The following is an 88,685-nucleotide window of genomic DNA, read 5'->3' as shown; positions in this document are numbered from 1 at the left end:
AACACGCCCTTATGGGACACGGCGGAAACGTCATTGAGGAACTGAAGGCGGACCATCGCGAGGTGGAGGACCTGTTCGACCAGATCGATGATTTTCACCGCGCGGCCCTCCGTCGTTTCGCAGACCCGCCGGATAAGCATTGACGCAAGGGAAGGCACCTACTAACTTCGCTATACGGATTATTGATTCCGTGAAGCGGAAAAGTCTCGACCGTGTGGAGGATGCAGGATGGGTCAGCAGGAGCAGGTGGCAACGAGCCTCGCCGGCGTCGTCAGCGAGGAGATCAGTGCCTCGCTCATCGCCGTGGACCAGGAGCTCGCCCGCCGATACCCGGGCGACCCCGGCACCCGCCAGCCCGTCCACACCGTCTACGTACCCGGAGACGTCTTCGACGCCGGCACCATCCGCTCCTGGGGCGACCAGGCACTCGCCGCCCTCGACGAGCACGCCCCCGACGCCGCCTCCTTCGCCAAGGTCCTCGGCATCTCCGACGACCTCGCCGCTCCCGTATACGACCGCGTACGCGCCAAGCTGACCCGCGAACCCATCGAAGACCTCCGCATCGACTTCGAGGACGGCTACGGCCCCCGCCCCGACGCCGAAGAGGACGCCGACGCCGCCCGCGCCGCCCGCCTCATCGCCGAAGCCTTCAAGAACGGCACCGCCGCCCCCTACATGGGCATCCGCATGAAGTGCATGGAAGCCGCCGTACGCGACCGCGGCATCCGCACCACCGACGTCTTCCTCACCACCCTCATGCAGAACGGCGGCCTCCCCGACGGCCTCGTCCTCACCCTCCCCAAGGTCACCTACCCCGAGCAGGTCACCGCCTTCGTGCGGCTGCTCACCGCCTTCGAAAAGGCCCACCACCTGCCCGAAGGCCGGCTCGGCTTCGAAATCCAGATCGAAACCAGCCAGTCCATCCTCGCCGCCGACGGCACCGCCGCCGTAGCCAAGATGATCTACGCCTCCCAGGGCCGCGCCACCGGCCTGCACTACGGCACCTTCGACTACAGCGCCTGCGTCGGCGTCTCCGCCGCCTACCAGGCAAGCGACCACCCCGCCGCCGACCACGCCAAGGCCGTCATGCAGGTCGCCGCCGCCGGCACCGGCGTACGCGTATCCGACGGCTCCACCAACGTGCTGCCCATCGGCACCACCGAACACGTCCACGAAGCCTGGCGCCTCCACTACGGCCTCACCCGCCGCGCCCTGGCCCGCGCCTACTACCAGGGCTGGGACATGCACCCCGGCCACATGCCGACCCGCTACGCGGCCGTCTACGCCTTCTACCGCGAAGGCCTCGAACAGGCCGCGGGCCGCCTCGCCGCCTACGTCGCCAAGACCGAGGGCGACGTCATGGACGAACCCGCCACCGCCAAGGCACTCAGCGGCTACCTCCTGCGCGGCCTCGACTGCGGCGCCCTCGACACCGCCGAAGTCGCCCGCCTCACCGGCCTGACCCGCCCCGACCTCGAAGCCTTCGCCTCACCCCGCCGCGGCAGCCTCACCGTCACCGCCCCGTAGCCGAACCGGGACACGCCCCCCGAGGACTGTCACCCCTGCCCCGTACTCTGTACGCGACCACAATCGCCACAGGGGAACGGGGCAGCGGTGTCTACGGGGGAGAGCCAACTACTGGCCGGCCGGTACCGGGTCGTCGAACGGCTCGGCCGCGGCGGCATGGGCGTCGTATGGCGCGCCCACGACGAAGTCCTCCGCCGCGACGTCGCCGTCAAGGAACTGCGCGCCTTCAACGACGCCTCCGCACCCGAACTCGGCGACCTCCGCCTGCGCATGCAGCGCGAAGCACGCGCCGCAGCCCGCGTCCGCCACCCCTCCGTCGTCGCCGTCCACGACGTCACCGAACACGACGGCCGCCCCGTCATCGTCATGGAACTCATCGACGGACCCTCCCTCGACGACGTCCTGACCGAACGCGGCGTCCTGGAACCCGGCGAAGCCGCCGCCATCGGCGCCCACGTCCTCCAAGCCCTCGCCGCCGCCCACCGCGCGGGCGTCCTGCACCGCGACGTGAAGCCCGGCAACATACTCCTCGACACCTCGGGCCGCGTCGTCCTCACCGACTTCGGCATCGCCGCCATGAACGACCCCGGCGACGGCTCACGGACCCACCTGACCCGCAGCGGCGAACTCGTCGGCTCCCTCGACTACCTGGCACCCGAACGGGCCCAGGGCCACAACCCCGGCCCCGCCTCCGACATCTGGGCCCTCGGAGCCACCCTGTACGCCGCCGTCGAAGGCACCGCACCCTTCCGCCGCACCTCCACCTGGTCCACCCTCAACGCCATCGTCGTCGAACCCCCGCCCCCGGCACGCCGCGCCGGCCCCCTCGCCCCCGTACTGCTGCGCCTGATGGACAAGGACCCCGCCCGCAGGCCCGACGCCGACACCGCGGCCCGGCTCCTCGCCCAGATCGCCACCGACGCGGGCACCACCGTGCCGACCGCCGTACGGACCACACCGATCCGGGCCACACCGATCCGGGCCACACCCGCCACACCCCCACGGGACGCCGGCGCACAGCCCGGCGGAGAACCGCGCAACGCGACCGTACGCGACGCCGCGCCGCACCGCCCCGAGGGCTTCGGGCCGGCGCCCACACCGACGCCCATGCCGGTCCCCCAACCGCTGCCGGGAGTCGCGCCGCACAGGGCACAGCGGCACGAGGTCTCCGGACCAGTCGTCCGCGACAGCGCACCCGAGCGAGCGGCCTCCGGGCGGAGCCGGCGCACCGCATGGATCGCCGCCGCGGCGGCCGCCGTCGTACTCGCCGGCGGCGGCGCCGGATACGCACTCCTCAGCCAGGACGACACGAGCAGCGGCGGACAGCAGGCGGCCGGTGCGGCCACCCGCGCGACACCCGGCGCGGCAGACGACCAGATCGGCGCCGCCGGCCTCCCCACACCCGGATCCACCACCGGACCCACACCCAACTCGCCCGCACCCACGGCGAGTTCGAGCACCACACCCTCCCAGCCGTCCGCCAAGGGCGACCCGGGAAAGCCGGGCGGCGCCAAGGGCGGAGCCACCAAGGAGCCCGACCCCAGGAAGAACACCCCCGGCGCCCCCGACCCGGGCGGCCCCGGCGGCACGGCGGGCGGCGGCGCCGCACCTCCGGCGGGCAGCTGCACCCCCATCGCCGGCGGCAAGTTCAACTGCCAGGTGTGGCGCACCGCCAAGTCCATCCGCCGCGACGGCGCCCCCGCAGGCGTACTCAACGCGGGCACCAACTACGTCTACTGCCAGACCAACCTGGGCCGCCGCGAGACCTACGGCAAGTGGACCAACACCTGGTGGGCCAAGACCGACGACGACAGCGGCCACACCAACGTCTACGTCAGCGTGGTCTACCTCAAGGGCGGCGACAACAACCAGCCCGTGCCCGGCCTCAAGGTCTGCTGACGCCGGGCCACCCGGCAACCCCCACCGACGGACCCGAACGGCCCGCCCAAAGCCCCGCGCCCAACGCTCCAGCGCCCAAAGACCAGTGCTCAAAGCCCCGCGCCCCAAGGCCCCCGCGCCTCAACCCTCAACACCCCCGCGCTCAAAGCCCCGCGCCCCAAGGCCCCCGCGCCTCAACACCCCCGCGCTAAGCCTCCGCAGGCGGCGCGATCTCACCCGAACCGCGCTCGATCAACACCGTCGGCAGCACCACCCGCGCCGGCGTCTCGTCCGCCCCGTCGAGCCGCCGGAAAAGCAGCTCCGCCGCCGTACGGCCAAGAGTCGCCGCGTCCTGAGAAATGACCGTGATCCCCAGCAGATCGGCGAGCTCGATATCGTCGAAACCCACCAGAGCCACCGGACGCTCACGCCCCGCAAGCACCCGCACCGCCGTCACCGTCACCCGGTTGTTCCCCGCGAACAGCGCGGTCACCCCGGACGGGCCCGCCAGCATCGACTCCGCCGCGTCCCGCACCCGCTCCGGCCCCGTCGAACCGAGCGACACCCACGCGTCCTCGACCCGCAGCCCCGCGTCCGCCATCGCCGCGTGATAACCACGCAACCGCTCCGTCGCCGTATGAATGCGCGGCTGGTCACCGATGAAACCGATCCGGCGATGGCCCTGCGCGATCAAATGGGCCACCCCCGCCCGCGCCCCGCCGAAACTGTCCGACAGCACCACATCGGCGTCGATCCGCCCCGCCGGCCGGTCCACGAACACCGTCGCCACCCCCGCCTTTATCTCCGGTTCGAGATAGCGGTGGTCGGACCCCGCCGGGATCACGATCAACCCGTCCACCCGGCGCGCACAGAACGCCAGGACCAGCTCCTGCTCACGATCGGCGTCCTCGGCACTCGAACCGTTGATGAGCAGCGCCCCGTGTTCCCGCGCCACCTCCTCCACGGCCCGGCTCAACGGCCCGTAGAACGGGTCGGCGAGGTCTTCCAGAACCAGACCGATCGAGGCGGTACGGCCCTTGCGCAACACCCGGGCACTGTCATTGCGGCGAAAGCCCAGCGCCTCGATGGCCTCCTGCACCCGGCGCTCGGTGTCGGGTGTCACCCCGGCCTCACCGTTGACCACCCGGGACACCGTCTTGAGGCCGACTCCGGCGCGCGCCGCGACATCCTTCATCGTCGGACGGTTGCCGTAGCGGGGCTCGGGGTGGCGGGCATTCTCGGCCACAGTGCGCTGTCCTGTCGTCGTCGGGAGCCGTCCGGCGTGCTCTGGTGCCCGGGCGGTAGGTGTGGCGTCGAGCATAGGCCCTGGACAACGTTGTCACATCCAGGGAGACTCTCATCTTGACCTGCTGTTACCCGTCTTCCGCCAGGAGATCCGTCCTCGATGCACACCGACCTCGTCGCCGCGCTCGACATCGGCGGCACCAAGATCGCCGGAGCCCTGGTCGACGCCGCCGGCCGGCTTCTCCTGCGGGCACAACGGCCGACTCCCGCCCATGAGGACGGCGACACGGTGATGCGCGCGGCCGAAGAGGTACTCGCCGAGCTGACCGGATCCGCCCTGTGGGAGCGTACGCGCGCCGTCGGCATCGGCAGCGCGGGGCCCGTCGACGCCTCGGCCGGCACGGTCAGCCCCGTCAACATCCCCGGCTGGCGCGGCTTCCCGCTGGTCGAGCGGGTGCGCGCGGCAACCGACGGCCTCCACGTCGAACTCGTCGGCGACGGCGTCGCGATGACCGCCGCCGAACACTGGCTCGGCGCGGCCCGTGGCTACGACAACGCCCTGTGCATGGTCGTGTCCACCGGGGTCGGCGGCGGCCTCGTTCTCGGCGGCAAACTACACCCCGGCCCCACCGGCAACGCCGGCCACATCGGCCACATCAGCGTCGACCTCGACGGCGACCCGTGCCCATGCGGTGCGCGCGGCTGCGTGGAACGGATCGCCAGCGGCCCGAACATCGCCCGCCGCGCCCTGGACAACGGCTGGCGCCCCGGCACCGACGGCGACACCTCGGCTGCCGCCGTCGCCGCGGCCGCCCGGTCCGGAAACACGATCGCGGTGGCCTCCTTCGAGCGCGCCGCCCAGGCGCTGGCCGCGGGAATCGCCGCGACCGCTACGCTCGTGGAGATCGAGATCGCCGTCATCGGCGGGGGAGTGGCCGGCGCGGGCGATGTCCTCTTCGCCCCCCTGCGCCGGGCCCTGCGCGACTACGCGACGCTCTCCTTCGTCCAACGTCTCACCGTGGCGCCCGCGTTGATGGGAACGGACGCCGGCCTGGTGGGCGCGGCGGCCGCGGCGTCGGCGCGAGGCTCGGACCGGGGTGCGGCGGCGTTGCTCAAGTGACGGATGGTGACTGACAGCTGAGGGATGACAGTTGTGGACTGACGGTTGCGGACTGACAGTTTCTGTCGTTCGTCAGCCGTCGTCCGGGTCGGCTCTCAGCGACGAGTGAGCCTCCCGCGACCCCGACGTCCTGACCGAGGACGGTGACTGTAGTCGATTCGGGGCGAGCAGGCGGCTGTGATCAGGGTGAGGGCACGCCGCGTTCCTGGTCGTCGAGCGCGGCGCGCCCTCTATGCCTGGGGCAGCCGGCGTCAGTGCTCGCCGAAGCCGTCGTGGCCCTGGAACATGCCGTCCCAACGGGAGTGGCTGCACTTGCTGCCGTAGGCGGCGTTGCCCCCCGTGGCGGCGGCGAACGTGCCACAGGCGCTGGTCGCGCCGCCGGAGTGATGGTCGTCCCCGTCGTGGGCCAGGGCGGTGCCCGCGCTACCGAGGATCGCGGCGACGGCGAGAGCGCCGGCGGCAAGGGACGTGCGCATACGCATGATTACTCCTGTCTAGGGGTGTGTGCGGAGAAACAGGATGATTAGTCCCCGATGCCCGACGGTGGCGAAACCTGAGTCACCCGACCGCCGACACACGCGGGGGCCGCCCGAAGGCGAGAGCCTTCCTGCTCCCTTCAGACACCCGGGCCGGTGGTAGGGCAGCCTCCCGGAGGCCCAGCCGATCGATTCCGCCGCCGACGCATCCCCTGGGGGGGTGTCTTCGTTTCACCCTCGTCGGCCGATGAGCTTCCGAACCGTGCCGGCTCTCTGTGGAGGGCGGCCACCTGAAAACGGGATCTTAAGCGGCCTTGGTCACGTCGCTGCACAGGCCCTTCGAGCGCACCGCGGCCTCCCACTCGACGAGCAGCTGCAGGTAGTCGTCCGACCCGAGCCCGCCTTCGTCGACGAGCCCACGGATATTTTCATTGATCACCGACGCAGGGCGCACGGAACCACGATCGGCAGGTGTATTGGGCATGGACCAAGCGTATCGCCCGGCACTGACAATGGCCTCGATCGCGTCCAGAGCGCCCTGCCACAAGAACCCCGATGGGCTGCCCCCTGTCGGTCTGGCAAGGGCGGATGTCCCGGCGTCGGTCCGCCGCGTCAAGAGCCTGGTCCTCGATGAACTCGGGGCCCCTGGCGAGTCGGCTCCAACTCGTCTACGTTCGCGGCTCGTTGAGTATACGAGCCGGGCTCGTACGCTCTGCGACCAGGCAGCGAGCCGGACTCAAGCGGTGATCGAGCGTGCTTCAAGGCGAGCACCCCAAGGTCTGCGGCCTCAAGCAGATGCGCCGCCTGCCGCGGCCCGCCGTCGACGGGCCGCGCCAGCCCGACTCCGGAGGCCGCCATGACCGTCGAACTGCACGTTGCCACCGCTCTCCTGCACGACTTCGACACGGCGCACAACCCGCTCCCGGGCCGTGAGGTCGCCCGGCGGCCGAGCCCCGTGAACCCCGCCGTCACCATCGTCGACCTGGAGACGGCGGACGCACCCGAAGGGGCCGCCCTCATCGACCCCATCTTCCGGCGCACGGGATTGCGCGAGGTCCGCATCACGGAGATCCGCTGGTACGACCGGGACGGCTACTTCATCGCCCCCAGCATCCCGCTCGCGGCCTGAACGTCCGGCAGCCCTGGACTCGGGAGAGCAGACCGTAGTCGCAGCTCAGGCCTGTCGGCCATGGGTTATCCGGTGTAGCCGGGGCAACGGCCGGCCGCAGTCGAAAATGGTTCGCCACTCGCCGCCGTACCGGTCACGCTCCTGGGGACAGCACCCTTCCCAGGAGTACGCAGTGACCGACCTCGACCTTCTCGTTCCGCCCGCCGGCCTCGCCGCCGCCATCGACGCCGGGCACGTCGTCCGCAAGGCCCACCCCGAACTCCCGCTCTCCATCTATTCGTACAGCAGGACCTGCCAGTACGAGCAGGCGTGGAACGAGGTCACCACACGGTGCCGGGGGCTGGTCGCCGACGACACGAGCGGGGCCGTCGTCGCGCACTGCCTGCCCAAGTTCTTCAACGTCGCCGAGCACACCCTGGGCCGCCCCTACGCGCAGCCGCTGCCCGACGAGCCGTTCGAGGTGTACGACAAGGTCGACGGCTCGCTCGGCATCGTCTTCCACTACGCGGGCCGCTGGCGCGTCGCCTCCCGCGGGTCGTTCACCTCCGAACAGGCGGCCTGGGCCACAGCATGGCTCGACGGACGCGACACGACGACGCTGCGGCCCGGCGTGACCTACCTCGCGGAGATCCTCTACCCCGAGAACCGGATCGTCGTCGACTACGGCGGCCACCGCGACCTCGTGCTGCTCGCCGCGTACGACCCGACGGGCGAGGAGATCGCGCTGTCACGCGCCGCCGCCGACTGGGCGCCGGTCGGCTCGGTCGCGCGTACGTGGCCGGCGATGCCGCTCGCCGAACTCCTGGCGCACACCGCGGCCGACGCGCACGCCGACGGCCGTGCGGCGCACGGCACGGACGCCGAGGGCTATGTCATCCGCTACGCATCGGGCCTGCGGACCAAGGCCAAGATCAGCGAGTACGTGCGGCTGCACAAGGTGCTCACGGGCATCACCGAACGGGACATCTGGCGCTTCCTCGGCATCCGCCGGTTCGCCGGCGAAGACCCCAAGCGGGTCGCCCAGGCGATCGGCTGCGGCCCCGGCGAGATCGCCGAACTCACCGCGGGCGGCGCCGACCCGCTGGACGTTATGCTGCAGCAGGTCCCCGACGAGTTCGACGCGTGGGTGCGGGGCGTGACCACCCGCCTCGACACGCACGCCGCCGAACTGGCCGCTCTCGCCGCGCGGCGGTTCGGTGAGATCGCGCATCTCGGCCAGGACCGCGGCGCGTTCGCCCGTGCCGCCCGCGAGATCCCGGAGCGCACCGCACGCGCTGCCGTGTTCCACCTGCTCGACGGCCGCGACATCGACCTGATGATCTGGCGGACCCTCAAACCGGCCGCCGCCAACCCGTTCACCGATGACAAGGAAAGCTGAACCCCCGATGCCCACCGTGCACGTCATGACCGGACTGCCCGCCTCCGGCAAGACCACCGCCGCCCGCAAGCTCGTCGAGGACTCCGACGGCCAGTGCCGCCGCGTCAACCTCGACGACCTGCGCGCCATGTTCGACCCCGCGGGCGGCGGGCGCGGCCGCAACGGCACCGCCGAGCAGAGCGTCCTCGCGGTCCAGGACAGTGCGGTGCGCGAGAGCATCGCCGCGGGGTTCGACGTGGTCGTCGACAACACCCATCTGACCCCGCACATCCCCAAGCGTCTCAAGGCCGCGGTCGCCGGCCGGGCACGGTTCGTCGTGCACGATTTCACCGGTGTGTCCGTGGAGGAGTGCCTGCGCCGTGACGCGGCCCGCGCGGAGCCCGTCGGCGAGGAGGTCATCCGCCTCCTCGCGGACAAGCACGCCAAGGCCGTGCGCAACGGCTGGCGGCTCACGGACGCGTGGCTCAACGACACCGTCGTACTCGCCGAGACCGACCCCTACACCCCGGACGCCTCCCTGCCGAGCGCCGTGATGTGCGACATCGACGGCACGCTCGCCCTCAACCTGAACCGCAATCCGTACGACTTCGCCCGCTGCGGACAGGACGGCCTCAACGGCTCCGTACGCGACGCCCTGATCGGCTTCCGGCAGGCGCACGGCGACACGATCGTGCTGCTCTCGGGCCGCGGCGAGGAGTACCGGCCGCAGACCGAGGCCTGGCTCGCCGCACACGACGTGCCGTACGACGAGCTGTGGATGCGGCCGGCCGGTGACGGGCGGCGCGACGACGTCGTGAAGGCCGAACTCTTCGACGCGCACGTACGCCACCGGTTCCACGTGCGCGTCAGTCTCGACGACCGCGACCGGGTCGTCGCCGTGTGGCGCAGCATGGGCCTGCCCACCTGGCAGGTCAATTACGGAGCCTTCTGACACGGCGACTTGTGACACGGGGCCCTTTGATATGGGGCCTCTTAGACGCGGCGGACTGCCGGGCGGGCACGCAAGCGGGCCGGGCGGGCAGGCACGCGGGCCGGGCGGGCACGCGGGCCGGGTGGGCACGCGGGCCGGGTGGGTGGCGTCAGCCGACCCGTTCCGGCACGGTGTGCGTGACGACGACGAGAAAGGCGTCGCTCTCCAGGTCCATCACGACTTCCGCCGCGAGTCCCTCGTTCCTGCGCTCGTGCGCGAAGGCCTCCGCGGGCCAGTGGCCGCGCGGATCGCCGGCGGGAAAACGTTCCAGTACCGTACGACGCATTTCGTCGCACCCCCTTGTTTCTCTCTTCGGGCACCCGCACAACGACGCTCGCGCCGTCGGCGTTACGGCCCCCCGTGGCCGGTGCCTGTAGACCAGGACGCGGTGGGGCGCCCGATGGTGGCGCCCGGCAGGCAACAGCCCGGCCACAGTTGTGATGTGAGCGAGGAGGGCCCGGGCCACCGCTGCGTTTCCGTGGCAGGGTGTTGCGGGCAGTCCACTGGGGGCTACGAAGAGGGGGGAACCGTGATCGTCTGGGTCAACGGTGCGTTCGGCGCGGGCAAGACGAGCACCGCGCGCGAGCTGATCGACCTGATCCCGAACAGCACGTTCTACGACCCCGAGGTGATGGGCGGGGCACTACGGCAGCTGCTGCCGCAGAAACTCCTTGCACAGGTGAGTGATTACCAGGACCTGCCGATCTGGCGGCGGCTGGTCGTGGACGGAGCGGCCGCGCTGCACGCCGAGGTCGGCGGTGTACTCGTGGTGCCGATGACACTGCTGAGACAGGAGTACCGGGATGAGATCTTCGGCGGGCTCGCATCCCGCCGCATACCCGTACGCCATGTGGTTCTCACCCAGGAGGAAACGATCCTGCGGGCGCGGATCGCGGCCCGCGTGGAGTTCCCCGACGACCCGGAGGCCGACGAGCAGCGGGTCCGCAAATGGGCGTACGAGCACATCGAACCCTTCCGGCGCGCGCTCGGCTGGATCACCGCCGACGCCCATGCCGTCGACAACAGTGTGCTCACTCCGCGCGAAAGCGCCGAACGTATAGCCGACGCCGTCCGCTCCGGGGCGGCCCGCGCCTGCGCGATCGTGCAGACCCCCGAGCCGACCGCCGAGACGCTCGCCGCAGGGGTGCTGCTCTTCGACGCACACGACCGGGTGCTCCTGGTCGACCCCACCTACAAGCCGGGCTGGGAGTTCCCCGGCGGCGTCGTCGAACGCGGCGAGGCGCCCGCCCGGGCCGGGGTCCGCGAGGTCGAGGAGGAACTGGGGGTCAGACTCGACCGCGTGCCACGCCTCCTCGTCATCGACTGGGAGCCGCCCAAACCCCCCGGATACGGAGGCCTTCGGCTCCTGTTCGACGGCGGCACCCTCGACGCCGCGGGGGCCGCGCAGGTGCTGCTGCCCGGCGCCGAACTGCGCGGCTGGCGCTTCGTGAGCGAGCAGGAGGCGGCGGGACTGCTGCCGCCCGCCCGCTTCGAGCGGCTGCGCTGGGCGCTGCGGGCGCGCGAACAGTCAACCGTGCTCAACCTGGAGGCCGGAGTCCCGGTCGGCTGAGGCCTGCATGACGGCCGCCGCGTTCTCGGTCAGCGGGTCGCCGTGCCCGAAACACACGGTGGTCGCGCCGAGCGCGGCAAGCCGGCGGAACGAACCGAGCGCCCGCTCCCGGTCGGTGTTGAAGACACCCAGCATCACCCGGCCGACCCCGGCCACACCGTCACCGGTGAACAGCACGCCGTGGCGCGGCAGATGGACCGCGATCGAACCATCGGTGTGGCCGGGGGAGTGGACGGCGACCGCGCCGTCACCAAAGCCCAGCGCCTCCCCGTCGCCGACCTCGCGGTCCACCCGCGTCGGCGGCGCCTGAGGCACCGTCAACGCCCTGTCGTACAGGGGGCGTTCCCACTCCAGGAGCACCGGCTCGGCCATCGGCGCCTCACCCCGGATCACCGGAGCGTCGAGCCGGTGCGCGATCACCTCGGCCCCGTGGCGCGAGGCGAGTTCACCGGCCGCGCCGTAGTGGTCGCGGTGGCCGTGCGTGAGCACGATCCGGCGGATCGCGGCCGGGTCGAGCCCGGCTCCGCGTACCGCCTGCTCGACGGGGAGCGCGGCGTTCACGTCACCCGCGTCGATCAGGGTGAGCCCGTCGTCGTCACGCCACAGGTAGGCCTGGCCGATCGGGAAGCGGAACATGTGCAGCCGCGGGGTGACTTCTACGAGGTCCATGCGGCGAACGTACGTCGCTGACGTCGTCCGCCGCACGGATCTACGCGCTCGGCGGAGTCCGCAGAGCGCGGAACCTCACTGGCGCGACCTCACCGCCGGAATCCCATTGCCGGGGTCTCGCTGACGTGCCGTCAACTCTGCTGGGAGGCGGCGTAGTTGATCAGGAAGAGGGCCTCCGCGACCGAGAGGCGCTCCAGCTCCTGGGGTGAGACGCTCTCGTTCACCGCGTGGATCTGCGCCTCGGGCTCGCTGAGACCGATCAGCAGGATCTCCGCCTGCGGGTAGAGCGTGGCCAGGGTGCTGCACAGCGGGATCGAGCCGCCCATGCCCGAGGACTGCATTTTCTCGCCCGGGTAGGCCACCGCCATCGCCTCGGCCATCGAGGTGTACGCCGGGCTGCTGGTGTCCGCGCGGAACGGCTGGCCCTGGCCGACCTGCTCGAAGGAGACCCGGGCGTTCCACGGCACGTGCTTCTCGATGTGGGCGTAGAGCCGCTCGGTCGCCTCGGCGGCGTCCTGGCCGGGCGGCACCCGCAGGCTGATCTGCGCGCGGGCGCTCGCCGGGATGGACGGCGTGGCCCCGGCCACCGGATGGCAGTCGATGCCGATGACCGTGGCGGCGGGCCGGGCCCAGATGCGGTCGGCGACGGTGCCGGTGCCCGGCAGCTCCACGCCGTCGAGGACCTTGGCATCCTGACGGAACTCGCCCTCGGGGTACTGCAGTCCGTCCCACTCCGTGTCCGCGGCGATCCCGTCGATGACGGTCTGTCCGTGCTCGTCGCGCAGCGAGTCGAGGACGCGGATGAGCGCGGCCAGCGCGTCGGGTGCGGCGCCGCCGAACTGGCCCGAGTGCAGGTTGCCCGCAAGGGTGTCGACGGTCACCCGGATCATCGTCATGCCGCGCAGCGTCGCCGTCACCGTGGGCAGACCGACCCGGAAGTTACCGGTGTCGCCGATCACGATGGCGTCGGCCGTCAGGAGCTCCGGGTGCGCCTCGGCGTACTGTTCGAGGCCGCCGGTGCCCTGCTCCTCGGAGCCCTCCACGATCACCTTGACCGAGACGGGCACGCCGCCGTTGGCCTTGAGGGCGCGCAGCGCGAGCAGGTGCATGATGAACCCGCCCTTGCAGTCCGCGGCGCCACGGCCGTACCAGCGACCCTCACGCTCGGTCAGCTCGAACGGCGGGGTCACCCACGCGGACTCGTCCAGCATCGGCTGCACGTCGTAGTGCGCGTAGAGCAGCACGGTCGGCGCGCCCTCGGGGCCGGGCAGCAGCCCGTAGACCGACTGCGAACCGTCGGGGGTGTCGAGGAGCGCCACATCCTGGAAACCCTCGCTGCGCAGGGCGGCCGCCACCCAGTTGGCGGCCGCCTCGCACTCGCTCCTCGGCGCCACCGCCTCGTCCGCCACCGACTGGAAAGCGACCAGCTCCGTCAGCTCCGCCTGGGCACGGGGCATCAGTGACGCGATGGTCTCGGCGATCGGATGTGCGGTCATGGGCACGCTCCTTGTGGGTGCGACGTTGTCAGTACACCTGTGTCGGTGCATGCATGTGTACGGCCGGGTCGGTGCACGCGTGTGTCGGCTGTGACGGTGCACGTATGTGTACGGCTGTGTACGGCGAAGGTACGGCCGATCCTCCCACAGCGGGCCAGGACGGCAGGTCGGGGCTACTGCACCGTAGGATGCGATCGTCAAGAGGACACTGGTCTGATGGGGAGCACAGGCACATCGTGAGCAGCGAGAACACAGACGCCGGGACGGACAGCCCCCTGGACGGACCCGTGGACGGCCCCCTGGATGGACCCGTAGACGGACCCGTAGACGGCCCCCTGGACGGGCCTGTGGATGGACCCGTGGACGGGCACCAGGACGAGCCCGCCGCTGAGGCCACCGCCGATCAGGTGACGGAACCGGCCACGGGGCCCGTCTGGGACGTCGTCGTGGTCGGCGCCGGACCCGCCGGGGCCTCGGCGGCGCACGCGGCTGCGGACGCGGGGCGTACGGTGCTGCTCCTGGAGAAGGCCGAACTGCCGCGCTACAAGACCTGCGGCGGCGGCATCATCGGGCCCTCGCGCGACGCGCTGCCCGCAGGCTTCGAACTGCCGCTCCAGGACCGGGTGCACGCGGTCACCTTCTCCCTCAACGGGAAGCTGACGCGCACCCGCAGGTCGAAGAAGATGCTGTTCGGCCTCATCAACAGGCCCGAGTTCGACGCGGGTCTGGTCGCGCTCGCCGAGAAGGCGGGGGCCGTGATCCGTACCGGCGTCTCCGTCTCCAAGGTCGAGCAGCACGGCTCGGCCGTGCCCGACCGCCGCACCGTAGCCGTCGTCCTGTCCGACGGGGAGACCGTCCTGGCGCGCGCCGTCGTCGGCGCGGACGGCAGCGCGGGCCGTATAGGAGCACACGTCGGAGTCAAGACCGACCAGGTCGATCTGGGTCTGGAGGCCGAGATCCCGGTGCCGCCGAGCGTGGCCGAGGACTGGGCGGGGCGGGTCCTCATCGACTGGGGCCCCATGCCCGGCAGTTACGGATGGGTCTTCCCCAAGGGTGACACGCTGACCGTGGGTGTGATCTCGGCCCGCGGTGAAGGCGGCGCCACCAAGCGCTACCTGGACGACTTCATCGCCCGGCTCGGCCTCGCGGGCTTCGAACCGGCCATCTCCTCCGGGCACTTGACGCGCTGCCGCAGCGACGACTCGCCGCTCTCCCGCGGCCGGGTCCTGGTCTGCGGCGACGCGGCGGGCCTGCTGGAGCCGTGGACGCGCGAGGGCATCTCCTTCGCGCTGCGCTCGGGCCGTCTCGCCGGTGAATGGGCGGTGCGCATCGCCGAGTCTCAGGACGCCGTCGACGCCCGCCGCCAGGCGCTCAACTACGCCTTCGCCATCAAGGCCGGGCTCGGTGTCGAGATGGCGGTGGGCCGGCGGATGCTGACCCTCTTCGAGAAGCGCCCGCTGCTGCTGCACGCCGCGATCACCGGACTGCGGCCCGCGTGGAACGCGTTCGCGGACATCACCCGCGGCGCCACCACGCTGGCCGGCCTGGTCCGTACGCACCCGCTGGCCCGGCGGGCCCTCAACACCATCGACCGCTGAGCTGTCCCGGCGGGCCCGCCCCGGTGTGGCCCGCATAAGTGGGGTCCGCCCCGGCGGGGCGCGCATCGGTGGGCTCTGCCGACGCCCGTGGGTCGTGGGTTCCGCCGACGCCCGTGGGCTCCGCCGGCGTAAGTGCGAGCGTCGTCGACGTCAGCGCGTGGTCGACGTCAGTGCGTGACGGTGATGCGGAAGACGGGGTGGTCGGGGGCGATGCGGCGCAGCTCCGCGTCGCCGGAGTCGGGGCCGACGCCGTCGAAGAAGACGCCGACCTCCGCCTTCCAGCGCTTGAGGTAGGCGCGCAGCAGGGCGGGCTTGTCGTCGTCGGCGACCTCGACCGCGGTGAACACCTCGGTCTTCCTGCCGAGGTGCAGTTCGCCGCCGCCGGCCGCCCGCATGTTGTGCGTCCACTGGACGTGTCCGCGCGGAGCCACCAGATACTGCGCCCCCTCGAACGTCAGCAGATTGACCGGGGTGCGCCGCCACTCGCCGCTCTTGCGGCCGCGGACGGCGAGGACGCGGGAGCCCCAGACGCTGATGCCACGCCGGGTCACCCAGGCGACGGCCCGGTTGAGGACGTTGACCGTGAACCAGCCGGGCTTCTTGACGTGTGCGGATGCGGACATCGGGGGTCTCCCTGAGGCTGAGAGAGCGGTGCTCTCGTTCGTGAGCAGTCTGCAACGGGATGGTGCTCCAAAGCAAGAGCACCGCTCTCGAAAAGGTTCGGCGATCCGTTTTGTGCGCGCCGGTCACGTTCTTGGTCAGTGCTCTCGAAGCTGGCAGACTGGGTCCATGAGCACCGTCCAGGGAGCCCGCGCACGGGCACGGATCGAAGTCACCGCCGCCATCAAGGACGAGGCAAGAAGGCAGCTGGCCGCCGATGGCGCGACCAAGCTCTCGCTCCGCGCCGTCGCCCGCGAACTGGGCATGGTCTCGTCGGCGCTCTACCGCTACTTCCCCAGCAGGGACGACCTCCTGACCGCCCTCATCGTCGACGCCTACGACGCCGTGGGCGAAGCCGCCGAGCACGCCCTGGCCAAGCAGCGCAAGACGACCTCCCCCGCGGCCCGGTGGACGGCGGTCTGCCGCGCGGTGCGCAGCTGGGCCCTCGCCCACCCCCACGAGTACGCCCTCATCTACGGCACACCCGTCCCCGGCTACACCGCGCCCGAGGCCACCATCGGCCCCGCCGCGCGCGTCGGGCTCGCCCTCCTGTCCATCGTGCGCGACGCCCACCAGGGCAAGGGCATCGCGCCGCCGCCACTTGCCGCGCCCGTGCGCGCCGAGGCCGAGCGGATGGCCGCCGACCTCGCGCCCGACCTGCCGCCCGCCGTCGCCGTCGCCCTCGTCGCCGCCTGGGCCCAACTGTTCGGTCTCCTCTCCTTCGAGGCGTTCGGTCAGTTCCACCGGGTCGTCGAGGACCGCGACGCGTTCTTCACCCACGCCGCCGACCAGCTCGCCCGCTCCGTCGGCCTCGTACTCCCCGCGTAGTACGCGCGATCACCTCGTACGGCGGACGACCGGACCGGGAGCCCCGGTCTAGCGTGGCCGATATGGAAGACCAGCAGGCGCCGCGCGCCGTCCGCCACGGCGGCCCACCCCGCCCGCCGGAGGAGCCGCCGCGCCCGCCGAGACGCTGGGCGTGGGGGCCGGACGGCGACGAGGGGGCAAGGGCGCGGCCGCCGTGGGCGTCGACGGCCGTGCTCACGGTGTTCGTGCTGGTCGGCACCCACTTCGCCGCCCATGCCCAGCCCCTCCGCGCCCCGCTCGACGCCTCCGCCCAGGTGCTGCTCGTCGCCGGGTGCGCGGTGCTCCTGCTGCGCCGGCGCCACCCCGTCGTCGCCGTCTTCGCGACCTCGGCGGCCGCCCTTGTCTACCTCGGCGCGGGATACCCGTACGGGCCGGTCTTCGTGCCCGTCGCCGTCGGCTGTTTCACCGCGGTCGTCGCCGGCTGCCGCCGGCAGGCCTGGGCCGCGGTCGGCGTGCTGTGGCTCGGCCACCTCCTCGTCGCGCACTGGCTCTACCGGTGGCTGCCGCCCGAGGGGGACGCCGCGGCGCCCTGGGGGCAGGAACTGGGCATCGCCGCCTGGGCGGTGGCCGTCATGGCCGTCGCCGAGCTGGTGCGCGTCCGCCGCGAGCAGTGGGCGAGGGAGCGCTCCGCACGGCACGCGGCGGCCAAACGCCGCGCCGACGAGGAGCGGCTGCGGATCGCCCGCGAACTGCACGACGTGCTCGCCCACAGCATCTCCGTCATCAACGTCCAGGCCGGCGTCGGCCTCGCCCTGCTCGACTCCCACCCCGAGCAGGCGCGCACCGCGCTGACCACCATCAAGTCCGCGAGCAAGGAGGCGCTGGGCGAAGTGCGCCAGGTCCTGGAGACGCTACGTGCCCCGGGGGAGGCGCCCCGTTCCCCGGCCCCCGGCCTCGACCGGCTCCCCGAACTCGTCGAGCAGGCCGCGAGCGCGGGCCTCACCGTGCGGACCACGACGAGCGGGCGGCGCAGGGAGCTGCCGCCCGGCACCGATCTGGCCGCCTTCCGCATCGTGCAGGAGGCTCTCACCAATGTCGTACGCCACTCCGCCGCGCGCACCGCACACCTCACGATCGGCTACGAACCCGACGCCCTGGTACTGAGCGTCGACGACGGTGGGCCGCCGTCCGGCGGCGACGCGGGAGGCAGCGGCAGCGGCCTGATCGGCATGCGCGAGCGGGCCGCCGCGCTCGGTGGCACCATCGACGCGCGACCGGTCACGGGCGGCGGCTTCCGCGTCGGCGCCCGGCTTCCCCTGACCGGCGCGCCCGGCGCCCGGCGCCTGCCGGACGGCGAACCGGGCGACGGGCCGGACAGTGGGCGCCCACCGGTCGGCGGACTTGAGGAGGCGCCATGATCCGCGTGCTGCTCGCCGACGACCAGATCCTGGTGCGCGCAGGGTTCCGGGCGCTGCTCGACGCCCAGGACGACATCGAGGTGGTGGGAGAGGCCGCCGACGGCGCAGAGGCGCTCGGCCTCGTACGCGACGTGCGGCCCGACGTCGTCCTGATGGACATCCGCATGCCCCGTCTCGACGGCCTCGCCGCGACCCGGGGCATCACGTCGGACCCGGATCTCGCCGGGGTGAAGGTGGTCATGCTCACCACCTTCGAGCTCGACGAGTACGTCTTCGAGGCGATTCGCGCAGGCGCCTCGGGTTTCCTGGTGAAGGACACCGAGCCGCAGGAACTGCTGCGCGCGGTCCGGGCGGTGGTCGACGGCGACGCTCTCCTCTCACCCGGGGTGACCCGGCGCCTGATCGCCGAGTTCGCCGCGCGTTCGAAGGAGCCGGCCGCCGCGGACGCCCTGGCCGTACTCACCGAGCGGGAGCGGGAGGTGATGGCGCTGGTGGGCATCGGACTGTCCAACGAGGAGATCGCCCGTCGCCTCGTCGTCAGTCCGCTGACCGCGAAGACCCATGTGAGCCGCGCGATGGTGAAGCTCGGCGCCCGCGACCGGGCCCAACTGGTCGTGCTGGCCTACGAGTCGGGGCTCGTGCGGCCGGGCTGGATCGGCTGACGCGGCGCACGGCCGGAGCCGTGCGGAAAGCGCCACAGGACGTGCACGGTCCGCCAGACGAAGACGACGAGGGCGCAGCCGCCACCCAGCAGGAGCAGCACCCGCCGCAGCGGATAGGGGAGTTCGAGCGCGTAGCCGGAGCCGGCGATGGCGCCGAACACGACGGCGGCCGCGAAAAGGGCGCTGGCCAGCGCGTATCCGATCTCGATGGTGATGGCGTCCCGCTCGGCCCGGCTCCGTGTCCCCATGAGCGAAGTCTCACAGCACGGACGGCCGAGGAGCAACCGCCACCCTTCGGCCGCGCCGCGCCCGGCAAGGTGCCGGCGCCGCCCGGCACACGCCTGCCCGCCGCGCACGCCGCCCGCATCGACCCGTACTGCACGCGCGCGCATGGACCCGTACTGCACGTGCGCGCATGGACCCGTACTGCACGTGCGCGCATGGACCCGTACTGCACGCGCGCGCATCGACCCGTACAGCATGCACCCGCATTTAGTGCGGACGCATGCAAACCGGCCGCCTCTGCTACCGTGCGCCCATGGCAGCTGATACGCCCGAGCGCCTGCTCGTGGAGGAATGGCGGGGCATCCTCGCGGCCCACGCGCGCACGACCTGCGAGCTCGACCGGGAGCTGCACGCCTACGGGCTCGGCGCGAGCGACTTCGAGGTCCTGGACGTGCTGGCCGAGGAGCGCGAGGGCGAGCAGGTCCGTACGTTCCGCGTGCAGGAGCTGGCCTCGCGGAGCCACCTCAGCCAGAGCGCGCTGTCCCGGCTGATCGGCCGACTGGAGAAGGACGGGTTGGTCACCCGGTGTATGTGCAGCGAGGACCGGCGCGGCGTGAGCGTGGCGATCACCGAAGCCGGCCGCTCCCGCCACGCCGAGGTGCTGCCCCTGCAGCGCGCCGTACTCGCCAGGATGCTGACGGCCCAGCCCGAGGCCTGACCTGAGCGTGATCCGAGCCTGACCTGACCGGCGGTGGCGGCGGCAGCGACGGCGGTAGTGAGGGCGGCAGTGAGGGGTCCCTTTCGGGAGTGACCAGGAGGACCCAGCTCTGGCGATCTCCAACTCCCTTGCGCTCGCGGTGAGTTGCTACCCGCATCTCCCGCCGGATCAGTCGGATCGGCCGGGCCGGTCGCCTCGGGAGCCCCGCGTCGGACCGCTCGGATCGGGGCGACCGCTCGGCCGGCTCGGCCCCATGGACGCGGCCCGGGGTTCAGGCCTCGGTGGCTGTCGCGTGCCGGGCGGTATAGCCGATCAGCGCCGCGCCTGCGGCCAGCGCGGCGACCGTCGTCAGGGCGACCGGCAGTGACGCCCACTCGGCGATCAGGCCGATCGCGGGCGGCCCGAGGAGCATGCCGCCGTAGCCGAGTGTGGACGCCGCGGCGACCCCGCCGGGTCCGGCGAGCGAGCCCGCCCTCGCTACGGCCACGGGGAAGATGTTGGCGAGGCCGAGCCCCATCACGGCGAACCCGGCCAGCGCGAGCCAGATCTGTGGCGCGAGTGCGCCGAGCAGCATGCCGGCGCACGCAGTGAGCCCGCCCGCCACCAGGGTGCGGGTCTGGCCGAGCCGCTCCAGGAGGGCGGTGCCCGAGAGCCGGCCGGCCGTCATGGCCAGGGCGAACAGTGAGTAGCCGACGGCCGCGATGCCGGGCGCCGCCGCGAGGTCCTGCTCCAGGTGGAGCGCGCCCCAGTCGGCCATCGCGCCCTCGCCGTACGCCGTGCAGAGCGCGATCGCGCCGAAGAGCAGCACCAGTCGGCGTGCGCGTCCGTCGAGGCGCCGCCCCCGCGCCTGCGAGGTACTCGCGGGCACCGGGGCCGGATGCCGCAGCAGCACCCGCCCCGCCAGGACGGTCACCACGAGACCGAATCCGGTCAGCGCCAGCAGGTGCGAGGTGGCGGAGAGGTTTCCGGCGACGAGCGCGCCGACGCCCGCACCGACCATGCCGCCGAGGCTGAACGCCGCGTGGAAACTCGGCATCACCGGGCGGCGCAGCGCCGCGACCAGGTCGACGGCGGCGCTGTTCATCGCCACGTTGACGCCACCGTAGGCGGCGCCGAACACCAGCAGGACCAGGCCGAGCGCGAGGGCGGAGTGGGTCTGCGGCGGGAGTGCGATGGCCAGCGCCATGAGGGCGCCGCAGGCGACGGTCACGGGGTGGCTGCCGAAGCGGCGGCACAGTCGGCCGGTGAACACCATCGTCACCACGGCCCCCGCCGAGACCCCGAGCAGGGCGAGCCCGAGCTCGCCCGCGGAGGCCCCGGTCTGCTGCTTGATCGCGGGGATGCGGACGACCCATCCGGCGAACAGGAAGCCGTCGAGAGCGAAGAACACGGTCAGGGCGGAGCGGAGGCGGGACAGGGTGGGTGCGGCGGTGTGTGAGCCATGACCCCCCGGAGCGGCCGTCCGTACTTTGTTTAGTAGCGGCACAAAGTCAGGATAGGGGCAGCACGGGGCGCTCTTCAACCGGCGTGGACGCACAGAGGCGGCCGGCCCCTCCATGCCCCTCCACCGTGGTGCCCGGCCTGTCGGCGGAGGGACGGCTTCCGTCGGGATCATGGGAGACTCGCCCCCATGAACGGCAAGGTGACCACCACCCGGAGCAGGCTTGACAGGGGCCGCGGCGCGCTCGGACCCGCCCTGGAACTGGTGCACACCGGCCGTGCGCCCACCCGCGCCGTCCTCACCGCCGAGCTCGGCGTGACCCGCGCCACCGCGGGTGCGGTCGCCGCCGAACTCGAAGCACTCGGCCTGATCCAGGTCGATTCCAGACCAGCGGCGGCCGGCTCGCAAGGCCGGCCCTCGCACCGTCTTTCCGTCCACGACACCGGGCCCGTCGTACTCGCCGCCCAGGTGCACGCCGACGGCTTCCGGGCCGCGCTCGTCGGCCTCGGCAGCGAGATCGTCGCCACCGACCCCGGCTGCGTCATCGTCTCCGCCGACCCGGCCCAGGTGCTGGGGGCCGTCGTCGACGCGGGCGCCGCCCTCCTCAAGGGCAGCGGCCGTCGCTGTGTGGGCGCGGGTCTTGCCGTGCCCTCCGCGGTCGCCGAACCGGAAGGGACCGCGCTCAATCCGCTGCACCTGGCCTGGCCGGCCGGTTCACCGGTACGCGAGATCTTCGCCGAACGCGTCCGTGCCGCTGGCATCACCGGGCCCGCCTTCACCGGCAACGACGTCAACCTCGCGGCTCTCGCCGAACACCGCCACGGCGCGGGCCGGGGCGCCCGCCACCTGCTCTGCGTCGCCACCGGGCACCGCGGCGTCGGCGGGGCGCTGGTCCTCGACGGCCGTCTGCACACCGGGAGTTCGGGCCTCGCCCTAGAGGTCGGCCACCTCACCGTCAACCCCGACGGCCGCCCCTGCTACTGCGGAAGCCGCGGCTGTCTCGACGTCGAGACCGACCCGCTCGCCTTCCTCACCGCGGCGGGCCGCACCCCCGGGCCCGAGGTCTCGCTCCTCGAACAGTCGCGGGCGCTGCTGCGCGAGGAGTACGCGGACGTCTCGGTGCGGCGCGGCGCCGAGGAGCTCATTGACCGGCTCGGCCTCGGTCTCGCCGGACTCGTCAACATTCTCAACCCCGACCGCATCATCCTCGGCGGCCTGCACAAGGCGCTCCTGGAGGCCGACCCGGACCGGCTGCGCGCGGTGGTGGCCGACCGCAGCCTGTGGGGCCAGAGCGGCGGCGTCCCCATCCTCGCCTGCTCCCTCGACCACAACAGCCTGGTCGGGGCTGCCGAGTTGGCCTGGCAGCCGGTCCTCGACGACCCCCTGGGCGCCCTGGTTCACCAGGCGTAGACGCGGCCCGGGTTGGTGACGAGGATCCGCTCCACCAGCTCGTCGCCCAGAGTGAGCCGCAGCCTCGGCACCACCCGGCGCAGCAGGTGCGGCATGCCCGGCGTGTCCGGTGTCACGGTGTCCCCGCCGAGCAGCAGCCGGTCGGCGAACCCGGCGTCCGCGAGCGCGGCCAGCGCGTCCGGCATCCGCCAGTCGGTGGCGTGGTTGGCCCGCGACGGCCCGTCGAAGGCGAGATGGGCGCCGGCCTCGGCGGCGATGAGGTGCACGGCGAAGTCGGGGGAGCGGTTGAGGTGGCCGAGGATCACCGAGCCCGCAGCCACCCCCAACTCCCCGCACAGCAGGTCCAGTACGTCGAGCGCGCCCGTACCCAGCTCAAGATGGACGGCGATCGGCGCGCCCGTGACATGGTGCGCTTCGGCGGCGGCGCGCATCGTGTGCGTGGCGTGGTCGTCGAGCCCGTGGAAGCCGCCCGCCACCTTGATCAGGCCGGCCCGCACTCCGGTGCCCGCGATGTCCTCGGTCAGCTCGCCGACGAAGAGCTCGGCGAGCCGGCCCCGTACGGAACGGAGCAACTCCTCGGTGTAGTGGGCGGCTTGGTGCAACCCCGTGGCGGCAACGATCTGCACCCCCGAGTCCCGTGAAAGCGCCGGAAGTTGAGCGATCCGGCGCCCCATGCCGTATGGCGTCCACTGGATCACGGTGCCGCCGCCCAGCTCATGGAAAGCGCCGAGCACCGACGCCGCCCGGTCGGGGTCGGTCAGTTCCTGGCCCGGCAGTCGCGGGCTGCGGATGAAAAGGTGGTCGTGCGCGTCGACCACGCCGAGCCGGCCGGCCGCCACCTCGCCCAGGACCGTACGGACCCCGCTCACCACTGCCGCCCCGACCGCAGTCCGGCGCGCCCGGGCTGCGACAGGTGCAGCACCTGGAACCGGTCGCCCGGCTCCGGCGGATCGGGCTCGGCCCACAGCGTGAACCGCACCACCTCCCAGCGGTCCGGGTCGACGGCCACCGCGCACGCCACCGCGCCCGGCGCGAGCGCCCGGTCCGCCTCACGCGCCACGAATCCGGCGGGTTCGACCCCCTCGGGGAGCGGCACACACAGCCGGGTCGCGGCGACCGGCACCGCCGACGACGCCGGGCCCTCGGCATACGCGAGGCCCGCCCAGTGCCGTACCCGCGGGCGCCCGAAGTCGTCGACGATGCCCTGGAATCCGGGGCCCCACAAGAAGGAGTTCATGCCCTCGGGGGTGCCCCAAAGGTAGAACGGGGCATAGGAGTTGACGGGTGATCCGGCGCCGCGCTCACGTATCAGATAGGCCTTGAGGCCGAGCCCGGGGAAGTCGTCCAGGAGGTGGCCCCGGGTGGCCACGCGGGTGCGGATGATCTCCATGTCGTAGTCGGCGGGCAGAGTGATCTCGTACTGCATGGCCTGCACGGTGTCCTCCTCAAAAAGCGGAGCCGGTCCCGGCCGGGTAGGTGTCGGCCGCCACATGGCAGGCCCACTCGGTGGTCGTGCCGTCGGCGGCCGCCTCGACGACCGCGAGGTGCGTCATGAAGGTGCGCGGCCCCGCCCCGTGCCAGTGCCATTCGTCCGGCTCGATCCAGACCGTGTCGCCCGCCCTGATCCGCTCCGCCTCGCCGCCCCGGCGCTGCACCAAACCCTCGCCTTCGGTCACATGGAGCACCTGACCGTGCGGATGGCGGTGCCAGGCGGTGTGTGCCCCGGGGGCGAAGTGGACGCTGAACATCCTGAGCCGGGACGGGGGTTGGGGCGCGGCCAACTCGTCGAGCCACACGGTGCCGGTGAAGTTGTCGGCCGGTCCGGCCTGGGTGTCGGGGCGCTGCCGGGTGACGTGCATGAACTGGTGTTCCTTCGCTGGGAGTTGACCGATCGCGGGAGGAGAGGGGGGTACGGTCACCGGGGTGCGAGAAGCGAGAGCAGGCCGCGCACCCCCGCGTCGAACGCGTCCGGGGAGCCGGAGGCGCGGGCCAGTACGTAGCCGCCCTGGACGGTCGCCACGACGGTCGCGGCGATCTCGCCCGGCACCACATGGGCGGCGAACTCGCCCTGATCCAGGCCCTCTTGCACGATGCCGGCGATGCGGCCGCGCAACCAGTCGAGCGTCTCGTCGACGGGTGCGCGCAGCGCGGCGTCGGCGATGATCTCGGGGTCCATCGTGAGGCGCCCGACGGGGCAGCCGCGCAGCACATCGCGCTCGCGCAGCAGATACGCCGCGATGCGCTCGTACGCCGTGCCGTCGCCGCCGAAGGTGGCCTCGGCCGTGGCGCGCATCTCCTCGGCGGTGCGCCGGATCGCGGTGAGCGCCAGATCGGGCTTGCCCGCGAAGTGGTGGTACATGCTGCCCTGGCCCGCGCCCGCCTGCTGCTGGATCGCCTTGGGGCTGGTGCCGACGTACCCCCGCTCCCACAACAGCTCCCGGGTGGCGGAGATCAGACGCTCGGATGTGCTCATGACGCCACTGTACATACCAGTAGGTACAGAATCCAGCCCCGCCCCGCACGGGGCCGGCTGGGCGGGAACGGATGCGTCGAGGCCTGCCTGCCCGCGCTCTACTCCTGCGGAGGTACGCCGACTGCCGCCCGCCGTACGACGACGCGGGCGCCCGTCCGGCGGGAGGCTCGAAGCATGAACCGGTCCTCCCCGTCGGGGAGCGCCGAGGGACCACCGAGGGAGCTGAGCGAGATGAACACCCTGGCCTATGCGGGGCCCGGACCCTGGATCCTCTTCGTCCCGCTGATCTGGGCAGCCGTGATCTTCACCGTCGTCACCATGGCGCGGGGGTCCGGATGGCACGGCCGGCGCGGGCCCTGGCGCCCGCCACTGGACGACCGCTCACCCATCGCCGTGCTCGGCCGGCGGTTCGCCGCGGGCGAGATCGACGAGGAGGAGTACTGGCGCCGGATCTCGGTCCTCGAAGAACACTTCGGCGGCCCCGGCCCGGGCCGCAGCGCCGCCCCATGACCCAACCCCTGGCCTGTTCACTGGGCGGGCTGGGCGTGTTCATGCGGACCGGGCGCCAAGTAGCTGAGGGGCGCGAGAGGCGGGTGCGGCCCGCAGGCGAAAGGGGGGTTGCCGGGGCTTCGCCCCAGGGCGGGTTCGGGCCGCGCCGTCCTCAGACGCCGGACGGGCCGGCCGACACCCGTTCGCGTACTGGACGCGCCCGGCTCTCCCTGAAGGCGGGCGCCGGCGTCGCCGTCGGCTCGTACAGCGGATACGGGGGCAGCGCCGGCGTGGGCGACGGGGCGGCGAGCGTGAACCACACCGTCTTGCCCGACTCGCCCAGCGGACGCACCCCCCACGCCTCACTGACCGCGGCGATCAGCGCGAGCCCGCGGCCACCCGTGGCCATGCCGTCGGCCTTGCGCACCGCGGGAGGGAGCGTCGGATCATGGTCCTGTACGGAGATGGTGAGCCGGTCGAGCAGCAGCTCGATCTCCACCGTGCACATCTTGTCCGGCTCGGCATGCCGGTGGACGTTGGTCAGCAACTCGGTGACGCCCAGCGCCGCCTCGTCTATCAACGGATCAAGATGCCAGTAACGCAACTGCGCCGATACGATTCTGCGGACCTGTCCGATCCGCGACGGCAGGGCTTGGAGCTCCACCGTGCACTGCCTGCTTGGCTGGCTGATCACGGTTGCGACTCCCCGATTAGGTCCGGAAGTAGCTGTCTGGTCCGGCGGCCTTGCTCAGAGCGTCACCGCCGGTAAACCCTCAGTGATGTGACACCAGCGTGGACCAGGGGTGGGTTGTGCGCAACTCGCACCCCCCGGCGCACGCGCGTTCAGGGGTGCGCGCCGTGCGCCTTGTCCTGGATGGCCTGCAGGAAGCGCCGCGTCAGATCGGGTCCGCGCGAACGACCCGCCTCCCCGCCCATCGTCAGCCGGTAGCGGGTGCCGTTCAGCCGCGCCACCGTCCGGTCCTCCTTGGCGAGCCAGGGCAGCCAGGGCCGCGCCGCGCTGACCGCGTCGACGGGCGCGCTGTCGATTTCCCGCCCGTTGCTGGTGAGCAGCGCAAGTCGGCCGTCCTTGATCAGAACCTCGCCGGCACGCGTCAGTGAGCGCGTCCACCGCTCGATCCGTACGCCCTTCGCACTGAACTCGGGTTCGGCCATGACCATCCGGCCCCCTTCGCGTCGCTCCTGGTGGGCAGTCTGCACAACGTCGAGCCTACGCACCAGGGTGCGTGGGGGATCGGGTCCGGGCCAGCGCCGCCCAGCGCTCCTCACCCGCCCCACAAGCCACTCCTATGGATACCCAAAGAGAACGTTTGTGCAGGTGAGAGCGGTATTGTCGGGCGTGGGGGCGGCACGTACACACGACGAGGAGTGGCATGGAAACCATCGATGTGGACCGCAGCGATCCGCAGTACCGGGCCTGGCTGAAGGAGGCCGTCCGCAAGGTCCAGGCCGATGCCAACCGCTCCGCCGACACCCACCTCCTGCGCTTTCCGCTGCCCGAGGCGTGGGGCATCGACCTCTACCTGAAGGACGAGTCGACCCACCCCACCGGCAGCCTCAAGCACCGGCTCGCCCGCTCGCTCTTCCTCTACGGCCTGTGCAATGGCTGGATCCGGCCGGGCAAGCCCGTCATCGAGGCGTCCAGCGGCTCGACCGCCGTCTCCGAGGCCTACTTCGCCAAGCTGATCGGCGTACCGTTCATCGCGGTCATGCCCCGCACCACCAGCGCCGAGAAGTGCCGCCTGATCGAGTTCCACGGCGGCCAGTGCCACTTCGTAGACGACTCCATGAAGATGTACGAGGAGTCCGCGCGGCTCGCCGCGGAGACCGGCGGCCACTACATGGACCAGTTCACCTACGCGGAGCGGGCCACCGACTGGCGAGGCAACAACAACATCGCCGAATCCATCTACCAGCAGCTGAAGTTGGAGCGCTACCCCGAGCCGGCCTGGATCGTCGCCACGGCCGGCACCGGCGGCACCTCGGCCACCATCGCGCGCTATGTGCACTACATGCAGCACGACACGATGATCTGTGTGCCCGACCCCGAGAACTCCTGTTTCTTCGACGGCTGGACCCGGGGCGACGCACTCGCCTCCAGCGACTGCGGCTCGCGCATCGAGGGCATCGGCCGGCCCCGTATGGAGCCGAGCTTCGTGCCCGGCGCCATCGACCGGATGATGAAGGTCCCGGACGCGGCGAGCGTCGCGGCGGTCCGCGCCCTGGAGAAGGCCATCGGCCGCAAGGCCGGCGGTTCCACCGGCACGGGCCTGTGGAGCGCCCTTCGGATCGTCGCCGAAATGGTCGCCGACGGCCGCACCGGCAGCATCGTCACCCTGCTGTGCGACCCGGGCGACCGCTATCTCGACAAGTACTACTCGGACACCTGGCTCGCCGAGCAGGGCCTGGACATCGCCCCGTACGCCGCGACCCTCGACACCTTCCTGGGGACCGGGGTGTGGGCCGTCCGCTGAACGGTCCAGACGGGGGTGTGGGCCGTTCGCTGAACAGGTCCAGACCGGGACCTTCCACCTGTGCGGGACCCACCGGGCCGAACCGGCCACACCGGGACCTTCTGCCCGTGCGGGACCCGTCGCCGCGTGCCAGGGTGACGTCATGGACACGCGCCCGGTAGCCGTCGCCGTAGACGGATCCGACCACAGCCTGCGAGCTCTGGAGTGGGCCATTCCCACCGCCCGCAGGCTCGCCGCCGAGCTGGTGATCGCGCATGTCCTGCCCGACTCGACCCAGCTATGGGCCGCCCGCAGATCCGCGCTCGGGCCCGGCCCCGCGCTCAACGATCCGGTGACCGACCGGATCCGCGCCGCGCTGTCGGGCCGCGACGAACTGCCCTCCGTGCGCTTCGACTCCCTTGAGGGCGAAGTCCCCGACGCACTGCACGCGTTGGGGACGGGGGCGCGGATGCTGGTGATGGGCTCACGCGGCCGCGGCGGCTTCGCCAGCCTGCTCCTCGGCTCCAACAGCCTGGCCGTCGCCACCCGGGCGCCCTGCCCCGTGGTGGTGGTGCCGCGCCTGGCCCGTACGGGCTTGGACGAGCGCACCACGGGGCGGGTCGTGCTCGGGCTCAACCTGGGCGAGACCGCCGACGACGTGATCGAGTTCGCCTTCGTGGAGGCCGCGGCGCGCCGCGTACCGCTCCAGGTGCTCACGGCCTACCCGGCGCCGCCCCCGGCTGCCCTGATGGTCGCGGGCGAGTACCCGCCGGCGCCGCTCGACCGCGATCAGTACGAACCCGCCGATCGCGATGTGGCCCGCGAACAGGCCGAGCGGCTCAGCCCCTTCGAGGCCCGCTTCCCCGGCGTCGAGGTGGACGCGCTGATCGCGCCGGCCGACGCCGCGGGCCACCTCGTCGACGCCTCCGCGTCGGCCGCCCTCATCGTGGTCGGCCGCCACCGCAGGCGCCTGAAGCCGGGCTCCCTGCTGATGGGCTCGGTGGCTCACGCGGTGCTGCACCACACGGAGTGCCCGGTTGCGGTGGTGCCGGACCGGGGAGAGGACTGAGTCGCGCCCCGAAGTCCCTCGCCGCGCCCCGAAAGCCCCACCACACCCTCAAGTACCGCTGCCGGACGCCTTGTTGAACGGATGGCGGCGGCCGCCGACGTTGACCTGCAGTTTGCCCCCGACGCCCCGTTCGCTGTCTACGGTAGGAAAGATCCACTGAACGGCACGGGGAAACGCGGGAGCTGTCATGCCATCTGTACTGATCGTCGGCGGGGGACTCGTCGGACTGACCGCCGCCCTGTGCCTGGAGTACCACGGGATCGACTACGTCCTGGTGGAGCGCAACACCGAGCCGACCGTGCTGCCCCGCTCCCGCGGCATGCACACCCGCGCCGTGGAGATCTTCCGGCAGATCGGCGTCGAGGACGCCGTGCAGGAGGCGAGCGCGTCCGCGCTGAAGATGGGCCGGTTCGGCGGCGCCCGCACCGGCCGCAGCATCGTGGACTCCGAGGCGCTCGACCTGCGTCACGTCTACGCCACCGGGGCCATGGTCGGCGCGGACGAGAGCCCCTCGGCCTTCTGTTTCTGCCCCCAGGTGCTGCTCGAACCGGTCCTGCGCGACTTGGCGGAACAGCGCGGCGGCGACATCCGCTTCGGCACCGAACTGACGGCGTTCACGCAGGACGACGGCCAGGTCACGGCCACCCTCACCGATGTCACCACGGGACGCGTCACACCCCTGCGCGCCGACTACCTCCTCGCGGCCGACGGCGCCGGCAGCCCCATACGTACCGCGCTGGGCATCACCAGCACCACCCGCCCCGCAACCCACCACTACCTCAACCTCTACTTCCGCGCCGACCTCACCGATGTGGTGCGCGACCGCACCTTCAGCCAGTGCGAGATCGCCGGGCCCGAGGTGTCCGGGCTCTTCCTGGCCAAGAACAACACCGACGAATGGTCCTTCCACCTCGCCTACGACCCGGAGCGCGAAACCCCGCGCGACTACCCCGACGAACGGTGCACCGCCCTACTGCGCACGGCCATCGGCATCGACGACCCGGCGCGCCCCATCGAGCTGCTCGCCCGCGGCGCCTGGGACACCGGCACCGCGGTCGCCGACGCCTACCGGTACGGCCGGGTCTTCCTCGCCGGCGACGCGGCCCACCGGCACGCCCCCTGGGGCGGATTCGGCGCCAACACCGGCATCGCCGACGTGCACAACCTGGCGTGGAAGCTCGCCGCCGTCCTGCGCGCCGAAGCGTCGGACGCCCTCCTGGACACCTATGAAGCCGAGCGCCGGCCGCGCGGTCTGCTCGTCGCCGAACAGGCCTGGCTGCGCACCGACTTCCTCGCCCGGTACGGGATCCGCACGCCGGACAACGCCGAGGCGCTGGCGCGCCAGCTGGGCACGGGCGAGATCATGACCCGCTACCGGTACGCGTCCGCCGCCGTCCAGGGCCCGCCTGCCGGGGAGACGGTCGGGGTGCTCGCGGGGCAGACCGGGACCCGCGTCCCGCACCTCTGGCTGGAACGCGACGGTGACCGGCTCTCCACTCTCGACCTGTGCGGCCCCGGCTTCTCCCTCCTGACGGGTGAGGACGCGCAGGCGGGCGCGGCGTGGGCCGACGCGGCCAAGTGCATACCGGTGGCGGTACATCCCATGGAGTGCGGGGAAGGGGAAGAAGGCGCCTGGTCCTCGCTGGTGGGGCTTGGCCCGCGGGGCGCGCTGCTGGTGCGGCCGGACGGATTCGTCGCCGCCCGCTCCGACGAGGGCCTCACACCTGGCGAGCTTGGGTCGACGTGGCGTGCCCTCAACTCACGTTGAAATGGCGGCTGTTGTCGGGACCCCAGCGAAGCCCCCTGAGCGAACCCCGCTTTCGAGTGCGGACCGTACTCGCTTCTCGCGCAGTTCCCCGCGCCCCTTGTAGGGCACCTGGCACGCCCCCCGGCAGGGCGCGCGCACGGGCCGGGTCACAGGGTCGGGGTGGGGGACAGGACGCGGTCCAGGTTGCGCATCGCGTCCTCGAAGGACCGTCCGACGCCGGGCCGAGCCCACCGCATCGTCAGCCGGAACGGCGCCGACCCGTCGGCCGCCATCGTCCACCGCACCGTCGTGCCCTCCCCGGCAGGGCCGAGGCGCCAGTCCTCCAGCATGGCCCGCACCCCCGGCACATTGGTCTCGTCGATGCGGTAGGCGTAGCGCGCACCCGGCTCCCTCGCCATGATCGTCTCGCGGAAGAAGACCCCGCCCCGCAGCCTGACCTCGCGTCCGGCGCCGCCGTCCAGCGGCCGGGCCGCCATGACGGAGGAGAACCAGACCGGCGTGGCCGCCACCTCGTCCGCGAGCGCGCGGAACACGGCATCCGGCCGCGCCGAGAGCCGGGCGGTGAACGCCAGCCGCACCGGCGCCGACTCGGCGAAGTCGAGTTCCACGGACCTGAGTCGGCGAACCATGACGTGTTCCTCCTGGCGGTTCGGCGGGGCGGCGGAACCCGTACCGTTCGCGTACGCGCGAAGTGCGTACCGTCCGGCAGGGGAGAGCCCGCACACCATAACTGGCAGGCCGTCAGATGTCTGCGGAGCCGCCACTGTCGGGGCCTTCGCCCGCCACCACCACGTCCCCGAGATGCTCGGTCATCTCCGCGCGCGACCGGTCCGAAAGGCCCGCGTCGGTCACCAGCGAGTCGACCTGGTCGAGCGTGGCGAACGAACTCAGCCCCACCGTCCCCCACTTGGTGTGGTCGGCGATCACCACGACGCGCCGCGCCGAGTGCACGAACCGGCGATTGGTCTCCGCCTCGGCCAGGTTGGGCGTGGACAGGCCGGCCTCCACCGAGATGCCGTGCACCCCGATGAACAGCACATCGAAGTGGAGGGAGCGGATGGCCGCGTCGGCCACCGGGCCCACCAGCGTGTCGGAGAGAGTGCGCACCCCGCCGGTGAGGACCACCGTCGCCGCTCCCGGCCGCGGCCCGGACCCCGCGGATGCGCGCTGCGCGGCGTGAAAGACATCGGCGACCTGCACCGAGTTGGTGACCACCGTCAACTCCGGCACGTCCACCAGCTCCTGCGCAAGGGCGTACGCCGTGGTGCCGCCGGCCAGCGCGATGGCGCTGCCGGGCACGGCCATCCTGGCCGCCTCCCGAGCGATGTCCTGCTTGGCGCTGAGTTCGAGGGACGACTTCGCCTCGAAGCCCGGCTCGTGGGCCGTGGCCTCCGCGACGGGCACCGCGCCGCCGTGCACCTTCTCGATGACGCCCTGGCGGGCCAGCGCGTCCAGATCCCGGCGGACCGTCATGTCCGAGACGTTGAGTTTGCGGGTGAGTTCATTGACCCGGACCCCACCGCGCCGTCTGACCTCGTCGAGGATCAGCGCGCGACGCTGCTCCGCGAGCAGATTCTGGTGGTCGCTCACTGCCGGGCCGGTCCCTTCCACATCGTCGAACACTCCCGCCGGGCACACCTGCCCCCTTGGCCTACGGCTCCCCATCCTGTCACGGGGAGATTCCGTGAGAGCACTGCACCGGAGCACCCGGATCCGAGATCCTGAAAGCTCCGGGCCGGCCGTGCCGCCGATCCTGCCACCACGAGAGCGAGTCGCAGACGTGTCCCCTGCCACACCCGCCACCGAGACCGGTACTCCCGCCGCCGACGGCGGCCTCGCCCTCGAACTGCTGGTCCACGGTGTCGGGGGCACCACCCCGCAGATCATGCTGGGCGACCCGCGCACCGTCTGCGTCACCGGAGACGACACCGCCGCCGTCTACCGGTGCGCCGAGGACGCCGATGCCGAGGCGCACCCCGAGCGCTACCGGGGCCGCCCCGTGCCGGAGGCGTACGTCTGGTGCAATCTCACGTCCGGCAACAGCGCCCGCGCCCTGTGGCTGCTCCTGCTGCCTTTCATGGTCGTCAACCTCGCCCACTGGATGCGGCCACCCGCCAAGGACCCGCTCTGGGCGATCCGCCTGTACGGGGTGCTGGTGCGGCTCGTCGCGCTCAGCCTCACCGTGCTGCTGGTGGCCGCCGCCTGCGAGGTCGCGCTCGACCTCACCGCCTGGCAGTGCGCGGGCACCGCCGGCTGCTCCCGGTCGTGGTACTGGCTCGGCTTCACCTCCGTGGCCCACCACGGCTGGTGGTCCCAGCCCGGCCGGCGCCTGGCTCTGGCCGCCCTGGCCCCCGCGGCCCTGATCACCCTGCTCTGGTACCTCTCCAACCGGACCTGGAGTGCGTACGAATCCCAGCAGCCGCTGACCACCGAACCCGCCGACGACCCCCAGTCGCCCCAACCCGCGTTCAGCCGCCCCGGGTTCTGGTACGGCAGGCGTCTGGTGGCGCGGTTGCGCGCCGCGCACACCGCCGCCGGATTCCTCACCACGGGTGCCGCCGTGACGGTCGCCGCCGCCCGCCACGACCGTGCCGCCGACGGCACCCCGGCGGCTCTCGGACTCCTTCTGGAATGCGCGCTCGCCCTCGCGGGACTCGTCGTGGTGGGGGTGGTGTGCCGTCGCGGCCGCACCGAGTCCCACCGTGACGAGCGGCTCGACGGGGCCCTCACCTCGTGGCTGCCCGCGAGCTCGCTCGTCCTGCTGGTCCTCACCCTGCTGTACGCGTCCTGGGGTCGGCCGGGCTGGGTCTCGGCCGGCACCCTGCCCGGCGACCGCGCGTTCGGCTTCCTCGCTTTCGCGCAGGGCGCCCTGGTCGTGTCGCTCGCTGTCGTGGCGCGTCTGCTGCGGCGCCGGGCACCGGGCCGGCGGGCCGCGCTGCGCGGCTTCGGCGGCCCCGCCGTCGCGATGCTCGCCTGCGCGCTCGGCGGCGTGATGACCGGCGGCGTCGCCCAGCGGGTCGCCGACTGGGTGGACCACGGCGCGACCCCCGGCATGAGCCGCTCCGCTTACCACGGGCCGCCGCCGCTCCTGACCTGGCAGGCCTCGGTGATCCCCGCGCTGATCGTCGTGCTTCTGCCCGTGGTGGTGTTCTTCGCCTTACGCACCTGGCGCACCGCCCGCGCCGACGCGCCCCGCGTCCTGGCCGACTACCCCGCCGAGCGACCCGACACCGCCCGCACCCGCACGATCGCCGCCGCCCGTGCGGTGGCCGGACTCACCGACCACACCCCGCTCTTCGTCGGCATCGTCGCCGGCGCCTCACTGGTGCTGGGCGCCGCGGCCCTCGCGGGCGCCTGGTGGACCGGCGAAGTGCCGGCCAGAGCGGCGGACACGGCACCCGACACGGTCGCCTTCGGTGCCGACGCCGCGCAGTCGCTCGGCTCCTGGTGCACCGGTGTCGGCTTCCTGCTCTTCGTCACCTGGGGCCGGCGTGCCTACAAGGACGCCGCCGCACGCCGCACGGTCGGCATCCTGTGGGACGTCGGCACGTTCTGGCCGCGTGCCGCACACCCCTTCGCACCGCCCTGCTACGCCGAGCGGGCCGTGCCCGACCTCGCCTGGCGCATGAACACCTGGACCGAGCGCACCGGCGGGCGCCTCGTGATCTCCGGCCACTCGCAGGGCAGCGTCCTGGCCGCGGCCGCCGTATGGCAACTGCCCGCCGCGACCCGGCGCCGCGTCGCTCTGCTCACCTACGGCTGCCCCGTCGAGCGGCTCTACGGGCGCTGGTTCCCGACCTACTTCGGGCCGGGACCGCTCGAAGCCCTGCACCGGGAAGTGCACTGCTGGCGCAACCTGTGGCGCGCCACCGACCCGATCGGCGGGCCCGTGCGTACCGGCGGCGACGTCGACAAGGGCCCGCTGCTCGACCCGGTCGCCTACGGGCGGACCCGCGAACACCCGCTGCCCGCACCGATCCTGGGCCACTCCGACTACCAGGCCGACCCGGCTTTCGCCCGCGAACGGGCCCTGCTGCTCGTAGAGTTGGCGACGGGGGTGCCGAACCAGCGGTCCGATCAGAGCAGTTCGGGAAGGTCCTGCGGGTAGAGCAGAGTCAGATCGTCGGTGCTGGCGTCGGGCAGCTGGGCGACCCGGCCCGCATGCCGCTCCACCATCGACTCGAACGTCTGGCGCGCGGTGCGCCCATTGCCGAACGCGGCGCCCCGCGGCAACGCCGTGAAGTACTTCAGGAGACACTCCGCGGTCCCCGTGCCGAGCCGGTACTCGTGCTCGTCCGCCTGCTGCTCCACGATGCGCAGCAATTCCTCCGCGGAGTAGTCGGAGAACCTGATGGTCCGTGAGAAACGGGACGCCACACCGGGGTTGACGCTCAGGAAGCGCTCCATCTCGGCGGTGTACCCGGCGACGATGACGACGACCGCCTCGCGGTGGTCCTCCATCAGCTTCACCAGCGTGTCGATGGCCTCCCGGCCGAAGTCGCGGCCGGAGTCCTCGGGGGAGAGAGCGTACGCCTCGTCGATGAACAGCACCCCGCCGCGCGCCCGGTCGAACGCCTCCTGGGTGCGGATCGCGGTGGACCCGATGTGCTCGCCCACCAGGTCGACCCGGGACACCTCGACCAGATGGCCACGCTCCAGGACGCCGAGGGAGGCCAGGATCTCCCCGTACAGGCGCGCCACCGTGGTCTTTCCGGTGCCGGGAGAGCCGGTGAAGACCAGATGCCGACGGGCCGAGGCCGCCTTGAGCCCGGCCTGCTGCCGCCTGCGCCCCACCTCGATCATGTCGGTGAGGGCCCGCACCTCGCGCTTGACGCTCTCCAGGCCGACCAGCGTGTCCAGTTCACCGAGCACCGCACCCGACTCGCGGGCCGGCTCGGCCACGGGTTGGTCCGTGGCGGGCTCCACCGGGCGCTGGCCGGGGACGGCGGAGAGCAGCCCCATGGTCTGGGTCGCGCTCTGTACGGCGGGCGGCTCGGCGGGAGCGCCGGACTTCGCGCCGCTCTCGTCGCTGGTGCACTCCTCGACGACCGCGCCGTCCTCGGAGAACTCATAACCCCGGCGCGCACACCGCTCGGTGCGGCAGCGCGTCAGCGTCGTGCGGCAGCCGTCGATGACGTGGAAGCCGAAGCCTCCGCTGCCGGTGACGCGGCAGCCGTGGAAGGTGCCACGGCCTTGCGCGGACACATAGAACCCCGCCTCGGCGGGTGAGGTGACCGTGACGCGCTCGATCCGCGGATCGGCGCCCTTGGTGACGATGACGCCGGTCTGCGCGCCGTCGATGGTGCAGCCCGCCAGGGTGCCGCCACTGCCGTGGTCGCGGAACCACGCGCCCGTGGAGGCCTGGCTGATGCGGCAGTCGTCGAGCTGAGCGGTCGCCCCGTCGCTCACCGACACCGCCGTGTTGCGCACCTGGCTGAGATCGCTGTCGACGACATCGGCGCGCGAACCCCGGTCGAGTACGAAGATCGCGTCCGGTACGTCATGGACGCGGCACCCCTCAAGGACCGCGGCGGCGCCGTCGCTGACCCACACCGCGGGGTAGTCGCCCGTACTGTCGTGGATCTCGCACTGGTTGGCGTCGACCCGGGTGCCGGGATCCCACACGGAAAGGCCGTTGCGCCCGAAGCGGCGGACCTTGGTCCGGGTCAGCGTGAGCACCGAACGCGACCGCAGATCGACCGCGTTCTCCGGGATGTCGTGGATGTCGCAGTCGGCGAGCGTGAGCACCGCGTCGGTGTCCAGGGTGATGCCGTCGGCGGAGGTGCGGTGCACCGTGCAGTCGGTGAGGTGGGCCGTGGCACGGGACGCGATCTGCACGCCGGCGCCCTTGATCTCGTACACCTCGCAGCCCAGCGCCTCAAGGCCCGCGCCCTCGCCGCTCACGGAGAGCCCGGCGCCGCTGGAATGGTGCACCCGGCAGCGTTCCAGCCGGGGGTGGCCGCCGCCGTGGACCGAGACCCCGGACTGTCCGGCCGCCACGACCTCGCACTCCTCGAACACGCCACCCGCACCGTCGAACACGCCGATGCCGACGCCGCCGGGGTTGTCCACGGTGCAGCGCCGCACCGTGGGCCGGGCGCCGCCGCGCACCTCGATGCCGACGGCTGAGCGGGTCACCACCCGCAGATCGACGAGTTCGGGCGTGCCGTCCTCCACGAGGAGCGCGGGGGCCGCCGCGTCCTGGCCCTCCAGATACAGGTCCCGCACGATCGCGGAGGCGCGTACGGTCAGCGCCACCCCGTCGGCGGGCGCGATCCGGACCGAGCCGACGGAGCCCTCGGGGCCGCGCAGCGTGACGGAGCGCTGCAGCACCAGGTTCTCCCGGTAGGTACCGGGGGCGATGGTCAGGACGTCGCCGTCGCCTGCGGCTTCGAGGGCCGCGGCCAGTGAGGCGTACTCACCCGTGCGGCGGCGCCACCTCGACGTGCCCGTGTGCGTCACCTGGACCGTGCCCTGAGCCATGGTGCTGTCGTGCCCCCACCTCGTGCGTACGCCCTCGCACACACCTCGACCGTGCCCTTGGATGTGCGACTGATGGTCCACCGTAGCGCGCGCGGAGCCGGTGAGTTGACCGGTCAGCTGCCCGCGCCCGTGCGGCCCCAGTCCGGACCGTATCGGGCCCACGCCCGGTCCAGCCGCTCATACCGCCGGCGTATCAGACGCCATACGGTCAGCCGCCGTATCGCCTCGATGAGAGCGGCGGCCGCCACGGCCGCGCAGATCCCCGCGAACACGGCATGCGTACGGGCCACGGACAGGGCCATCGGCGCGGGCACCGGGCGCCCGTGATCATCGGTCCATATCGGGAAGGTGGAGCCGGGAGGGGGCGCCTGCCGCGGCGATGCCAGTGTGCCGCTGTGCCGACTCCCGTCGTACGCCGCCCAGTTGGCGACGACCTGACTGCGGGCGGCTCGCCCCATCGTGCCGTCCGGCTCGGCGAGCGGCGCCCGCCGCCCGGTCGTGTGCACCACGACGGCCGCGGTCACGTGCCGGTGCCGGCGCTGCTCGGCGACGGCCCTGCGCAGGGTCGTGTCGGCGAGGGAGCCGCACAGGAACCCCACGGCGGGCGCTGCGAGGACCATGAGGGCCAGCGCGGCGAGCGCCAGCCAGGCCTCGACGACGTCGGTGCGGCGGCGCAGCGGACTGCGCCGCCAGCGCCACACCCCCACCACCGCTCGCACGGGCCCCTCACCCCCTTCCGCTCGTCCGCACTCGTCCTGTCCAACGCGGCTGCTACCCACAGGAGTTCCCGGGTGGCGCAGAGCTATGCGGACGAGCCGGCGGGCGGGGCGGCGGGCGGGTCGGGCGGGCAGGCCGCGTCGGCGGGCCGGCTGGGCTGGGCGGACGGGGCGGGCTAGGCGAGGACCGTCATCGGGTCGCCCACGCGGATGGTGCCGGTGTTCTCCGGGAGCACCAGGACGCCGAAGGCGAGCGCGCTGCCGATGCGGCGGTGCCGGGCCAGGCTGCGCAGCGGTTCCTTGCCGCGCCGAGCGGTGGCCTGATCGGTGGTGGTGATCACGCAGCGGCCGCAGGGCTTCGCGAGCCGGAAGGTGACGTCGCCCACGGAGATCCGCGACCAGGCGTCCTCGGCCCACGGTTCGGTGTGGCCGAGCACCACGTTGGGCCGGAACCGGTTCATGGGAAGCGGTCCCTCGGCGGCGTGATCACCCTGCGCGATCAGTGCATTGAGGGCGTCGAGTGAGGACCGCGTGGCGATCTGGAGCGGAAAGCCGTCGGCAAAGCTCACCGTCTCGCCATGGGACGCGTATCTCGCGTCGACGGTTCTGCGGTGCGCCGGGTCGTCGAGATGCATCAGCCGCACCTCGGTGCCCAGGTAGGTACTGAACCACTGGTGTGCCGCGGCGTCGGCGGGCACCGCCTCGAACGTGCCGCCGAAGAGCGACACGGTCTCGGTGGTCACCGTCTCCGGCGGCTCCACGACCAGATCACCCTGCCCCGGCGCGGACAGCCGCACGCCCCCGCCCGGCAGTGTGGCGGCACTGCTCAGGGCCAGGGCGGGCCGCTCCCGTTGCGTGACGGCGGTGCCGTGTGTGTCCACCAGCATCCAGCGGCGGTCCCCGGCGAGCCCCCATGGCTCGACCGCCGCTTGCGTACTGTCGTGTCCCCCGACCGACTTGACGGGATGGATGTGGATCCCATCCACGACCGCGTGGTGCCCATGGTTCATGGGCCCATCCTGCCAGCCGCGTCGGACAGGCGTCCGGGCGGCCGGGTCCGGGTCGGGTCAGACCCGGAACCCTGTGGTCAGTACCCGGAGCCCTGGTAGGGGCGGTTGTACGGATCCTCGTAGGGAGCGGGCGCGGGCCGGGGCGCGGCGGGCCGCATGGCCTCGTACCCGGTGCCCTGCATGGGCCGCTGCGGCATGGCCTGCTGCCCCTGGTAGCCGCGCGGGGCCGAGGGCTGCTGCGGGATGTACGGGGTGGCGGCGTGCTGCAGCGGTACGGGCTGCTGCATCTGCTGCTGGTATCCGTACGACGAGGCGTAGGAGGGGCTCTGCTGCGAAGGGGCGGCCGGCAGCGCGGGCAGCGCCGACGGAAGCGCCGGCAAGTAGTTGCTGCTGCCGGTGTCGTAGAGGGAAGGCACTCGGATCGGGGCGATCTGAGGCGTGCCCCTTTCTGCGACGAGGGAGTCGTAGATGGGGGTGTCCGGGAAGAACGGCGCGGAGTAGTAACCGCCGCCATAGGTGGAGCGGGGGGAGGTCATGGCACATAAGTTAAGCCCACGATGTGGCCGTTGGGGAGCCCCAATCTCCGGGTCATCCGTTTTACGTCATTTTTGGCCGCTTGACCTGCCAAAACATCCCACGCCCACCCCACCCCCACCCCTTCGCCGCCGGTTTCACCGGGGCGCGAGGTGCGGGGTGGACACATGCGGGGGCGGAACCGTGTGCATGGGGGGTGAAGAAACGGCGAGCACGGCGCCAACCTCCGTGGTGCACACGGGAGTTGGCGTTTGCAGCCGTATGGAACGGTGTGCGGCCGCGTTGAACCGGGGCTCGGTGGTGGCGTGTGTCAGTTCTCGAAGTACGCGTCGAGCACCGCTTCGAGTTCTTCGCTCCAGCGCGCGAGACCTGCCCGATCGGAGGCCTCGACGTCGTGCGTGAACCGCCGGGGCGCGGGTGTGTACACGGCGATCGCGAACCGGCGCGACCACCGGGGCGTGCTGTATTCGACCGCGCTGACCTCGTCCCACCGGAAGTCGGCCTCTTCGTCGCCGAGCCGCAGCCGGATTCCCCGGTGGTCGGCGACGATCGAGCCCTGCCGGTCGGACATCTCGCACGCCGGCCGCTCGCCCTCGTCACCGGCTTCACCGTGTGCGTCGGACGCGGCCGCGGCGTCCTCGGTGTGCGTTTCACCGTCCGCACGCGGTGCGGTGGCATCCGGCCCCTCGGCGGCCGTTCCCGCTTCCCCCGCGGTGTCCTGTGCGAGGTCCGCTTCCTGGTCCTCTTTCCGGTCCGCTTCGAGGGCGGCGTCGGGCAGTAGCTCCTCCGGCGCCGACGCGCGGGGCGGTACGAGGCCGGGGACGAACGCGGGATCCGTCGCTGCACCGGTCAGGGGCGTGTACTGGTGTTCTGATCGCTGCTCCACGGGCGGAAGTATGGCCGAGGAACCTGTGGACCTGTGAACCCGCCGCCCACGGCGCCGTCGTGGGGCACACGATCAGGACACGTCGTCGTCCGTCTGGCCCAAGACCCGCACCTTCCTGAGGCCCCCGATGCGGCCGCCCTCCGACGCCCGAATGCCGGGCTCGGAGTGGGGTGGACCCTTCTGCCGTCCGGAGGCCCGTCCTTCCTCGCCGCCTGACCCGGGGGCATCGCCCGAATCGCGCATCTAGCCCTTTTGGGCTGATATAGGGCTGTATGTGCGTATCCCATGACGCACCGTGACAGCCGGAAAGCTGGCGTCGCGTCGAGGCACAAACGAAAGAAGCCGAGTGATGTCATCCGATCAAACCCCTCCCCAGGACGAGCAGATCCCCATAGGTCCGGGTGACGAGCCCAGATTGCTTCTGCTCCGCACGGTGGTCGCCTCGCGCCCCATGCACGAGGTCGCCGCGCTCGTACACCTGCTGAACGAGGCGGGTGGCTACCCGCCGCCGGGGGACCAGGCGCTGCGCCTGGCCGCCGTGACGCGCTCGGTGAACGAGGTCCACCAGCTGATCTCCGTGCTGCAGGAGCCTCCCGGCACCGCCGAGGACGCCGGCACCGCCCTGCACGCGGCCGCGATGGAGCGGCCCATCGAGGATGTGGCCGCGCTGATCGCCAGCTTCGGTTCGGGCGACGACGAGCTCCGTGTGCGGGTCTCCGAAGCCGCCGAACGCCGCGCGCAGGAGGCGGCGGAGACCGGTCCTCCGGTCCGGTCGGCCGCAGCCGCAGCGGCACCCGCGCAGGCGGCCGAGGCCGCGGGGACCCCCGTGCGGGCGGAAGCCCTCATGCGGGCGGACGCTCTCATGCCGGCGGCCGGCGGCGGCGAACACCCCGGGCCGGACGCCCACTCCGCCCTCACCGCGGAGGAGCAGGCGGCCATGGCGCTCTCGGCGCCGGACGCCACCTTCGGCGGGCAGCCGGACGCCACCTTCGGCGGGCAGGAGCCCATGGCGCCGTTCGCCCCCGAGGCGCCGGCCGACGCCCCCGCCGCACAAACCCGCACCGCCCCGGAGGCAATGGCGCCTCCCCGTCCCCAAGCGGCCCCGGCCCAGGCGCCGGCCGCCCCCGAAAAGGCCGCCGCCACCACGAGCAAGCGGTCGTCGGCAACGCTGCCCGTGCGGTCCGTCCTGCGGTGGCCGGCCGCGGTCGCCCTGCTGGTGATCGGCGCGATCCACCTGCCGACCGACCTCAGGGACCTGCGCTCCGGCGACCTGGCCGCCGGTGCCTCCCTGGGCATCGCCGCCGTCTGTCTCACGCTGGCGCTCCTGCTTCCGCTGTACGACCCGCTGTGGGCCTGGATGGCGGGCGCGGCAGCAGCCCTGGGCATCGTCGTCGTCCACTCGCTGGCCACCGGGCTCAACTCCGTCCATCTGCTGAGGGACAGCCTGGGCAGCACGTTCACGGGTGCCACACGGCTCATGGTGCTCTGCGCCGTCATCGCAGCCGCGCTGGCCGCGACCGTACTGACACGCAAGCCCAAGGTGAGTCCGGCCAACGAGGCCTGACACCGCCCGCCGCCGCGGCGCCCCGAACTCCGTCTGATGTCAAGGGAGTTCGCAGGCGCCGCGGCCTGTGCGCCGACCGCCGTGCCGACCGCGCCGACCGGGCACGGCCGCTGGGCTCGCCGGGTGCGACCGCCGCGCTCGCCGGACGCGGCCGCCGCTCCCCCGGGAGGCGCGGCCCGGGGGAGGTGCTGGGAAGACGGCCGGGGATTAGGTTGACGGTGCAGGAACTTTCGGCGCGGCGACGAGAGAGCACCGCGACCAGCGATGGGGGAGAGCATGTCCATGCTTAAAGGAGCCAACGTCCCGGTGCCTGCGCAATCGGTGCGCGTCGAACTGGCCTGGCGATCCGGCCCCGGCGTCCCCGACGTCGACGCCTCGGCCCTCCTGCTGGCCGACGGCCGGGTGCGCTCGGACGCCGACTTCGTCTTCTACAACCAGCCCGCCCACTCCTCCGGGGCGGTGCGCCACGAAGGCAAGCGCTCGCAACCCGACGCGGTGACCGACACCCTCGTCATCGACCTCGCCCGGGTGGAACCCGCCGTCGAGCGCGTCGTGCTGGCCGCGTCCGCGGACGGCGGCACCTTCGGCCGCGTCCCCGAACTCGGCATCCGCGTGCTGGACGCGGCCACTGGCGCGGAACTCGCCCGTTTCGACAGCCAGGACGCCACCGTCGAGACCGCGTACATCCTCGGCGAGCTCTACCGCCGTCAGGGCGCCTGGAAGTTCCGGGCCGTCGGCCAGGGGTACGACAGCGGGCTCGAAGGCCTGGCGACGGATTTCGGTATCACCGTCGACAAGCCCCAGCAGCCGCCCGCCGCGCCCACGGCCCCGTTCACCCCATCGGTCCAGCCGCCCGCGCGGCCCGCCCCGACCGCGCAGGTCCCGGTGCCGCCCACGGTCCCGCCCTCGGCGCCTCCCACACCCGTACGCCTGTCCAAAGTCACCCTCACCAAGGAAGCCCCGCGCGTCTCGCTCGCCAAACAGGGCGGCTCGTCCGGTGCCATGCGGGTCAACCTCAACTGGCAGACGCGCAAGCAATTCAGCGGCTGGGGAGCCAAGTTGGGGCGCGCCACCGCCAACCACTCCGATCTCGACCTCGACCTGTGCGCGCTGTACGAGCTCTCCGACGGCCGCAAAGGCGTCGTCCAGGCCCTGGGCAACGCGTTCGGTGCGCTCCACCAGCCCCCGTACATCCACCTCGACGGGGACGACCGGACCGGCGCCGTCGAGTCCGGTGAGAACCTCACCGTCAATCTCGACCAGAAGGACAAGTTCCGCCGACTCCTGATCTTCGTCACCATCTACGAGGGCGCGCGCAGCTTCGCCGATCTGCATGCCACGGTGACCCTTGAGCCGCAGTTCGGCGCACCTGTCGAGTTCTTCCTCGACGAGTGCACCGTCCCGTCCACGGTCTGCGCGCTCGCACTCATCACCAACGACGGCGGCGACCTGATCGTCCAGCGCGAGGCCCGCTATCTGGTGCCCGCGCGCGGCGTCAGCCCCCAGCGCACCGTCGACCAGACCTATGGCTGGGGCATGAACTGGACGCCCGGCCGCAAATAGGCGGCCGGACGCCGCACTGTGCTGTGAGTACCGCTCAGTACCGCTCGGGGGCGGCCTCGGGCCGGGCATAGGTGCGCCCCTTCCAGGCCGCACCCCGGCCCCGGTAGTGCTGGACCGCCGAATCGACGGTCATCAGCAAGTACAGGAACGCCGTGAACGGCAGCGCCGGGGCGAGCCAGGGCGGCTGGCGGTAGTAGCGCAGCATCGGCAGATACGTGCCCGCCATCACCAGCCAGGCGAGGCCGCCCGCGCAGGCCGCCCCCGCGCTGCCGGCGGCCAGGCCGGCGAGGCAAGTGAGCGGGGGCGCCAGATAGACGAGGGCGAGCCCCGCGACCGTGCCCAGCAGCACCAGCGGATTGTGCCGCAGCTGGGCGTACGCACTGCGCGAGACCATCCGCCACAGATCTCCCAGGCGCGGATAGGGGCGCACACTGTCCACCCGGTCCGCGAGACCGAGCCAGACCCGCCCGCCCGCCCTGCGCACCGCGCGCGCCACCGACACGTCGTCGATCACCGCGTGGCGCACCGCGTCGGGCACCCGCGCACGCTGCGCCGCTTCGGTGCGCAGCAGCACACAGCCGCCCGCCGCGGCCGTCGCACGGGGACGCGCGGCGTTGATCCAGCGGAACGGATACAGCTGGGCGAAGAAGTAGACGAACGCCGGGACGATCAGACGTTCCCAGCCGCTCGCCACCCTCAGCCGCGCCATCTGCGACACCAGGTCGAAGCCGCCGCCCCTGGCCGCGGCCACCAGCTCCCGCAGGCTGTCCGGCGCGTGCGCGATGTCCGCGTCGGTGAGCAGCAGATACTCCGGCCCGCGTGCCCGCGCGAGAGCGATGCCGTGGCGCAGCGCCCACAGCTTGCCCGTCCAGCCCGCTTCGGGCTCCCCCGGAGAGACGACGCTCAGCGGCAGACCTCCGTGGCGCTCGGCGAGGGAGCGGGCGAGCGCGCCGGTGCCGTCCGCGCTCCCGTCGTCCACCAGGAAGATCTCCGCACGGCCGGGATAGTCCTGCGCGAGCAGCGAGGGAAGACTCAAAGGCAGCACCTCTGCCTCGTCACGGGCCGGGACGACGACCGCGACATCCGGCCATGTTCCAAGCTCGGCGCGCGGTGGCAGACGCTGGTCGGTGCGCCAGAAGAAGCCCTGCCCGAGCAGCAGCCAGAGCCATACGATCAAGGACAACAGGGCGATCCATACGAGGGCGCTCACCCGCCGCAGTCTGCCCCACGGCCCGTGCTCCGCACGGGACCTCGGCCGAAATCGCCGGGACCGTCGACTATGGTGACCGGGTGAAGATCGCGCTGATGGACTCCGGAATCGGCCTGCTCGCCGCGACCGCCGCGGTGCGTCGGCTCCGCCCCGACGCCGACCTCGTGATCTCGTGCGACCCCGACGGCATGCCCTGGGGTCCGCGCTCACCCGAAGGAATCAGGGAGCGTGCGCTCGCCGTGGCCGAGGCCGCCGCCGCCGAGGATCCCGACGCCCTGATCATCGCCTGCAACACCGCTTCGGTCCACGCGCTGCCCGCGATCCGCGCCGCCCTGGAACCGGGAATCCCGGTGATCGGCACCGTACCCGCGATCAAGCCCGCCGCGGCCGGCGGCGAACCCTTCGCCATCTGGGCGACCCCCGCCACCACCGGCAGCACCTACCAGCGCGGACTGATCCGCGAATTCGCCGACGGCGTGCCCGTCACGGAGGTGCCCTGCCACGGTCTCGCCGAAGCCGTGGAGCACGCCGACGAGGCCGCGATCGACGTCGCGGTCGCGGCGGCGGCGGCACTCACCCCGAACGGCGTAAGGACCGTCGTCCTGGGCTGCACCCATTACGAACTGGTGGCCGAGCGCATCCGTACGGCCCTGCGCCCCGGCGGCGGCCCGCTCACTTTCTTCGGCAGCGCCGAGGCGGTGGCCGCCCAGGCGCTGCGCCGCGCGGGCCTCGCCCCCGCGCCCGGCGCCGACCAGGTCGGAGGCCTGACGGTGCTGCTCAGCGGCCGCCCCGGCGCCCTGCCCGACGTCGCCCTCGCCTACGCCGAAGGCCGCCTGCTCAGGACCGTGAGCACCGCTCACTGAGCGCCGGGCGGTGCCGTGGCGGCGGAACGTGAGTACGCTGCTTTCCATGAGGGAAGCGTCCCCGGAGTACCCCACGCCCCCCGAACCCCGCCCCGGATCCGGTGCCACCGAGCAGCCGCCCGAGGTCTGGATCGGCCGGGCCACCAACCGCGTCCAGTGGCTCCTCGCGGCCGGCGGAGCAGCATGCATCGCGCTCGGCATCGAGCTGGCCGTCGACTCGACCTGGACGTCGGGCATCGCCCCGCTCCTGATGTCCGTGATCGGCTGTCTGGCCGCCGGGATCCTCGTGCTCTTCGGGACCCTCGCCTTCGTCCATGTGGCGGTCAGGGTGGAAGGGGACTGCCTGGAAGTGCGCTGCGGCCACATCGGGCTGCCGCGCCGCACCATCCGCCTCGACCACGTGGTCGGAGCCGACTTCGTGCCGCGCGTCACCCCGCGCCAGTGGGGCGGCTGGGGCTACCGCTGGCGGCCCGAGATCGGCACCGCCGTCGTCGTACGGCGTGGTGAAGGTGTGGCGCTCAAGCTCGGTGACGGGCGTGTCTTCACCGTCACGGTCGACGACGCGGAAGCGGCGGTCCGGTTCATCCGCGACCGGCTGCGCCTGCTCGGCACCGGACAGCCCGTCGAGGCCTGACGCCTCGCGCCGTCCCTGCGCGCCCCCCGTCGAGGCAGGCCTGACTCCTCGGCCGTGCGCAAGCCCCCCGTCGAAGCCTGACTCGTCGGGCCGTGTGCGAGCCTCCCGTCGAAGCGTGACCTCTCGCGCCGTCCCTGCGCGAGCCTCCCGTCGGGACTCCCGCGCACACAGCGAGCGGCCGTAGACTCCGCCGGGTGAGCACCACCGAAACCCCCACCACCGCCCCCGACCGGCTCGGGACGCAGCCTGCTGCCACCTCGCGGCTGCGCCGGCTCCTGAACCGCCTCGTAAGGCCCGCGGTGGCCGCCGCCGGCGGGGTGCTCCTGTATCTGAGTTTCCCCCCGAGGCCCCTGTGGTGGCTGGCGCTGCCGGCGTTCGCCGTCTTCGGCTGGGTCCTGCGCGGCCGCGGCTGGAAGGCCGGCCTCGGCCTCGGCTACCTCTTCGGCCTCGGCTTCCTGCTGCCGCTCCTGGTGTGGACCGGTGTGGAGGTGGGCCCCGGCCCGTGGCTCGGGCTCGCCGCCATCGAAGCACTGTTCATCGGCGCCGCCGCGTCGGGCACAGCCGTCGTCTCCCGGCTTCCCGGATGGCCCGTGTGGGCCGCCGCCCTGTGGATCGCGGCCGAGGCGGTCCGCGCCCGCGTCCCCTTCGGCGGCTTCCCCTGGGGCAAAATCGCCTTCGGTCAGGCGGACGGAACCTTCCTGCCACTCGCCGCCCTGGGCGGCACCCCCGTCCTGGGCTTCGCCGTGGCGCTGTGCGGATTCGGACTGTACGAGTGCGTGCGCCAGGCACTGCGCCTGCGGGCCACGGGAACGCTCCGCAAGGGCGCCGCCGCGGCCGCGCTGCTCACCGTCGTCGTACCGGTCGCGGCATCCTTCGCCGCCCGCGGCCTGGTCAGCGACGCCGCCGAGGACGGCACCGCGACGGTCGCCGTGATCCAGGGCAACGTGCCCCGCCTCGGCCTCGACTTCAACTCCCAGCGCCGCGCCGTCCTCGACTACCACGTACGCGAAACGCTGCGCCTCGCCGACCGGGTCAAGGCCGGCAAGGAGCCGCAGCCCGACTTCGTCCTGTGGCCGGAGAACTCCTCCGATGTCGACCCCTTCGCGGACGACGACGCACGCGCGATCATCGACCAGGCCGCCAAGACCATCGGAGCCCCCATCTCCGTCGGCGCGGTGGTCGGCGGCTACGGCACCAAGCTCTACAACGAGCAGGTCCAGTGGGACCCGAAGCTGGGCCCCGTCGCCACGTACGACAAGCGGCAGATCCAGCCGTTCGGCGAGTACATGCCGCTGCGCGGTCTCATCGGCACCTTCGCCCCCGGCTACACCTCCATGGTCCACGAGGACTTCAACCGGGGCACCAAGCCGGGCGTCTTCACCATGGCCGGCACCAAGGTCGGCATCGCCACCTGTTACGAGGCCGCCTTCGACTGGGCGGTGCGCGACACCGTCACCGCGGGCGCCCAGATGATCTCCGTGCCGAGCAACAACGCGACCTTCGACCGCAGCGAGATGACCTATCAGCAGCTCGCAATGAGCCGGGTGCGGGCGGTCGAGCACAGCAGGACCGTCACCGTCCCCGTCACCAGCGGCGTCAGCGCCGTGATCATGCCCGACGGCAAGGTCGTCCAGAAGACCGCCCTGTTCACCCCGGCGTCGCTGGTGGCGAAGGTGCCGCTGCGCTCCTCGCAGACCCCCGCGACCAAGCTGGGCACACTCCCGGAGTGGGTGCTCGTCGCGGCGGCCGCCGCGGGCCTGGCCTGGGCGATCACCCGGAACGTGCGCCGGGGCCGCGCCACCCGGAGCTGACCTTGACGGTTTCCGGCGGCCGTTAGGGTCGGGGGCATGGCAACCCCTGACTTCATCCGATCCATCCGGGCCACCGCCGGTCGCCAGCTGCTTCTGCTGCCGGGCGTGAGCGCGATCGTCTTCGACGACGAGGGCCGGGTGCTGCTCGGCCGCCGCGCCGACACCGGTCAGTGGTCGACGATCGGCGGCATTCCCGAACCGGGGGAGGAGCCGGCGCACACCGCGGTGCGCGAGGTGTACGAGGAGACCGGCGTACGGTGCGTCGCCGAGCGGGTGGTCCTCGTGGAGGCGGCCCCCACCCCCGTCGTCTACCCCAACGGCGACGAGTGCCAGTTCATGGACATCGCCTTCCGCTGCCGCGCCACCGGCGGCGAGGCCCGCGTCAACGACGACGAGTCCCTCGACGTGGGCTGGTTCACCATGGACGCCCTGCCGAAGCTCAGCGAGTTCGCGCTGTTCCGCATCAAGCAGGCACAGGCGGACGGCCCCACATGGTTCCAGCCCAGCACCGAGCTGTGACGTGTGGGAGCCATCCCCACAGGTGGTGATGTGAGCCACCCGCACAGGTGGTGAGGGGTGCCCCCCGAACATGCGTGTCGCCGCACTCTGGTCCACCGCTGCGGCGCCGCGGCTGTCCGACGCCCTCATCCATGCCGGACGCCCGCCGCCGTCCGGCTGCCGCGAGCGGGCGGCGGTCGCGCGAAGTGCCGCACTGGCCATGGGAATTGACCGCACGTCGTGGGATCATGCCGTTATCCAACGGTGGGTGCCGAGGCAGTACGGGGGTGCGTACAGGGCCTTTACGCGGCTCCCGTCGTGGACGCGGACAGCGAGGCGAGTCTGCCCTGGCCGGCCACCGCCCATGTGCCGGGGCCCTCCTTGCAGCAGGCCGTCGCGGAGTATGGGTCCCTCCCGCGGCTCGCGGCGTTTCGGCTGAAACCCCGGAAGAAGAAGGGGAGTTCGAGCTCCTCGGGGCATAAATGGGCGGCTGCGATCGGGGTCGTCGCCGTGCTCATCATCGGCCCGCACAAGGTCGTCAACTGGGTTACTCGAACAGCAGGCCTTCGCAACAGGCTGAGCACGCGACGACGCCGGCCTCCCCTCCCCGGTGCAGCTCCCGCCGGGTACGGGTGGGAACACGGATGTGCTCCCCACCGGAATGAAGACGACCGACCCGGGCGGCGAGCGAGCCACCGCGGCTATCCGCAGCACCAACGAGAGCTTGCGGCGTCCGCGGCGGCGTCGAGGTTCGACGCCATGGAGCTCAATGAGGCGGCCGACGTCTTGTCGAACACCCCCCTAGGGCCATGTGGCCGCAGGTGGTTGGAGGTGCCCCGTGTGTCCCGGGGGGCGGAGCGTCGCGAGCGGTCAGACTTGTGACACCGGCCGGCTCCCGGCCCGAGCTCCTGCGAACCGAGGGAACACCATGACCTGGGCATCTTGGACCACTGTGGGCATCCACGTCCTTCCCGGCGTCGTGCAGGCCGAGGAGTTCGGCCCGATGCAGGGGGACCTCACCATCCACACCACCTGGTCGGGGCACGAGGCGGACCTCGCCGTGCAGTACTCGGGCGCCGCCGACTGGTACACGCTCGTCGGCAGCCCCGTGCCCTGTCACTCCGAGGAGGACAGCCGTGCCTACCACCAGGCCGTCGTCGACGGAGTACGCGAGGGGGAGAGGGCCCAGGACGTCCTGAAGAAGCTCGCCCGCACCGCTTAGCTCCCGCATCGGCTAGCTCGTGCACCGCGTAGCTCCCGCACTCCGTGGCTTCCGCCTCGTCTGGCTTCCGCACCGCGTAGCGAACGCGCCGCCTGGCTCCCGCACCGCGTAGCTTCCGCAGCGCCGAGCTCGCGCACCGTCCGGTATCCGCCTCGGCGCGAGCCTGCGGGGCATGACGATGGCCGCGGCCCCCGCCCCCGCCCTGGCCCCCGCCCCGGCCTCGGCCGCGCGCCCGCCTGCTCGGCTGGGCGGGTCATTTCGGGGGCCGAGCGTTTCGGGCGGCGGCCGGCAGGTGATGCATGGCCAACCGGCGGCCCCTGCTCGGCGGCCGGACCAGCAACCGCTCTCCCCATCGCCGCCCCCGCCCCACCGTCACCCCCGCCCACCGTCGCCCGGAGGCCCGTCGTGTCACTGCGTCACCGCCGTTTGCCGCTGCCCCGTCACGGTGGGCGCGTGGTCGTCGCGCTGCTCACCGCGTCCCTTGCGCTGGCCGGTCCGGCCGGGGCCGCGCCCCGTGACGACGGGGACGGAGCGCTCCGGGCCCGACTCCGTGAGCTGGTCGAGAGGCCCGACGGGCCGCCGGGCGCCATCGCGGTGCTCAGGGACGGCGATCACGTACGGGTGGTGCAGGCCGGGGTGGCCGAGCTCGGCACCCAGCGGCCGCCGAGAGCCACCGACCACATGCGTCTTGCCAGCGCCGCCAAGGCGTTCAGCGGTGCGGTCGCGCTGCGTCTGGTCGACTGCGGCAAGCTCTCGCTCGACGACACCCTCGCCAAGCGGCTTCCCTCACTGCCCGACGCCTGGGGCTCAGTGACGCTGCGTCAGCTCCTGAACCACACCAGCGGTCTGCCGGACTACAGCAATGCACCGGACTTCGTCGACGTGATCCAGGCCGATCCGCACCACGTCTTCGACTCCCGGCACCTGCTCGACTTCGTCGCCGACGACGACCTGCAATTCGCCCCCGGCTCTCGCTACCAGTACTCCAACTCCGACAACATCGCCGTCGCCCTGATGGCCGAGGCCGTGACCGGGCAGCGCTATGAGGACCTGCTGGCCTCGAAGGTGTACCGGCCGCTCGGGCTCACCGGGACCAGCCTCCCGGAGGGCTACCGGCTGCCCGAGCCCTACCTGCACGGCTACGACGTCGAGCCCGGCAGCCCGGCCGAGGACGTCTCCACGTTGTTCGGCGCTTCCGGATCCTGGGCCTCCGGCGGCCTGGTCTCCACTCCGGCGGACTTCAACACGTTCATGGCCGCCTACGCGGGCGGCAAGTTGATCGGTGACGCGACCCGCAAGCAGCAGCGCACCTTCGTCGACGGGGCCTCCGAGCCGGCCGGCCCCGGCGCCAACAAAGCAGGCCTGGCGATCTTCAAGTACACCACCCGGTGCGGGGTGGTGTACGGCCATACCGGCAACACCGCGGGCTACACCCAATTCGGCGCGGGCACCCCGGACGGCCGCCGCAGCGTCACCGTCTCCGTCACCTCGCAGGTGAACCAGAGGACCAACCCGGACCTGCTGGCACACCTGCGCGCCGTCGAGGAGGACTTCGTCTGCACCCTCCTGAACGACCGGGGCCCCCACTCCCAGGGCCACTAGCCGACGAATGACGGCTCGGGTGGCGGCGCGGGGTGGCGGCGCCGGGGGTTGTCCTCACCCCCGTTCCGGGTGGTCGCCCCATCGCGCCGGCCGCCTGCTCCCGGACACCATGGGGGTGGCGCAGGACCAGGCAGGAACGGCACCCAGCCCCAGAGGACACACACATGACCCGATACCGACGCGCGTTGGGCGGCCTGCTCGTGGTGGTCGCGATGGCCGGCGGAGCGGCGTGCGCGCGGGGTGGCGGCACACCCGCGTGGCAGAACGCCGCTCATCCGGCCGCCCACCCCGCCACCACCCCGTACGCCACCACCCCGTACGCCACCACCCCGTACGCCACAGCCGACCAGGCCGCCGCCGGCAGCCCCAGCGCCGACCACACCCGGCTCCGTGCGCTCCTGCATCGGCTGACCACGCAGGACGGCGCCCCGGGAGCGCTCGTCGCCCTCGGTGCCGGTTCCGGCGGTACGGTGCTGACCGACGGCCTCGCAGACGTGCGGAGCGGCACGGCGATGCGCGGAGACGGCCGGTTCCGGATCGGCAGCATGACCAAGCCGTTCGTGGCGACCGTCCTGCTCCAGCTGGTCGGCGAGGGCCGGGTAGTCCTCGACGCGCCGGTGGAGCGCTACCTGCCCGGCGTCGTACGCGGCCACGGCAACGACGGACGACACATCACGGTCCGTCAGATCCTTCAGCACACGAGCGGCATCCCGGACTATCTCGACCACATCGAGCCGAAGGACGTCCTCGACCACCCGCTGACGCACTACGACGGGCGCGCCCTCGTCCAGCTCGCTCTCGCGTACCCCCCGGACTTCGCCCCCGGCACCGGCTGGAGCTACTCCAACACGGGTTACGTGCTGGCCGGCATGATCATCGAGCGGGTGACAGGGCACTCGTACGGTGACGAGATCCGCCGGCGCATCATCGAACCATGGGGACTGCGCCAGACGTCCGTCCCGCACGACGACGACTCGGCCGTCCCCGGCCGGCACCCGCGTGGCTACGCGAGAGAGGCCGAGGGAGGGCCGCTCAAGGACATCACCGCACTCAACCCCTCGGTCGCCGGTGCGAGTGGCTCCATGATTTCCAGCGGGGCCGACTTCAACCGTTTCCTGGGCGCACTCCTGGGCGGCCAACTGCTGCGCCCTGCCCAGCTCCACCAGATGATGACGACCCGTCCGACCGGCAGCGCGGACGGCGGGGCCTACGGGCTCGGTCTGGAGAGCCACCCCCTGCCGTGCGGCGGCCTGGCCTGGGGGCACGACGGTGGTGTCCCCGGCTACCAGACCGTGGGGGTCGCGACGGTCGACGGCCGCCAGGCGACGGCGATGGTGAACCTTTACCTGGGTGGCACCGACGCCCAGAGCGCCGACATGACATCCGCCGTCCAGACGGCGCTCTGTGAGAGCCACCCTTCAAGCCCGCCGCCGGCGCACCGCTGAACGAGCCCCGGGATTCGTCACGCCCGTTCTTGTTCTGTCCGTACGCCATCCGCTTTCTCTGCCGGCCGCCCCCGTTCCCCTGGGGCGGCACGAGGACACGGGACGGCACGAGGGTGCGGAACCGTCCGCTCGCGCCGGCCGTCGCCGGGGGGACGGCCGCGGCGGTCGATCAGTGACAGGAGCGGGCCCGTCATCGACGTCGTGACCACCGCCGTCACCAGGAGCGCCAGGTAGAGGCCGGAGGTGAGCACCTTCGCGCTGTAGCCGACCTGGAGCAGGACGATCTCGGTGAGCCCGCGGGTGTTGAGCATGACGCCGACGCGGAGCGCCTCCGTGTGCTCCTCACCGCCCAGCCGGGAGACCGCGTAACCGCCGCCGATCTTGGAGGTGACGGCCAGGAACGTGGCCGCGATCGCCACCGGCCAGGGAATGCCGCCCGACGCCGTCCATATCTGCAGGCCCGTGACGATGAAGAAGACCGGCACCAGCCACCGGCCGAGCGTGGACACCCAGCGGACCGGTGCGTCCCAGTGCGGCGAGTCGGGCGGGATCATGAGCCCCACCATGAACGCGCCGAAGATGGCGGTGAGTCCATGTGACTCGGCCGCATCCGCGGCCTGGAGCACACAGACACCCAGGGCCACCGCCATCGGCCGGGGCCAACGGGCGCACAGACGACCGGCGTTGGGGTGCTTGAGGAGACGTCGGCCCTCTATGGCCACCGACGCCCCCACCACGAGGACGGTGGTCGCGGTCCACACACCGCCCGAGCCGGGTGTGGCGATGCCCACCACCACGGCAAGCAGCAGCCAGGCGACGGCATCGACGAGCGCCGCCGACGTCAGCGCGAGCCGGCCGGCGCGCGTGGTCGTCAGACCGCGGTCGGCGAGCACCCGGGCGAGCACGGGCACCGCCGACACCGCCATCGCCGTGGCAAGCAGCAGCACGAAGGCCGGGGCCGGCGCGGCCCCCCGCACGGAGGGATCGCCATACCGTGCGAGGAAGCAGCCGAACGCGGCGCCGGCCACCAGGGACGGCACGAAGGTGCCGAGCGCCGTCCAGATGACGGCCCTGTCCCTGATGCGCGCGGCGTCGAGCCGCAGTTCGTGGGCGACGCCCACGAGGAACAGGACGAGCCCCGCGTGCCCGAGGTCGCGCAGCGGCCCCAGCACGTCGGCGGGCAACAGGACGGACTGTGCCTTCGGCCCGGCAACGCCCAGGACCGCCGGACCGAGCAGCATGCCGAAGGCGATCTCGCCTACGACACCGGGCTGACCGATCCGGCGGGCGAGTCCGCGCCCCAGGAACCCGATCGCCAGGAAGACGCCGAGCGCGGCGACCACCCGCGCGGCCAGGGCCGGCGTCATCGGCCCGGCGCTCCACCACCCGCCGCGCCGCCGCCCGCGCCTGTGCGGTCGACGTCGCCCGTGCCGCCGATGGAGCCGTCGCCCGCGCCTGTGCCGTCGATGTGGTCCACACCGCTGACGGATCCGCCGCCCGCGCCGTCGGCCGTCAGGAAGTCGACAACCCGCCGGATGACCGCGTCGTCGCGCAACACCTTGGTGTGGCCCAGGTCGCGCACCCGCATCAGCTCGGCCTGCCCCCAGGCCGCCACCAGCGTTTCGCTGTCGGTGATCGGCGACTCCGGGTCGTTCTCGTCGTGGACGACGAGCAGTCGGCTGGTGAAGTCCCGTGCGGCGGCGGCCGGTTCGATGGCGTCGAAGGACACCCCGAGCCATTCCTGCGCACGGGCGCGCACCAGCGCGATCGCCTCGGGCGTCACCTGCATCACTTCGCCGGAGCGGCGCCACAGGCTCGTATAGCTGCTGATGGGGTTGACGAACACGGCCCGATCGAGGGTGACCCCGCGCTCCATGGCCAGGGTGGTGGCCGCGGCGCCCAGCGAGTGGGCGACAACGGCGTGGAAGGGACCGAACCGTGCGTGGGCCGCCTCGACCGCGCGGGCGAAGTGGATGACGGAGGACTCCGCCCCCTCGGACTCGCCGTGGCCCGGCAGGTCGGCGACGACCACGGCGCAGCCGGCCCGGCCGAGCGCCTCGGCCAGAACGGTCAGATGGCCGGCGTTGCCCGCCCAGCCGTGCACCAGCAGGATCCGCGGCTCACCCTCGCCCCAGAGGTAGTGGACCACCTTGCCGCCGTCGACGACCTCGACCTCCTTGGCGGCCTGTTCCAGGATCGGCCGGGTCGCGTTCGGAGGCTGCGTGCGCATCGGCGTGAAGGCCAGCCGGCGCAGCTTCTCCGTGGTGTCGGTGTCCAATGGATTTGCCCCTTACTTCTGTTCTTCAGACTTCTGTTCTTCAAGACCCCGCAGGTAGGCGGAGACGATCTTCCGAACCTCCGGCGACTCCACGATGTCGAAGTGGCCTGCTCCTTCGACGAGTTCGAGCGTGGAGTGCCGCCAGTTCGCATGCAGTTCAGCGGCGTGTGCCGTGGGCACATAATCGTCGGCCGTGCCGTGGATGACGAGCCCCGGCACGTCGATCGTGCGGACGGCCGAGAGCGCCGAATACTCCTCCCACACCGTCGCGCCGAACCTTCTCTCGATCTCCCGCGTCACCTGGTGGACCCGGTCGTCGTCGAGGGCGTTCATCTCGGCGAACCGCTCGACCAGGAACCCGGTGGTGGGCGGCGACGAGATCGACACCATCGCCCGCGCCGTCACCCCGGCCTGCCACGCGGTGAGGGCCCACAGGCCGCCCATCGAGTGGCACACCACCGCGTGCAGGCCGGGCAGCGTTGCGTACAGGGCGCGCAGCAGGGCGCGTATCTCGGCAGGGTCGGCCGTGGTGCCCAGCGCCTCCCCGTGCGGCGGCACATCGAAGAGCACCACCCGGTAGCCCTGGCCGAGCAGCTCCTCGGCGAGCGCCACCATGCTGCCCAGGTGGGTGTTGAGGCCGTGGACGAGCAGGACGGTGGGGCCGCTGCCGCTCTGGAAATACTTGTAGAAGCGGCCGCCCACCTTGATCGTGCGCGAGCGGCACCGGTTGAGGAACGCCTTCGTGAACGGGTCGTGGGGCAGCCGCACGACCGTGTAGAAACGCTCCACGAGTTCGTCCACGGTGTCCAGGGACACGTCGGCTGACACGGGCACGGGTTCGGCTGGGCTCACAACGCGTTCCTCAATCGGTGCGGGTGCGGGTGCGGGTGCGGGTGCGGGTGCGGGTGCGGGTGCGGGTGCGGGCGTAGGCGTAGGGGTAGGACTGGGCGGGGGAGCGGGTGGGGCGGTGGGTGCGGGTCAGCCGCCGGGCTGCTCGCTCAGCGCCGCCAGACACTGCCGGGCCCGCTCCGGCAGGACGTACTCGCCCTCCTTCGCGATGCGGTCGTACAGCGCCTCGACCCGCTCGTAGTGGTCGTCGAGGTTCTGATCGAGCAGGTGGTACTCGGACTTGTTGTAGATGCCGAACTGCAGGTCCGTCATCAGGCCGAACGGATCGATGTCCGCCGCGCGCCGTGCCCCGCCGAACACCACGCGCAGGAATGCGTCGACGCTCTCGTAGCCGAGCGTGGCCAGGAGGAACTCGATCGACGCCCACTTGCGCCTGACCTGGTGGGCACGCTCGGCGGGGTCCACGATGAAGTCCAGACCGCTGGTCATGCCCTTCGGGTAGTGCACCCTGTTGAAGCAGCGCAGGTCGATGGTGAGCCGGTCCTTGGTGGTGCGGGGCAGTGTGCTGTCGGCGTGCGCCCGGTAGTTGTCGAAGACCAGGGCGTCACCCACCCGGCTGTCGCAGTAGTAGCCCGGCGAGGGCGTGTCGGCGTACGTCTTCGCCCAGTACATCGCCATGAGGTAGTCCCGCACCGACGGCAGGTCGATCTCGGACAGCTTGCCTTCGAGGAAGAGATACAGCGCCTTGTCGACGGCGTCCTTCTCCTCGCCCTCCAGACCGCACTCCAGCATCCTCGCGTACACATACGGGAGGTTGGGCGCCTCCAGCTCGGCCTCCTCGAAGATCACGAAGGGCTGTCGGCTGAGCGGCGTCGGCGTGAGCGCGGTGTGGAAGCTGCGGTACTCGGTGGGGAAACCGAGCTGCTTCTTGACCAGTGACGGGATCTGGAGGGCGATCGAGCTGGCCGCGTGCGTCCCGTACGGACGCTTCTCGGCCGGCACGATGAACGCGTTGACGACCGCGGTCTCGACCTCGGGGAAGTGCTCCTGGACGATGCCCTGGTTCAGGTCGTAGAAGCGCTTGGCCGACGGCACGAACAGCACACAGTTCTCGAACATGGTGGAGACCGGGAAGTAGCTGCCGATCGAGGCGGCCGCGAAGCTCTCCTGGATCACCGCCTGGCAGCGCAGCTGACGCGCCAGGTTGTCCGCGAGGTCGTCGTCCAGGTTCATCCGGACGACGTGCGTGGGGTGTGATTCGGGCAGGAATCGGCTCGCGTTCAGCGTCCGGTGCGGAGGCAGCCGCACCTCCCAATCCCCCTTCGCCACCTGGTACTTGTCGAGCACGGGGGAGAGCTGTTCGGCGTGTACCGCCGCCGATGAATGCAGGAAGGTGCCGGTCTTCTGGTAGGTGCCGGTGACGGTGGTGTCGTCGTCCACCGTCGCGCCCGGCGTCTGCGTCGCGTCGCTCATGACGTCGTGTTCTCCGCTCGGTCCGAAGTGTTGATGCGGTGCACATAGGTGCGGACGAACTCCTCGTCCACGGGCGGGGACGGACAGTCCCCGGCGCCGAAGACCGCGCCACCCACCGGGAGCGCGGCGAACATGTCCGCGAGCCCCCGCGCGGTGAGGCCGTCCACCAGGGCGGCGATCCGCGCGAGCGGGCCCGCCGGGTGCTGCGAGGCGAACGCCAGCGCCCGCTCCCGCCATGCGTCGAAGGGCACGACCCGCGCCCCGCCCGCCGCGGCGCCGACCATCTCGAAGAAGCGGTCGAAGGTGGGGGCGCCGGCGTTGACGAAGTCGTAGTCCTGGCCGATGCGCTCCAGGTCGTCCGTCATCGCCGCGGCGATCGTCCGGCACAGGTAGTCGACCGGCAGCACCGTCGTGAGATCGGCGTCCAGCGCCGGGAAGCTCCCGAGTTCGAGGCTGCCGGTGATCAGGTTGTGCAGGAAGTCGCCCCGGTCGAGCCGGAAGTGCCCGGTGCGGGTCGAAGCCCCCACGAACGGCAGCCGGTACGTCGACGCCCGTGCGCCGCGCCAGCGGGCGGCGGCCACCATCTGCTCGGCCTGCCACTTGGAGGTGAGGTAGCCGAACTCCCGGTCGTCCTCGGTGACTTCGTACCCCAGGTACTTGGGCAGCGTGGCGGAGGTGGAGACGAAGTGGAACGCCTTGCCGCGGCCCCGCGAGGCCAGCCGCAGCGCCTCGTGCGTGCCGACCACGTTGGGGCCGGTGTAGTCGTCGAGCGGTCGCATCCAGTCCACCAGGGCGCCGGAGTGGCAGACGGCGTCCACCTGCTCGGCCAGGTCGTCGAAGTCCTCCTCGGACAGGCCGAACAGCGGCCTCGTGAGGTCACCGACGACCGGGTTGAGGAGCGGCGCGTACTCCTCCTGCCACAGGCCGTAGCCGTCGAGTGAGCCGACCAGGCGGTCCATGCCCTGGCGGGCGTCGTCCGCCCGCACCAGGCAGTACGCGACCACCTCGGACGCGAGCAGCTCGTGCAGCAGATACGCCCCGACGAACCCGGTGGCGCCGGTGACGAAGACCGCCTCAGGACGGACCGGCGCCGCGGCCGCGTTGTCGAAACGCAGCTCGGGGTCGAGGCATCCCTTGCGGGCCGTGGAGAGGTCGATGCCCGTGGCACCGGCCGCCTCCGTGGCCGTCGGGGCTGCGGCCGCCGCGGGCGCCGTTTCGAGCCCTGCCTCAAGGAGCTTGTCCAGGAGGAAGCCGGCGAGCGAGGTCAGGTTGGGGTGGTCGAAGGCGATCTTCGCGGGGAGGGCGAGCCCGGTCAGGTCCGCGAGCTGGTTGCGCATGAGCACCGCGGTCAGCGAGTCGATGCCGATGTCCTGGAGCGACACACTGACGTCGACGGCCTCCGGCGAGGCGAAGCCCAGCGTCTTGGCGACCTCCGCGCGCACCACGCCCAGCACCACGTCCGGATACTCCTGCGGCGCGGCCTCACTCAGGAGTTTGCGCAGATCCGCCGCGCCGCCCGCCCCCGCGCGCTTGCCGGAGCCGCCACTGAGCAGCGACCGGAACAGCGGCGGTATGCCGCCGCGGCTCTCGTAGTAATGCTGTACGCGGTTGAGGTCGAGCGCGGCGGACATGGTCAGCGCGCGGCCGCTCTTGACCGCCAGCTCGACAAGTTCCAGGCCCTCGTCCGGGGCCAGCCGGTCCAGGCCGAGCTGCGCGAAGCGGGCCCGGTCGAACTCGCTGAGCCCGGCCGCCATGCCGGCCCCCTCCCAGGGGCCGAACGCCACCGAGGTGGCCGGCAGGCCCTTGGCCCGGCGCAGATGGGCGAGCACGTCGAGGAAGGCGTTGGCCGCGGCGTAGTTGCCCTGGCCGGGCGCCCCCATGACGCTCGCGATGGAGGAGAACATCAGGAAGAAGTCCAGCTCCATGTCCCGTGTCAGCTCGTGCAGATGCCACGCCCCGTCCACCTTGGGCACGAAGACGGCGTCGAACCGCTCCGGTGTCAGGTCGGTCAGGGCGCCGTCGTCCAGCACACCGGCCGCGTGGACCACGCCGCGCAGCGGACGTTCGTCCCCGAACAGCGCCATCACCGCGGCGACTTCGTCGCGTACGCCCGCGTCGCACGCCATCACGATGACCGTGACACCCCGCTCGGCGAACTCCGCCACCAGGGCCTCGGCGCCCGGGGTGTCCATCCCCCGGCGTGAGGTCAGCACCAGATCGCGTACGCCGTGGGTGTCGGCGAGCCACCCGGCGACGCGTCGCCCGAGGTCGCCCGCGCCACCCGTGACCAGCACAGCGCCGTTTGCCCCGACGAAGTGACGTTGCCGCGCCGGGACCAGGACCACCTTGCCCACGTGCCGGGCCTGGGCGATGAAGCGCAGCCCGTCGGAGGTGTGCGTCATGGGGAAGGCGCGCAGCGGCAGCGGCACCAGCTTGCCCCGGCCGAACAGCTCGGCGATGGAGACCAGCATCCGCTGGATGAGGTCGGGGCCCGCCTCCGGCAGGTTGTAGACGGTGTACGTGACACCCGGGTGGCTCCGGTCGATGGCGGCCTGCTCGCGCACATCGATCTTGCCCATTTCCAGGAACCGTCCGCCGTCGCCCAGCAGGGCGAGACTGGCGTCGATGAACTCGGTGGCCAGGGAGTTCAGGACGACATCGAACCTTCCGCGCGGGTTGGCGTCGCCGTCCCCGCGCTCACCCCCGTCGCCGTCGCTCCGGCCGAAGTGCTCGACGAAGCCCAGGTCGCGCGAGGACGCCATATGGGCGTCGTTCAGGCTGAGTTGGCGCAGCGCGGGCCACTTGGGTTCGCTCGCGGTGCCGTACACCTCGGCGCCGTGAAGCTGCGCCAGCTGCACCGCCGCCATGCCCACGCCGCCGGCCGCGGCGTGGATCAGGACCCGCTCGCCCGCCCGCAGACCGCCCAGCTCGTGCAGGCCGTACCAGGCGGTGAGGAAGGTCATCGGAATGGTGGCGGCCTCCTCGAAGGTGAGGTGCTCGGGCATGCGCACCACTTGGCGCGCGTCCGTGACGACCTCGGAGGCGAAGGAGCCGCGGGCCAGACCGAGCACCGCGTCGCCCACCTTCACCTGGTCGACACGGGCGCCGACCTCGGTGACCACACCCGCGAACTCCAGGCCGAACGCCGGGATCTCCACCATGCCGAGCGCGTTGAGGACGTCGAGGAAGTTGACCCCCGAGGCCCGCACCTCCGCGCGGATCTCACCCGACGCGATGGCACGCTCCGGCAGCGGCCTGACCTTCAGCGGCTCGTCCAGCCGGCCCTTGGCGGCGATCTCCAACTGCCAGCGGCCCTCCGCCGGAAGCTCCAGATCGCGGGCCGAGCCCACCCGCAGCAGCTGCGGCACCAGGACCTCGCCGTGGCGCAGCGCGCACTCCGGTTCGGCCTCCAGCATCAACGCGGCGGGCAGCGCCGCACGGTCCGCCTCGCCCTCGCCGAGGTCGATCAGGCGCAGTGCCAGCTCGGGGTGTTCATTGCGGGCCGTCCGCATCAGACCCCACAGGGGGCCGGCGCCCAGACCGGACACCATGTCGTCGGCGCCGGTGCCGACCGCGTGCCGTGTCACCCAGACCAGCGGGGTACGGAACTCCGTCTGCACCGCTTCCTGGAGCTGCGCAAGCCCCTCGGCGGCGAACGCGTGGGCCTGTGACGGCACATCGGCATCCGAGTCCCACAGGCACACCAGCCCGTCGAGGTCCTCGGCGTCCGCCGGCTCCCGGACCTTGATGACCTGGATGCCGGCCCGGGCGAGCAGGGTCTTGACCTCGCGTTCCCACGTGACGTTCCCGGCCGGGGCCATCATGCCCCAGGAGCCGCCCAGTTCGAGGCCGGCGGTGTCCACGGGCTTCCAGCCGACGTCGAACTGGAAGCGGTCCACACCCGCGGCGGCGAGACGGCGCAACACCGCCCGGTCCACCCGCCGCGCGTGCAGCCGGTGCAGCCGTCCGACGGGGGTGCCATCACCGTCGTGGATGTCGAGCGAGGCCCAGAACTCGCCGTCGCCCAGCTCGAATTCGGCGACCCGCACCCAGATCTCCGACAGGCCCTTGACCCGCAGCGACAGACGCTCGGCCTCGAACGGCACGAACAGGTCGTCGCCGCTGCGGTTCTGCAGCCGCTGGGTCAGCAGCAATGAGTGCATGGCCGAGTCGAGCAGGGCCGGGTGCAGTACGTAGCCTCCGGCGGACTGTTCCGCGTCCTCCGGCAGCGCGGCCCGCGCCCACACCTGCCCGCCGACGTGCCACGCCTCCTTGATGCCCTGGAAGGTCGGCCCGTAGCCGTAGCCGAGCGCGTCCAGGTCGCGGTAGAGGGCGGACGCGTCGAGAGGCTCGGCGCCCGGCGGCGGCACCGTCACCGAGGCGCCGGTGCCTTCCTGCGCGGGCGTGACGCGGCCCTCGGCGTGCAGCTGCCACGCGCCGTCCTCGCCCTCCGGCGCGCTGTAGACCTGGACGGGCCGGGCCTCCCCGATCTTCGGGCCCACCGTGACCTGCATCCGCACCGGCACCCCGGCCGCGAGTACGAGAGGCGAGGCGATGACCACGTCCGACAGGTCCCAGTCGCCCTCGTGCGCGGCGTCGCCCGCGGCCCGCATGGCCTCGAAGAACGCCGTGCCCGGCATCAGGACCGCGTCCATCACCCGGTGCTCCCGCACCCACACCGGCTGGTCGGCCGCCACCACGTTGGTGAACAGCGACAGGTCGGTGCCGGCGATCTCCACCCCGCCGCCGAGCAGCGCGTGCCCGGTGGCGCTGAGTCCGGCGCCGGTCTCGCGGGACACCGGCGGCTCGAACCAGAACCGCTCCCGCTGGAAGGCGTACGTCGGCAGAGCCACCCGGGCACCGCCGAACGGTGCGAAGTAGCCGGCCCAGTCGACCGGGACGCCCCGTACATGCAGCTCGGCCAGGCTCCGCTGGACCACCGACGCGCCGTCCTTGCCCGGGGTGCACGACGGCATCCACGACACCGGCCCGTCGTCGGCCAGGCAGGCCGCGCCCATCCCGGAAAGGACGGCCTGCGGGCCGAGCTCCAAGAACGTGTTGGCGCCCTCGCGGCGCAGGCTGCGCATGCCGTCGCTGAAGCGGACCGCTTGCCGCACCTGGCGGACCCAGTAGCCGGGCTGCTCCAGCTCGCCCGGCACCGTGCGCTCACCCGTGAGGCTGCTGACGAGGGGGATCGCGGCGGGGCTGAAGGTGACACCCTGCGCCACGGCACGGAACTCGTCGAGCATGGCGTCCATGTGGTGCGAGTGGAAGGCGTGGGACACCGTAAGGCGCTTGGCTCTGCGGCCCTGCTCCGTGAAGTGCGCGGTGATCGCCTCGACGGCATCGGTGTCGCCAGAAAGTACGGTCTGGGTCGGGGTGTTGAGCCCCGCGACGTCCAGTCTGCCGCGCAGTCCGAGAGCGTCGAGGGCGGCCTGCGCCTCCTCGCCCGTAACCTCCAGTGACACCATCGCGCCGTCGCGTGCGGGCAGCGCCTGCATCAGACGGCCGCGGGCCGCGACCAGGCGACAGGCGTCGTCCAGGTCGAACACTCCCGCCACATGGGCGGCGGCGAGCTCACCGATGCTGTGCCCGAGCAGCAGCTCGGGACGCACACCCCAGCTCTCCCACAGCCGCCACAGCGCCACCTGGAGCGCGAACAGGGCGGGCTGCGTGAAGTCGGTACGGTGCAGCAGCGCCTCCCGCGCACTGCCCGGCGCGGCCCACATCACGTCAAGGAGGGGCTGCTCCAGGCCGGTGAAGCGGGCGGCGACCTCGTCGAGCGTCTCGCGGAAGACCGGGTGGACGTCGTAGATGTCCTTGCCCATACCGGGCACCTGGCTGCCCTGGCCCGTGAAGAGCAGGGCGAGCCGCGGCTCCTCCGCGTGGTTGCCGGTACGCACCGAATCCGCGGGCAGCTCGCCGGTGCGGGCGAACGAGGCCAGCTTGTCGAGGAGTTCGGCCTTGTCCTTGACGGCGAGCACCAGCCGACGGCGGAAGTGGCTGCGCGTGGTCGCGAGGGAGCGGGCCACATCGCCGAGGCGGTCCTGGATGTTCATGCCCATGTGCAGATGCAGGTTCTCCACCTGCTGGCGCAGGGCGGCGTCGCTGTGGCCGGACACCACGAACGGCACGGTGGGCGGCAGCGGCGCGGGCGCCGCCCCCTCGGCGGGTCGTGCGGTCTGGCGCGGTGGCTCCTCCACGATCACATGGGCGTTGGTGCCGCCGATACCGAACGAGCTGACGCCCGCGCGGCGCGGCACGTCCTTCGCCGGCCACGGCCGCTGTTCCCGGACCAGCGCCATGCCGGCGCCCGCCCAGTCCACGGCCGGAGTCGGCTCGGCCACGTGCAGCGTCTGGGGGAGCGTGTCGTGGCGCATGGCCAGAACGACCTTCATCACCCCGGCCAGGCCGGCGGCGGCCTGCGTGTGGCCGAGGTTGGACTTGGCCGAACCGACCCACAGCGGCGTCTCGTCGGAGTGGCTGCTGCCGAAGACCTCCGCGAGGGCGGTGCCCTCGATGGGGTCGCCCAGCTTGGTGCCGGTGCCGTGCGCCTCCAGATAGTCGATGTCGTCGGGCTGGAGCCCCGACGCGGCCAGGGCGGCCCGTATCACGCGCTGCTGCGCGGGGCCGCTGGGCGTGGTCAGGCTCGCGGCGTGCCCGTCGTGGTTGACGGCGGTGCCGCGCAGCACGGCCAGGACGGGGTCGCCGTCGCGCTGGGCGTCGGAGAGCCGCTTGAGAACGACCGCGGCGGAGCCCTCGCTCCAGCCGGTGCCGTCGGTGTCGGAGGAGAACGACCGGCAGCGGCCGTCCGCCGACATACCGTGCAGGCGGCTGAACTCGACGTGCAGTTCGGGCGTCAGCATCAAGCTCACACCGGCCGACACCGCCAGATCGCACTCGCCGTTGCGCAGCGCGTTGCACGCCAGGTGGGTGGTGACCAGGGATGAGGAGCAGGCCGTGTCCAGGGTGAGGGTGGGGCCTTCGAGGCCGAACACGTACGACACGCGCCCCGACATCGTGCCGCCCGCGGAACCGGGGCCCACATAGCCGTCGAGATCGGTGAGGGTGCCGGCCATGGTGAGCCCGTACTCGTGGTACGCCGAGCTCTTGCCGACGCCGATGAACGCACCGGTCCGGCTGCCGCGCAGCTGGTCCAGGGTGTAGCCGGCCCGCTCGAACGCCTCCCAGGTGGTCTCCAGGACCATGCGCTGCATGGGTTCGAGGGAGCGGGCCTCACGCGGTGAGATCCCGAAGAAGGGGGCGTCGAAGAGGTCGATGGGTCCGACGAACCCGCCCCGGCTGCAGTACGAGGTGCCGGGCACCTCCGGGTCGGGGTTGTACAGGGCCTCGGCGTCCCAGCGGTCCTTCGGGACCTCGACGATGCCGTCCCCACCGCGCTCCAGCAACTCCCAGTATTCCTCAGGGGTGTTGGCGTCGCCGGGGAGGCGGCAGGCCATGCCGATGACGGCGATGGGCTCGTCCTGGTCGGCGCGCCGGCGGTCGGGCACGATCGTGCGGCTCGCCTTCGTCTCACCGGCCAGATAGGTGGCGAGGGACTTCACGGTGAAGTGCTCGAAGAGTTTGGCGCCGAAGACCGGCCGTCCGAGGAGCTCTTCGAGGCGCGTCTGGACGCGGACGACGCGCAGTGAGTTGCCGCCGATCTCGAAGAAGTTCTGGTTCACGCCGATCCGGTCGTGGCCGAGCACCTCGGCCCACACGGCCATGATGTCCCGCTCCAGCTCGGTGGCGGGTTTGGCCGCGGCGTCGACCTCGACCACCGGGTCGGGCAGCGCGTTCTCGTCGATCTTGCCGTTGGGGGTCAGCGGAAGGTCGTCCAGCTCCACGATGAACGCCGGCACCATGTACTCCGGCAGCCGCTCGGCCAGCCAGGGCCGCAGCACCCGGTTCAGCGGGGCCTTGACCGGCTCACCCACCGCAGGTGTGTTGGCGTACGCACCCAGCGCGTCACGGTCCCTGGCCTCGGCGGGGCGGGGGCTCAGGTCGGGTCTCTGGCCCGGCCGCCAGAACAGGGCGTCGCACGTCCAGGGGGAGCCGGAGCGCCCGGGCAGCAACGCCAGCTCCAGGCCTGCCTCTTGGGCGGCGGCGGCCAGATCGGCGGGATCGGCCCAGGACATGGGGACCGGGGCGGCCGCGCCCATGAGCGCCAGGGCCGGGGCGACCCGGCCGCACACCTCGGCGAGGCGGCCGTTGGGGACGTTGTTCAGGCGGAGCGGGGCGTCACCGAGGGAGCCCAGCTCGGCGCGGAGCGCGGCCGCGTCGAAGCCGGCGGCCGGCCACTCCTTCTCCGTGGCCGGTGCGGCGCTCGGCGTGTCCTCGCCGATGTGCAGGGTGACGTCATAGCGGTAGCGCGTCATCTCGTTGACGTAGCGGCCCTCGCGCAGGGTGATGTCGACACGGGTGATCGCCGGGAACAGGTGGGGCAGGTTCGCGAAGTAGTCGCGGCTGAGCACCAGTTCGCGCTCCGCGCGCATCCCGCGCTCGGTGCGCCGGGCCAGTTTCTCGGCGGTGATACCGCCGGTCTCACCGTCCGCGCGGAAGTCCGCCACATCGGCGTGGAAGACGTCGAGCGTCGACAGATCGCGTACGTCACCGAGGAAGACACGTCCGTTGGTGACGGCCTTGGTCGCCCATGCGAGGACCGACGTCAGGTAGTCGACGCTGGGGAAGTACTGGGCCACCGAGTTGACGACCACGGTGTCGAAGGCGCCGTCGGCCACCTCGGGCAGGGCGTGGGCGGCGCGCTGTTCACAGGTCACCTGCGGCAGGGAGGCCGCGTGCCGCCGGATCATGTCGACGGCCGCGGCTGAGGCGTCCACGGCATGGTAGGTGCGGCAGTGCGGTGCCAGACCGAACAGCATCAGACCGCTGCCGGAGCCGATCTCGAAGACGTTCTCCGGCGCGTAGGAGAGGATCCGCCGCACCGAGCTCTGCTGCCAGTCGCGCATCTCGCCGTTGGAGAAGGGGAGCCCATCGTAACTGGTGCGCCAGCCCGCCAAGTTGAACGTGGCGTCGGCGGAGGCGGGTTCGGAGCCGGAGGGTGCGCTCTCGCCGTCGGCTCCGTAGGCGCGGTCCCAGGCTGCGGCCCATTCGGCCAGAGCTGCGCCCTGGTCCACGGGGGCGGGATCCGCGGCGCCGGCCGTGGAGCGGACGCAGTAGGCGACCAGGTGCTCGTCGCGGCCCACCACGACGGCGCGGCGGACCGACTCATGACGGCTGACCGCCGCCTCCACGTCCGCCAACTCGATGCGGTGGCCGCGCAGTTTGACCTGCCGGTCGTTGCGCCCGAGGAGGGCCAGCCGGCCGGGTGCGACGAAGCGCGCCAGGTCGCCGGTGCGGTAGAGCGAGCCGGGCCCGAAGGGATTGTCCGCGAAGCGCAGTCGTGTCTGCTCGGGGTCGTCGCGATAGCCGCGGGCCACCCCCGCGCCGCCGACGCACAGTTCACCGGGGAAGCCGAGTGGTACCGGCGCGAGGTTCTCGTCCAGGACGTAGACCTGCGTGTGGTCGATCGGGGTGCCGATGACGATGTTCCGCTCCTCGGCGCGGGCCGCCACCTCCCACGCCGTGGACCACACGGTGGTCTCGGTGGGGCCGTACATGTTCCACACCGAGGGCGCGTCCGAGGTGGCGAGCAACCGGTCGGCGAGATCGCGGGAGAGTGCCTCGCCGCCACAGAGGATCTTCTTCAGTGTCGTGGTGCCCTGCCAGCCGCCTTCCAGCAGCAGCTCCCAGGTGGCGGGGGTGCCCTGCATCATGGTGATCGCGTGCCGTTCGAGGAGCCCGCTCAGCGCCTTGGCGTCGAGGGTTTCCTGGGCCTGCGCGATGACGGTGGTCGCGCCGCTGAGCAGCGGCAGGAACAACTCCAGTACGGAGATGTCGAAGGACACCGTGGTGACGGCGAGGAGCCGGTCATCGGCGGCGCACCCCGGACTCCGGCGCATGGCCGCCAGGAACGTGACGAGGGATCCGTGGGTGATCTCGACGCCCTTGGGGCGGCCCGTCGAGCCCGAGGTGTAGATCACGTACGCCAGATCGTCGGCGCCCACCTCGACCGCGAGGCTGTCCCCGGCGCTCTGCCCGGCGCCCGCGTCGACGCTCACGCAGCGGGCTTCCCAGGCGGCGAGGGCGGTGGGCGTGGCGACCGGGGTGACGATGAGCCTGGGCTCGGCGTCCTCGATCATCTGGCGGATGCGCTCCGCAGGGAACCTGGGGTCGACGGGGACGTAGGCCGCGCCCGTCTTCAGGACCGCGAGGAGGGCGACGACGAGGTCGATCGAGCGGTCGAGGGCCACGCCCACCAAGTCGCCCCGGTTCACGCCTCGTTCGCTCAGGGTGTGGGCGAGCCGGTTGGCGCGGGTGTTGAGCTCGGCGTAGGTGAGGCTTTCGTCCGCGCAGACCAGCGCGGTGGCCACGGCGTGGGCGAGCGCGACTTCCTCGAAGAGCCGGTGCAGGCCGTGCTCGGGGCGGACGACGGCGCCGGACGCGTCGTTGAACTCCTCGACGAGGAGCGCCCGTTCGTCCGTACCGAGCAGGTCGACGTCGGCCGGCACGAGCTCGGTGGCGGCGGCGAGACGGGCGCACCATGCGGCGAACTGGCCGGCCAGCCGGGTGACGTCCTCGGCCGCCAGCCGCGCATCGTGGTGGAAGGTGACGAGCGCGCCGTCCCCGGATGCGTCCTGCTCGACGTGGAGCTCCAGCCTGGGACGGCGGCCGCCGTGTTCGGCGGAGCCGTGGCCGCCGGTGTCGTGGTCGGTGTCACGGTCGCCCCAGGAGATCAGGACGTCCGGTATGAGCGCGCCGCTGTTCCAGCGTTCGCGGAGCGTGTCGTCCCGGCCCACCGCGTCGCGGCGGATCCATCCGCGGTCCTGGCCGCGGGTGAACTCCTCGCGCACGGCCCGCAGGTTCTCCGTGACCGTCGCGTCGGCGTCGACCCGGCACGGCAGCGGCAGCCACGCGCTGAACAGGGCCCGGTGCGCCGTGTCAACACCCGTCCGGGGAGCGGTCATTGCGAGGTGGATGTCCCGCTGACCGGTCGCGCGCCCGAGGAAGAGCCCGAGTGCACCGGCCAGTTGGGCTGCGGTGGCCGCCGAGGTGTCCGGGCCGGTGTCGTCGCTCAGGGGCGGCACGGGGCAGCGTACGAGCACGGGATCGGGCCGCCCGCTCGCGACGGGGGAGTCCGCGGTGTCCGGGTAGGGCAGCCGGCAGGGGTGGTCGCCGGCCTCGATCAGACGTGTACGCCAGCGGTTGGCGGCCTGGGAGGCCTGGAGGCCCGCCTCGGTGAGCCGCGCGCTCGCGCCCTCAGCGGGGACATCCAGAACGGATCCGGCCGCAACCCCCATGACCGCGGCGGCAGTTGACGGAGTGAGCTCCTCGCCCTCCAGGGTGCACAGGCGGGTCAGGGCGATGCTTGCGGCACCCGTGGCCACCCGCAGGCCCGACGCGTCGTCGCAGGAGAGGACCGTGCCGGGAGCGGCAGCCGTGTCATCGGATGCGGCGCTCTCGACGCGGGCCTCACGGACGGCGTACACGTGGCCGCCGGAAGTAATCTTGGGCCACACCAGCGGGCTTGCGAACGGGCCGTAGTCGGTGGCCCGGACGAGGGCCGCGACGCGGTGCGCCGGACGGCTCCAGTCGATCAGGCCCTCTGCGGGGAACTGGGAGTGCCGCGAGAAGTAACGGCGCGCCGACGTGTCCTGCGGGGTCGCCGTCTCGCGGCCCTCCGCGATCTCGTCGAGCAGCACGGCCAGGCCGGCCACCGCCGCCTCGTCGCACTTCAGACCCAGCGACAGTGCGGTGTCCTCGGGGTCGATGGTCACCGGAACACGGCCGATGACCGCACCGCCGTCGACCGTCTCGGCCATACGGTGCCAGGTGATGCCGTACTCCCGCGCCTCCTCCGCGATGGCCCAGGACGGTGTGTGCAGGCCGGAGTAGGCGGGAAGCGGGCCGTAGTGGTAGTTGACGGCGCCTCGCTCCGCGCAGCTCAGCAGCGCTTCGGGCACCACCGCGTAGTTGCCGACGCTCAGCAGGAGGTCGCAGGAGAGCTGTGGTGCGCGGGTGACGGCCTCGGCATGCGTGTGCTGTGCGATGCCCGCCTTGACCGCCCAGGACCGGGCGGTGGCGTCCCCCGTCACCACGGCCGTGATGCGGTGACCTTTCGCCAGGAGTATCTCGCCGCAGCGGACGAGCACGCTCCCGCCACCGATCAGGACGGAACTCAAAGAAGTCAAAGCCATGTCTCCCCCGTGATGACCCTTGGCGCGATCACGAGCGCCAACCGTCCCGGGGCAGGCGGCATAGGCGCCCGAGCCGGCCCGATGACGAGGCCCCCAAGCGCCGGATCCCAGCGCGCGTACAGGGGTGGAGCCCCCGTGCGCCCGTGCCGATTCCCCCGAGATCGAGCGGCGTCGACCCACGCGCCGCCGTGCAGGCGTGAGGTGTTCGCGTTGTCAGGATTGCCAGTACGCCAAGTGCTGAACTGCCGAAGTCGCAGGTGCTGTTGTGCAGAAACGCTGTCGTGCAGGCGTGCGCAAGTACCGGATTGCAGAGGTGGTTCGTCAGATGGCCAGGGGCGGTGAACTCCCACGTCGTCACCCGCTCCACCAGGCGCCCCGCCCCATCATTGGCCTGCCGCGAGAGCCACCGCAAGGCATGGCGGTAAAGATCTTCGAGTGAATGCCGAGTGATGGTCGTCACATGTAGTGGTCACACAATTCACTCCGCTCCTTCACGGCATACGGGCACACTTGCTTCGGCCGCGCCGGTGCAACCAGCCTGCCCGAGCGCGGAGTTGGGTTGCGGGCCGGTACGACGACGTACACCAACCGAGGGGACCGGTATGCCCGACGAGTCGGCTGAGCCCAAAGGCAGCACGCGGGAGGTCGACCCGGCCCGTGTCCTCGCCCTGTGCAGCGGCGCCAGCTTCATGGCCTTCCTCGATCTCTCGATCATCAGCATCGCCTTCCCGGACATCCTGGACGACTTCCCGAGCGCGTCGCTCAACACCATGACGTGGGTGCTGAGCGGCTACACCATCCTGCTGGCGGCCGTGCTCACACCCGCCGGAAGGATCGCCGACAGCATCGGCAGGCGCACCGTCTTCCTCTGGTCCCTGGCCGCCTTCACGGCCGCCTCACTCGTCTGCGCCGTGGCGCCGTCCATCTGGTGGCTCATCGCGGCGCGGGTCGTCCAGGGCGCGGCGGCCGGTGGCATGATCCCCGCCGCGCTCGGCCTGATCCTCGCCACGACACCGCGGGAGCGCATCGCGCGGGCGGTCGGCACCTGGTCCGCGGTGGCGGGCTTCTCCGCCGTCATCGGACCGGCCGCGGGCGGTCTCCTGCTGCGCGCCTTCGGGTGGCGCTCGGTGTTCTACATCAACCTGCCGCTGTGCGGCGCGATGCTGATCGCCGCCGTGGTGATCCTGCCGAAGCAGCGGTGGCTCGGCACCGGGGACCGGTTGCCGGACGCGGTCGGCAGCATCGCGCTGGCCCTGGGCATCGGCGGCGTGGTGAGCGCGCTCACCGAGGGGGACACCTGGGGCTGGACGGACGCCCGCACCATCGGGCTCGGTCTCGTCGGCCTCGCACTCGTCGCGGTGACCGTGCTGCGCTCGCGCACCCACCCGGCGCCGGCGCTGGAGATGGCCGTGTGGCGCAGCCCCGTCTTCCGCACCGCCAATGTGGGCCTCGGCCTTCTCAACATGACGATGTTCGCGTGGATGCTGGCAGCCCCGCTGTTCGCCGCCGACATCTGGCACTGGTCGGTCCTCAAGACGGCCGGGGCCCTGAGCGTCGGCGCCGTCTCCTCGATGGCCGGCTCGCTCGCCGCCGGCCGGCTCACCCGGCCGGCGACCCAGGTGAAGGTGACGGTGCTCGGCGCACTGTCCTTCACGGGCAGCAACGCGATCTGGGCCTCCGGCCTCTTCGGCGCGACGCCCAACTTCCTGGGCGGCTGGCTCCCCGCCGCGATCCTCGGCGGCGGCGGGCTCGGCCTCGCCATCACCTGCATGTCGTCGCTCGCGGCGGGGACGGTGCCGCCGGCCAAGTTCGCGGGTGGCCTCGGTATGACACTGACGGTGCGACAGGTCGGTGGTTCGGTCGGCGTCGCGGGCTTCGCCTCGATCATGGCCGCTGGTTCGACGCCCGGCGGCATCGCCTCGTTCCACCACGTCTATGTCGCCGCGATGGTTGTCAACATCGTGTGCGCGGCCGTGGTGTGCACGATGCTCCTCGTACTCCGGCCGAAGCCCGCGCCGGCGACCGCGGGTCCGGCGCAGGCGCAGGCCCCGCAGGACCGGGGGGCCACGCCGGCGCCGTGACGGCTGCGCCCCAACTGGCTCCATTGACGCTGGTGTTGTGGCCCGCCAAGGGCACAGGAGAGGCCCCCTGAGTGCGGCGTGTGATGGCCGCGCCCAGGGGGCCCTGTCGATCCTTGGTGCGATGTGCGATGTGTGATGGCCGCGCCCGGGGGCCTCGGTGTTGGGGCGGCATCCCTCGGCCGAGGTACCGCGTGCCGCGGCCACCCGTCAGGCGGACGGCGCGCGGATCGGCAGATGGGCCGTCAGGCGGACGGGGCCTGGACCGCCAGAGTGGCGGGCGTCAGGCGGACGGTACGCGGATCAGCAGGGCGTCGCCCTGCCCGCCGCCGCCGCACAGCGCCGCAACGCCGAGACCGCCGCCGCGGCGGCGCAGCTCGTACGCGAGGTGGACGACGAGTCGCGCGCCGGAAGCGCCGATCGGGTGGCCCAGTGCGATGGCCCCGCCGTCGACGTTCACGATGTCGGGGCTGAGGCCCAGCTGCTCGGTGGAGACGATGCCGACGGCGGAGAACGCCTCGTTGATCTCCACCAGGTCCAGATCGGAGACGTCCAGCTTGGCCTTGGTCAGCGCCGCCCTGATCGCGTTCGAGGGCTGCTCGTGCAGGCTCGCGTCCGGCCCCGCCACCGCACCGTGGGCGCCGATCTCGGCGATCCAGGACAGGCCCAGCTCCTCGGCCTTGGCCTTGCTCGCCACGACCACGGCCGCCGCGCCGTCGGAGATCTGGGACGCCGTGCCCGCCGTGATGGTGCCGTCGGCGCTGTACACGGGACGCAGCTTGGCCAGGACGTCCGCCGTGGTGTCGGGGCGGACCCCCTCATCGGTGTCGCACACCACGGGGTCGCCCTTGCGCTGCGGGACCGTCACCGGCGCCATCTCGTCGGCGAACCGTCCGGCCGCCGCCGCGGCCGCGGCCCGCTGGTGCGAGGCGGCGGCGAAGGCGTCCTGCTTCTCCCGGGTCACCCCGGCGTAGCGGCTGTTGTACTTCTCGGTCGAGACGCCCATGCCCACCTGGTCGAACGGGCAGAACAGACCGTCGTGGATCATGTGGTCGATCATCTGCACGTCACCGGCCTTGAACCCCGCGCGTGACTGGGGAAGCACATGCGGAGCCTGCGACATGGACTCCTGACCGCCCGCCACCACCAGGTCGAACTCGCCGGCCCTGATCAGCTGGTCGGCCAGCGCGATGGAGTCGATACCGGAGAGGCACACCTTGTTGACGGTCAGCGCCGGGACGCTCATCGGGATGCCCGCGGCCACGGCGGCCTGACGGGCCGGGATCTGCCCGGCGCCCGCGGTGAGGACCTGCCCCATGATCGTGTACTCCACCTGCTCGGGCGCCACCCCGGCCTTCTCCAGGGCCGCCCTGATCGCGATGGCTCCGAGCTGAGCACCGGAGAAGTCCTTCAGAGCCCCGAGCAGGCGACCGGTGGGGGTACGGGCCCCAGCCAGGATGACGGAACCGGACACGATGTCCTCCGTGAGTAGAAGTTGTGGACCACAACACGGCTACATTACCCACGAGTTGGGCCGCTGAAGTGCACGCTTCGGCGGTGTGAGCGAGGGCACAGCCGAACGGCCGAGCGGCGCCGTTTCCAGGCTCCGGAGTCTCCACCTGCCGAACGGAGGACGGGCTCAGGTGTTTGTTCGTGCACATGTGCCCGTGGGGCGAGGGTGGTGCCCCGACCTATAGTCGCCACTGTCCGTCGGGTCGGCATCGAGGGAGGCCCCGCATGGCCAGTGCGTTTCAGGTGCGGAAACTCACGGGGATGTTCGCCGCGTTCGACGCGGACGGCGACGGTTGCCTGTGCGAAGACGATTTCACCGCGCTGGTGGCCCGATGGCGCGGGATGCCCGCCGTGGCCGCCGGTTCGGAGCTGCACGGGCGGGTCGAGGCGCTTCTGATGGGCTGGTGGGCGGCGCTCCTCGACGCCGGGAACGGCAAGGGTGACGGCCGGGTCGGCATGGCGGACTTCCTCAGCCTCGTCGACGAGTTGCCCGCCCGAGTCGCCGACGTCACCGCGACCGCCGATACCCTCTTCGACGCGGTCGACGCCAACGGCGACGGCCGTATCTCCGCCGGCGAACACCGCACGCTCGTCGAGACCTGGAACGGTCGGCCCGTGGACACGGCAGGCGTGTTCGAGCGGCTCGACCTGAACGGCGACGGTCACCTCAGCCGCGAGGAGTTCGCCCTCCTGTGGCGCCAGTTCTGGCTCAGCGACGACCCGGCGGAACCGGGCAACTGGCTCTGCGGCCGGATCCCGGCCCTGTAGCCCGCGGTTCGGGGACGGTTCGGCTGCGCGTTGCGGTCCGCGGTCTGGGGCCGGTCGGACCGCGCGTTGTAGCCGACGGCTGGCGGCGGGTTGGACCGCGCGTTCGTGGTCGGGGCGTGAATGGCAAGGTATTGAGAGCGCGTACCTGCCCACCCTTGGAGGCCCGACATGGCTGTCATTCACCAAACCGTCCTGAGCCCGACCAAGTTGGAGCTGCTGAACTCCTGGCTTCCCTCCCGCCCGTGGTACCGCGGCGCGGCCACCCCGGAGCTGTCCAAAGCCGGGGGCTTCCGGCTCGACGACCCTCAGGGCGAAGTGGGGATCGAGTTCATCGTCGTGACCGACGGCTCCGGTCCCGCGGCGACCGCCTACCTGGTGCCGCTCAGCTACCGTGGCGCGCCGCTCGACGGGGCCGGCCATGCCCTCGTCGGCACGATGGAGCACGGTGTGCTGGGGCGGCGCTGGGCCTACGACGCGTGTCACGACCCGGTGGCGGTCGCCCAGTTGATCGCGCTGATCGAGGGCCGGGCCCAGGCCCAGGACCAGAACACGAGCGATGTGCCCGACCACGACGTCATGTGCTCCTTCACCGGTGACGGCCCGGCCTTGGCCGCCGCCCCCACCGCCGTGGACGACCCGGAGGGCACCGCGCTGACCGCCCCGCAGGGCACGGCGCTCCTCCGCCTGCACCGAATCCTGCACCCGGCTCAGGAGGGCTTGCTCCCTGTCCCGCAGGGCGCGACCGGCCACGTCTCCGGGCCCTGGCAGACACCGGAAGGCACTGCTGCTCACGGCCTCTTCGCCGCCCTGTACGTCAACCCGCCGGCCTAGCGACCTCGTCTACCCTCAAGTCTCCGTACATACGCAGCCGCAGGGGGAAGACTCGTGACCGATGACCAGGGCGGGGTGGTCCTGTACTGGCGCCCCCTGTGCGCCTACTGCATCAGACTCCGTCTGCGGCTGCTCTTCACACCGCTCCAGTACGTCAAGGTCAACATCTGGCGGAACCCCGAGGCGGCCGCGTTCGTCCGGTCAGTCGCGGACGGGAACGAGACCGTGCCCACGGTGACGGTGACCGGGCGCCCGATGGTGAACCCGTCGAAGAGGGAGCTGCTCGCGGCGGTCGCGGCCCACTCCCCGGGTTCGATGTCCCGGGTCGGGCGGGCGTCCGGGGACGCTTCCGGCTGAGCGCGGCGCCCGTGCGGGTGCGCTGGGATTCGCCGCGCCGCAGTAGTACGGGCACCGACACCCCGCTCGAACGTCGTGTCCGAAAGTCGCCGGTGATGAGCGCGGGAACCACGCATCGTGGAGGGCGGACACCACCCGGCACGCCCGCTTTCCACGCGTGCATCCCGCGCGCGGGCTGCGTTTGAGGACGCGCTCGGGGCCGCCGTCCCTGGCGTTCCGTCGTCTTGGGCGTTCCGTCGTCCTGGGCGGGCAGGGGGCCCGGTCGCGCGCCGGCCTCCGCGGGGTGCCGTACCGCAAGGGAGCCAGCACCAATGATGACCACCGCTACTGCGACCAACGCCGCTACCGCCACCGCCCGCACCCCTGTCGCCGAGCGTCCGGCCGCCGACGACTGGGGCGCTCTGGCCACCCAACTCGACGCACACGGGCATGCGTTGACCCGGCAGCTCCTCACCCCCGACGAGTGTGGCGAGATCGCCGCGCTGTACGACCGGGCCGAGCTGTTCCGCGCCACCATCGACATGGCCCGCTATCGCTTCGGCTCGGGTGAGTATCGCTACTTCACACACGAACTACCTCGCTCCGTCGAGGAGTTGCGCGCCGCCCTCTATCCGCTTCTGCTGCCCATCGCCCGTGACTGGGCCGGCCGGCTGGGCAAGCCCGCGCCCTGGCCCGACACGCTTCAGGAGTGGCTCGCGATGTGCCACGCGGCCGGCCAGAACCGCTCGGCACAGATCCTGCTGCGCTACGGACCGGGCGACTGGAACGCGCTGCACCGCGACGTCTTCGGCGACATGCTCTTCCCGCTCCAGGTCGTCATCGGCCTCGACGCCCCCGGCGTCGACTACACCGGAGGCGAGTTCCTGATGACCGAGCAGCGCCCGCGCGCCCAGACCCGCGGCTCGGCCACTGTCCTGCCCCAGGGCCACGGCCTGGTCTTCACCACCAGGGACCGGCCCGTCGCGAGCCGGCGCGGCTGGTCGAACGGGCCGATGCGCCACGGTGTGAGCCCCGTGCACTCAGGGTGGCGCCACACGCTTGGCCTCGTCTTCCACGACGCCGCGTGAAGCCGCGGAGCAGGCGCCGGGCGGGGCCGGTCCCCGCCTGGAACCGGCGGGCCGACTCCTGTGCGTGAGCCATCCGCCGCAGGCTCAGGAGCACCGGCTCGTAGAGCACCGTGAGCGCGACGGCCGCCTCGATCTGCCCGGCCGGGGTCGGCTGCTCCTCCACCATGTCCAGGTCAGTGGCGGCCAGTTGGGCCGCGAGCCGTCCGTATGGCAGCAGTCGCTCGCTGTCGTAGGGGTAGCCGAGCCGTACCAGCGCGGCGACCGCGTCGACGAGGCGCCGGCAGGCGGGGTCGGCCAGGCCCAGGCCGGGGCCGAAGGTCCAGCCGAGACGAACGGTGGCGCAGGCCCTCGCGGACTCTCGGGGGATGGGCAGAGCGGGCTGTTGGCGCTGCGGGGGCTGGGTGGCGGGCCCCGGGTGTACGGCGTCGTGCAGTACTGGGAATCACGCGAGAGGCTGCTTGCCTACGCCTGCGACCCGGTCGCGGCGCACCGCCCCGCGTGGGCGGCGTTCAACCGGCGGGTGCGCTCCGGCCAGGGCTCGGTGGGGATCTGGCACGAGACCTACATCGTCCCGGCCGGCTCGTACGAGTCGATCTACGTCGACATGCCGCCGGCCGGCCTTGGTGCGGCCTGGGGCGTCGAACCCGTGGGGCTGCGCGGGGAGCGGGCCGCGCAGCGACTGGCGAGCGGGACCGCTTAGAGGGTGGACCGGGGGGCCTCGGTGGCCTGCTGCTGGATGCGGATCATGTTGCCCGAGGGGTCCCGGAACGCGCAGTCGCGGGGGCCCCACGGCTGGTCGATGGGCTCCTGGAGAACCTCGGCACCCGAGGCCCGTACCTTCTCGAAGGTCGCGTCGAGATCGGCCGTCCTGAAGACGAGCGTCGGCAGGACACCCTTGACGAGGAGCTCCTGGAGGGCGTCGCCGTCGCTCTGGGACCGGCCGGCGTGCGGCTCCGACAGGACGATTTCGAGCCCCGGCTGGCTCGCGCTGCCGAGCGTCACCCAGCGGAAACCGCCCGATGCCACGTCGTTGCGGAGTTCAAGGCCCAGCGCGTCGCGGTAGAAACCGAGCGACTCGTCCGGGTCGTTGACGGTGACGTGGCAGTACTGAAGTGCGATGGTCATGCCGTCCACGTTAGGGGGCGGTGGTGTCGTCCGCGCCCCGAACCCGGGCCGGGGTGGTGCGCGTCGGGCGGGTGTGCAGCTTCGCCACGCACGGGGGCATCGCCGCCACCGCGCTGTGCTCGCGGCTGCGGTACGCGCTCGGCGTCTCGCCCACGATCTCCCGGAACCGTGAACTGAACGAGCCGAGCGAGGTACAGCCGACCGTCATGCACGCGTCGGTCACGCTCATCCCGCCCCGCAGCAGCGCCATGGCGCGCTCGATACGGCGGGTCATCAGGTAGCTGTACGGCGTCTCGCCGTAGACGGCACGGAAGCGGCGCGCGAAGTGCGCCGGCGACATGAGCGCGTGCCGGGCCATGGCCGGAACGTCGAGGGGCTTGGCGTACTCCCGGTCGATGAGATCCCGCGCGCGGCGCAGGTGCGCGAGGTTGGCGAGGTCTTCCGGGGTCATACGACCGACGCTACCACCGGGCCCCCTGGCCCTCTGGTCTCCGGGCTGCTGGGCTCCCGGCCCGCCCGGGCCCCCTGGCCCTCTGGTCTCCGGGCTGCTGGGCAGTAGGCGGGGGCCGGGGCTGCCGGCCCCCGCCTACTGCCCTCCCCTCGGCACCGGGTCGCCGGGCCGACCGACGCGTTCCCGTCAGGTCCGGCGTGACCGGCCGCGACGCCGGAGCCCGCCGCGCGGGGGCGGGTTCAGTGGCGGCTGTCCGGCAGCGGGGAGGGCAGCCGCGAGGGCGGGGCCTCGCGCTGGTGGGGGAAGGGGGGCGCGTCGGGCAGGTCGCGCTCGATGGAGATCGTCCGGGCCGGCGCCGGGATCGAGATGCCCTCGGCGCGGTAGCGGCGGTGCAGCCGCTTGATGAACTCGTGCTTGATCCGGTACTGGTTGCTGAACTCACCCACACCCAGGATCACCGTGAAGTTGATCCTGGAGTCGGCGAACGTGTGGAAACGTACGGCGGCCTCGTGTCCCGGCAGCGCCCCGGTGATGTCCGTCATCACGCTGTCCACGACCTCCAGAGTCACCCGCTCCACGTGTTCCAGGTCGCTGTCGTACCCGACGCCGACCTGCACGACGATCGTCAACTCCTGTTCCGGGCGTGTGTAGTTGGTCATGTTGGTGCGGGCCAGCCGGGCGTTGGGGATGATCACGAGGTTGTTCGACAGGTTGCGCACCACCGTGTTGCGCCAGTTGATGTCGACGACGTACCCCTCCTCGCCGCCGCTGAGCCGGATGTAGTCCCCGGGCTGGACGGTCTTCGAGGCGAGGATGTGCACCCCCGCGAAGAGGTTGGCCAGGGTGTCCTGGAGGGCGAGCGCCACCGCGAGGCCACCGACACCGAGCGCGGTCAGCAGCGGCGCTATGGAGACCCCGACGGTTTCCAGGGCCACCAGGATGCCCATCGCCACCACCACGACGCGCGTGATGTTCACGAAGATCGTGGCCGAGCCCGCCACGCCGGTCCGTGAGTGCGCCAGGGACTGTACGAGCCCCGCCACGACCCGGGCCGCGGTGAGGGTGGTGATGAGGATGATCAGGGCGGTCAGCGTGTGGTTCACGATGCCCGACACCCGGGTGGTCAGCGGCAGCTCCGCCGCGGCCGCCGCCGCGCCGGCGACCGTGGCCGCCCACGGAGCGATGGTGCGCAGGGCGTCGACGATGATGTCGTCGCCGGTCCATTTGGTCCTGAGCGCGTGTTTGCCCAGCCACCTCAGCACGATGCGCAGGAGCAGCCCGGCGGCGATGCCCGCGGCCATCGCTATGGAGGCCGCCACCCAGTCGTGCAGGACGACGCCTCGGTTCAACGCACACCCTCCGGGCGGCGAGGGAGCGGGGGCTGTGCGCAGGGCGCCGTCGATGGCCGTATGTGATGTGTCGTCACCTTGTCACCTGTCAGATCGTGCTGCCTGGAGCCTGGTTCGGAGAGCTGCCCCTGCGAACGGGCTGCCATCCTGCCCCATGGGAGGAGCGCCCCCGCAGCTGGGCGGGCGCTACCGAGGCCGACCGGTCACCGCCACAGCGGCGTCGGCCGTCCACCCGTCACACCGCGCGCCGCACACCACGCCCGCCGGGCGCCGGGCGCACACCGGGCCTCGCGCCCCACCAGCCACCCCCAGCCGTCCTACCAGCCACCCCGCGGTCCCTCCGGTCACCCCCCTGCCGCACGACCGCCACGGCCCGTGGAGGGAGGCATCAAACGCGGGGCGCGGCGGTATACCTACCAGTAGGGAACCGCCTGAACCGGCGGCCGACCGCCGGTTCCCGGTATCGTGGACGGTTCCCCTCCAGGGTGACGGGACCCATCAGGGTGGTGGGAGCCCCTCGGCGGGCAGGCCTGGTTCCGGGTGCGGTAGCCCGCGTCCGGCCGTGGCCCCGGTGAAACGGGCCGGTTCCTCATTCCCGGCCCGAGCCCGTGACCGACCGTAGACACGATCACGTGAGGAGCGAGGCGATGAGCGAGCGATGCGACGGGATCGTTCAGTACTTCGACCGTGAGAAGGGCTACGGCTTCGTCGTGCCGTTCGGGCAGCAGGACGCCATCTACGTGCGCCGGGAGGACATAGAGGGAGACGCCCGGACGCTGTCGGAGGGGCAGCAGGTCTCCTTCGTCATCGAACTCGGCGTGGGCCGCTTCGAGGCGCGTGCCGTACGTCCGTGAACGCCGCCCGGGACGGTGCGGCCACGTTCCGTGACACCTGTGCGCCGTTCCCGCCCTTCCTCGCTGTTCTCGCCGTCCCCGCGTCCCCCGGTTCTCACCGTGACCGCCGGGCCACCCCGGGTGACAGCGGCCGGGGCCCCGTGATGAGCCGGGGCGATCAGGAGATATCTTGATGTCGAGCAATGTTGCAGACGTGGAGCGGAGCACCCGGTGACTGACTCGACCATCATCTACACCCACACTGACGAGGCGCCGGCCCTGGCCACGTACTCGTTCCTGCCCGTGATCCAGGCGTACGCCTCGACCGCCGGTGTCACTGTGGAGACCCGTGACATCTCGCTCGCGGGGCGCATCATCGCGAGCTTCCCCGAGTTCCTCGAGGAGAGCCAGCGGATCGACGACGCGCTCGCCGAGCTCGGTGAGCTGGCCAAGACGCCCGGCGCGAACATCATCAAGCTGCCGAACGTGTCGGCCTCCATCCCCCAGCTCAAGGCGGCCGTCGCCGAGCTGCAGGGCCAGGGCTACGCGCTGCCGGACTACCCGGACGACCCCAAGAGCGACCAGGACAAAGACGTCCGTGCGCGCTACGACAAGATCAAGGGCAGCGCCGTCAACCCGGTCCTGCGCGAGGGCAACTCCGACCGCCGCGCCCCCGCGTCGGTCAAGAACTACGCCAAGGCCCACCCGCACCGCATGGGCAAGTGGACGGCCGACTCGAAGACGAACGTCGCCACCATGGGCGCCAACGACTTCCGGTCCACCGAGAAGTCCACGGTCGTCGCCGCCGACGACACGCTGCGCATCGAGCTCGTCGCCGACAACGGCAGCACCACGGTGCTGCGCGAGTCCGTACCGGTCCTCGCCGGTGAGGTCGTCGACGCCTCCGTGCTGCGCGTCGCCGTGCTGCGCGAGTTCCTCACGGAGCAGATCGCCCGCGCCAAGGCCGAGGGCGTGCTGTTCTCCGTCCACCTCAAGGCCACGATGATGAAGGTCTCCGACCCGATCATCTTCGGGCACGTGGTACGCGCCTTCTTCCCCAAGACGTTCGCGAAGTACGGCCAGGTGTTCGCCGCCGCGGGCCTGACCCCGAACGACGGTCTCGGCGGCATCTACAAGGGCCTGGAGTCGCTGCCCGAGGGCGCCGAGATCAAGGCGTCCTTCGACGCCGAACTCGCCGAGGGCCCGGAGCTCGCCATGGTCGACTCCGACCGCGGCATCACCAACCTGCACGTCCCCTCCGACGTCATCGTCGACGCCTCGATGCCCGCCATGATCCGTACCTCGGGTCACATGTGGGACCGCGAAGGCGCCGAGGCCGACACCCTCGCCGTGCTGCCGGACAGCAGCTACGCCGGTGTCTACCAGGCCGTCATCGACGACTGCCGCGCCCACGGCGCCTACGACCCCTCGACGATGGGCTCGGTGCCGAACGTCGGCCTCATGGCGCAGAAGGCCGAGGAGTACGGCTCGCACGACAAGACCTTCGAGATCCCGGCCACCGGCACGGTGCGCCTGGTGAACGGGGCGGGCGACGTCGTCCTGGAGCAGGCCGTCGCCGAGGGCGACATCTTCCGCGCCTGCCAGACCAAGGACGCCCCGATCAAGGACTGGGTCAAGCTCGCCGTCACGCGCGCCCGCGCCACCGGCGACCCGGCCGTCTTCTGGCTGGACGAGGGCCGCGCCCACGACGCCCAGCTCATCGCGAAGGTCAAGCAGTACCTCGGCGAGCACGACACCGAGGGCCTGGACATCCAGATCCTCACCCCCGTCGAGGCCACCAAGCTGTCCGTCGAGCGCATCCGCCGCGGCGAGAACACCATCTCCGTCACCGGCAACGTGCTCCGCGACTACCTGACCGACCTCTTCCCCATCCTGGAGCTGGGCACCAGCGCCAAGATGCTCTCGGTGGTCCCGCTGATGAACGGCGGCGGCCTCTTCGAGACGGGCGCCGGTGGCTCCGCCCCCAAGCACGTCCAGCAGCTGGTCAAGGAGAACTACCTGCGCTGGGACAGCCTGGGTGAGTTCCTCGCGCTCGCCGTCAGCTTCGAGCACCTCGCGACGACCACGGGCAACGCACGCGCCCAGATCCTCGCCGACACCCTCGACCGCGCCACGGGCACCTTCCTCAACGAGGACAAGTCGCCCAGCCGCAAGCTCGGCGGCATCGACAACCGCGGCAGCCACTTCTACCTCGCCCTGTACTGGGCCCAGGAGCTGGCCAAGCAGACCGAGGACGCGCAGCTCGCGGAGGCGTTCACGGCGCTCGCCAAGACGCTCTCCGAGCAGGAGACCACCATCGTCGACGAGCTCGTCGCGGTGCAGGGCTCGCCCGTCGACATCGGCGGCTACTACCAGCCGGACGCCGCCAAGGCGACCGAGGTGATGCGCCCGTCGGCCACCTTCAACCAGGCCGTCGCCACCCTCGGCTGATCCGCCAACTCCCCTCGCGGGGAAGGTGGTTGACCGTACCGCTGCCCCGGCCGGAGTCCTTCCGGCCGGGGCAGCGGCGTCTGCGGGCGCGGCCCGGTTCAGACGTGGCGCGGCAGCCGCACCGTCAGCGCGTAGAGGCGGGTGGTCTGCACCGGGTTCTCGTTGTCGTCGCTGACCAGGAGGAGCCGCAGGCGGCCGTCCCGGGTGCGGCCGGTGACGGCCAGGCCCTCGATGTTGTCGAGCAGCGGATTGGGCTGCGGCTGCTTGGCCTTCGCGCCGAGCGAGGGGCAGGCGGCGAGATCCGCGAGCAGGGTCTTGCGCAGGACGCGGGCGCCGCCCGGCAGGCTCGCGACACCGCTCACGTCGCTCGCGCCCCGCGGGTCGGCGAGGAAGAGGCGCACCGAGTTGCCGACGCCGGCGGTGAAGCCGCGCTCCAGGACGAGCAGCCGCCCGTCTCCGGTCGCGGTGATCTCCGAGACGCCCGCGTTCGGCTCGGCGGGATAGGCGTACTGCCCGGCGAGCCGGAACTCGCCCTTCGCGCTCTCCCGTTGCCACGTCTGGAACCGCAGCAGTGTGCGGCCCGCCGTGTCCTTGGCGTCTCCCGCCAGGGGTGCCTCCATCGAGGCGATCAGGGTGCGGCCACCGGGTTGCAGGGCGAGGCCCTCGAACGTCGCGTTGGAAAGGGCCCGCCCGGCCGGGGCGACCCGCAGCGCGTCCGGGACGGGGAGCCGCCCGAGGAGATGGCCGTCGCGGTCGTAGCGGCGTACGGACGGTTCGATCTCCGAGGTGATCAGACGGGAGCCGTCCCGGTCCACGACGACGGCCTCCGAGTCGAGCTGCGCGCCCTTCTCGTCCGCGAGCGGCACCACCCGGGTGGGGGCGGCCGCGAGGTGCCGGTCCACCTTCAGGGAGAACAGCTGCGAACGGTCGGACAGCGCGGCGACCGTGCCGTCGGTGTCCACGGCGAGCCCGGACAGATTGCCGACCACCGTGCCGTGGAACAGGGTCTTGTCCAGGGCGTCGGAGAAGCCGTCGAGGCTCGTGGAGGCGGAGCAGGCGTGGCGGGCGTCCGGGGCCGGGCGGGCCGCGGCGCTCGCATCGGTGACGCCCAGAGAGACGACGACGGCCAGCGAGACGGTCGCGGCGGCAGTGGCGGTACGCAGACGCACGGGGTTCCTCCCAAGTCGGGTGCGGGCCCCGACACCGTAAACCGGCCTGTGGGGCCGGTGAGTTGATCCCCGCCATCCTGGACGGAAACGCTCGACCACCGGTCGAACCGGGCCCGGGCCGGGCCGCTGTGTGCCACGGGAGGGCGCCTGGTCGGGGCCCTGTGCACAGTGCGAGAGCCCCTGGTCGGGCCGCCGTGCGCCGTGCGAGAGTGCCGGGGCCGGGCCGCGGCCCGCCACGAACAGGCCGCCCGGGCCGGGCCGCGGCGCGCCACGAACAAGCCGTCCGGGCCGGCCGCCCCGGAGCGCACCGTTATGTGAGCTGCGCCCCTGGCGGACCGTGGGCGCCCCCGCGCCACTTATCCTGAGCGACCCGGTCCGTACCCGGTGTCCTGGCCGCACAACCTGTCCTTGGAGTCCGCCTTGAGGGTAAATCTCCGTTCCCGCGTCACGATGTGGCTCGGGCGCACCTACCTTGCCAGGATCCAGAAGCGTGGTATCGGCCCCGGCACGATCTCGCTGCTGCCCGACGCACTGCTCATGCCGCTGCGCCGCGACGGACTCGACCCGGTCCCCGAGCTCACCGCGCGCCAGGCCGAGGAGCCGGTCAGCAAGGTCCCGCTGCCATTCGGCATGGACGCCTGGGTGGTGACCGGCCACGACGCCGTCAAGGCCGTCCTCGGCTCCGCCGACGGGTTCAGCAACGACTTCACGCACCTCGCGGGCAACGCGGGTGTCGTCGAGGAGCAGCACCCCGGCGGCCTCGGCTTCAGCGACCCGCCGGTGCACACGCGGCTGCGCCGCATCCTGACACCCGAGTTCACCATGCGCAGACTGCGCCGGCTCACCCCGCGCATCGACGCCCTCGTGGAGGAGCGGCTCGACGCGATGGAAGCGGCGGCGGACGGCACCGTCGACCTCGTCGAGGCGTTCGCGCTGCCCATACCCTCGCTGACCATATGCGAGCTGCTCGGGGTGCCCTATGAGGACCGCCACGACTTCCAGCAGCTCGCCATGGAACGCTTCGACCTGTTCGCCGGGGCGACCGCGCCGCTTGGCGCGATGTCCGCCTCGCTGTCCTACTTCCGGGACGTCGTCAAGAAGCAGCGCGAGAACCCGGGCGACGGGCTCATCGGCATGATCGTCAAGGAGCACGGCGACAGCGTCGGCGACGACGAACTCGCCGGCCTCGCCGACGGTGTCCTGACCGGCGGCTTCGAGACCACCGCGAGCATGCTGGCGCTCGGCTCCCTCCTCCTGCTCCAGGACCCGGACGCCTTCGCGCGCATAGCCGGCGACGAGACGGCTGCCGCGGCCTTCGTCGAAGAGTCGCTGCGCCACCTCACCGTCGTCCAGCTGGCCTTCCCCCGTTTCGCCCGCGAGGACGTCGAGGTCGCGGGTGTGCTCATACCCAAGGGCGACATGGTCCTGTGCTCGCTCAGCGGTGCCAACCGCGACGCCACGTTCACGGCGGACGGCGGCCGCTTCGACCCGCACCGCAAGGCGGGCGGCCACCTCGCCTTCGGCTACGGCATCCACCGGTGCATAGGCGCCGAACTCGCCCGTATGGAACTGCGCGCCGCCTTCCCCGCCCTGGCCCGCCGCTTCCCCGCCATGCGTCTGGCCGTGCCGCCCGAGGAACTCGCCTTCCGCAAGCTGTCGATCGTGTACGGCGTCGAGTCGCTGCCGGTCCGCCTGCGGGGCTGACGGCAGCCGCCCGGGCCTGGACCCGGGCGGATGGTCACCTCGTACGTGCGCTCAGCCCACCGCGTTGTACGCGCGGTCAGCCCACCGACCCGTACGCGCGGTCAGTCCACCGACCCGTACGCGCGGTCAGCCCACCGACTCGTACGCGCGGTCAGCTCACCGTGAGCGCGGTGTCGTCCAGGACGAACGACGTCTGGAGCTTGGAGCCCTCCGTCGCGGTGAACTTGAGCGTCACCGTCTGCCCCGCGTAGGCGCCGAGGTCCACGGAGCGCGGTGTGTAGCCGCTCGCCGCGTTGAGATTGGAGTACGTGGCGGGGGTGGCGAGGACCGTCCCGCTCGCGTTCAGGACCTGCACCTTGAGGGTGTCGTACGCCGTGCCACCGGTCTCCGCGGTGTCGATGTGCAGCTGGAAGCCGAGCGATGCGGCACAGCCCGCGGGGATCGTCACCTGCTGGGAGAGGGTGTCGGTGTGTGCGGTGCCCTTGCCGCCGAGCCAGGCCTTGTAGGCGCCGCTGTGCGCGGGCTCGCCGGCGCTGGTGTTGACGATGCCGCTGGTGGCCGTCCACCCCGAACCACCCGATTCGAAGCCCGGGTTGGCGAGCAGCTGGCCCGCGGTGCACGAGGTGGTGCCGCCTCCACCGCTGCCGGCCGCGCCGGAGAGCCACTCGGTGGCGTTGAGCGCGAGTGCGGCATCCGTGCCGGCCGGGTCGTTCCAGCCGTCGTACAGGGTGTTGCCGGACTGGCCGGTGCCGTCGTCGATGGGTGAGCTGTCGCCCCAGAAGGCGACGCGGCCGCTGCCGAAGGCGCTGGTGGCGAAGAAGGCGCCGGTGTTCCCGGAGGAACCGGTGCGGTAGACAAGCCCCTTGGCGGCCGCGTTGTCGGCCGGCTTGAGGGTGACGGTGGTGCCGTTGCGGATGATGCTGCCGGTCACCTTGCCGAACGATCCGTTCAGGACCGGGTCGGTGGAGTCGCCGATCGCCCGCGGGTTGTCGGTGGCGATGTTGAGCGAGTCCACCGAGAAGCCGAACGGGTCGGTGGAGTCGACGCTGTTGTTGTTCATCAGGTCGTTGATGACCTGCACCGCGTCCGCGCCGTCGTTGTTGCGGTCGGAGCCGGTGTGGTCGGAGATGAGGAAGAGCCCGCCGCCGTTCTTCACGAACTGCATCACCGCGGTCTTCTCGGCGGCGCTGAGCAGGACGTTCGGCTCCGGCATGACGAAGGTGTCGAAGTTCTTGAGGTCGAGCGCGGACGACGTGCCGTAGGTGATGCTGTTGCCCGAGGGCAGCGTCTTGAGGGCGTAGCCGCCGCTCTTCTGGAGCGCCACGCCCCAGGAGGACAGGGCGCCGGTCCAGTCCTTCTCGGTGCTGGGTGAGGGGTTCTGGCCCAGGGGATCCGGCTGGCTGGTGCCGATGATCCAGTCGGCGTTGCCCGCGGTCTCCGCCTTGGAGTTGTCGAACAGCACCCGGTGCTGGGTGGCGGCGGCGGTGCGCGCCGTCGCGGCGGGCGGCGTGGCGGCCTCGGCGGCCGCGCCACCGGCGGCGACGAGTGCGCCGAGCGCGGTCAGCGCGGCTGCGGTCCGTCGGCGCGAGCGGCCGGAACGTAGTGGTCCGAGCATCCTGCGTACCTCCATCGAGGTGGGGGAGAGGTGGTGGGGACACCAAGTCTGCGCGCGTAGAACGTCGTTGTACGGACACCCAAGCGGCGCGCGATTGAACCGTACATGGCGAAAACGCGCCGCGGCAGGGGGTGGACGGTGGCTGGATCGCTCACCCGGGCGGCCACCGGGGTGGCCACCGAGGCGGCTGGGGCCGCGTCACTTCTTGAGGACCGCCCGCATGACCGCCTTGGCGATCGGCGCACCGAGCTTGCCGCCCGCGATGTCGGACCGCTCGATGTCCATGTCGGCGGGGTCGACGAACACCGCCACCGCCACCGGCGAGGTGCCGTCGCTCTGCTTGGCATACGAGACGAACCAGGCGTACGGGCGCTGTTCGCGCACATCGGCGCCGTGCTGGGCGGTGCCGGTCTTGCCTCCCACCGTCACTCCGTCGATCCGCACCTTCTTCGCGGTGCCCTCGCTCGCGGTGAACTCCATCATCTCCTGCACCTTCTTGGCGGTGCCCACGGAGACGGCCTGGTCGAGCACCTCGGGGCTCGCCTTCTCCAGCGTCGTCAGGTCCGGGCCGCGCAACTCCTCCACCATGTACGGCTTCATCACCTTGCCGTCGTTGGCGAGCCCCGCGGTCACCATGGCCATCTGGAGCGGCGTACTGGTCAGGCTGCCCTGGCCCATGCCGGTCAGCGCGGTCTGAGGCTTGTCGAGCCGGGCGGGATAGCCGCTCTTCGCGGAGCGGACCGGGGTGAACTGCTCGTGGTTGAAGCCGAACTTCTCAGCGGTCTCGCGCATCCTGTCGTTGCCGGTCTTGAGCGCCGTCTGGAGGAATACGTTGTTGCAGGACCACTGCATGCCGGTCTTCAGGGAAACCTTGTCGCACAGCGCGTTGTCGACGTCGTTGCCGACCTGGGTGGTGCTGAGCGGCAGCGTGTACGGGGCCGGCGCGTCCGGCATGGGCGCGTCGATGTCGCTCACGACGCCGTGCTCGATGGCCGCGGCCGCGGTGAGGATCTTGAACGTCGACCCCGGCGGATACGCCTCGCGCAGCGCCCGGTTGCTGAGCGGCTTGTCCTTGGCCGCGTCGAGCCTGCGGAACTCCTCGCCCTCCTTCTTCGAAATCCCCGCGAAGGCCGAGGGGTCGTAGGACGGGGTGCTCGCCATCGCGAGGATCTTGCCGGAGCGGGGGTCGAGGGCGACCACCGCGCCCTTCGCCTTGAGATCGGTCAGCCCCTGGTACGCGGCCTTCTGGGCGGCCGGGTCGATGGTGGTGATCACATCGCCGCCGCGCGGAGTCTCCCCCGTGAACAGGGACTTGGTCCGGTCGAGGAAGAGACGGTCGTCCTTGCCGCTCATCACCTTCGTGTGCACCCCTTCGAGGAAGGTCGCGCCCTGCGCCTGGGAGAGATAGCCGGTGACCGGCGCGTACATCGGGCCGTCCTTGTAGGTGCGCTTGTACCGGAAGTCCGAGCCGGGCGTCGCCACCGAGCCGGTGACCGGCTCCCCGCCGACCACGATGTCACCGCGCGGCTGCGCGAACGCGGCGATCTGCACCCGCCGGTTGTGCTCGTTGCCGGCGAGGGTGTCGCCCTGCACGAACTGGACCCAGGTCGCCCTGATCAACAGGGCGAGCACCATCACCCCGCAGAAGACGGCTATGTGACGCAGCGGCTTGTTCATCGCACTCCCAGGGACGTACCGAATCGGCCTGAACCGGACATGTGGTGACAGGAGAACAGGTCCTGCGCCGTGATGTCCAAGAGCATGAAGTGCGACCCGACCATAAGGATCCGGCTATCGGTGCAGGTCAGAG

The 88,685-nt window shown here is 72.0% G+C and carries 72 protein-coding genes; 36 read left to right on the top strand and 36 right to left on the bottom strand.

Features of this window, described 5'->3' with window-relative positions:
- Positions 1 to 228 precede the first annotated feature (228 nt).
- Positions 229 to 1,527 carry an aldolase gene (locus tag AB0D31_RS19060; protein ID WP_362724146.1) on the top strand — a complete coding sequence of 433 codons (1,299 nt, stop codon included), beginning with the start codon at positions 229 to 231 and terminating at the stop codon, positions 1,525 to 1,527.
- A gap of 87 nt (positions 1,528 to 1,614) precedes the next feature.
- Positions 1,615 to 3,426, top strand: coding sequence for a protein kinase (locus tag AB0D31_RS19055; RefSeq protein WP_362724143.1), 1,812 nt, complete (start codon positions 1,615 to 1,617; stop codon positions 3,424 to 3,426).
- A gap of 187 nt (positions 3,427 to 3,613) precedes the next feature.
- Here the strand turns inward: AB0D31_RS19055 and AB0D31_RS19050 are convergent, their stop codons facing one another.
- Entirely contained in the window at positions 3,614 to 4,651 is a 1,038-nt protein-coding gene (locus AB0D31_RS19050; RefSeq protein WP_362724164.1) for a LacI family DNA-binding transcriptional regulator, read from the bottom strand.
- Positions 4,652 to 4,810: 159 nt separating this feature from the next.
- On the opposite strand from AB0D31_RS19050, the gene AB0D31_RS19045 reads away from it, so the two are divergent.
- Entirely contained in the window at positions 4,811 to 5,770 is a 960-nt protein-coding gene (locus AB0D31_RS19045) for an ROK family protein (protein WP_362724140.1), read from the top strand.
- A 251-nt stretch (positions 5,771 to 6,021) separates the two neighbouring features.
- On the opposite strand, the gene AB0D31_RS19040 is transcribed toward AB0D31_RS19045, so the two are convergent.
- On the bottom strand, positions 6,022 to 6,252 hold the full coding sequence (locus tag AB0D31_RS19040) for a hypothetical protein (protein ID WP_362724138.1): 231 nt from the start codon (positions 6,250 to 6,252) through the stop codon (positions 6,022 to 6,024).
- A 298-nt stretch (positions 6,253 to 6,550) separates the two neighbouring features.
- Positions 6,551 to 6,730 (bottom strand): hypothetical protein, encoded by a 180-nt coding sequence (locus tag AB0D31_RS19035; RefSeq protein WP_362724135.1) that lies wholly within the window; start codon positions 6,728 to 6,730, stop codon positions 6,551 to 6,553.
- Positions 6,731 to 7,102: 372 nt separating this feature from the next.
- Here AB0D31_RS19035 and AB0D31_RS19030 point away from each other — a divergent pair, with 372 nt between their 5' ends.
- From AB0D31_RS19030 to AB0D31_RS19020, 3 genes are all read left to right on the top strand, one after another.
- On the top strand, positions 7,103 to 7,375 hold the full coding sequence (locus AB0D31_RS19030) for a hypothetical protein (protein WP_362724132.1): 273 nt from the start codon (positions 7,103 to 7,105) through the stop codon (positions 7,373 to 7,375).
- Between the two features lie 172 nt (positions 7,376 to 7,547).
- Positions 7,548 to 8,753 carry an RNA ligase gene (locus AB0D31_RS19025; protein ID WP_362724129.1) on the top strand — a complete coding sequence of 402 codons (1,206 nt, stop codon included), beginning with the start codon at positions 7,548 to 7,550 and terminating at the stop codon, positions 8,751 to 8,753.
- A 7-nt stretch (positions 8,754 to 8,760) separates the two neighbouring features.
- Positions 8,761 to 9,684 (top strand): AAA family ATPase, encoded by a 924-nt coding sequence (locus AB0D31_RS19020; protein ID WP_362724127.1) that lies wholly within the window; start codon positions 8,761 to 8,763, stop codon positions 9,682 to 9,684.
- A 148-nt stretch (positions 9,685 to 9,832) separates the two neighbouring features.
- On the opposite strand, the gene AB0D31_RS19015 is transcribed toward AB0D31_RS19020, so the two are convergent.
- Positions 9,833 to 10,009: a hypothetical protein gene (locus AB0D31_RS19015; RefSeq protein ID WP_362724124.1), complete on the bottom strand. Its 177-nt coding sequence runs from the start codon at positions 10,007 to 10,009 to the stop codon at positions 9,833 to 9,835.
- A gap of 243 nt (positions 10,010 to 10,252) precedes the next feature.
- On the opposite strand from AB0D31_RS19015, the gene AB0D31_RS19010 reads away from it, so the two are divergent.
- Positions 10,253 to 11,293 (top strand): NUDIX domain-containing protein, encoded by a 1,041-nt coding sequence (locus AB0D31_RS19010; protein ID WP_362724121.1) that lies wholly within the window; start codon positions 10,253 to 10,255, stop codon positions 11,291 to 11,293.
- On the opposite strand, the gene AB0D31_RS19005 is transcribed toward AB0D31_RS19010, so the two are convergent.
- On the bottom strand, positions 11,252 to 11,962 hold the full coding sequence (locus tag AB0D31_RS19005; protein WP_362724118.1) for an MBL fold metallo-hydrolase: 711 nt from the start codon (positions 11,960 to 11,962) through the stop codon (positions 11,252 to 11,254). The genes AB0D31_RS19010 and AB0D31_RS19005 overlap by 42 nt on opposite strands.
- A gap of 131 nt (positions 11,963 to 12,093) precedes the next feature.
- Positions 12,094 to 13,458 carry a dipeptidase gene (locus AB0D31_RS19000; protein ID WP_362724116.1) on the bottom strand — a complete coding sequence of 455 codons (1,365 nt, stop codon included), beginning with the start codon at positions 13,456 to 13,458 and terminating at the stop codon, positions 12,094 to 12,096.
- A 188-nt stretch (positions 13,459 to 13,646) separates the two neighbouring features.
- Between AB0D31_RS19000 and AB0D31_RS18995 the strand changes: the two genes are divergently transcribed.
- Positions 13,647 to 15,056 (top strand): geranylgeranyl reductase family protein, encoded by a 1,410-nt coding sequence (locus AB0D31_RS18995; RefSeq protein WP_362724113.1) that lies wholly within the window; start codon positions 13,647 to 13,649, stop codon positions 15,054 to 15,056.
- Between the two features lie 167 nt (positions 15,057 to 15,223).
- Here the strand turns inward: AB0D31_RS18995 and AB0D31_RS18990 are convergent, their stop codons facing one another.
- The gene (locus AB0D31_RS18990; protein ID WP_362724110.1) at positions 15,224 to 15,679 is read right to left on the bottom strand and encodes a nitroreductase family deazaflavin-dependent oxidoreductase; all 456 of its coding nucleotides are present in this window, start codon (positions 15,677 to 15,679) and stop codon (positions 15,224 to 15,226) included.
- Between the two features lie 166 nt (positions 15,680 to 15,845).
- On the opposite strand from AB0D31_RS18990, the gene AB0D31_RS18985 reads away from it, so the two are divergent.
- The 3 genes from AB0D31_RS18985 (at position 15,846) to AB0D31_RS18975 (ending at position 18,603) form a co-directional block, all read left to right on the top strand.
- On the top strand, positions 15,846 to 16,544 hold the full coding sequence (locus AB0D31_RS18985) for a TetR/AcrR family transcriptional regulator (protein WP_362724108.1): 699 nt from the start codon (positions 15,846 to 15,848) through the stop codon (positions 16,542 to 16,544).
- Positions 16,545 to 16,606: 62 nt separating this feature from the next.
- Complete coding sequence (locus AB0D31_RS18980) at positions 16,607 to 17,941, top strand: sensor histidine kinase (RefSeq protein ID WP_362724105.1); 1,335 nt, start codon at positions 16,607 to 16,609, stop codon at positions 17,939 to 17,941.
- Complete coding sequence (locus tag AB0D31_RS18975; protein WP_362724102.1) at positions 17,938 to 18,603, top strand: response regulator transcription factor; 666 nt, start codon at positions 17,938 to 17,940, stop codon at positions 18,601 to 18,603. Before AB0D31_RS18980 ends, AB0D31_RS18975 begins: the two co-directional genes overlap by 4 nt.
- On the opposite strand, the gene AB0D31_RS18970 is transcribed toward AB0D31_RS18975, so the two are convergent.
- Positions 18,564 to 18,851, bottom strand: a complete 288-nt coding sequence (locus AB0D31_RS18970; RefSeq protein WP_362724099.1) for a DUF6332 family protein — start codon at positions 18,849 to 18,851, stop codon at positions 18,564 to 18,566. The genes AB0D31_RS18975 and AB0D31_RS18970 overlap by 40 nt on opposite strands.
- A gap of 290 nt (positions 18,852 to 19,141) precedes the next feature.
- Between AB0D31_RS18970 and AB0D31_RS18965 the strand changes: the two genes are divergently transcribed.
- Positions 19,142 to 19,546: a MarR family transcriptional regulator gene (locus tag AB0D31_RS18965; protein ID WP_362724096.1), complete on the top strand. Its 405-nt coding sequence runs from the start codon at positions 19,142 to 19,144 to the stop codon at positions 19,544 to 19,546.
- Between the two features lie 271 nt (positions 19,547 to 19,817).
- Here the strand turns inward: AB0D31_RS18965 and AB0D31_RS18960 are convergent, their stop codons facing one another.
- The gene (locus tag AB0D31_RS18960; RefSeq protein ID WP_362724093.1) at positions 19,818 to 21,032 is read right to left on the bottom strand and encodes an MFS transporter; all 1,215 of its coding nucleotides are present in this window, start codon (positions 21,030 to 21,032) and stop codon (positions 19,818 to 19,820) included.
- A 144-nt stretch (positions 21,033 to 21,176) separates the two neighbouring features.
- Between AB0D31_RS18960 and AB0D31_RS18955 the strand changes: the two genes are divergently transcribed.
- Positions 21,177 to 22,397, top strand: a complete 1,221-nt coding sequence (locus AB0D31_RS18955; protein WP_362724090.1) for an ROK family protein — start codon at positions 21,177 to 21,179, stop codon at positions 22,395 to 22,397.
- Here the strand turns inward: AB0D31_RS18955 and AB0D31_RS18950 are convergent.
- Genes AB0D31_RS18950 through AB0D31_RS18935 form a run of 4 tightly spaced genes read right to left on the bottom strand, consistent with a single transcriptional unit; the run spans position 22,385 to position 24,885 of the window.
- Entirely contained in the window at positions 22,385 to 23,266 is an 882-nt protein-coding gene (locus AB0D31_RS18950) for an amidohydrolase family protein (protein ID WP_362724087.1), read from the bottom strand. The genes AB0D31_RS18955 and AB0D31_RS18950 overlap by 13 nt on opposite strands.
- Positions 23,263 to 23,832 (bottom strand): DUF4865 family protein, encoded by a 570-nt coding sequence (locus AB0D31_RS18945; protein WP_362724084.1) that lies wholly within the window; start codon positions 23,830 to 23,832, stop codon positions 23,263 to 23,265. The genes AB0D31_RS18950 and AB0D31_RS18945 overlap by 4 nt, the downstream gene beginning before the upstream one ends.
- A gap of 10 nt (positions 23,833 to 23,842) precedes the next feature.
- Positions 23,843 to 24,256, bottom strand: a complete 414-nt coding sequence (locus tag AB0D31_RS18940) for a cupin domain-containing protein (RefSeq protein WP_362724082.1) — start codon at positions 24,254 to 24,256, stop codon at positions 23,843 to 23,845.
- Between the two features lie 56 nt (positions 24,257 to 24,312).
- Positions 24,313 to 24,885, bottom strand: a complete 573-nt coding sequence (locus tag AB0D31_RS18935) for a TetR/AcrR family transcriptional regulator (protein WP_362724079.1) — start codon at positions 24,883 to 24,885, stop codon at positions 24,313 to 24,315.
- A 216-nt stretch (positions 24,886 to 25,101) separates the two neighbouring features.
- Between AB0D31_RS18935 and AB0D31_RS18930 the strand changes: the two genes are divergently transcribed.
- Positions 25,102 to 25,380 (top strand): SHOCT domain-containing protein, encoded by a 279-nt coding sequence (locus AB0D31_RS18930; RefSeq protein WP_362724161.1) that lies wholly within the window; start codon positions 25,102 to 25,104, stop codon positions 25,378 to 25,380.
- Between the two features lie 151 nt (positions 25,381 to 25,531).
- On the opposite strand, the gene AB0D31_RS18925 is transcribed toward AB0D31_RS18930, so the two are convergent.
- Positions 25,532 to 26,053, bottom strand: a complete 522-nt coding sequence (locus AB0D31_RS18925) for an ATP-binding protein (protein ID WP_362724076.1) — start codon at positions 26,051 to 26,053, stop codon at positions 25,532 to 25,534.
- 149 nt (positions 26,054 to 26,202) lie between these two features.
- A complete protein-coding gene (locus AB0D31_RS18920; RefSeq protein ID WP_362724158.1) occupies positions 26,203 to 26,532 on the bottom strand; it encodes a hypothetical protein in 330 nt (109 codons plus the stop codon).
- A 218-nt stretch (positions 26,533 to 26,750) separates the two neighbouring features.
- Between AB0D31_RS18920 and AB0D31_RS18915 the strand changes: the two genes are divergently transcribed.
- From AB0D31_RS18915 to AB0D31_RS18905, 3 genes are all read left to right on the top strand, one after another.
- Positions 26,751 to 27,851, top strand: coding sequence for a PLP-dependent cysteine synthase family protein (locus tag AB0D31_RS18915; RefSeq protein ID WP_362724073.1), 1,101 nt, complete (start codon positions 26,751 to 26,753; stop codon positions 27,849 to 27,851).
- A 142-nt stretch (positions 27,852 to 27,993) separates the two neighbouring features.
- Positions 27,994 to 28,899, top strand: a complete 906-nt coding sequence (locus tag AB0D31_RS18910; RefSeq protein ID WP_362724071.1) for a universal stress protein — start codon at positions 27,994 to 27,996, stop codon at positions 28,897 to 28,899.
- Between the two features lie 187 nt (positions 28,900 to 29,086).
- Positions 29,087 to 30,667: an FAD-dependent monooxygenase gene (locus AB0D31_RS18905; protein ID WP_362724068.1), complete on the top strand. Its 1,581-nt coding sequence runs from the start codon at positions 29,087 to 29,089 to the stop codon at positions 30,665 to 30,667.
- Between the two features lie 146 nt (positions 30,668 to 30,813).
- On the opposite strand, the gene AB0D31_RS18900 is transcribed toward AB0D31_RS18905, so the two are convergent.
- Positions 30,814 to 31,296 carry an SRPBCC family protein gene (locus AB0D31_RS18900; protein ID WP_362724066.1) on the bottom strand — a complete coding sequence of 161 codons (483 nt, stop codon included), beginning with the start codon at positions 31,294 to 31,296 and terminating at the stop codon, positions 30,814 to 30,816.
- 112 nt (positions 31,297 to 31,408) lie between these two features.
- Positions 31,409 to 32,257, bottom strand: a complete 849-nt coding sequence (locus AB0D31_RS18895; protein WP_362724063.1) for a DeoR/GlpR family DNA-binding transcription regulator — start codon at positions 32,255 to 32,257, stop codon at positions 31,409 to 31,411.
- A 190-nt stretch (positions 32,258 to 32,447) separates the two neighbouring features.
- On the opposite strand from AB0D31_RS18895, the gene AB0D31_RS18890 reads away from it, so the two are divergent.
- Positions 32,448 to 34,775, top strand: coding sequence for a hypothetical protein (locus AB0D31_RS18890; RefSeq protein ID WP_362724060.1), 2,328 nt, complete (start codon positions 32,448 to 32,450; stop codon positions 34,773 to 34,775).
- Here AB0D31_RS18890 and AB0D31_RS18885 read toward each other — a convergent pair.
- From AB0D31_RS18885 to AB0D31_RS18865, 5 genes are all read right to left on the bottom strand, one after another.
- Positions 34,745 to 37,150, bottom strand: a complete 2,406-nt coding sequence (locus AB0D31_RS18885) for a right-handed parallel beta-helix repeat-containing protein (RefSeq protein WP_362724057.1) — start codon at positions 37,148 to 37,150, stop codon at positions 34,745 to 34,747. The genes AB0D31_RS18890 and AB0D31_RS18885 overlap by 31 nt on opposite strands.
- Positions 37,151 to 37,263: 113 nt before the next feature.
- On the bottom strand, positions 37,264 to 37,869 hold the full coding sequence (locus AB0D31_RS18880) for a hypothetical protein (RefSeq protein WP_362724054.1): 606 nt from the start codon (positions 37,867 to 37,869) through the stop codon (positions 37,264 to 37,266).
- Between the two features lie 173 nt (positions 37,870 to 38,042).
- Positions 38,043 to 38,876 (bottom strand): MOSC N-terminal beta barrel domain-containing protein, encoded by an 834-nt coding sequence (locus AB0D31_RS18875; RefSeq protein WP_362724051.1) that lies wholly within the window; start codon positions 38,874 to 38,876, stop codon positions 38,043 to 38,045.
- Positions 38,877 to 38,953: 77 nt separating this feature from the next.
- Complete coding sequence (locus AB0D31_RS18870) at positions 38,954 to 39,412, bottom strand: DUF6643 family protein (protein WP_362724048.1); 459 nt, start codon at positions 39,410 to 39,412, stop codon at positions 38,954 to 38,956.
- 308 nt (positions 39,413 to 39,720) lie between these two features.
- Complete coding sequence (locus tag AB0D31_RS18865) at positions 39,721 to 40,296, bottom strand: hypothetical protein (protein ID WP_362724045.1); 576 nt, start codon at positions 40,294 to 40,296, stop codon at positions 39,721 to 39,723.
- 415 nt (positions 40,297 to 40,711) lie between these two features.
- Between AB0D31_RS18865 and AB0D31_RS18860 the strand changes: the two genes are divergently transcribed.
- Both AB0D31_RS18860 and AB0D31_RS18855 read left to right on the top strand, forming a co-directional pair.
- Positions 40,712 to 41,860, top strand: coding sequence for a hypothetical protein (locus AB0D31_RS18860; RefSeq protein WP_362724043.1), 1,149 nt, complete (start codon positions 40,712 to 40,714; stop codon positions 41,858 to 41,860).
- Between the two features lie 276 nt (positions 41,861 to 42,136).
- Complete coding sequence (locus AB0D31_RS18855; protein WP_362724040.1) at positions 42,137 to 43,423, top strand: TerD family protein; 1,287 nt, start codon at positions 42,137 to 42,139, stop codon at positions 43,421 to 43,423.
- A gap of 34 nt (positions 43,424 to 43,457) precedes the next feature.
- Here the strand turns inward: AB0D31_RS18855 and AB0D31_RS18850 are convergent, their stop codons facing one another.
- Positions 43,458 to 44,633, bottom strand: coding sequence for a glycosyltransferase (locus tag AB0D31_RS18850; protein ID WP_362724038.1), 1,176 nt, complete (start codon positions 44,631 to 44,633; stop codon positions 43,458 to 43,460).
- Between the two features lie 80 nt (positions 44,634 to 44,713).
- Here AB0D31_RS18850 and AB0D31_RS18845 point away from each other — a divergent pair, with 80 nt between their 5' ends.
- From AB0D31_RS18845 to AB0D31_RS18815, 7 genes are all read left to right on the top strand, one after another.
- Entirely contained in the window at positions 44,714 to 45,496 is a 783-nt protein-coding gene (locus AB0D31_RS18845) for an aspartate/glutamate racemase family protein (protein ID WP_362724035.1), read from the top strand.
- Between the two features lie 46 nt (positions 45,497 to 45,542).
- On the top strand, positions 45,543 to 46,130 hold the full coding sequence (locus tag AB0D31_RS18840; RefSeq protein WP_362724033.1) for a hypothetical protein: 588 nt from the start codon (positions 45,543 to 45,545) through the stop codon (positions 46,128 to 46,130).
- A 194-nt stretch (positions 46,131 to 46,324) separates the two neighbouring features.
- Positions 46,325 to 47,941 carry an apolipoprotein N-acyltransferase gene (gene lnt, locus AB0D31_RS18835; protein ID WP_362724030.1) on the top strand — a complete coding sequence of 539 codons (1,617 nt, stop codon included), beginning with the start codon at positions 46,325 to 46,327 and terminating at the stop codon, positions 47,939 to 47,941.
- A gap of 36 nt (positions 47,942 to 47,977) precedes the next feature.
- Complete coding sequence (locus AB0D31_RS18830; protein WP_362724028.1) at positions 47,978 to 48,460, top strand: NUDIX domain-containing protein; 483 nt, start codon at positions 47,978 to 47,980, stop codon at positions 48,458 to 48,460.
- Positions 48,461 to 49,367: 907 nt separating this feature from the next.
- The gene (locus tag AB0D31_RS18825; RefSeq protein ID WP_362724025.1) at positions 49,368 to 49,661 is read left to right on the top strand and encodes a hypothetical protein; all 294 of its coding nucleotides are present in this window, start codon (positions 49,368 to 49,370) and stop codon (positions 49,659 to 49,661) included.
- A 486-nt stretch (positions 49,662 to 50,147) separates the two neighbouring features.
- Complete coding sequence (locus AB0D31_RS18820; protein ID WP_362724155.1) at positions 50,148 to 51,263, top strand: serine hydrolase domain-containing protein; 1,116 nt, start codon at positions 50,148 to 50,150, stop codon at positions 51,261 to 51,263.
- A 164-nt stretch (positions 51,264 to 51,427) separates the two neighbouring features.
- Positions 51,428 to 52,708, top strand: a complete 1,281-nt coding sequence (locus AB0D31_RS18815) for a serine hydrolase domain-containing protein (protein WP_362724023.1) — start codon at positions 51,428 to 51,430, stop codon at positions 52,706 to 52,708.
- 17 nt (positions 52,709 to 52,725) lie between these two features.
- On the opposite strand, the gene AB0D31_RS18810 is transcribed toward AB0D31_RS18815, so the two are convergent.
- Genes AB0D31_RS18810 through AB0D31_RS18785 form a run of 6 tightly spaced genes read right to left on the bottom strand, consistent with a single transcriptional unit; the run spans position 52,726 to position 69,565 of the window.
- Positions 52,726 to 54,075, bottom strand: a complete 1,350-nt coding sequence (locus AB0D31_RS18810) for a cation:proton antiporter (protein ID WP_362724020.1) — start codon at positions 54,073 to 54,075, stop codon at positions 52,726 to 52,728.
- A complete protein-coding gene (locus tag AB0D31_RS18805) occupies positions 54,072 to 54,986 on the bottom strand; it encodes an alpha/beta fold hydrolase (protein WP_362724017.1) in 915 nt (304 codons plus the stop codon). Before AB0D31_RS18805 ends, AB0D31_RS18810 begins: the two co-directional genes overlap by 4 nt.
- Before the next feature lie 12 nt (positions 54,987 to 54,998).
- Positions 54,999 to 55,838, bottom strand: coding sequence for an alpha/beta hydrolase (locus AB0D31_RS18800; protein ID WP_362724015.1), 840 nt, complete (start codon positions 55,836 to 55,838; stop codon positions 54,999 to 55,001).
- Between the two features lie 10 nt (positions 55,839 to 55,848).
- Positions 55,849 to 56,001: a hypothetical protein gene (locus tag AB0D31_RS18795; RefSeq protein WP_362724012.1), complete on the bottom strand. Its 153-nt coding sequence runs from the start codon at positions 55,999 to 56,001 to the stop codon at positions 55,849 to 55,851.
- Positions 55,965 to 57,308, bottom strand: coding sequence for a hypothetical protein (locus AB0D31_RS18790; RefSeq protein WP_362724010.1), 1,344 nt, complete (start codon positions 57,306 to 57,308; stop codon positions 55,965 to 55,967). Before AB0D31_RS18790 ends, AB0D31_RS18795 begins: the two co-directional genes overlap by 37 nt.
- Positions 57,305 to 69,565, bottom strand: coding sequence for an amino acid adenylation domain-containing protein (locus tag AB0D31_RS18785; RefSeq protein ID WP_362724008.1), 12,261 nt, complete (start codon positions 69,563 to 69,565; stop codon positions 57,305 to 57,307). The genes AB0D31_RS18790 and AB0D31_RS18785 overlap by 4 nt, the downstream gene beginning before the upstream one ends.
- A 602-nt stretch (positions 69,566 to 70,167) precedes the next feature.
- Here AB0D31_RS18785 and AB0D31_RS18780 point away from each other — a divergent pair.
- The gene (locus AB0D31_RS18780) at positions 70,168 to 71,646 is read left to right on the top strand and encodes an MFS transporter (RefSeq protein WP_362724005.1); all 1,479 of its coding nucleotides are present in this window, start codon (positions 70,168 to 70,170) and stop codon (positions 71,644 to 71,646) included.
- Between the two features lie 280 nt (positions 71,647 to 71,926).
- Here the strand turns inward: AB0D31_RS18780 and AB0D31_RS18775 are convergent, their stop codons facing one another.
- Positions 71,927 to 73,117 carry an acetyl-CoA C-acetyltransferase gene (locus AB0D31_RS18775; RefSeq protein ID WP_362724002.1) on the bottom strand — a complete coding sequence of 397 codons (1,191 nt, stop codon included), beginning with the start codon at positions 73,115 to 73,117 and terminating at the stop codon, positions 71,927 to 71,929.
- Positions 73,118 to 73,380: 263 nt separating this feature from the next.
- Here AB0D31_RS18775 and AB0D31_RS18770 point away from each other — a divergent pair, with 263 nt between their 5' ends.
- The 5 genes from AB0D31_RS18770 to AB0D31_RS18750 all read left to right on the top strand — a co-directional run bounded on the left by AB0D31_RS18770 (position 73,381) and on the right by AB0D31_RS18750 (position 76,878).
- A complete protein-coding gene (locus AB0D31_RS18770; RefSeq protein WP_362724000.1) occupies positions 73,381 to 73,923 on the top strand; it encodes an EF-hand domain-containing protein in 543 nt (180 codons plus the stop codon).
- A 168-nt stretch (positions 73,924 to 74,091) separates the two neighbouring features.
- Entirely contained in the window at positions 74,092 to 74,754 is a 663-nt protein-coding gene (locus AB0D31_RS18765) for a 1,4-alpha-glucan branching protein (RefSeq protein ID WP_362723997.1), read from the top strand.
- Between the two features lie 54 nt (positions 74,755 to 74,808).
- On the top strand, positions 74,809 to 75,111 hold the full coding sequence (locus tag AB0D31_RS18760) for a glutaredoxin domain-containing protein (protein ID WP_362723994.1): 303 nt from the start codon (positions 74,809 to 74,811) through the stop codon (positions 75,109 to 75,111).
- Between the two features lie 311 nt (positions 75,112 to 75,422).
- Positions 75,423 to 76,178, top strand: coding sequence for a 2OG-Fe(II) oxygenase (locus tag AB0D31_RS18755; protein WP_362723992.1), 756 nt, complete (start codon positions 75,423 to 75,425; stop codon positions 76,176 to 76,178).
- Positions 76,179 to 76,242: 64 nt separating this feature from the next.
- Complete coding sequence (locus AB0D31_RS18750; protein ID WP_362723989.1) at positions 76,243 to 76,878, top strand: DUF4188 domain-containing protein; 636 nt, start codon at positions 76,243 to 76,245, stop codon at positions 76,876 to 76,878.
- Here the strand turns inward: AB0D31_RS18750 and AB0D31_RS18745 are convergent.
- From AB0D31_RS18745 to AB0D31_RS18735, 3 genes are all read right to left on the bottom strand, one after another.
- Positions 76,875 to 77,303 (bottom strand): VOC family protein, encoded by a 429-nt coding sequence (locus AB0D31_RS18745; protein ID WP_362723986.1) that lies wholly within the window; start codon positions 77,301 to 77,303, stop codon positions 76,875 to 76,877. The two genes, AB0D31_RS18750 and AB0D31_RS18745, sit on opposite strands and share 4 nt — an antisense overlap.
- Positions 77,304 to 77,313: 10 nt before the next feature.
- Positions 77,314 to 77,754, bottom strand: a complete 441-nt coding sequence (locus AB0D31_RS18740) for a helix-turn-helix transcriptional regulator (protein WP_362723983.1) — start codon at positions 77,752 to 77,754, stop codon at positions 77,314 to 77,316.
- 239 nt (positions 77,755 to 77,993) lie between these two features.
- The gene (locus AB0D31_RS18735; protein ID WP_362723981.1) at positions 77,994 to 79,103 is read right to left on the bottom strand and encodes a mechanosensitive ion channel family protein; all 1,110 of its coding nucleotides are present in this window, start codon (positions 79,101 to 79,103) and stop codon (positions 77,994 to 77,996) included.
- 647 nt (positions 79,104 to 79,750) lie between these two features.
- On the opposite strand from AB0D31_RS18735, the gene AB0D31_RS18730 reads away from it, so the two are divergent.
- Together AB0D31_RS18730 and AB0D31_RS18725 are read left to right on the top strand one after the other, a co-directional pair.
- Positions 79,751 to 79,957 (top strand): cold shock domain-containing protein, encoded by a 207-nt coding sequence (locus AB0D31_RS18730; protein ID WP_362723979.1) that lies wholly within the window; start codon positions 79,751 to 79,753, stop codon positions 79,955 to 79,957.
- A gap of 210 nt (positions 79,958 to 80,167) precedes the next feature.
- Positions 80,168 to 82,387, top strand: a complete 2,220-nt coding sequence (locus AB0D31_RS18725; protein ID WP_362723976.1) for an NADP-dependent isocitrate dehydrogenase — start codon at positions 80,168 to 80,170, stop codon at positions 82,385 to 82,387.
- A 98-nt stretch (positions 82,388 to 82,485) separates the two neighbouring features.
- Here AB0D31_RS18725 and AB0D31_RS18720 read toward each other — a convergent pair whose 3' ends face one another.
- Positions 82,486 to 83,499, bottom strand: coding sequence for an esterase-like activity of phytase family protein (locus AB0D31_RS18720; protein WP_362724152.1), 1,014 nt, complete (start codon positions 83,497 to 83,499; stop codon positions 82,486 to 82,488).
- Positions 83,500 to 84,006: 507 nt separating this feature from the next.
- Between AB0D31_RS18720 and AB0D31_RS18715 the strand changes: the two genes are divergently transcribed.
- Complete coding sequence (locus tag AB0D31_RS18715; RefSeq protein WP_362724149.1) at positions 84,007 to 85,260, top strand: cytochrome P450; 1,254 nt, start codon at positions 84,007 to 84,009, stop codon at positions 85,258 to 85,260.
- 151 nt (positions 85,261 to 85,411) lie between these two features.
- Here the strand turns inward: AB0D31_RS18715 and AB0D31_RS18710 are convergent, their stop codons facing one another.
- Both AB0D31_RS18710 and AB0D31_RS18705 read right to left on the bottom strand, forming a co-directional pair.
- Positions 85,412 to 86,875, bottom strand: coding sequence for a hydrolase (locus AB0D31_RS18710; RefSeq protein WP_362723973.1), 1,464 nt, complete (start codon positions 86,873 to 86,875; stop codon positions 85,412 to 85,414).
- A 198-nt stretch (positions 86,876 to 87,073) separates the two neighbouring features.
- Entirely contained in the window at positions 87,074 to 88,552 is a 1,479-nt protein-coding gene (locus AB0D31_RS18705) for a penicillin-binding protein 2 (protein WP_362723971.1), read from the bottom strand.
- Positions 88,553 to 88,685: the final 133 nt, after the last annotated feature.

The sequence above is a fragment of the Streptomyces sp. NPDC048361 genome, from assembly GCF_040651795.1.
In the GTDB taxonomy this organism is placed as follows: domain Bacteria; phylum Actinomycetota; class Actinomycetes; order Streptomycetales; family Streptomycetaceae; genus Streptomyces.
The sequence above is the reverse complement of the archived record's forward strand: the minus strand, read 5'-3'. Positions and strand labels throughout refer to the sequence as shown.

Excerpts from the sequence above, each read along its gene's own strand:
- AB0D31_RS19060 (WP_362724146.1), top strand. The coding sequence starts at position 229 with ATGGGTCAGCAGGAGCAGGTGGCAACGAGCCTCGCCGGCGTCGTCAGC.
- AB0D31_RS19045 (WP_362724140.1), top strand. The coding sequence starts at position 4,811 with ATGCACACCGACCTCGTCGCCGCGCTCGACATCGGCGGCACCAAGATC.
- AB0D31_RS19040 (WP_362724138.1), bottom strand. The coding sequence starts at position 6,252 with ATGCGTATGCGCACGTCCCTTGCCGCCGGCGCTCTCGCCGTCGCCGCG.
- AB0D31_RS19035 (WP_362724135.1), bottom strand. The coding sequence starts at position 6,730 with ATGCCCAATACACCTGCCGATCGTGGTTCCGTGCGCCCTGCGTCGGTG.
- AB0D31_RS19030 (WP_362724132.1), top strand. The coding sequence starts at position 7,103 with ATGACCGTCGAACTGCACGTTGCCACCGCTCTCCTGCACGACTTCGAC.
- AB0D31_RS19020 (WP_362724127.1), top strand. The coding sequence starts at position 8,761 with ATGCCCACCGTGCACGTCATGACCGGACTGCCCGCCTCCGGCAAGACC.
- AB0D31_RS19015 (WP_362724124.1), bottom strand. The coding sequence starts at position 10,009 with ATGCGTCGTACGGTACTGGAACGTTTTCCCGCCGGCGATCCGCGCGGC.
- AB0D31_RS19005 (WP_362724118.1), bottom strand. The coding sequence starts at position 11,962 with ATGGACCTCGTAGAAGTCACCCCGCGGCTGCACATGTTCCGCTTCCCG.
- AB0D31_RS19000 (WP_362724116.1), bottom strand. The coding sequence starts at position 13,458 with ATGACCGCACATCCGATCGCCGAGACCATCGCGTCACTGATGCCCCGT.
- AB0D31_RS18995 (WP_362724113.1), top strand. The coding sequence starts at position 13,647 with ATGCGATCGTCAAGAGGACACTGGTCTGATGGGGAGCACAGGCACATC.
- AB0D31_RS18990 (WP_362724110.1), bottom strand. The coding sequence starts at position 15,679 with ATGTCCGCATCCGCACACGTCAAGAAGCCCGGCTGGTTCACGGTCAAC.
- AB0D31_RS18985 (WP_362724108.1), top strand. The coding sequence starts at position 15,846 with ATGAGCACCGTCCAGGGAGCCCGCGCACGGGCACGGATCGAAGTCACC.
- AB0D31_RS18980 (WP_362724105.1), top strand. The coding sequence starts at position 16,607 with ATGGAAGACCAGCAGGCGCCGCGCGCCGTCCGCCACGGCGGCCCACCC.
- AB0D31_RS18975 (WP_362724102.1), top strand. The coding sequence starts at position 17,938 with ATGATCCGCGTGCTGCTCGCCGACGACCAGATCCTGGTGCGCGCAGGG.
- AB0D31_RS18970 (WP_362724099.1), bottom strand. The coding sequence starts at position 18,851 with ATGGGGACACGGAGCCGGGCCGAGCGGGACGCCATCACCATCGAGATC.
- AB0D31_RS18965 (WP_362724096.1), top strand. The coding sequence starts at position 19,142 with ATGGCAGCTGATACGCCCGAGCGCCTGCTCGTGGAGGAATGGCGGGGC.
- AB0D31_RS18955 (WP_362724090.1), top strand. The coding sequence starts at position 21,177 with ATGAACGGCAAGGTGACCACCACCCGGAGCAGGCTTGACAGGGGCCGC.
- AB0D31_RS18940 (WP_362724082.1), bottom strand. The coding sequence starts at position 24,256 with ATGCACGTCACCCGGCAGCGCCCCGACACCCAGGCCGGACCGGCCGAC.
- AB0D31_RS18935 (WP_362724079.1), bottom strand. The coding sequence starts at position 24,885 with ATGTACAGTGGCGTCATGAGCACATCCGAGCGTCTGATCTCCGCCACC.
- AB0D31_RS18930 (WP_362724161.1), top strand. The coding sequence starts at position 25,102 with ATGAACACCCTGGCCTATGCGGGGCCCGGACCCTGGATCCTCTTCGTC.
- AB0D31_RS18920 (WP_362724158.1), bottom strand. The coding sequence starts at position 26,532 with ATGGCCGAACCCGAGTTCAGTGCGAAGGGCGTACGGATCGAGCGGTGG.
- AB0D31_RS18915 (WP_362724073.1), top strand. The coding sequence starts at position 26,751 with ATGGAAACCATCGATGTGGACCGCAGCGATCCGCAGTACCGGGCCTGG.
- AB0D31_RS18910 (WP_362724071.1), top strand. The coding sequence starts at position 27,994 with ATGGACACGCGCCCGGTAGCCGTCGCCGTAGACGGATCCGACCACAGC.
- AB0D31_RS18905 (WP_362724068.1), top strand. The coding sequence starts at position 29,087 with ATGCCATCTGTACTGATCGTCGGCGGGGGACTCGTCGGACTGACCGCC.
- AB0D31_RS18900 (WP_362724066.1), bottom strand. The coding sequence starts at position 31,296 with ATGGTTCGCCGACTCAGGTCCGTGGAACTCGACTTCGCCGAGTCGGCG.
- AB0D31_RS18885 (WP_362724057.1), bottom strand. The coding sequence starts at position 37,150 with ATGGCTCAGGGCACGGTCCAGGTGACGCACACGGGCACGTCGAGGTGG.
- AB0D31_RS18875 (WP_362724051.1), bottom strand. The coding sequence starts at position 38,876 with ATGAACCATGGGCACCACGCGGTCGTGGATGGGATCCACATCCATCCC.
- AB0D31_RS18870 (WP_362724048.1), bottom strand. The coding sequence starts at position 39,412 with ATGACCTCCCCCCGCTCCACCTATGGCGGCGGTTACTACTCCGCGCCG.
- AB0D31_RS18855 (WP_362724040.1), top strand. The coding sequence starts at position 42,137 with ATGTCCATGCTTAAAGGAGCCAACGTCCCGGTGCCTGCGCAATCGGTG.
- AB0D31_RS18840 (WP_362724033.1), top strand. The coding sequence starts at position 45,543 with ATGAGGGAAGCGTCCCCGGAGTACCCCACGCCCCCCGAACCCCGCCCC.
- AB0D31_RS18830 (WP_362724028.1), top strand. The coding sequence starts at position 47,978 with ATGGCAACCCCTGACTTCATCCGATCCATCCGGGCCACCGCCGGTCGC.
- AB0D31_RS18825 (WP_362724025.1), top strand. The coding sequence starts at position 49,368 with ATGACCTGGGCATCTTGGACCACTGTGGGCATCCACGTCCTTCCCGGC.
- AB0D31_RS18815 (WP_362724023.1), top strand. The coding sequence starts at position 51,428 with ATGACCCGATACCGACGCGCGTTGGGCGGCCTGCTCGTGGTGGTCGCG.
- AB0D31_RS18810 (WP_362724020.1), bottom strand. The coding sequence starts at position 54,075 with ATGACGCCGGCCCTGGCCGCGCGGGTGGTCGCCGCGCTCGGCGTCTTC.
- AB0D31_RS18790 (WP_362724010.1), bottom strand. The coding sequence starts at position 57,308 with ATGAGCGACGCGACGCAGACGCCGGGCGCGACGGTGGACGACGACACC.
- AB0D31_RS18785 (WP_362724008.1), bottom strand. The coding sequence starts at position 69,565 with ATGGCTTTGACTTCTTTGAGTTCCGTCCTGATCGGTGGCGGGAGCGTG.
- AB0D31_RS18780 (WP_362724005.1), top strand. The coding sequence starts at position 70,168 with ATGCCCGACGAGTCGGCTGAGCCCAAAGGCAGCACGCGGGAGGTCGAC.
- AB0D31_RS18770 (WP_362724000.1), top strand. The coding sequence starts at position 73,381 with ATGGCCAGTGCGTTTCAGGTGCGGAAACTCACGGGGATGTTCGCCGCG.
- AB0D31_RS18765 (WP_362723997.1), top strand. The coding sequence starts at position 74,092 with ATGGCTGTCATTCACCAAACCGTCCTGAGCCCGACCAAGTTGGAGCTG.
- AB0D31_RS18755 (WP_362723992.1), top strand. The coding sequence starts at position 75,423 with ATGATGACCACCGCTACTGCGACCAACGCCGCTACCGCCACCGCCCGC.
- AB0D31_RS18745 (WP_362723986.1), bottom strand. The coding sequence starts at position 77,303 with ATGACCATCGCACTTCAGTACTGCCACGTCACCGTCAACGACCCGGAC.
- AB0D31_RS18740 (WP_362723983.1), bottom strand. The coding sequence starts at position 77,754 with ATGACCCCGGAAGACCTCGCCAACCTCGCGCACCTGCGCCGCGCGCGG.
- AB0D31_RS18730 (WP_362723979.1), top strand. The coding sequence starts at position 79,751 with ATGAGCGAGCGATGCGACGGGATCGTTCAGTACTTCGACCGTGAGAAG.
- AB0D31_RS18715 (WP_362724149.1), top strand. The coding sequence starts at position 84,007 with ATGTGGCTCGGGCGCACCTACCTTGCCAGGATCCAGAAGCGTGGTATC.
- AB0D31_RS18710 (WP_362723973.1), bottom strand. The coding sequence starts at position 86,875 with ATGCTCGGACCACTACGTTCCGGCCGCTCGCGCCGACGGACCGCAGCC.
- AB0D31_RS18705 (WP_362723971.1), bottom strand. The coding sequence starts at position 88,552 with ATGAACAAGCCGCTGCGTCACATAGCCGTCTTCTGCGGGGTGATGGTG.